The following is a 115,343-nucleotide window of genomic DNA, read 5'->3' as shown; positions in this document are numbered from 1 at the left end:
TCCAATAGCCGCCAAGCTTATTCATTACATAACTTACCGGACACCAAGCTGCCGTTAGTTGCTTATTTTCATTGCGGGTAGAACTTTCTTTGATTTTTGTCATGATACATACTTTAGGGTAAGTACTTGTATAAAAGTAAGTACAAATATACCTTTGTTCTATCAAAAATTAAAATTTAAAGTTATGAATATTACCATCACAGGATCATTAGGAAACATCAGCAAACCACTTACCAAAAAACTTGTTAAAGCAGGGCATAATGTTAAAGTAATTACGAGCAATGAAACTAAAAGAAACGAAATTGAAGCTTTAGGAGCAACTCCTTCTGTGGGCTCAATAGATGATGTAGCATTTTTATCAGCTGCATTTAAGGGCGCTGATGCAATTTACACCATGACACCCAATAATTTTAGCGCTACCGATCAAAGGGCATATATGGTAAATGTTGGAAAGAGCTACGCAGAAGCGATTACAACCGCTCGAGTTAAGAAGGTTATCAACCTTAGCAGCATTGGTGCCAATTTAACGGATGGAACGGGACCGATTAAAGGTTTACACGATATAGAAAACATATTAAACAACCTTGAAGGTGTAAACATCAAACATCTAAGGGCTGCTTACTTCTATACCAACTTTTACAACGACATCGCTCTTATTAAAAACCTTGGTTTTACAGGATCGAATTATGATGGGAATACGCCAATGGTATTGGTACATCCAAAAGACATTGCGAGCCAAATTGCCAAGCAAGTTGAAACTGGTTTTGAAGGCAAAAGTATTCGTTATGTTTATAGCGATGAGCAAACCGCATCAGCTGTTGCAACTACTTTAGGTAATGCAGTTAACCAACCCAATTTACCATGGATTCAGTTTACCGATCAACAATTATTAGATGGAATGTTACAAGCAGGGTTACCAGAAGCGGTTGCTAAAAATTATGTAGAAATGGGCCAAGCAATGGGCTCAGGATTACTTAATGCCGACTTTAACTTAAACAAACCTGAAGCAGGTGAGACAAAGTTGATTCAATTTGCTAAAGAATTTGCTACGAAATTTGAGGAATAACCTCATACATCAAAAATAACCACATAGGAACATAGGCACATAGTTATGTTTTTATGTGGTAAAAAAATTAAAGTCGCTTAATGTAACTCAAAAACAACGCCAATGCCTTTCTCTTTTCTTCGGTGAAATCGAAATCGAGTTTATAGCGTAAATAATCTTCTAAATCGAAGTTAGGAACCACTGGAAGTTCCTTTAACAGTTCATTCCTATGTGCAAGTCCGAATTTTAGCGCAGCATTGAAATCGGCAATAAAATCGGATGAAATTTCTTTATTTGCTACCCAAGCCGCATACACAAAGGGTAAACCGGTAAATTTCATCCACTCTTCACCCATATCGTAGGCATAAGGAAAATCTGTTTTCCGTCCGAATGTACGATCTCCAATTAACACGATAGCATCGGTTTGCACGTCTTGGTCGCCCGAAAAAGATACCTCTACCTTAAAATAAAATTTCAATAAAACCTGGGCTAATTGGTTAGAAGTACGCGATTGAGGGTCGAGTTTTACGGTTTTAATTTCAGTTGCAGGCACATTCGAAAAAATGAAAACAGAATTAACTGCACCTATAGATCCGATACAGTAATCGGCAACGATGTTTGCGTTTGGCACAAAGGGAATAGCGGCAACTGGAATTAAACCAATATCTACTTGATTAGTAATTAATTTTGTTGCACAATCTGAAGGAATGTCTAAACTCAAATCAATCTGCTTTAACACCTCAGATCTTTCAATTCCATAGATAAAGGGTTTGGTATTGGTATAGGCAACTGCCGAGATTTTAACTTTGTCTAACACTTTTTCTTTCTAATTTCTAGTTTTAGGATTGGCATGAAACAGATGCTTTACATCCCCTTCAAATGATCCGAATTATTAAAATCGATTACCTCAAACTTATTATTTTCATAACTCAACCTATATAATGTGGTATTTTGATGCGGAAAATCGCCCATCTGAGACAGGGGCTTATCCAGTAAGTAGCATAACAATAAACGCATTGCACGACCATGCATACAAATCAATACACATTTTTCATCAGTCTTACTCTTAATCACATCAATTGCTTTGGTTAAACGATAAAGCACCTCGTTCGGGCTCTCGCCACCTACAAATTTAGCTTCGTAATTTCCACCCTGCCACTTTTCTACAATTTCTTTAAATGCATGTCGAGCTTCTTCGGTGTTAGGCTTACCCTCCCAATCGCCCCAAGCTAACTCATCTAACCCGTCTAACTGATCCCAGGCCAATCCCAAATCGATAAACGCCTGTACCGTTTGGTGCGTTCGTTTTAATTTGGAAGTATAAATATGGTCGAATGGGATTTGTTTATAGCGGTTAAAAAATGCAGTTGATTGTTCACGACCTGTATCGTTCAAATCGGTATTTACACCCCTGCCTTGCACTATTCCTAATCGGTTCAATTCTGTTTCGCCATGGCGGATGATGTACAATTCTTTCATAATTAGCAAATCTGCTAATTAGCTAATTAGCTAATTAATAACTGGCAACTTATAATACTGTGGTTTAGCTTCATTCTCAAAAACAACATCGGTATAATCGGTGACAACATTATAGAGCGTATCTCGTTCTATCGGCTTACGTCCAACTTGTTTAATTAAATTCACTAATTCTTGGGTGCTCATGGCTGGGTTTTGTTCTTCGGCTCCTGCCATCGAATAAATTTTAGTGGTATCGTCTAATGTACCATCAATATCATCGACGCCGAAATTTAAAGACATTTGTGCCGTTTCTCTACTAATCATCGCCCAATACGCTTTTACATGATCGAAGTTATCAAGGTAAATACGACCAATAGCGTAATTTCTCAGATCTTCAATTACTGAAACTTCATTAACATGGCTCATTTGGTTGTGTTGATTTCTAAATTTTAAGGGAATAAAGGTTTGAAAACCGCCTGTTTTGTCTTGTAATTGACGTAGGCGTTCCATATGGTCTATACGGTGTTCGAATTTCTCGATATGACCATATAGCATGGTTGCATTAGAACGCATACCTAATTTATGCCATTCTTCATGTATGGCTAACCATTGATCGGCTGTACACTTATCTTTTGCGATCTGTTCTCTAATTTCAGGCGCAAAAATTTCGGCACCACCACCGGGAATAGATTCTAGCCCTGCCTCTTTCATTAATTTCATACCCGTAGCATAATCAATCTTTGCCTTTTTAAAGATATAATGATATTCTACGGGTGTTAAAGCCTTTACATGAAGTTCAGGTCGATGTATTTTTATGGATCTAAACAATGAAGAATAGAATTCGACATCATATTGAGGCAAAACCCCGCCCACAATATGCACTTCGGTTACGGGTTCGCTATCGTATTTCTTAACAATAGCCAACATCTCTTCCATTGTTAAGGCCCAACCTTCTTCCTTTTGCTTTATTAACCTCGAATAAGAACAAAATTTACAGTCGTAAACACATAGATTAGTTGGCTCTAAATGGAAATTACGATTAAAATATGTATAATCACCATGTTTTTTCTCGCGGATATAATTCGCCAAAACTCCTAAATAACCAAGTTCGGCATGGTTATATAAATATAGACCCTCATCGAATGTTATTCGTTCATTCTCCGAAACTTTTTGAGCAATGGTTAATAAAGGTTTTGATAAATTGACGTTATTTAAAAGAATAGCTAATGCTTGCACTTGATTTTTCCTTAATATTAGGCAAAAGTACAATAATAAGGGTATTGAACATCATTTTGTTGTAAAAAGAGAAATTCGCAAATACAAAAGCCGCAGATGCGCAGCTTGATCATTTCAACTCTGCGCATCTGCGGCTAAAAATATCTTAATTAATTCATTGCCTTGGTAAAATTCAACACTACATATGCCGAACCACTACCATATTGAATTGGCGATTTAATTACCATATAATCTTTATTGGCCGAGCTCAACATTAAACGATAACCATCTGTAATGTTTTTAGGTTTTTCGCCTTCGTTAATTTTTTTAAATTGAAAAGTTTCATCTGCAATACTTACCGACCAAAAAATGTTTTGGGTTTTCGCATCACAAAGTGAACTTTGCGGTAAATTGTACGTACCATTACCACTGTTGGTTAGGTTCCACGTACTTCCGATAAAGCATTTATAAGAATTTTCTCCTAAAAACGATTTAACTGCTATCTCTGGAATGTTCTCAAAGGTTATGTTACTTAGAATCCAATTTCCAGAAACGTCTCCACGTTTAGCAGCCACGGTACCTGTAGTTGTTTTTGGTGAGCAGCTATCTAATGTTAATACTGCACTAAGCGCAAGGGCGACTATTAAAAATATCCTTTTCATCTTTTTTATTTTATGGTTTTTAATTGTGAGATGGAGCCTTTCATGATTAAAATGATTATTAATCATGTAGAGTTCATAATTTATTTTTTCTAGTGGATTACATAAATCTTGCCAAAAATAAACTAATTGTCCTTTTTAACAATTAAATTTGCTTGTATACGTTTGCTTTCCCCTTTATTCACATGAAATTAGAAACCAAAGCCATACACACGCTCCATAATTTAAAAGCAGCCACAGGCGATGTGAGCATGCCTATTAGTCTTTCTACAACATTTTTTCGAGGTGAAGATGGTGGCTATCCTGGAGGACATCAATACAGTAGAGTAAGTAACCCGAATCGGGCAGCGCTCGAAAATGTGCTTAGCGCACTCGAAGGAGGGGTTGATACCTGCACATTTTCTTCTGGCAATACTGCTGGCATGGCTATTTTTCAAGCATTGGAACCGGGAAGCCATGTTATTGCACCCGATGATATGTATTGGGGGTTTAAAAAACAGTTGCAAAGTATATTCGCCTCCACCCTAATGTTCGATTTTGTCGATTTAACGCAGCCTGAGCACATTTATGCGAGCATACGGCCCGAAACTAAAATGATATGGGTTGAAACGCCTTCGAACCCACTTTTAAAAATTACAGATATCGAAGCCATCGGAAGAATTTGTAAAGAGAATACCTTAATCTTTGCTTGTGATAGCACTTTTGCTTCTCCAATTTTACAGAACCCAATTGCTTTAGGGGCAGATATTGTAATGCATTCGACCACCAAATATATCGGAGGGCACAGTGATGTTTTGGGGGGATCGCTTACAACAGCTAACATTAATCCATTTTGGGATAAAATTAAGAATATACAGCAAATCGGAGGGGCAGTTCCTTCTCCATTCGATTGTTTCTTATTGCTTAGAAGTTTAAAAACATTATCGTATCGGATAAAAGGCCATTGTGAGAATGCAAGAAAATTAGCTCATTATCTCGATAATCATCCTAAAGTAGAATTTGTATATTATCCAGGTTTAGTTTCACATCCGCAACACGATGTAGCTAAAAAACAAATGAAAGATTTTGGCGGCATGCTTTCTATTTTGGTTAAAGGCGGTGCAGAGAATGCTAAAAAAGTAGTAAATTCAGTACACATTTTTGCACAAGCAACCAGTTTAGGGGGTGTAGAAAGCTTAATTGAGCATAGGGCATCTGTTGAAGGACCAGAAACTAAAACTCCACAAAATTTAATTCGGATTTCGGTGGGACTAGAACATATCGACGATTTGATTGATGATTTAGGGCGGGCGCTATCGCTAGTCTAGAGTTTTGAGTCGTTAGTCTTGAGTAAATTTAATCTGTTAATTATCAATAATTTAAAAAATTATCAGAATTTAATTTTGTAAATAAACAAAATATTTCTACATTTGAAATATTATTTGGCGAAAGCCAGAAAAATCAAGTCAATTACCTTACTGGTTTTGATTTATAAAGAAGTGGCGAGAGACAGGCTCATCGACCCACTGGCAACCCTCCAAACGGAGAAGGTGCCAATTCCTGACCAGATAACATGGTGTTATTTGGAAATATAAATTAAGAATATGAAAACATTCAATTCAAATTCGCAAAGTAGCGTCTTTACAAATTCATGTTGTAGCAGGATGAATATGATTTTAGGACTTTAGAATTTCGAAATTCTATTTCGTCCAATAATCCTACGATAAATCGTAACCTCAGAATTACATCCTTTTAACATTTCAATACGCAAAAAATGAGTACTACATCAGTATATAAATACCCAAAGATTTTTAAACTAGAAAGCGGAAAAAAGCTTCGTAATTTAGAAATCACTTATCAAACCTATGGAAAATTAAATGCAAATAAAGACAATGTGATCTGGGCCTGCCATGCGTTAACCGCTAATGCTGATGTGTTAGATTGGTGGAAAGGATTGTTCGGAAATAATGCATTATTTAATCCAGAAGAACATTTTATTGTTTGCGCAAATGTTTTAGGTTCAAATTACGGAAGTTCAAATCCTTTAAGTACAAACCCCGTAACCGGCCTTGCCTACTACCTTTCTTTTCCAGAATTTACCATTAGAGATATAGCAGCTTCACATCATTTATTAGCCAACCATTTAGGTATAAGCAAAATTAAAGTGGTTATAGGTGGTTCTTTAGGCGGACAACAAGCCTTAGAATGGTCGCTAGCAGGTACAAATATAATTGAGAATTTAATTCTCGTGGCCACAAATGCAGTTCACTCGCCATGGGGAATTGCGTTTAACGAAAGTCAGCGTTTAGCCATTAGCACTGATCGTACTTTCTATGCCAATCAGCCAGATGGCGGATTAAAAGGCTTAAAAGTAGCTAGAAGCATAGCTCTTCTATCCTATCGTACTTACGATGCCTATGCGGCAACACAATTAGAAAGTGTGAATGATAAAACAACTGGATATAGAGCAGCTTCTTATCAAAATTATCAAGGCGAGAAATTATGCAAGCGCTTTAATGCCTATAGTTACTGGTATTTGAGTAAAGCAATGGATAGCCACAATGTTGGTCGCGGAAGAAAAAGCATCACGGCAGCATTAAATAGCGTGAAATCGAATACACTGGTTATTGGAATAGAAAACGATGTATTATTTCCTATTCGTGAACAAAAATATTTAGCAGAACACATTAAGGATGCAGAATTTAACAGTATTAATTCGGCATATGGACACGACGGTTTTTTAATAGAAACTGATCGATTAACCAATATAATCGGGAATTTTTTGAAAGAAAGCACGAATAAAAAAGTGATAAAATTGAAGACGGCGTAAAAAGATAGTATTTAAAATTTAGCGGAAATTAAGTAAGTAAAAATGAGTAAGAAACTTAAAATAGGGTTATTTGGATTTGGTGTAGTTGGACAAGGATTAAACGATATTATCCGTAGCCAGAATTTAAACATAGAAGTTGTTAAAATTGCAATAAAGAACGCAGAGAAGAAACGTATTCTATCTGCTTCGTTATTTACCACTTCGCACGAAGAAATTCTGGATAACCCAGAAATAAACACCATTGTTGAGCTAATTGACGATGCAGAAGCAGCTTTCGAAATTGTAAAAAAAGCATTAAGTACGGGTAAAAACGTGGTATCCGCTAATAAAAAAATGATTGCCACTCACTTACAAGAATTAGTTCAGCTGCAAACTGAATACGGAACTTCCCTATTATATGAAGGTGCAGTTTGCGGGAGTATTCCGATTATTCGTAACCTAGAAGAATATTATGATAATGAACTTTTGCATGGCATAAGCGGTATTTTTAATGGCTCATCAAACTATATATTGTCGAAAATCTTTAATGAAGGTTTACCTTACAATACCGCTTTAAAGCAAGCACAAGATTTAGGCTTTGCAGAAACAGATCCAATTTTAGACGTTGGGGGCTTCGATCCTAAATTTAAATTAACCATAGCAACTGCACACGCATACGGATTATTTATCCATCCCGATAAAATTTTAAATGTTGGAATTCAGAATTTATCAGAAAACGATGTGCAATATGCCAAAGAGAAGAATTACAAAATTAAACTGGTTCCTACAGCCCGTAAAATTAGCACCAAACAAGTAGTTACGTATGTCTTACCTAAATTTGTGAAAGCAGACGACTTCTTGTACAATGTAGAAAACGAATACAATGGCGTAACTGTTCAGGCTGCTTTTGCAGATAAGCAATTCTTTTTTGGAAAAGGTGCTGGTGGCCACCCTACTGGTGCAGCTGTACTTTCCGATATTGCTGCATTGCGTTACGATTATCGCTATGAGTATAAAAAATATAACCAACAAAATGGCTTAATCCATACGGATAAAGTAAATATTGAGGTTTATTTGCGCTACGTACATGAATACACGGTAGAGAAATTACAAGTTGAGAATATTGTTGAGCGCTTTTCACGTAACGACTATAAATATGTGATTGGAAGCATTAGCTTAAAAAACCTAATCGCAAATAAAGATTTGCTTACCCAAAAAGATGTGTTTATTGCACAAACGGGTAAGTTAAATTATACCGAAGAGGCGATTAAAGCAATCGCTGAAGAAGGTATACTGTTAAATTGATAGCTAAAACCTCGCAGGTTTAGTTAAGCAATTGGCTAGGAACCTGCGAGGTTGAAATCAGCTAAAATCCTTAAATTTCTCTATTTATGTCCCAGGTTTCAAGATAATCTGCCACCCTACGCACAAAGGAACCTCCCAAAGCACCATCTACCACTCGGTGATCGTAGGATAGCGACAAGAACATCATATGCCTAATCGCAATTACATCGCCAAATTCGGTTTCTAATACAGCTGGTTTCTTTTTAATGGCTCCCACTGCTAAAATCGCTACTTGAGGTTGATTTATTATCGGTGTACCCATTACATTGCCAAACGAACCCACATTGGTTAAAGTAAAGGTACCATTCTGTGTTTCATCTGGTTTTAATTTCAAATTACGTGCACGACTTGCCAAATCGTTTACAGACTTTGTAAGCCCCACCAAATTTAACTGATCTGCATTTTTGATCACAGGCACAATTAAATTTCCACTAGGCAAAGCAGCCGCCATGCCTATATTAATATCTCTCTTTTTTATGATTTGAGTTCCATTAACTGTTACATTAATCATCGGAAAATCTTTAATTGCCCTACTTACTGCCTCGATAAAAATTGGCGTAAAAGTTATTTTTTCATTTTCACGTTTCTCAAAACTACCTTTAACCTTATCGCGCCATTTTACCATATTGGTTACGTCTGCCTCTACAAATGAAGTTACATGAGGAGAGGTATGCTTGCTCATCACCATATGCTCGGCAATGAGCTTACGCATACGATCCATTTCAATAATTTCGTCGCCACCTGATACCGATGTTGCAGGTTGTGGGTTTTGGGTTGTGGGTTTAGGCGTTTGGGTTGCAGGTTGCGAGTGGTGAGGTGCAGGGTTGGGTGCCGAGTCGTTGCTCATTGCTCCTTGCCCCTTACTCGAAATATAGGCTAATAAATCGTCTTTCGTTAAGCGACCATCGGCTCCGCTGCCTTCAAGTTTATCCAGTTCTGCTGTAGAAATATTTTCTTGTGTTGCAATACTTTTTACCAATGGTGAATAAAAGCGATCAGACGTTTTAAAATCCTGCGGTTCAACAAGGGGCTTAGCCAATTGTTCAATACCTGGAACTGCTACTTCGGGATGGTTAACTGGTACTTCAGGAGTAATACTAGACTCAGAACTACCGACTGGCGACTCAAGACCTTCTCCACCTTCTGTTTCAATAAGCGCAATTACTGCACCTACTTGTACTACATCGTCTATTGCGAAAAGTTGCTTTATCAATTTACCAGCCACGGGCGATGGAACTTCAGAGTCTACTTTATCTGTAGCAATTTCCAAAATTGTATCATCTAATTGAATCGTATCTCCAGGTTGTTTCGTCCATTTGATAATCGTTGCTTCAGCAACGCTCTCTCCCATTTTTGGTAACAATAATTCGTATTGAGCCATGTTATTCTAAAGTTATATCTGGTAACAATGCACAAAAATACACCTTTTTCTGCATTTTATCTAAGAAAATATTCTATGCAAGCATAGAAATTAGGTGTTATCCTCCTTCAACAACTTTAATAAAAGCGTAAAAGCAGCTGTTGCAGAACGCTCTATATTCTGAATTCTTTTACTTCCAAAAGTAAATAATTTGGCAATAACCCTTTCCTTGCTTGCTATAGCAATCCAAACCGTACCCACCGGTTTATCGGGCAAGCCACCATCTGGACCCGCGATACCACTCACAGCAATGGCATAATCGGTTTTAAAATGTACGATTGCTCCTTCGGCCATTTCGGTAACCGTTTGCTCGCTTACCGCACCAAAAGTAGTCAAGGTTTCGTGTTTTACACCTAAAACCGATTCCTTTAAATCGTACGAATACACCACCGCACCACCTGCAAATACCGCAGACGAGCCTGCATGTTGGGTAATCAGATGCGAAATATATCCCCCAGTACAGCTCTCTGCAGTAGATAGGGTTAATTTACTTGCTTTCATCTTATCCAAAATAGCCTTTTCAAGGGCTATATCATCCGCCACAACTACATACGGTTCAATTTTGGTTAAAATCTCATCGGCAATTCCAGCAATTTCTCTTTTTAATCGATTTTCATCATCCCCAGTCCCACTTAACCTCAATCTCACTTGCCCCAATTTCGGCAGATAGGCCAATTTAATGTGTGCGGGAATCTTATCTTCAATTTCAGTTAATTCTTGCGCCAAAAAAGACTCGCCCAAACCTGCAGTTAAAATGGTTTGATGAAAAATAAATGGCAAGTTAAACGCTGCCTTTAGGCGTGGAATAATCTCTTCTTCCATTAAATACATCATCTCAAAAGGAACGCCCGGCATCGAAACAATAATTTTCCCATGGTGTTCAAACCACATGCATGGCGCTGTTCCGTTGGCATTTTGTATTACCTTACAGCCATCTGGCACATCTGCTTGGCGAATATTGGCCTCGATCATCGGCCTGTTTAAACGCGCAAAAATAGCAGTAATATGATCTAAAGTAACTTTATCCTGCCTAAGAGGCATGTTAAAATATTTTGCTAAAGTTAATTTGGTTATGTCGTCTTTTGTTGGGCCCAAGCCACCAGTAATTAAAATCACATCGGCTCTATTTTGGGCTTCATTCAACGCATCTACAATATGTGATGCGTTGTCAGAAACTGAAGTAATTTGCTTTACGCCCATCCCAATTTTATTCAGCTCCTTTGCCATCCAGGCCGAATTGGTATCTACAATCTGTCCAATCAGTATCTCATCGCCAATGGTAATTATTTCTGCAAGCATAGTTTTAATTAATACTTTGTGTAGTAGCCTTTACGCTTACTTAATTTTAAATCTTGTAAAATTGCCTCTTTTACCTGAATGGTAATAGAATAACTTTGATATGCACCGAAAGGAATCCAATTTGCATTTAGGGCCCAGCAATGCAAATCTCTATAAATTGCAAACGAAGTATACGAAATATTTTTAGCCTTAAAATCCCAGCCAGAGTTAAATTGGACTTTAATTTTTGGCGTTAAGGCAAAATCGCCATTAAAATTTAACGTATTGCTCACTTGGCGCGTAGCCTTATCGCCTAAAGCATTGAAATATGAAAAACTATATGAAAATGAAAAATTCCAAGGAATATTAAAATCGACAAAAGCATTTGGATCTCTGCTAATAGCCTCCAACTCTGCTAACTGCTCAGGAGTTTTAGCCTGTGTGCCCATTTGGGTATTCAATTCATCCATGTTCTTGTTCTTTCGTTTTACGGCTTCGGGATTAAAGCTATAATCGAACGAGAAGTTAAAATTGGTTAAGCGGGGTAATTTAGCTTCAGAAAACACATAGCGATTTGATTCGAATAATGTTATGCTAGCTGGAATTAAACCAGCCGATGGCGTAATTAGTTTATCAACGAGATAAGGACTAAAACTTCCACTAAAGTTAAAGCCTAGCTTATCGGTAAATTGTGAGCGACCACCAAATCCTAATTGAGATAATTTCTTTTCTGGCGCCATAAAATTATACGATCCCGAAATATTTAAACCTTGAATAATTGGGATTTTCTTTTCTCCACCATTGGTGGTATCCTTTTTAGATTTAATCTTTAACTCTACACTATTATCTAAAGAGAAACTTAAATTGGCTTGTTCCCCTGCCGAAGGACCGCCATATTGTGCTCCTTCAAATATGGAATATTTAAGTTCTCTCTTAGTATAAGGGTCTATTACTGGCGTATCGTCTATACGGGTGCTTCTACCTGGTCTGATGTCGTTATTGTAGTAATAGGCCGTTTTATAATAGCCATACTTGGCAGCCGAAAAATCTGGTTTATACGACAGACTAAAACTTGGTGTCATCACATGTCGAAGCTTCTTCCAGTTTAAAAAATTCTTAAATGCCATTTCACCATAGATTTTTGTGGTCATCCCCATCCCAATACTGTACTCTCCAGCTCTTTTAAATCCGTTAACCGTATCTCTGGCTATACTATCGGTATCTTTAAACCGGCGTTGATTAACAGTTTGGAAATACCATTTCTCATTATAGTTGGTGTTTGCGTTAAAGTTAAAATACTTCAGTAGGTTAAAGGCCATGCTTATCGGTATGTTATGCGCAACACCATTTCTAAATCGTTTTAATCCTCCTTTATCGAATAAAAGATCTTCTCGGGTATTAATGGTATTTGCTGCTTGCATACTGTAGCCCATGGTAATTTTTTGATACCACTGTTGATTGCTTCCTCCAGTTTTAGAACCAAATGGATTTAAGGTCCCCATGTTTAAACTCACCTCTGGCAAGCTTAAGGAAATGGTTTTGTTCTGAGTTTCTTGGTTACTTCTAAAAGCTCCTGTAAAGTTAAATAGTCCATTTGCGAATACCTTGCCATAAGAAATACTCGAATTTAAGGTATTTTGAGCAATGGCATTAATATCGTACGATCCAACAGCCTGATTAACTTGATAGAAATTCGATGTACCGGCATTCACCGAAGCACTGAAAGTTGTACCAGGTCGGGCATTCGCATTTTGAGAATGGTTCCAAGAAATATTAAAGGCAGTTTGCGGCTTGTATTCGGGCGTACCCTCCAAGCCATTTCTAACACTTGAAAAACTCAGATTAACTCCCCCATCGTACTTATAGCGTGTAAGGTACCTGGAAGAAAAAGATAAATCATAACTTCCATTTGTATATACGTTCCCTATTAATCTTCCATCGATATGATCATTAAAAGCTTGGTAATATCCGCCTCCATTTAAAGAGAAACCCCGGGTTGCATCTTGGTTAGGCGTGGGTAAAATAAAACCAGACGATTTTTTATTGGGTTTAGGCAGTAAACTGAAAGGTAATCCGAGAGGGATAGGCGTATCTTCAATGATAAGATACATTGGGCCAGTAATGATTTTATTCTCCGTAAGTATCGCTCTAGTTAACTTAAATCCATAATGCGGATGTGGTAAATTACAAGTACTAAAAACCTGTCCACGTACATGAACCTCATCGTCGGGTTGCTTTTTAGCAATTCCGCCAGAGAAATAACCACCTTGCTGAGCGGTATAAATGGCATCGATAGTGCCCTCTTTTGTATCAAGATTAAAGGTTAATGAATCGGCACTTCCAGTTCCCTCTGCACCCATTTTGAAAATAGGGCGACCAATATACTTACCATTCTTATTATAAATGCCTCGTGCAAAAACAACATTTGTTTCTGTATTATACCTAATGTATGCGGCCTGCAACTCGTAATCACCTTTAATAACTTTAGCATTGCCATAGAGGTGCACAGTTTTCCTCTTTTTATCTACAATAGTCGAATCGTCTGCCGCATATTGAATTTTGTCGTTCAATTCGTTGGGATCACTCTTTTTAGTAGCATCAGTTTGTTGGGTTGTTTGCTGGAATGAAAAATAAGTTGCGGCTTTTATCGTTTTACCAACAAATGTTAGTAAAACCACGGTCAAAATAAAAATGATATCTCGGAATAGTTTCAATTTCGTGTGTGAATGTTATTTTTGTACTATTGTTTTAACCCAAAACGTTCAAAATTAATGAAACCGTCATGATCTTCAAAGTTACACAATGGAATGATAAGATCATGAAAGCTGCATCACAAATAAAAACAAACGTATAAATTCGATGAAAAATATACCATTGGTTAGACAAAATGCAATTTTGAAGCTATTTATTTGCGGGATAATACTATTATTCTCTAATAATCAGCTACTTGCGCAAGAATATAAAATTAAAACAATTGTGATCGATGCTGGTCACGGTGGGAAAGATGGGTCTACTCATGGCGAGTACTCTACCGAAAAAGACGTTGCCTTAAAAACTGCCTTGCGTTTAGGAAAAGTAATCCAAGAAAATATTAAAGATGTTAACGTAATCTTTACGCGTACCGACGATACCTTTGTGCCACTTTATGAACGCATTGGTATGGCTAATAATGCTAAAGCAGACATTTTTATCTCCATCCATTGCAACGATATGCCACTAATTGCTAAAAGATACATTAGCGGATACACCAAAAATAAAAAAGGTAAAAAAGTGCCGGTATATAAAACGAGATACACTAAGAGTACCTCAACACGGGGAACTGAAACGTTCGTTTCGGGGAGCGGAAGGATAAATGAACAAGACGATGCCATCAAAAGAGAGAATGCTTCAATTTTCCTTGAGGATAACTATAAAGAAAACTACGAGGGTTTTAATTCGAACGATCCCGAAAGTGCTATTATTTTATCGCTAATGAAAAACACTTTTCGTGCTCAAAGTTTAAAACTAGCCAAATTTGTTCAGGATGAATATGTAAGTGTAGGGCGAATAAATAGAGGCGTACAGGAGAAAAGTTTAGCCGTTCTTGCTCGTGCAAGTATGCCTGCTATCTTAACCGAAATAGGTTTTATCAGCAATACAGAAGAAGAAGATTATATGAATTCTGAAGCTGGACAAGTTGAAATTACAAAATGTCTTTTAAAAGCAATACAAGCGTATAAGGAGAGTGTTGAAATCTAAATATCACATTTTTTAATGTAAATTCGCAGAAAATTCTAATTGATGAGAAAAAATACAACTTTCATACTTGCACTGCTCTCATTATTTTGTTTGTTGAATAAGGTGGTCCAAGCCCAAGGATACCAAATTAAAACGATCGTTATTGATCCCGGCCATGGAGGCAGATTGCCTGGAGCTAAAGGAAAATTTTCACTCGAAAAAAATGTTGCACTAGAAGTTTCCTTAAAATTAGTGAAAAAATTTCAAGAGGATATGCCCAATGTAAAAATTATCCCAACTCGCAAAACGGATGTTGATGTAAATTGGTACAAAAGAGCAGAAATTGCAAATAATGCGAAAGCAGACCTTTTTATCTCCATCCATTGTAATTCTATGCCTCCAGGTAATGCTCACGTAAAGGGAACTGAAACTTTTGTTGGTGCGTACAGACGAATAAACGAGATGGATGCTGCCTTGAAAGAAAACGAAGAAATTGTTAATGATAAAAACTATAAAAATAATACTGAAGCCATTATTACAGATCCTCAAGAATTAATTAAGCTATCATTATACAAATCGCTTTACAGAGCAAAAAGCCTATCTTTGGCGCAGCTGGTCCAAAAAAATTATACCGAAATAAACAAAAGAGGGAATAGAGGTGTTAAAGAGCAAGGTTTGCTGGTATTACAGCGAACAGCTATGCCATCTATACTTACGGAAATAGGTTTTATTTCAAACCCTGATGAAGAAAAATACATTAATTCAGAAAAGGGTCAAGAAGAAATAGTTGATGCCATTTTTAAAGCTGTTGCGCAGTATAAAAAGGAAATTGAAAATTAATAAACAAACAACGTGAAGATAAAAAATGAAACTAAAGTAGGTGTATTAGCAGCATTTGCTATTGCACTATTAATTATCGGCTATAACTTTTTGAAAGGAAATGCTATTTTTTCAAGCGAAACCGTTTTATATGCAAGATATACTCATGTTGATGGACTAGGTGTTTCAAAACCTGTATTAATTAATGGATTTCAAATTGGAAGGGTAGATCAGCTTACCTTACAACCTAATGGAACCATTATTGCCACCTTAAAGATTAAAGGAAAGTATGACATTCCAAAAAATACAATTGCACGCTTAGAAAGCACCGATTTGTTGGGTGGAAAAGCAATCGTAATGGAACTTGGTAACGATAGAAATTACGCAGTAGATGGAGATACCTTAAATGCAAACGTAGAAAAGGGATTGATGGAAACCGTACAACCTGTTCAGAAAAAAGCAGAGCAGATTATTGCTAAAATGGACTCTATTTTAACGAGTGTCAATTCGATTTTAAATCCAAACTTCCAGAAAAATGTAGATAAGAGCTTTACCAGCATTGCTTCTACACTAGGTGCCCTAGAAGCAACTTCGAAAAAAGTTGATGCTTTAGTGGGGTCAGAAAGCTCAAAATTATCGGGCATTCTTTCGAATGTGGAGGCCATTACCGTTAATTTCAAAAATAATGGGGCAAAAATTGATGCCATACTCACAAATTTAAATTCAGTTACCGATAAAGCAGCGGCATTAAATTTCAAGGCAACGGTAGACAATGCGAATAAAGCAATTGCCGATTTGCAAGGAATGGTTTCTAATCTAAAAGCAGGAAAAGGTTCGTTAGGTAAATTGCTAAATGATGAGGAAATGTATAAGAATTTAACGGATGCTTCGAAAAATCTTGATAATTTGATGATCGATTTAAAAGCAAATCCAAAACGTTATGTACACTTCTCTGTGTTTGGAGGAAAAAATAAGACAGATAAATAAAGTCGGTTATCGTCCCCTTATATTTGATAGGTTTGTCCCTCGATACCTAATTGTGCTCGCTCAAAAACTGTTTTTGCCTCTTCTAAAATCGGCACCAATGTTTTATATCGAGATGAAAAGTGGCCCAAAATTAGCTTTTTCGCACCAACTTTTTTGGCAATTTCAGCCGCCTGTAAGGCAGTAGTATGATGCGTTTCGTTAGCACGGTCTAGCATTTCATGCAAAAATGTTGCTTCATGATACAATGTATCGCAATTTTCGATGCTCCCAAAATACCGTGCGTCCATCAATGTATCCGAGCAATAAGCATAACTTTTCGGAACTGCAGAGTCGATAGTGTAATCGGCATTCAATAATACATCACCATTTGGCAAAGTTAAATCTACCCCTCTTTTTAAAATTGGATAATAGGCTATCGGTACATTTGCAGCCTCTAATTTTTCGACTACAATTTTTCGCAATCGCTTTTTCTCCGTAAACTTAAAACCTGTGCAGGGAATTCTATGATTGAGAATAATCGTCTCGATACGTAGATCCGAATTGTCAAAAATCACGGTCGATTGGTCAGCTTCGACCACATGATAAATTATCTCATATCTAATGCGCGTATCAGAATGCTTAAATTGAAGGTCCAGTATTTCTTTTAAAGCTAGTGGTGCAAAAATATGAATAGGCTTAATTCGTCCATTTAAATGCATACTAGACAAAAGACCTATTAAACCAAAATAATGGTCACCATGCAAATGACTAATAAATACAAAGTCTATTTTCGAGGCTTTTAAGCCAAATTTGATGAGTTGATGTTGCGTACCCTCGCCGCAGTCGATTAAATAAAATTTTTCATTACAGTTAAGCAATTGCGCAGTTGGATTTCTGTTGTAAACCGGAGTAGCAGAACTACTGCCCAAAATGGTTACCTCAAAAGTCATTTACCCTTTATCTACGCTTCCACGCAATTCTTTCTCTATTTCTTCCATAAAGATTAAATCAGTTGCCTCATCTAATTTATTTACAAAAGTTACAGATTGATGTAGATTAGACATTTTAACAATATTTGCTACTGATGCCTGTGTTCCTGTAACGATAAATATACCGCCAGCACTTTTACAAAGCCTATCTCCTACTAACAAGCAACTTAAATCTTGAGAATCATTACATTCTTTTACTTTAGAAAGATCAAGTACAATATTTCGGTATCCTTCTGTATTTAATAAGATAAATTCAGATTTTAATGCGGGTGTATTGTCATTAGTGAATTTAGGTTCATCTAATTTTAATACAACATATTTTTCATGTTTATCTGTAGAAAACTTCATGGTCTTACTTAATTAATTTCATTAACGAAAGTAACGATAATTATTAGGATAATAAATCGCTAATTGCTCTTTTAATATTTTCTTCTATCCTGGAAACGATGCTCGATGATGGGTTTTTAACAAATTTCTCTCCAGTAATCTGCTCATATAATTCTATGTATCGTTCTGAAATCGATTCAACAATTTCGGGTGTCATTTCAGGAACAATTTGTCCGTCTTTACCTTGAAAATTATTTTCTATTAACCACTTACGTACAAATTCTTTCGATAATTGCTTTTGTGCTTCATTATTTTCTTGTCTCTCGGCATATCCATCTGCATAAAAATAACGGGAAGAATCTGGTGTGTGAATTTCATCGATTAAATAGATCGTATCTCCAACTTTTCCGAACTCATATTTGGTATCTACTAAAATCAGGCCCCTTTCGGCAGCCATTTCAGTACCACGCTTATACAAGGCCTGTGTATAGGCTTCCAATTGCTCATAATCAACTAATGATACAATGCCTTTAGCCAAAATGTCTTCTTTCGATATGTCTTCGTCATGACCAACTGCAGCTTTGGTGGTGGGTGTGATGATAGGTTGGGGAAGCTTATCGTTCTCTTTTAATCCCTCAGGCAATTGAACACCACACACACTTCTTTTACCTGAACTATATTCTCTTGCAGCGTGGCCTGCCAAATAACCTCTTATTACCATTTCAACTTTGAAAGGCTCACAAATGCGTCCAATAGTTACCATTTCATCAGGCACTGACATTACCCAGTTAGGTACAATGTCTTGTGTTGCGGCTAAAAATTTAGCTGCAATCTGATTTAGAACCTGTCCCTTAAACGGAATTGCTTCTGGCAAAACCACATCAAATGCTGAGATTCTATCTGTAACTACCATTGCCATTAATTGGTTATCAATAGTATATACATCTCTAACTTTTCCTTTGTAAAAATGGGTCTGCTTTGGAAAACTAAAATGGGTTTCTTTAATTGCTTTCATTGGGGGCGAAATTACATAATTTTTAAGAGAGTCTCAAGTCCTGAGTCGGTAGTCTTGAGTCTAATCTTCTACAAAAAATAGACTCAGGACTGAAGACTACAGACTCAAGACTACTATTGAATGTCTCCGTAAGCTTTCAAAATCGCCTTCACCAATTTATGTCGAACAACATCTTCACCAGAAAGGTAAATAATATCAATTCCTTTAATCTCTTCTAAAATTCGAAGTGCATTATGCAAGCCAGATTGTGCCTTTCGCGGTAAATCGATTTGGGTTACATCGCCCGTTACGATAAATTTAGCGGTTGGCCCCATCCGTGTTAAAAACATTTTCAACTGCAAATCTGTCGAGTTTTGAGCCTCATCCAAGATTACGAAACAATTATCTAGCGTACGCCCACGCATAAAAGCTAATGGTGCAATCTCGATCGTTCTATTTTCTAAGTAGAGTTTTAATTTTTCAGGCGGAATCATATCATCCAATGCATCATAAAGTGGCCGTAAATAGGGATCAACTTTCTCCTTTAAATCGCCTGGTAAAAAGCCTAGGCTCTCTCCTGCCTCAACAGCTGGGCGGGTTAAAATAATACGTTTAATCTCTTTGTTTTTAAGCGCTCGAACGGCTAAGGCTACTGCTGTATATGTTTTTCCCGTACCTGCTGGGCCAATTGCAAAAAGTACATCGTTTTTACCTATGCTTTCAACCATTTTACGCTGATTAGCAGTACGGGCTTTAATCATTAAACCATGATTACCAAAAACGATTACTTCACCATTATTTACAACTGCCGGAATTTCATCAGCCTTTGCTGGAGATTTTTTAGCGCCTAAAATCGAATCAACATCGTTATGCGATAAGGTTCTGTACTTTTCAAGGTGAGCTACCAATTGCTCAAATTTTTGTTCAAAAGCCTTTAATTCAGCCTCATCACCTAACGCTTTCACGTCGTTTCCTCTTGCTACGATCTTTAATTTCGGAAAAGCACCCTTAAGCAATTCATAATGCTCGTTATTTGCCCCCCAAAATTGGACCTGGTCTGTTGTTTCTAATGTTAGCTTTAGTTCGTTCAAAATATTGTATTTTAAATAGAAGTGTATATTTTGATTTAAAAATTGAATATTTGTAGGCGGATTGCCTGTAGACAAGAATAAGAATAAATATTGAATTTTTAATGGCTATTATTACATTAACAACAGATTTAGGCTCAAAAGATTTTTATCAGGCTGCTTTAAAAGGCAGTATACTGAGTATCTTGCCTACAGCTAATCTGGTTGATATTACCCATGAAGTTCCCTCGTTCAATATTTCGTATGCGGCCTTTGTCTTAAAAAACGTTTATCCCTATTTCCCAAAGCATACTGTGCATCTAATTGGTATCGATTCTGTATTTAGCGAAAGCACCAAATATGTAGCCTTAAAGTATAAAGATCATTTTTTTGTTGGGGCAGATAATGGCATTTTCTCTTTGCTTTTTGATGAAAAGCCGGATGAAATTGTAGAACTAAACATTATGCAAGATTTAAAATACTTGCATTTTCCGTTGGTAGATATTTTTGTAAAAGCGGCGACGACCTTAGCTAAAGGTGGGAAATTAAAAGATGTGGGCATACCTACCGACGAAATTGAACAACGTACCCTTTTGCATCCGGTTATTGAGCGCGACATTATTAGAGGAAGTGTAATCTATATCGATACCTTTTGCAATGTAATTACCAATATTACCAAAGATCTTTTCACAAAAATCCAGCGCAATCGCGACTTTACCTTATACTTTAGAAAGAGTGAAACCATTAGCCATCTAAGCTGGCATTACAACGAAGTTCAGGAAGGCGAAAAATTATGTTTATTTGGAATCAGTAACCATTTAGAAATCGCCATTAATAAAGGCAAAGCAAGTGGCTTATTGGGTTTGCATTTGAATGATATTATTAGGGTAGAGTTTCATCCTTGATAGGGTTATGGGTTGTGAGTTGTGGGTGCTTTAGCATGACGAAATAAATAAAAGGCATAAAATTTGCTTGAATACTGAAAAATCAATAATGATCAAGCATTTTCTCTTTTTCTTAGTTTTTACCGTAATTTCTCCTGCTGTGTTTTCCCAAAACACATCTCCTTACGAGGTGCAGCGCGCTAAAATAAATTCACTTTTAGCAGAAAGAAGTACCAAATTTGGTCAATACGATGAAAGTTTAAACACAAGAACGGGAATATTTGGGTTTCAAACCAAACGTGACATTAAAAATTCTAACGAAATTTTACGCCAGATTGCCCTTAATGATAATGCTATTTTTAGGGAATTAAAAGTACTCCTTGAATACAAAGATCTTCAAATGCAGGAAGTGAAAACTGTGGCTACAACGAGCGACGAAAGAATTCAGAACTATCGTCGCACCATCAAAGGACTTCAAGATGAAAACCTAGCCTTAACTACTAAGTTAGAAAAGGGCGAAAAGGGCAAAGATTTAGCCTTTGTACTTTTAGTGCTTTTTGTTATTGCCAATGGGTTTTTAGTATATTTAGTAATGAAGAAGCGGGGCGTTGGACGTTTAGCGTGAAGTGATAGGGATGGCTTTTACATAAAAAACAAAGTTTGAAAAAGATATTATTTAAAATATTGGTAAAATTAAATAAGCTACTCTTACCGAGCTTTTACCGAAAAGACCCAATGAAACTAACTCCTTTGCAGAAAGCCATTTTAGGCTTTAGGTATTGGGTATTGATGAATGCATTAGATTAGTTAACATTCCCACCAAAAATTTAGGTTCTACCCAGGTCGATTTTGGAGGCATCACCCCATTTGCATCAGCAACAGCTATTAATTGCTCAACAGAAGTAGCAAATAGTGTAAAAGCAACTGCATAATTTCCATTGTCGACTTGATGTTGCAATTCTTTAATTGAAGTTTTTCCTCCTTCAAAGGTAATTCTTGCATCGGTTCTCGGATCTTCGATACCTAAAATTGGTTTTAAGACATAATCTTGTAAAATGCTAACATCTAAAACTGAAATAGGATTACTTTCATCATAAATTGGAGGTTTTGGTGTTAACTTATACCACGATTGTCCAACATACATTCCAAATACATGAATAGTTTGCGGTTCAATACTTTCCTCTACTTGCTCGACCATAAAGAATTTCGATATCTCATTCAAAAATTGTGTTACCGAGCGCCCAGCCAAATCTTTTACCATTCGGTTAAATGCTAATATTTTTACCTGATTGGTGTTAAAATAAGCTGTAGAAAAATAATTAAAAGCTTGATGTTCACTGTTTGGAATTAATGTTCGCTTTTGGTTAGCCATTTTAGCCATCGATGCTATTCTGTGATGTCCATCCGCGATATAAACAGACTTTATCTCAGCAAACGCCGCTACAAGCTCCTTTAAGTCGACCAGGGCATCAATTCGCCAAAGGAGGTGTTGTGTCCCATCCTGGTAAATAAAATCAACATCGGGCTTTGTAGCTTGATAGCGAGCAATTAAGCGATCTACTACGTTATTTGGAAAATAAGTAATTAACACAGGATTAGCATCAATTCCAGTTTGTTGGAGGTATTCAGACAGCAATTTCTCTCTCCGTTCAACCGTTAATTCATGTTTTTTGATATTTCCTTTTAAGTAATCATCAATATGCGTTAATGCCCAAATTCCCGTCTGTGTTATTCCATCTTGTTTAACCTGATAAATATAAATACATTGTTTTTCTTCTTGTTGCATTACCTTATCTTCTATGAAGGCTTCTAAATTTTCATTTATTTTCTTGTAAATTAACTCTTGCCTCGAACCACGTAAATATGGATTATCAAGCGCTGGATTAATGAGATGAAGGAAACTGTAAGGATTTTCGGATACCAATAGCCGCGCCTGACCCAGGCTAAAATTTTCGAGCGGTCTGGTTACCACGCTATTTTGTAAGCGCATAACAGGCCTGAAGGCATAAAATGGCTTTATCCTTGGCATACGGAATTTATATTTGGTTATTTAGAGCTTGGGGTATTTAAAGCCCCAAGCTTAGTGCTCTATTTTTTTGCCTTAGCCTTTAAAATGCGCAATAATTAAATTGGCTAATTCTGTGCCTACACGTTCTTGTGCTTCGTTTGTTGAGGCACCAATATGTGGTGTTAACGAAATTTTTGGGTGACTTAAAATTTCAGCTAAGGGATTAGGTTCATTATCAAAAACATCTAAACCTGCAAAAGACACTTTACCCGCATCTAACGCTTCGATTAAGGCATTTTCATCTATCGTACCCCCTCTTGAACAATTTACAATGCCAACTCCATTTTTCATTGCTGCAAATTCGGCTTTGCCAAGGATGGGTTTATCTGCAAATGGGGTGTGTAAAGAAATGAAATCACCATTCGCTATTACTTCTTCAAGACTAACCGTTTGCACTGGAATATCAACATCAATTCCACCTTGAAGATGTAAGGTTATATTTCCATTAAAAGGGTATAAATCGTACGCAAGAACATTCATTCCTAAGCCTAAGGCAATAGTTGCCGTTTCTCTTCCAATTCTACCGAAACCAATTATACCAATGGTTTTACCACGCAATTCAATTCCTTTAGCGTAAGCCTTTTTCAAGTCATTAAATTTCGTTCCACCTTCAACTGGCATTTTTCGATTGCTATCGTATAAAAACCGAACCCCATTAAATAAATGAGAGAAAACCAATTCGGCAACTGACAAAGAAGATGCAGCTGGAGTATTTACTACGGCAAGACCTTTACTTCTCGCATACTCCACATCAATATTATCCATACCAACACCACCTCTACCAATAAGTTTAATGTTCGGACAAGCATCAATCAATTCTTTTCTCACCTTTGTTGCACTCCGTACAGTTATGGCATCGTAATTTAGCAAGGCTGATGAAAGTTGGTCTTGCGGAATGGTTTGCGTATCAACAGTAAAGCCAGCTTCTTCAAGTAGCTTCTTCCCAATTGGGTCTATGCCATCATTGGCGAGGATCTTAATCATATTTATGATTTCACTGATTAAATCGATTACAAAGATGAAGTGTAACCAACTATTTGTTAAAATTTAGTTTACTTATTTTTGCTTTGTAGTTCTTCAAAAGTTTGCATTAAATCGATAAGTGCATGCACACTTGTAATTGGGAGTGCATTGTACATCGATGCTCTAAATCCGCCTACACTTCTATGCCCTGTTAAGCCTTCAAATCCATTATCGTCTGCAAATTTCGCAAATGACTTCTCTAATTCTCGATTCTCCATTACAAAGCACACATTCATTCTCGAGCGATCTTCTACTGCACAGGTGCCTTTAAATAATGGATTTCTATCAATTTCTGCGTACAAAGCGTTGGCTTTTGCTTTATTCTCCTTTTCCATTTCAGCTACTCCACCCTTAGATTTTAACCAGTTCAGGTTAAGCATGGCTACATAAATAGCAAATACCGGAGGGGTATTGTACATGGATCCTCCATCAATATGCACCTTATAATCGAGCATAGATGGGATGCCTCTTCCGCTCTTACCTAAAATTTCGTCTTTTACAATAACGATGGTTAAGCCGGCTGGACCGATGTTTTTTTGTGCACCAGCGTAGATTAAATCGTATTTGGAAACATCTATTTCACGGCTCATAATATCCGAAGACATATCGCACACAATTGGCACTTTGGTTACCGGTAATGTAAACATTTCAGTTCCATAAATGGTATTGTTCGATGTGCAATGAAAATAAGCACTATCTTCAGGAACGGCGTAGTCTTTAGGTATAAATGTATAATTGGAATCCTTTGATGAAGCCACAATATTTGCTTTTCCAAAGCATTTAACTTCCTTAATTGCTTTGTTAGCCCAAACACCGGTTTCTAAATAAGCAGCTGTTTTTCCCTCGGGTAATAAATTCATAGGTACCATGGCAAATTGCAAACTGGCACCGCCTTGTAAAAATAAAACGGAGTATCCTGATGGTACATTTAAAAGCTCTTTCACCAACTTTGTGGTTTCTGCAACTACACCTTCGAATTCAGGTGTACGATGCGAAATTTCTAAAATTGACAATCCATCTTTAAAATCTAAAATAGCTCTAGAGGCTTGTTTAAATACCTCTTGAGGTAAAATACAGGGTCCTGCACCAAAATTGTGTCTCATTATATCTAATTTTTTATGACGGTAAATGTAACAGTTTTGTGCCTAATTATTTGTGATTTTTGAACTTTAAAATCAATTTAAAGTTAATTTGTCGGCCTGTTAAATAATTCGGAATGGCATACTGTACATTATCCACATCTTTTAACCAAAGATATGAGACGGTATTATTAATATCGAGCAAATTAAATACTTCTAAATAGGCTATACACGAAGTAAAATAACGACTTAAGAGTTTAGGTTTTTTAAGACTATTATCGTCTAAAAAATCTTTAGAAAAGCCAATATCTACTCGTTTATACGCAGGAATACTAAAATCGTCGGTATAACGCTCACTCAGTGGCGCTCCAATTGGTAATCTCGAACCATAGAGCATGGTTAAATGTACTTTATAACTATCGCCTTTTAACAATCGATCTTGAAAAAATACAGAGAAATTAACACGCTGATCTGTTGGTCGCTTTAGATAGCCTGGATTAATCGTTCTAAACACACCATTTATATCCTTTTTACGATACGAATCACCAATAACATCTTGGTCTGCCGCCATAACCGAAAGCCTAAAGTAAGACACCAAATCTTTCACAAATTCGCCCCCAATATTAAAATCAGCTCCATATGTACGACCTTTAGCCAGTTGTGTCGACAAATACTTAATTCTCACATTATCGAAAATATAGGGAACTAGTCGGTCTGCGTACTTAAAATACGCTTCGGAACTAAATTTTAGTCGTGTACCCAATCCATCAAAAGCATAATCTAATCCTCCAGAAAAATTATACGATCGTTGTGCTTTTTGATTTTCATTTAATACCCCATCGTAAGACCGAATACTTCTATAGCTTGGCGGCTGCTGATAAATGCCTGCGCTAAAACGGATAATTTTATTGTTGCTTGTAGGCCGGTATGCCAATAACATCCGGGGGCTTAACAATAATTGTTCGGTTAGCGTATTGAAATTAGCTCGAATACCTAATTGAAGGTCAGTATTTCGCGATAAGCTATAGCTATCTTGTACAAAAGAAGTATAATTATTTATCGAGAGAGCATTTGAAACATTAATTGACTGTTCTAAGTAAAATTTCTTGGCGTTGTTAGGCAAAATATAGCCAGCAGAATCAGTTAAGTGATATTCGTTAAGTCGATCATCAAAATTATTTCTTTCGGCTCGTATTCCCCATGAAAACACATGGTTACCAAAATTCTGTTCCGTTTTAATTTCTGAACTTAGCGCTTCAGAATTTAAATTATTTCGTGCATAATTTAAGTAGGTTCCTATCCCTCTATTGGTACTGATTGTTTTTAAGCCCACTCTAGTAAAATCAGTTTGAAGCTCATCAAATAAGTATTTGCCCTCAATATCGAAACGTTCTCGCTCTCGTGTATTAAAATAACTGTTAATCCATTTTATCACTAAATTAGGGCGTGGACTAAACGTGGCCGTTACGGCTCCGCCAGCGGTTCTATACTCGTCTATTTCTTGACCGTTATAAGCTACTTTTAAGCGCAATTGGGTTTCTAATGTCCCAAAAATAGTTTCTCGATCTTCAGGAATTAAGCTAAATCGACCCCCATTTAAATTACCTAAAAAGCTTAAGCTAAACTTATCTGAAAAATTATATTGATAAAGTAATTGGGCATCGCCAAAATTTGGCCGATAACTTCCTTTATTATCTTGGGTACTGAGTACGCTGGTATTATTCTTATACCGCAACCCTAGTAATAAAAAATCTTTCGTTTGTAAATTTTTCAGCACAATCGAAGCACCTAAAAATCCAGCATTTACGCTAAGTTGATTGCTATCTGGTCGATCGTATTTTGCATCGAGAACCGACGATAACTTATCACCATATCTAGCTTCAAAACCTCCAGCCGAAAACTTGGCACGACTTACTAAATCACTATTAATAAAACTTAATCCTTCTTGTTGCCCGTTTCTAATTAATACAGGTTTGTTAATTTCTACATCATTTACATAAGTTAGATTTTCGTCGAAATTACCGCCCCTAACACTATATTGAGAACTTAGTTCGTTATTTGTAGACACGCCTGGAAGTGTTTTAATGATCGACTCGAAGTTACCGGAGACAGACGGTAAAGACGATAAATCGGCAATGTTAATGGTACTCGAATTGCTGAGTTGATTTTGCTTATTGGTAATGGTTACCTGCTCCAATTCGTTCACATTAGCCGTAAGTGTTACTTCTCGCATTATTCTGCCCGCTACCTTTTCATTAACTTTGATTAAGGCTGGCTGATAGCCCAATAGCGCATATTTTAAGGTAAAGGTAGTGGTTCTAGAATAAATGGTATAGCTCCCATTTTGGTCGGTTAACGTAGATTCTTGCTGACCCAATACCGTTATCGTAACTTGTGGTAGAGGTTTAGTATCGACACCAAAAACCGTACCTGTAACTTTTACCAACGGTTGGGCATTTACCAATGTAAAGCCTAATAACATGACAAAAATGAACAGGCGAAGCTTGAGCATTCAAAAAATTAAATTTGCTGTGAAACAATACTCGCATTCTTTAGCTCAGCGATCATGCTCACTGGATCGGGTGCTGCAAAAACTGCATTTCCGGCCACAAATGCATTTGCTCCTGCCTTAACTAAACTTTCAATGTTCGAGATGCTCACGCCGCCATCTACTTCAATAATGAGATTGGAGTTAACTTGTAAGGTAAGCTGTCTCAGTTCCGCAATTTTATAGAGCGTTTGAGGGATAAATTGTTGCCCGCCAAAACCTGGGTTTACCGACATAATTAATACCAGGTCTAAGTCCACCAAAATATCTTTTAACAGGCCAACAGGGGTATGCGGATTTAAAGCTACCCCTGCTTTGCACCCTGCAGCTTTGATTAATTGAATAGTTCTGTGCAAATGCACACAAGCTTCGTAATGAACAGTGATGATTGCCGCACCAGCTTTAGCAAATTCCGTAATGTACTGATCGGGATTAACAATCATTAAATGAACATCTAATGGCTTTTTAATATGCTTTTTTATTGAATTTAGCACTGGAAAACCAAAAGAAATATTAGGTACAAATACCCCATCCATAATGTCAATATGAAGCCAATCTGCTTCACTTTCATTAATCATTTCGCAATCGTGTTGTAAGTTTGCAAAATCGGCAGCAAGCAAAGATGGGGCGATGATGTGTTTCATATTCAAGAGTACTTGTTGCAAGTTACAAAATTTTTACTTTATTCGTCATATCGAACGTAGCATAGCGAGGAGATATCCATTCATTTATTGAACAAAAAACCCTTCCAGTGAACTGAAAGGGTTTTGAAATATTCTCGGACATTCGGACTTCCCGAATCCGGACCATAAGCTTAAGACTGAGGAGCCGGTCTTTCTGGTCTAGGCAACAAAACTTTACGAGAAAGTTTCATTTTACCTTGTTTATCTACATCAAGCAATTTAACTTCTAATTTATCGCCTTCTTTTAACACACCATCCATGGTTTCCAAACGTTCCCAAGAGATTTCTGAAATGTGCAATAAACCATCTTTACCTGGCATAATTTCAACAAAAGCACCAAATGGCATGATCGATTTTACTTTACCTTGGTAAGTTGCACCAATTTCCGGCTTAGCAGCAATCGCATTAATACGTGCTACTGCAGCATCAATTGCCGCTTTATTATCTGCAAAAATTTCTACGATACCTTTGTTACCAACTTCTTCGATAGAAATTGAAGCACCAGTTTCGCGTTGCATTTCCTGAATAATTTTACCACCTGGGCCAATTACAGCGCCGATAAATTCTTTATCGATACTTAATGAAACAATACGTGGTGCATGAGGTTTGTAGTCTTCGTTCGGTGCAGCAATAGTTTTCTTCATCTCACCTAAGATGTGTAAACGACCTTCCTTAGCTTGCAATAAAGCTTTAGTTAATACTTCGTAAGATAAACCATTGATTTTTAAGTCCATCTGACAAGCAACGATACCCTTATCCGTACCCGTAACTTTAAAATCCATATCACCTAAATGATCTTCATCACCTAAAATATCAGAAAGAATAGCATATTTTCCAGTTTTCTCATCCGTAATTAAACCCATTGCAATTCCAGAAACCGGAGATTTGATTTTAATACCAGCATCCATTAGCGCTAATGTACCTGCACAAACGGTTGCCATTGATGATGAACCATTTGATTCTAAAATATCAGAAACGATACGGATAGTATATGGATTAGCTTCGCCTTCAGGTAAAACTTTCTTTAACGAACGTTGCGCTAAAGCTCCGTGACCAATTTCTCTGCGACCAGCGCCTCTATTCGGTCTAACTTCACCAGTTGAAAAGCCCGGGAAATTATAGTGCAATAAGAATTTGTTATAACCATTCACGAAAGCACCATCAATCATCTGCTCATCGTCTTTGCTACCTAAAGTAACTGAAGTTAACGATTGGGTTTCGCCCCGCGTAAATACCGCTGAGCCGTGTGCTGCTGGTAAATAACCTACTTCACTCCAAATTGGACGAATTTCTGTAGTTTTACGGCCGTCTAAACGGATGCCTTCATCTAACAATAGATTTCTAATCGCATCGTACTGTACATCATGATAATAATGTTTGGCCATTGCTTTCGTTAAATCTTCAGTATCTTCTGGCATAGCCTCAAAAAACTCATTAATGATGGCCGTGAAACCAGCTTTACGTTCGTCTTTGTTTGAACCCGATTTTGCAATTGCATATACCTTATCATAAGTATCAGCAAAAACTTTAGCTCTTAAATCAGCATCGTGATCTTCGTGGCTATATTCACGTTTTACAGTTTTACCTGTTGCTTCTGTTAATTCTACTTGAACTGCACATTGAACTTTAATAGCATCATGCGCAAATTTCAACGCTTCAACCATTTCATCTTCCTGAATTTCATCACACTCACCCTCAACCATGCCGATATCATGAGCCGATCCAGCAACCATAAATTCTAAAGTTGCACGTTCTAAATCGCTAGCCAATGGGTTGATTACCAATTTACCGTCAATTTTAGCTACACGCACTTCTGAGATTGGTCCGTTAAAAGGAATATCAGAAACTGATAAAGCTGCAGATGCTGCTAAACCCGCTAAACAATCTGGCATAATATTTTTATCAGCCGAGATTAATGAAATCATTACTTGTGTATCTGAGTGATAATCTGAAGGGAACATCGGACGTAACGCTCTATCAACCAAACGAGAAATTAGCACTTCGTAGTCTGATAATCTTGCCTCGCGACGTAAAAACCCGCCTGGAATACGGCCAGTTGCCGCATATTTTTCTTGATAATCTACCGATAAAGGTAAAAAATCGGTACCTGGTTTGGCACCTACTGTGGATACAACTGTTGCTAACAACATGGTATCTCCCATTTTAACCACTACAGCACCATCAGCTTGTTTCGCTAATTTACCTGTTTCGATTTCTACAATTCTTCCATCGCCCAAATCGAACGATTTTTTTATTACATTCATTTAAAAGTAGTTGTGGCCTATTTTTCCTCTTTTTAATAGACCTTGTTTATATATTTATTTTTGAGTATTAACTAAAAAAAGCCACTCTAATAGAATGGCTTTTAAGGATAAAAACTTCTTATTTAATGATATCTCTTAACTGTAAAGCTTTGATGATAGCACGATAACGAGTAATATCTTTTTTAAATAGATAAGCTAAAATACCGCGGCGTTTACCTACTAATTTTTGAAGTGATAACTGTGTAGAGAAATCTTTACGATTTTTCTTTAAGTGTTCTGTTAAGTGCGCAATACGGTATGTAAATAACGCTACTTGACCTTCTGCAGAACCAGTGTTGGTTGCTACTTCGCCGTGTTGTTTAAAGATTTCGGCTTTCTTTTCTTTACTTAAATACATTCTTGAATGATACTAAAGTTTATAAATTAATTAATTGAGCGCAAAGATACTTCATAATTAGCTAATTAGCAAATTTGATGATTAGCTAATTTGGGGCATTGAATTAGGGACATAATGGACAGGTAAATAGCCAAAATCTATCAATTCTTGATGATTTCTAATTTTTTTAACCGCTCCGTCACGCAACAATATTAAGGAGGTTGAGACTTCTAAAACATTAATGTAATCGTGATCAGAGATGAGAATACCTTTTTCTTTTGCCATCAGTTTAATTTCCTCCTTTATAATTCCGATAGGCAATGGAGCTAAACCATTAAACGGCTCGTCGAGTAATATGTATTTAGATTTACCATACAGGATCAAAAATATTTCAATCAATCTTCTTTCGCCACTAGACAATTCATTGCTTTTTACAGACAGAAAGGGTTTGATTTGTGCTTTCTCAAACAAGATCGCTGCGTTTTTCAAGTCGCAAAATACCTTTATTATCTTTTCGATGCTGATGTGCGTAGGTAAGAAATTATCTTGCGCCAAATATTGTATTAAATATTTGCTATCAGATACCGTTTTAACACATACATCATCTACTTTAATGTACTTGTGATTGGCTTTCAAGGTTCCAAAAATAATTTTCATTAAGGTAGACTTTCCAGATCCATTTCTTCCTAAAAGGCCAATAATTTCCCCGGGTCGCATGGTGATAAAAACATCGGTTAAAACTTGGCGCAAACCAAAGTCTTTAGTTATGCTATCCGCAATCAAAGCACTCATATCATCATTAGAATTAAACCAATGGCCAAACTTACCACTACGGTGTTAACCCACAGATTGAATTTACTTATCCCTAAATTAGCATAGAAATAGTATTCATTTGGCCGGCTCATATCGTAAAATAATAGGTGTAATGCAGGCGTTAGGAACATGTAAGCAATACCAACTCCAAAACTAAACTTAATTGGCGTTGCACCAAGAAAAGCTAATAAAATTGACAGCACTAGGGATGGAAGAATAAGTTTTTTATAGAAAAGCCACAAAGCAACGAATGTATGCATGTACTAGAATTACTTTTTATTAATGTTTCTGATAGCAATAGCATTTATGACTATTTTATAAAAAGACATAAGTTCAGCAAAAGATATGTTTTTTTTACCAGATATAGCTACGAATTTACGTTCTCCTTCTGAGGCAACTTGCTCACGAAGGGTACGGATATCATTTAATTTTAACTGCCCATTCTTTACATAAAGATACCATTTACTTAGCTAATTAACAAATTTGATGATTAGCAAATTTGTATATTTGCCAAACATGATCAAAAACCAATATAGCATTTTCGAAAGCGAATTAACTGTCCGTCCAGACGATATCGACATGTTTAACCATGTACATAACAGCAAATACTTGGATTATGTGTTGGCCGCCCGCTATGAGCAAATGGATAAATTTTACGGAATGAGTTGGGAACACTTTGCTAAAAATGGATATGGATGGGTAGTAACCAAAGTAACCATCAGCTTTAAGCGTGCACTTTTAATGGGCGATGTGATGCAGATCAGAACAGGCATTCTCGAAATGAACGAAAAAGGTTGTACAGTACAATTCGAAATCATCAACAAAGAAACAGGTAAAGTGGCTTCAGATGGTGTTTTTGATTATGCAATGATCGATTTAACAACCAAAAAGGCATGCAAAGTAACCACCGAAATGATTAAAGCCTACAGCATTTAAGCCAGCTCTTTTAAATCGAGTTTTGGGTAATAACGTATAAAAACCATTACAGCAATTAGCCCTAATCCAATGCTAAAAATCACATAATAGCCAGCTAAAATAGTGAGCATTGTACCGAAAAAGAAGAACAACAGGTACTTCATATATCGATCCATATCAGCTTTTAAGAGATATACTAAAACGAATAAGGAAAACAACGTTGATAAGCAGAAAATTGTGGCAACTCCTACCCGAAGTACATAAAAATGAGTTAACCAACTCAACAAACTTAATTCGGGGATCAATAAAATGAACAAAACTAATAACCAATAGGTTAATCGTTTTAATGTAGTAAAATTTAAACTCCTTGCAAAAGATAAAAAGGTGGCATCGAATTTTGCCCAGTTCACTAAAAGTACGGCGTGACTTAATACCACGGCCATCATTGCCGTTAAAAACACCCTGATATCATCCCCAACATCGGCAAACATCCACAGAATAGATTTAAAGGCTAGTAAAGAAACCAATTTACACGCAAAGAGCATTAACGGTTGCTCGTTAAACAGGTAAAATAAGGGCCAAGACCAAAACGGTTTCTTTGTTTTAATTAATCCCGCATTTAGCCAAGTTTTTCCTGGGCTAAAATTGTAAGTACTCGTTTTAACGATTAAGAAAGAAAATACAGCGAATATTCCAGATAGCCCAGTTATGGTTACAAAAAAAGTAAAAAGGTATTGATGCCGAATCGAGATATATAAAATTAGTGTAGCATGGCATAAAATGGGCATCAGCATAAATGCTCCAACTTTTAGCCAAATTTGATGCTGTGGAGCTATGTTAAGCTTAGTTAAATCTGTAGCAAATTTGAATGTTGGCAAGGCCAATTTCTGCTTTACAAATAAATAACACTTTATGGCATAAACTATCCATACTAAAAAAACGAGCAGCAATACTAGAGGCGACGAGCAAATGGCAATTAATAAAGCGTAGTGATAACTAATTAACTGAGCCCCTTCTACCGCACCGAATAAGAGATAGCAAATTACTAAGAACAGACCGGCATGCTGTTCATAAAATGCAAACACAATGGTTCTGGTTAGCAATTTTAGCACGGGCTAATGGTTTTATTCTTGATTTGAAAAATTCCATCGATTTTTAGCCTTTTCTCATCAATTTCTTGATGCGAAGACAATAGAAAGCTTTTACCTTGTTTTGCTTTTAAAGAAATCAGATGGTATAATTTCGCTGCCGATTCTACATCAATTGTAATTAAAGGTTCGTCTAAAATATAGAGTTCAGCCTCGCCGATAAAGGCACAAATTAGCGAAAGTTTTTTAAGCATTCCACTCGAATAACCACCGATTTTTTGATCTAAAAACTCGGTCATTTCAAAAATTGTCACTAGTTCATCAATAACAGGTTGCTGTGCTTTTCGCACTTCTTTATAAAAATTAATTAACTCTTGGCCAGTTATAAAGGATGGGTATTGGGGCTCCGCCTCGGCATAACTTATTTTTGACCGAAAGTTAATCGGGTCTTTTTTTAAATCGATGCTATCTAGAAAAACTTGCCCGCTAAAGGGGGTTTGACCAGCTATAATACGAAACAAGGTAGTCTTACCAGTACCATTACCCCCCTTTAACCAAAACACTCCAGCATTTATCTTCCACTGTTCGAATGCTAAGATGATATTGGAACCGTATTTTTTATTGATTTTTTTAAGGATTAGATTTTGCAAATTCTGATTTTTTTATTTTGATGCTCCAATCGAAATCTTGTTACAAAACTTGCACCTGCTGTATTGGCAGGATTATCGTAAACCTACTTCCAACTCCTAAAATAGAATCAAGATAAATTTTACCCTTTAATTTCTCAACAGATTGTTTAATAATATATAAACCTAAGCCAGTACCTCTTTTATTCGCATTAAGTATATAAAACATTTCGAAAACTTTCTCATGAAATTCGTTTGAGATACCAATGCCATTATCCTCTATGCTAATCACTAGGTTAGCCCCATCTCTTTGGATTTTAATTTTTATAAATGGATTCTCTTTCGTTGGATCACTGTACCTAAATGCGTTGGATATTAAGTTGTTGATAATAATTTTAATAAAAACTACATCACTATAGATTTCTTCCAAATCTTTAGGTATCTGTATTTCCGTATTCATTTCCTTATTATCGGTATTATGTTTATTTAGTGAAATAGCATCTTCAACCAGCGCCTTTAAATCGAACTTTATAGGTTGAGGATTTAAATCTCTCCGTTGTAATAATGAAATCACATCCTTAATAAATAAATCTTGTTTTTTTAGCAATTTATCCATCAAATTCATATTCTCTTTAATGGCTAATACATCTGTCTCTAAAATAGAAAGCTGTACTAATCCCTGCAGTGAATTTAAGGGGGCTCTTAGATCATGTGATAAGCTATACACAAAAGTGTCAAGTTCCAAGTTTAAATCAAACACCTTATCATAGCTTATTTTGAGTGCGGATTTAGATTTATATAATTTAGCAATTATAAACAGTAAATAGCTCGATAAGCTTCCAACAATTAAAATGGTAACTAACACATTTACCCAGTTCAATAATTTTTCAATTTTTCTGGCTAAATTGCTCAATGCAATAGAAAAATTTGTTTCTTGATCTGTAAGGATAAGATTTGATGTAGCTATTTTTTTATAAAGCTGTTGCTTCAATTTTTCATCGTCAACGTTACGTTTAAATTGTTCAGCAAGTTTATCCACCTCAAGCAAGAGCACTTCAGATTTTGCCCACAAATTAACCGCTTCTTTAAACTCTGTAACCTTTCTAAAGTTCTTAAACATCCATATAATATTACCTATATCAGATGAGTGAACTTTTCCATTAATGAAATGGTTAAAAGCGATTGAATCGGGTTCGTTATTCATCATCGAATGACGAGCCTTATTATCGCTCATAGGAACTTTTAAAGATTTCTTATAACTGTTCCAAAACGACGGATCTTTAGTGTTTAAATAATAGGTTAAATTTAATGAGGCATCTTTTTGACCTTTTGAATACGCAGATTCACCATTGATGTATGACCTAACTCCGGACTTAATTTTCGAAGAATAATAATTAATCAAGATGAGCGTTAGAGCGGCTAGCACTACTAACACTATAATCAATCTACTTTGCGCTTTAAATTCAATCATAGGAATATTAAAACTAATCTAAATTTTATGAAATTGTTATACAATTATTAAAATTTCTTATTATTTAACTATTTCTTTCCCAAATTTGCAATATGACTTTTAAAGAAAAATTACAAGCCATCCGTAATCAAATGCGTACAGATGGAGTTGATGCTTATGTTATTCCTTCGGCCGACCCGCATATTAGCGAATACCTGCCTGATCATTATAAATGCATTTCTTTTGCAACAGGCTTTAAAGGCTCGGTTAGCACTGTTGTAATTACACAAGAATTTGCTGGTTTATGGGCCGATTCGAGGTATTTTGAACAAGCTGAAGAGCAATTAGCTGGAAGCGGCTATCAATTGGTAAAGCTAAAAGCCCAACATACTCCTGAATACATTAGCTGGCTTGACGAAGTACTTGAAGAATCGGAGGTAGTGGCATTCGACGAAAAAATGGTTTCTGTTGCATTAGCACAACACTTTAATCAAATATTAGCCTATAAAAAAATTCAATTTAAGCATAAAGATTATCTTCAACCTATATGGCAAGACCGACCTGCCCTACCTTCAGAGCCTGCATTTTTAGTTGCCGACGAATTTACGGGTCAATCTACCAAAGATAAATTAACAGCAATACGGAAAGTGATGAAACAGCACCGCGCCGATTATCACCTAATCTCTTCTTTGGATGATATGGCTTGGGTTTTTAACCTACGTGGAAGGGATGTAAAATACAATCCTGTGGTATTAAGCTTCGCCATTCTCACTGAAAATGAGGCTACTTTATACATTCAAAATGACAAGTTGAGTGACCATGAAAAAGCGAGTTTAACAAAAAGTGGAGTAGAAATTTTAAGTTATGATACCGTTGCAAAAGATCTTCCTTTTTTAAAAGCCGAAAGCAGTATATTAATTGATCCGAGAAGAAATTGCCTTGCTCTATTTAAGCTTATTCCATCTTCTGTAAAAATTATCAAAGAAACTAATCCTTCTACCTTTTTAAAATCGCGTAAAAATACTATTGAAATAGAAAATACACGCATTGCCATGCAAAAAGATGGAGTTGCCATTACTCGCTTTTTAAAATGGGTGAAAGAAAATGTCGGAAATATTAAAATGACTGAGCTTTCTGCAGCTGCTCAGTTAAGAGATTTTCGCGCAGAGCAAGAAGGTTTTTTTGGCGAAAGTTTTAATACGATTGCTGCCTATAAAGCACATGGTGCACTACCTCACTATGCATCAACCCCAGAGAGCGATACAGAAATACAAGCAGATGGGTTGTTTTTAGTAGATTCTGGCGGGCAATATTTCTACGGAACTACCGATATAACCCGAGTAATTCCACTAGGTAATATCACCGAAGAAGAGCGAACAGACTATACCTTAGTGCTTAAAGGTATGATTGAAGGGTGCAAAACTCGGTTTCCTAAAGGCACCTGTGGTTATGCTATTGATGCCATTACACGCAGGCCATTATGGGATTATGCCATTAATTTTGGACATGGCACGGGTCACGGTGTAGGTTATTTCTTAAATGTACACGAAGGCCCACAAGTATTTAACGGGGGAGCAACTCCAATTCCGATCGAATTGGGAATGATAACTTCTATTGAACCAGGTATTTATCGCCCTGGCAAACATGGCATTCGTATAGAAAATCTGGTGCTAACCATCCAAGACGAAACCAACGCATTTAATGAATTCTATGCCTTCGAATCGTTAACGCTTGCTCCTATAGACACGAGTATAGTTAATAAAGAATTATTAGAACAAAGTCAGATCGATTGGCTAAATAACTACCATCAGCTGGTGTTCGAAAAATTGAGTCCGTCATTAAATGAAGAAGAGCGATTATTTTTACAGGAGATGACTCGAGCGATTTGAGATATGAGTTTTGAGAAGTGAGATTTGAGATATGAGATCGGGTGTCTAATACTTAAGGTGACCTTAGATTTCTTAGATGGTGAAACAAAGCGACAATAAATTATCTTTGCGGTTAAAAAACTACAATGAAACTTAAATCATTTTATCCTATCCTAGCTATTTGTTTAACCCTAATGTTAGTATCATGGGGTTACACGGGGCATCGTACCATCGGCTTCCTTACCGAAAACCATCTTACACCGAATGCAAAATTAGCAATTAAAGACCTCCTAGGTGACACCTCCATCTCCGAAGCCTGCACTTGGGCTGATGATGCGCGTAGAGAACCCCAATATGCGAACACAGCCAATTGGCATTTCTTAAATCTTCCATTAGGGTTAAATTATGAAGATTTTCAAAAATATATAGATACTTTGAAATCCGAAAATGTGTATAGCGAGCTAATCAATCAAGAAAAAATATTAACTAATAATAATTCTACAAAGCAACAAAAGATAAATGCACTTAAATTCATGATGCACTTTGTGGGCGATCTACATCAACCTATGCACATCAGCAGAGAAGAAGATAAAGGAGGAAGTACAATTCAAGTTAACTATAATGGAAAGGGCACCAATTTACATAGTCTTTGGGATACGAGAATGTTAGAGAAAGAAGGTTTAAGTGCTGCGCTACTTGCCATTAAGTTCGATACCATTTCAGAAACAGACATAAAACAATGGCAAAAAGATCCCGTAATGGTATGGATGTGGGAGAGCTATCAAATAAGCACCGTTTTATATGCTGAAATAGCACAAATGAACAATAAAACCATTGATGACACTTATTATCAAAAACACATGCCTATTGTACAAAAAAGAATGCAACAAGCAGCAATTCGCTTAGCAGGCATATTAAATAAAATCTATAGGTAAAAGCATACGTTTACGCAACAAATCGTTGCAACCTTTAGATGTCTACTAATTGTCTTGCATATAAAAGACAATTTATCTAAGTTTGCCAAATGTTCCCGTAGTTCAATGGATAGAATTATGGTTTCCGGTACCATCGATATGAGTTCGAATCTCGTCGGGAACACTAAAGTAGTTTTTATATTTTTTAACTATTCCGTTCTGGAATATTGTTTTCAAAACCTTTTTCTAGGTACTGTGTTCCTTTCATAAATACTATATACCATGGAAACTAAAACACAAAACAAATCAAAAATGCCTACGGGCAAAACAGGAAAAATGGAAAATTCTGAATTTCATGAATTTTTTATCGATGAATTGAAAGATATCTATTGGGCAGAAAACCATTTGGCAAAAGCATTGCCAAAAATGCAGAAAGCAGCAACAAGTACCGATTTAGCAGCAGCTTTTGAAAAGCATACCAAAGAAACCCAAGACCACATTTCTAGGTTAGAGCAGGTTTTTGAACTATTAGGTGAAAAAGCACAAGCAAAGAAATGTGATGCAATGGCTGGCTTATTGGAAGAAGCAAAAAGTATTATGGAAGATACCGATAAGGATACCATGGTGCGCGATGCGGGATTAATATTAGCAGCTCAAAAAGTGGAACATTATGAAATCGCTAGCTATGGAACGTTAAGAACCTTTGCCGAAACCATGGGACATAGCGATGTGCAGGATCTATTACAACAAACCTTGGATAATGAAAAGGAAACTGATGTTGCGTTAACTGAACTTGCGATGAGCTGTGTTAACGAGGCGGCAGCAGAAGAATAAGGATTTATTTAACTAATTAATTTTCATAAAGCATCTCGAAATTTGGGATGCTTTATTTTAATAACTCGATATGCAGCCTTTTAATATTCACATTCAAAATAATGAAGAAGAAATAACGCTCACCATTATTCCAGAGAAAAATTATTATAAAATTGTCTTTTACGGAGGAATTATTGGCGCTATTGAAGCGTTTGAAGGCGGGTGGAAATTATTGGAAGAAGAAGAAATTGAGGCGGGTGATCTTCCTTTTTATGACTATAAACATGGCGTAGATAATCAACCAAAACTAGAATTGAATTTACCTAAAATTAATCAAATTGCTGCTGAGATAGAAAATGTCATCAATTGATTATAAGCAAGTTTACCTATAAGTTGTTATAATGTTGATAAAATCTTTATCAAAAAAATTTTCTTGTATGTATTTTCGTTAATCAAATCAATTTAATCAAATGTCGCCAGCGTTTACCTGTATCTATTTTTTGGAGAACACCGATACATATATTTTGGAGATCAAGAGAAATGATTTACCACAGGATGAGGATGTATCCAAAATTTATCAATGGATGCGAGTGAGTAAAGATTTTCAACAAGCGAGTCCGCTTACCTTTAGATCCATGGATTCATCATTAGAAGTAGAAGAGCGGTATTTTGAGGAAGGTTTTCTAAAATTCAATCGTAAAAGCGGAACATTTATCGAAAAATATAATTCTGCACAACATAATTTAGAAGCAAGGAGCAATGCTGAGGTACCAAAAGATCTTACCGAAGTAATTAATAACTATCTCCGTAAAAACTAAGAAACCCCGATTTTCATCGAGGTTTCAAAAATGATTAAACCCGGAAATTACTATTTCGCACTGTTTTTCTTTTCAGTTACTTCTGTACGAATATCTTGAGCTAAACCTTTAAGGTCTTGCATTGCTTTACGTACTCTAGTACCCGCTGCTGCATTACCACCATTATAAAATTTTTCTGCATCTGCTTCAATTGCAGCGATTACTTCTTTAACTTTTGAGAATTTTTCCATGTTTTTATTTTTAATTTAATTTCAAATATATCATTTAAACCGAATAAACAAGTATCTAAACATTTATTTATTATTGCCCTAATTATACCTAAAACCACTTTTTACACAAAAATAGCTGAATCGCAATTTGTTAGGCATTCCTTTCTATTTAAATTAACTATTATTTAAATAAGGTTAAAAGGCAACTGCTTTCCAAAATCGCCGTTGCTTTAAATGATAGCTGCTGATGAAGCATTAATAATTCCCCATCCTTTAGGTGGGTTAAAGTGCCTAAACTTTCAAAAGTAAGTTCGCCACTTATTAACTGAACGCTCATAATTGCAGTATCTTCATTTTTACCAGGATGGAAATCCTGCCCTTTCTTTAATACAATTAATGTAACGGTTATCCGCTCAGATTTAAAAACGGTTATTGCATTTTTCCCGTTCCTATCGTAAGCTTCCTCATGCTTTAATTGATTTATATATTTTGGAACATCAATGGGTATAATTGCTGCATCCAATGGCCTTGCACCCTCAGGTCGCTGTTGTGTTGAATTGTTATATTTCTCTTCCATGATTGGTCTTTGCATAAAAACACGAATCTTAACCAGATGTTTTGATAAGATTGTTTATAATTTTCTTAAAATATCTACAATGAATTCACTTCCTTTGTTACTTATGTCGCTTTATATCTCTTCTCTTAATACAGGAAGCAATGGCAATTGCTTCTATATCGGTAATGGAAACGAAGCAGTTTTAGTTGATGTTGGCTTATCGTGTAAAGAAACCGAGATAAGGATGCAACGACTAAACCTAAGCATGGGTAATGTAAAAGCCATTTTCATTACGCACGAGCATAGCGATCATATTCGAGGGCTATCCGTGCTGGCTAAAAAATATCAGTTACCCGTTTATATTACCCCTTCTACCCTATTAAGCGGAAAACAACAAATCCAGCCACATTTAGTACATGCTTTTAATGCCTACACACCAATACAGCTGGGCGAGCTTGAAATTATTGCTTTCCCCAAAAAGCACGATGCTGCAGAACCACATAGTTTCATCATACGTTCCAAGACAGTAACCATCGGCGTATTTACTGACATTGGTGAACATTGCGATCATGTAATTCAAAATTTTAAACAATGTCATGCCGTATTCTTAGAGGCAAACTATGATGATGATATGCTTAATACCGGCAAGTATCCCTATTATTTAAAAAATCGCATTCGCGGCGGTCAGGGTCACTTATCTAACGCACAAGCATTAGCACTATTTAAAACCTATAAATCAGCCCATTTAAGCCACTTATTTCTCTCTCACTTAAGTAAAGATAACAATTGTCCGGATTTAGTGCAACGTTTATTTAACGAACATGCAAATGGCACAGAAATTATTGTTGCTTCGAGATATCAAGAAACTGCCGTTTACCATATTTGTTGATAAGAATTGTTTGAGTTGTTAAAAAGGAAATCCAATCCCGAAATTATATTGCATAAAACGATACACATCTGGGTTGTGCGTAATAAAATAATTTTCTTTAAATGTCTTTCCTCCGTTTAGGTACTTGCTAATTACCCATTGTTCTGAACCTACGAATTGAGGATCTTTAAGTTTAAGACCCAAATCGAATCTAAACACAAAAAATTCTACATCGTACCTAAATCCTAAACCAGTACCGATAGCGATCTGTTTGCCTAATTTGTCGAGTTTGAAATAAGTTTCTGGCCGAGGATTACCGGAAGATATGTTCCAAATGTTTCCCATATCAACAAAAGCAGCCCCTTTTAATTTACCCCCAAATAACTTATTTACCAGTAAATAACGGTATTCCAAATTGGTTTCAATTCGCATCTGCCCAAGTTGATCAATACCGAACGATGAGTTTCTTGCAATCGCACTTGGGATTACATCACGATTATAATTCCCAGGCCCCAAAGTTCTAGCTTGCCAAGCACGTATGCCGCTCGAACCACCGGCGTAGAATAATTTTTCAAAAGGCACCGAAATAGAATTTCCATACGCATAACCTACCCCCGTATTCAGCCTCGCAATAAATTGTCGGTCGCCCCCCAAGTTTTTGTACCAACGCACATCTATTTCGGGACGAAGATATTGATTAAAAGGCAGGCCAAAAATCTTCCCGAAATCACCATTCTTAGCATCGTGTTTAGTACCAAAGGCGTTGGAGGTAAGTTGTAAAAGGTTACCCGCTATATCTATATTGCCCTTAAAGTAAACAAATGAACTATTTTGTAATAATTTTTCACCGTTTAGGGTATACGCATACTTCATCCCAAGGGTAAAGTCTTTACGTCCTAGTAATTTGATATTATAAGAATTACTTTCTAATAATTGTTTATTTGCGTTATATTTATTGATATCACTTTTATCGACAGTATCGATTAGTATGCTACCAAAGCGATATTCGACGTTAAGCGGAGTAAAGGAATGTAATTTCGATTTCGTCTCTACCCAATCGTAACTTACCGAGTTAATAAAAATTCGACGATCGGTTATGTCCTTTTGCAATGCATATAAATAACTGGTTGAAAATGTGGTATAAGGCATTCCATTTTTTCCCATCATCGGGATGTTAACAAAAGGAATCATGAGTCTCGGAACAGATAAACTTGCACTAACCGAAAAATCGCGTTGATAAATATCGTTAAATATCGATTTACCATCCCCTCTTCTCGACTGTAATCCGCCTTTTACCTGAAATTGAAAACGCTCAGCTCCTTTTAAAAAGTTATTATTGATGTAGGTATTACTCAGTGTAAAGCCTACTGTACCACTGTTAAAGGGGATCTCACCTTCAACACGATTACTCATCCGCTTTTGCGGAACTAAAAAAATGACAGGATTTATCTTGTTGCTACTGTCTTTCGCCAAAGTGTAATCTATTTTTACATTCTTAAACACATTAAGCTGATACAGCCTATCGTAGGTTAAATTCTCTTTTGTGATATCATAGATTTCGCCTTCTCGGATAAAATTATAACGTACAATTGGGTTTCTTCTAAACTTATTCGAGAGATCGATATAACGAATACCTCTAAATGCTCGCTTATTTTTTAAGGAATCTGATAATCGATCACGATTAAAAAACCCTTCTGAATTTTCGGCAATGATTACATTCGAAGTGTCTATCGTAAATACCTTATGTTTTGTTCCATTAAGCGGATTATCAATAATTAACTTCACACTCACTTTGCTATTGTTCTGGTTCGAATCTGGTTCATATCGTACATATGGACGTTCGAAAAGAAAATATCCATTTTGTCGCATCACCTGATAAATCTGATCTCTTTCGTAGGCTAATGAATCTTCGTCGTACCGCTTACCTTCGTGCAAATGTGTAAATGCTGCTTTCTTTGATAAATAGAGCGATTTAACAATAGGGTCAGGAATTTCGTAAGTTAATTTATTTATGTAGAAAGGCTGACCCGGATTTGCTACAAATCGAAGCTCAGCTTTCTTTTTCTTTACCTTGATTTCAGATTTTACCTTTGCATTAAAATATCCCTTACTTTTCAAGAATTTTTCGATCTGACTACGGGAAATTTCTACCAAAGTACTATCCAAAATTGGTGGCGGCGAGCCTAGTGGTTTGATATTGGCTGTTTTGTATTTGCCGTTCTTAGTATTGAAAATATTATAAACCTTTACATTTAAACCGATTACCCCAGATGGCCTAATATCTTTTTGAACGTAATTATTAGCCTGCTCTAGAAATTGCTTATCTACACTATCTATTTTAACCTTGGTTACGATAGATTGATAATCTTGAATATACTTTGTGGAAGAACAACCTGCTATAAAAACAAGAATAAATAGTAATATTGTAAGAATTTGTACCTGTTGTTTATAGTTATACGTGTATGCTTTCAAAATCACAAATCAGTTTTATTAAATCTTTACATCAAAAAAAGTACCGAAAAGAAAATGGGCTATTTTGTATTGAAGGTATAAAATCTATTGTAGAATTTACGAATTCAAATTACCAATTGCATAGTATTTATTACAACCCTACTTATTTCTCATCTTTACCTAAATTCCCAGCAAATATAAAGTTATTCGAGGTAAACAACGCCGAATTGGAGAAGATTAGTACACTTCAAACGCCTCAAGGTATTCTTGCATTGGTAAACATCCCTTCCGGCCAAAAATTAGAGGCGAGCTCGTTAAAAAATAAATTCGCATTGGTGTTAGACGACGTGCAAGACCCGGGTAATTTTGGAACAATAATTAGAACAGCAGATTGGTTCGGAATTAACACCATTATTTGTTCTGAACATACGGTAGAAGTTTTTAACCCTAAGACCATACAGGCTACCATGGGTTCGCTGGCACGAATGAACATTTTTTATACAGATTTAACTGTTTTTTTGAAGGAAACGAATCTGCCCATTTTTGGAGCATTACTCGAAGGAAACTCCATTTACGATACGGATTGGGGAAGCGATGGATTAATTTTATTAGGAAATGAGGGACATGGCATTTCTGAACAGTTGATTAAAAAGATTACTATTCCCATTACTATTCCGCGAATCGGGAGCGCCGAATCACTAAATGTTGCCATCTCTGCAGGTATAATCTGCAGTGAATTAGCAAAATTGAGCTTAAAACGTTAATATGTTAACAAGTATTCACCTAATTTTATTCGCATTCTTTTTGCATCCTCGCATATAATTACTATTTTTGCAACCTTGAATTTAAAGGGTCGAGTGGCCGAGTGGCTAGGCAGAGGTCTGCAAAACCTTCTACAGCGGTTCGAATCCGCTCTCGACCTCAGGTTTATATTAATTAAGAAATAAAAAACGCATTATCATGGCAGTTACAAGATTAAAAAGAAAAGACAGATACAATAAAAATGTTTCTCGTTTAGAAGTTAAAACGTTGAAATTAGCTACTAACATCGAATTAGGAAGTCGTTCGAAACAATCTACCAAAGATCAATTAGCTAAAAACAATGAGGTATTAGCTAAACTTACCGCTTCCGCTTAATCGTTCGTCTTCTTTAACGTATTAAAAAGCATCTTTGATTTAATTCTAGGATGCTTTTTTGTGCGTCATGGTTTTTGGGTTTTTAACAGCTCTCTACGTCTTTTGCGGTCGATTTAAGCGCCCAAATCCACACCCATTTTCCATTAACCATTTTGAAAATTTTTTTCTTTAAAAATTTGCGTAAGTGATTACTTACCTATATATTTGTAAGCAAATGCTTACATATTATGAGAAGAGACGTTTTTCAGGCAATTGCCGACCCCACACGAAGGGAAATTATAAATTTGATTGCATTTAACGCTTTAAATCTAAATGCCATTGCCGATAATTTCGAAATGAGCCGATCGGCCGTTTCCCAACATATTAAAATTTTAACGGAATGTGGACTAGTGGCGATCGAAAAAGATGGAAGGGAACGAATCTGCCATGTGAAATTTCAAAAATTAAGTGAAGTTTCGAATTGGATAGAAAAATATAGAGTTTTTTGGACCAACAAATTGGATGCCTTAGAAGTTCATTTAGTGGATGAATTTAAAGTTAAACCTAAACCATAATAAAAATGAGTACAAAACCTGTAATTGTAGAACGATTGTTTAACGCCCCTATCGCCAAAGTATGGAATGCATTAACCATTAATGAAGAAATGAAAAAATGGTACTTTAATCTTGAAAATTTTAAAGCGAAAGTCGGTTTTAAATTCAATTTTTTAGGCGGACCTGAAGACGGTATCCAATATTTGCATTTATGCGAAGTAATTGAAGTGATCGAAAACAAAAAAATAGCCTATACCTGGCGATATGACAACTATCCGGGAAACTCAATTGTAACCTGGGAACTTTTTGAAAAAGAAGACAAAACTTTAGTTCGAATAACGCATACAGGACTAGAAACTTTTGCCGAATCGGGAAAAGACTTCTCCTCAAACAATTTCAATGAGGGCTGGACCTATTTCCTATACACCGCATTAAAAGGATATTTAGAAGGCGAAGAATAGTATCTGCAGTTATTAAAATAATGGATTAAATTACTACTATAGTATACCCATCGATCCCATTAGCTAAATTCATTTAATTATTCCCAAACCAAATGAAGGCATATTTAAAGCTATTAATTTTAGTCAGCACTTTTAGTTTACAGATCAAATCACTTTCCGCACAGTCATTAGCTCCTTCACCAACCCCGCCCATGGGATGGATGAGCTGGTATACCTTCATCGACAACATCAACGAGGAGCAAATCAAGGAAGTTGCTGATGCGATGGTTAAAACTGGACTTCGAGACGCCGGTTACACCCTTCTTCAATTGGATGATGGTTGGATGGCAAAAGAACGAGATCAAGAAGGCAGACAGTTTGCGGACAAAATAAGATTTCCGAGTGGAATTAAACAGCTTGCTGATTATCTCCACAAGAAAGGACTTAAACTGGGTATTTATTCTTCTAACGGTAGCTTAACTTGTGCAGGTTATCCCGGAAGTTATAATCACGAAGAAATTGATGCAAAAACCTATGCAGAATGGGGAGTTGATTATTTGAAATATGATGCCTGCGGCAAAAAAGAAGGTCACAGTGATCAAGAATTAAACCTGAGAATGATTAATGCGATCAAAAAAACTGGTCGACAAATGCAATACGAAGTTTGTGTATTTGGCAGCAATGACACCCATTTATGGGCGAGTAAAGTGGCCACTATGTGGCGCACTGGAGGCGATATCGTTCAGAATATTGATAGAAATCCAGTTGTTACCTACAACCTATGGTACGCTAATTTACAACAGGTAGTAGGAAAAGAATCTTACGCCGGCAATGGCCATTGGAACGATCCCGATAATTTAATCGTGGGCTATCCACGCAAAAACGAACAAACCTTGGCAGAGCAACAAGCACAGTTTAGCTTTTGGAGTCTAATTGCAGCACCCTTATTATTGAGCGTTGATGTGAGAACGATGGAGCCAAAGATTAAGGCCATTCTAATGAATAAAGAGGTAATCGCCATTAATCAAGACAAAGCAGGCCTACAGGGAAGCCGAATAATTAATGAAAAAGATTACGAAATTTGGGTTAAGAAATTAAGCGACGGATCAAAAGCTGTTATTTTATTCAATAAAAAAGATGTTGATGCTGAACTAACCCTTAACCTAAAAGACATTAATGAAACTGGAAAAGTGGTGATTAGCGATTTGTGGACGAAGAAAAATGCAACGATTTCAAATTTTATAACTAGAAAAGCGGCCCCACATGGTGTATTGATGTATAAAATTTCTTCGACAAAATAATTTTTGTTTCGTATTTTTAGTTCATGGAAACAAAGCTAACCACAATCGACGAGTACATTGCGGGCTTCCCTGCCCATGTTCAAGAGCAATTGCAACAAATTCGCGAAACCATACAACATGCTGCCCCAGAGGCAACAGAAAAAATAAGCTATGGCATGCCAACCTTTTACCTAAATGGAAATTTAATCCATTTTGCTGGTTATAAAAATCACATCGGTTTGTATCCTGCCCCACAGGGGATTGATGCTTTTAAGGAAGAGCTATCCGCCTATAAAGGCGCAAAAGGTTCGGTACAATTTCCGTTAAACCAACCCATGCCTTTAGATCTCATTGCTAGAATTACAATGTTTAGGGCCGAAATGCAACTTAAAAAGAGTTAAACTACCAGTTCTTTACAAATTCGTTTAATGAGCCCTGGTCCCTCATAGATAAAGCCTGTATAAAGCTGCACTAAAGAAGCACCAGCAGCTATTTTTTCTTTCGCATCTGCTGGAGAATGAATGCCCCCTACACCGATAATGGGAAATGCTTTCTCAGATTTTTTAGCTAAATAACGAATAACTTCAGTAGATCGTTTAGCTAGGGGTTTACCACTTAGCCCCCCCATTTCATTCTTAAGCTGTTCTTCGGTGTATAGGCCATTACGATCAATGGTAGTGTTTGTTGCAATTACGCCAGCAATTCGTGTTTCTTTTACAATCTCAACGATATCGTCTAATTGCTCGTTGGTTAAATCGGGTGCTATTTTTAACAGTATAGGGCGAGATACATCATTTTTACGGTTGCGTAGTTGTAGCGTATTAAGTAATTCTTTTAAGGGCTCTTTTTCTTGGAGCGCTCTTAATCCAGGTGTATTTGGCGAACTAACATTCACTACAAAATAATCGACCACATCGAACAAACGATCGAAGCATTTTATATAATCGCTAGTAGCATCTTCATTAGGGGTATTTTTGTTTTTGCCTATATTGCCACCAACAATAATGTTTGGCTCTTTTTCTTTTAATAAGCGTAACCGCTCTGCCATTACATCAACCCCTTTGTTATTGAAACCCATTCGGTTAATGATGGCACTATCTTCTTGCAAACGGAACATGCGGGGCTTATCGTTACCCGGTTGAGGTAATGGAGTTACAGTACCCACTTCGATAAAACCAAAACCAAGGTTACTTAAAGCTTCAACATATTCGCCATTTTTATCGAAACCTGCAGCTAAGCCTACCGGATTTTTAAACTGTAATCCGAAAACCTCCCGCTCTAAACCTTTTAAATGAATATCGAAGCAACTGCGTAGAATAGTTTTCCCTAAAGGAAAATAATCATGAAACCACTTTAATCGCTTAACTACAAAGTAATGAACCTTTTCTGGATCAAATTGAAAAAAGACAGGTTTAACGAGGCGATACATGGGGCAAAGATATTAATTTTTAGGAAATGGGAAATAGGAATTGGGGAATAGGTTAGTGATTGTATATCAAAAATCCGTATTTTTGCGCTTGAAATGATTTCTATAAACGATTTAACCTTCTTAATTGGCTCTAGGGCCTTATACGACGAAGCAAACTGGCACATTAAGCCAGGCGATAGAGTTGGCTTAATCGGTGCTAATGGTACCGGAAAGTCTACTTTACTAAAAATTATTGTTGGCGAATATGCTCCCTCATCGGGCAGCATTTCGATGGCTAAAGATTTAAAAATTGGTTATTTAAATCAAGATTTACTTTCTTACGAATCGCATCATACCATTTTGCATGTGGCCATGGAGGCTTTTGAGCGCCAAAACCAATTGCACGATGAGATTGAAGAACTGTTAAAGAAAATTGAAACCGATTACAGTGAAGAGACCTTATATAAGCTGAGCGACAAACAACAAGAGTTTGAAGCGTTGGATGGGTATAGCATTGAATACCGTGCAAATGAAATTTTAGCGGGTTTAGGTTTTAGTACCGAAGATCAACATCGACCGTTAAATACCTTTTCTGGAGGTTGGAGGATGCGTGTAATGTTAGCAAAAATTTTACTGCAAACTCCTGATATCCTTTTACTTGATGAGCCTACCAACCACATGGATTTACCATCAATTAAGTGGCTAGAGAACTATTTGGGTGGTTTTGAAGGAGCAATTGTGATTGTATCTCACGATCGGTATTTCTTAGATAAAATTGTTCGTAAAACTGTAGAATCTAGAAAAGGAAAACTAACCGTGTATGCTGGAAATTATTCGTTCTATGTAGAAGAAAAAGAATTACGCGGCGAAATTCAAAAGGGAGAATTTAAAAATCAACAAGCTAAGATTAAACAAGAAGAGCGTTTAATCGAACGTTTTAAGGCAAAAGCCAGTAAGGCTAAAATGGCGCAATCGCGGATGAAAGCTTTAGATAAAATGGAACGTGTAGAAGATGTTGATAACGATAATCCTACCGTAAACTTTAGTTTTAAATTCTCAAAACCTTCTGGCAGACATGTTGTGCGAATTGAAAATGCTTCGAAAAGCTATCCCAACGTCGATATTTTAGATGATGCCGAAGGTGTAATAGAAAAAGGCGATAAAATTGCTTTAATTGGAGCAAACGGTAAAGGTAAATCTACTTTGTTAAGGATGATTGCAGGCACTGAAGGTTTTGACGGAAAAATTGAAACTGGCCATAATGTTAGCACTACCTTTTTTGCACAGCACCAATTAGAGTCATTGCATTTAGAGAATACCATCTTAGAAGAATTGCAAGCTTTTGCTCCGAAGCATACCGATACTGAACTGAGAGGTATTTTAGGTTGCTTTTTGTTTACTGGTGATGATGTTTTCAAAAAAATTAAGGTATTATCTGGAGGCGAAAAATCTAGAGTAGCTCTAGCGAAATCGTTAACCACAGATTCGAATTTCTTGATTTTGGATGAGCCTACCAATCACTTAGATATACAATCGGTAAATATTTTAATTCAAGCTTTACAACAATACGAAGGTACTTTCATTTCCGTATCCCACGATCGCTATTTCTTAGATCATGTAGCGAATAAGATTTGGTTTATTGAGGAAGAAAAAATTAAAGAATATCCGGGTACCTATGCAGAATATGAAGAATGGAATAGCAAAAGAGTAATTCCTGCACCGAAACCCATTCCGGTAAAACCTGTTACAGAAGAAAAGAAAAAACCTGTTGAACAAGCTCCTGCAAATGCACAACAGCAACTAAAAAAACTTAATGAGAAGTTAAAACGTACCGAAGAAGAAATTGCTACCTTCGAAGCAAGCGTTAAAGCGGTAGAGGCAGAATTGGCTAGTGAAGAGGTTTATTCAAATGCCCATAAACTAGATGAAACAAATAAGCGTTATTTAGCGGAGAAAACGTTGTTAGATCATGCCCAAAAAACATGGGAAGAACTAGCAAGCGAAATTATGGAATTGGAGGGTTAGGTGGTTAGAGTCATTATAAATTGAAAGATTTGAAGTTAGCACCATTTTTATTGTTTATTTTCATTGCTTTGCAAGGATTTGCGCAAAATCAACCTTTTGTTTATGAAAATAAAGTGTACCAAACGAGCATAAAAACAGTAGAATGCTACAATACTAAAAAAGAACAATCTATTCCCCTTTATACCCTTAAAAGTGGCGAAACGCTAACCGTTGGTTTCGACGATCTAAGAGGTGGTAATCGTGGTTTTAGCTATACGGTAGAACATTGTACATCAGACTGGAAAGCTTCCAAAATTAACCCAATCGATTATTTAGAAAGTTTTAATGAAGATATCATCACCAAGTACCGATATTCTTTTAATACGCTGCAAAAGTTTACCCATTACGAGCTCAAACTTCCAAATGAACAAATTAAGCCAAAGATTGCTGGAAATTACCTGCTAAAGGTGTATGAAAATGGTGATAAAAATAAGCCCGTTATTTCACAGCGATTTTATGTACTCGACCCAGTTTTGAATGTAGGTGCCGAAATCGTTGCAAGTAGTAACGTGGCCGATCGTTATAAAAAGCAGAAAGTTAATTTCACTCTTTTTCATCAAATGCCTATTCAAAACCCATCTCAAGATATTAAAGCAGTGGTGATGCAAAACTTTGTTGCAAATACAGCCATTTTAAACACAGAACCGAATTTTATTAAACCAGGATCGTTGGTGTATAATGAATTAAATGCGAATGAATTTTGGGCTGGAAACGAGTTCAGGAAATTCGACATCCGTAGCTTTCGCTATAAAGCAGAACATGTTCAAGATATTTATGTAGACACAATTAACACTGCGGTATTATTTACGGATGGTACGTTAAGTACTTCAAAATATAGCAACCAATTCGATGAAAATGGGAATTTCTTTATCCGTAACCAAGATGGAAGAGATCGTGATACGGATAGCGATTATGCAAAAGTTATTTTTAGTTTAAGTGTTATACCCCCTAATAATAAAGGTTCGATTTATGTTTTAGGCCGATTCAATAATTATACCATTGAACCTGCAAATAAATTAGTTTACGATTTAACTAAAAGGAAATATTTTATAAACTTAAAGTTAAAACAAGGAGTATACGATTATAAATATGTTTGGCTTACCGAAGATGGAAAATTCGATGATACGGTTTTTGAAGGCTCATTCTTTGAAACCGACAACAGTTATCAAGTATTTGTGTATTATCGCAAACCCGGTGGCAGATGGGAAGAATTAGTGGGTTTCAGCCAAGTTCGTTCATCGGTTCATTAATCATCAATGAACTTTTAAGCACCCAAACCGAAACACTTCCTGCATTACAACGAAACTCTCCTTTTCCGTTCTCGTTTAAGGTTACTTCTTCTTGTCTATATCCTAGCGCATCAATATATGTTTTTCCTGAAAATTGAGCACCAATTTCCATTTCTTTAAACCCTTCATCACCATTACTCATCACTACCGCAATGCCTGAATTTGGATGTTCTTCATCACCGGCCCTTGTCCACCCAATACAATTGTTATGATCCAAATAATCGATTTGAGTACCATAAGAAAAATGGGTTCTGATGTTTAACAACTCATGAAGTTCTTTAACGCCAATTAATTCTACAGTTGTATCATTGTCTTCGTAGTTTGCGCCATAAACATCCGTGTAAAAAACACAAGGTATACCTCCTTCTCGCAGCAAAATCATAGCATAGGCTAAGGGTCTAAACCAAAACTCAACGAACGATTCCAAAGCTTGAAGAGGTTGAGAATCGTGATTATCGACGAAGGTAACGGCCATCATTGGGTTTCTTTGCACAAGTGTATTATCGAAAATAGTGTTCAAATCGTAATCCCTCCCGGCTTTCGACGCTAAATAAAAATTATGATGCAATAAGGAGTCGAATAATTGTGTTCTACCTCCAGTTATTTCAATATATTCTTCCAGTTCTTCAACATCAACAATATTCCAATTTTCGGCTACAAAAAAGAAATCCCGATCATATGTAGTTTTCATATCATCTATCCATTCTTTCACAAAATCAGACGAAATGTGTTTTACCGCATCTAATCTAAACCCATCTATTTTGGTGGTTTCGTAATACCAATGTCCCCAGTTTTTTAACTCTTGTTTAACCGCAGCGTTACGATAGTCGATATCATTAAACATAAGGTAATCGTAATTTCCCAATTCCTTAGAAGGAACGTTCTCCCAACTATCTCCATATTCGTTTATGATGGAAAAGATTGCCGATTCGTTTAAATTTTGTGCCCAGTCTACGCCGCTAAAGCATTGACGATCCCATATAAAATTTGAATACTGACCCTTTCGTCCGGGAAAGGTAAATTTAGTCCAAGCTTCAATTTCCATTTCTTCGGAGATAAATTCTTCTCTATTCTCTTCGTTTACTTTTCTAACGGTTATGCTTTCTAATTCATCACCACCCGCCTTATGATTAAAAACGGTATCGGCTAAAACGCCAATTTGGTTTTCATGAAGTTTTTTGATAGCAGCAAGATACTCATCTTTGCTACCGTACTTGGTATTAATCGTATTCTTTTGATCGAATTCCCCAAGGTCGTACAGGTCGTACGAATCGTAGCCTACAGAATAGCCCCCATTACTTCCCTTATTTGCTGGTGGAAACCAAACGGTGGTAATACCGAGTTGCTTTAAATTTTCGGCTTCTTTAGCCGCCTTAACCCACAAATTATCCGGTTCGTTATAATACCAATGAAAATATTGGATGAGCGTTTGGTTTTGCATAAATGGATTTTAGGTAAGATAACAGTAAAGCTTAAGAAAAGTTCTTGATTAATGACATTATTTGTGGGCTGAAGGCTTATGGATGATGGTCCATGAGCTATCAGCCTTTCGCATTCTGCCACATTTTCCGTACTTTTGCAACATTATGAGCATAAAAGTAAAACATCCGAAAGAATCATTCACCATTATGAACGAACTGGTATTGCCAAACGATACCAACACCTTGAACAATTTAATGGGTGGTCGTTTATTACATTGGATGGATATTGCGGCTGCGATTTCTGCTCAAAAACATTGCAATAGAATTGTAGTAACGGCATCGGTTGACAATGTATCATTTAAACATGCGATTAAACTGGGTGATGTAATTACCATCGAAGCTAAAGTAACCCGATCATTTAATACCTCAGTAGAAGTTCGTTTAGATGTTTGGGCAGAAAACATTCCGTCTGGAACGAGAGCAAAATCAAATGAGGCATATTATACTTTTGTGGCAGTAGATCAAAGTGGAAGAACAATTCCTGTTCCAGAGCTAAAACCAGAAACCAACGATGAAATTGAATTGTATAATGGCGCATTACGTCGTAGGCAACTACGTTTAATTTTAGGTGGAAAAATGGAACCCAATGATGCGAGTGAGTTAAAAGCCTTGTTTTTTAAAGAATAAATTTAGCTAATTCTTAGTTATCGCCGGCTTCTCTAAATCATACGCTTTCGAATATTTTTCAAGCTTATGGTATTCTTTTTTGAATTTTTGAGTATCGCCATATAAGGACAGAATTATCTTCGTGTTCAGCGCTTCCCCTAGCAATCCGCCAAGTGTACCACCAATAGCACCAACTCCAGCTAAAAAAGCAGTCCCAGCCAATTTGTCGCCGAATTTATCAAAAGAGCTATCTACACCATCGCCCGTAAAGAAGATGGCGACACCAGCTGCAGCTCCGATAGCTGCACCGGTACCTAAACCTTCTACAACTGTTAATCCTTTATAACGAACCTTGATTTTGACAATATTTTTGGCTTTAAAAATATAATAATTACCACGAAAATCTTCTACAGCAATTCCCTCTCCTGATACTTTTTGGAGCGTACCTTTAACATTTTTAATACTATCTAGCACAACTTTTACTTCATATTTTTTATATTGAGCAAAACTTGAGATAGAGCATACTAATAAAAAGAATATAAGATAGATATGTATTGATTTCACTAGCTTCCCATTTCCAGTATTTTATCAAATTCTGTGGCTTTTAAAGGCATTACCGATAATCTTCCTTGTCTAACTAAAGATATATCTTTTAAACTTTCTTCGGCCTTAATTTGCTCAAGAGTTACAGGCTTATCTAACGCCTGAACTGGCACTAAATCTACCACTACCCAATTTGGATCGCTCGTAGTTGGATCTTGATATGCCTCCTTAACTACTTTTGCAACACCTACTACATTTTTACCATCGTTACTATGGTAAAACAGCACCAAATCGCCCTCCTTCATCTCTCTGAGGTTATTACGTGCCTGATAATTTCGCACCCCATCCCAAAATGTCCGTCCGTCTTTATTGAATTTTTCCCAACTGTATTTAAAAGGTTCTGATTTGACTAGCCAATATTGTGTTTTTTGCATGTTTAAAGCGGTTTAAAGCGTGTTTTTTCTTCGATCGTTGACAAAACCGTTGACAAAAATACTGACAATCCCGTTGACACCTCCGCAGTGCATACGATTTAAACTTTCAAAATTTAAACAGTATGAAAACGAGCAATGTCAAATCACAGTCCGAAAACCATTTCATCAAGGAATGGAACGGAACGGAATTTCATCTATCGATCCCTGCAAAAATAACACATTCCAACAAACCTTTCATATATTTTTATTGGCCCGATCCGGACAATTATGCAATTCCCGACAGGGCTAGAAAAGGAGGAGTTGGAGAAGTCAGGGATAAGAGGATATCGATCAAAAAGAAAGCGGTAGGCGCTGTTGATGCTATTATCCAGATGCTAAGCAAGGGATGGAACCCGTTTACCAATGTGCAATTGCAATTAATACGAGAGTAAACAGTGTTAAACAGAAACAGCTACTACGAGATAAGCATCCAAGAATGGCCTTTGATGTCGAACTGATTGCTTCCCAATAAAGGATAACTTTTAATTATCGTGCTTCTCGTAGAAACTTTTATTCAATCAACCTCTAAAAAAGGCCTTGGGCTTTTTGCAAAATCGTTTCTTCCCAAAGGGACTGTCTACTGGAAAAGGAATGAAGAATTTGATAGGCTCTTTACTGTGGAGCAATTTGCCAAACTAGATCCCATAGCTGCTGACTACATCTCCTATGATGGTTTTTTAGAAACTACTGGGAACTGGTACTTGTGCGGAGATAATGCTAGGTTTTCAAACCATTCCAGTACACCAAACACTAAAAATAATTTTGATGTGCAAAATCTGATAGTCCATTCAGTTGTTTCTGTAGATGTCGAAGCTGGAGAAGAGTTATTGATTGACTATACTGAAATTTGCCAGACTTGTATCGATGGAGTTGCGTTTGAGAGCCATTTTTAAATAAATTCGTTTCATTGCCGCCTATCCTTTCTGCTGTTGAAGTTTTATGTTTTCTTTTATATACTTAAATCAGTATCAAATGTATTCCCACTGATTTCCCATGCCCGTAGGAAGCTTTCGCGTTCGCAATAAGACTTGATATAGGAATCCCAGCCAATTCATTTTTTTTCTTGATTGCAGAATATTGATCCGAATACAAACGGTACGCTCGTTCGAATATAGAAAACAACATTGTCAATAAAATGAGCTCTTCCTTTTGCTGTTCATCCAATTTTTTTGGGTCAAAGTCTGGATGTCAAAAATATTAAGATATGGATGATCCAAGCACAGCTTTTGAAACTCTAAATACTTCTCATCCAATGCATGGTAGGTTCTATATTCACGATCGCTCTTTTCCTTCTTCTTCACCCTTCTATATTGTATGTAAGCAAGTGGCAAACCCAGAATAACAATGAACTTACCCGTAGCATCCAAATAATCCAGCGCCTGCTTATCGATTGGGGGAAGAGAAAAATCAAATAGTTGCATCATAATTAATAGTTATCCTTTATTGAAATAAGCAAATGCCTGCATAAATGGAACCGTTTGTAGAGTCTGGGTCTAGGCAGCAGCTTGGTGAGGAAACTGGCTCACTATGAGAAACAAAATACTTAACTCTAAATGCTCTATTTTTTTACATTCTCAATAGCGTTGACTAAACAATATGGCTAATTCGGCTAAACATTCTCACCCAAAAAAGAGCTCATAGTTGTTGAAATCTGTACCTCTATTTATGTAAATGTTGAATTTAAACGCAAAATGACGGAACAGAATGGAAAAAATAAGAGTAACTACATTTAAAAAAAATGAAGTCCTGAAAGAACATCGAAATATTGCAAGCACAATTGGCAGGCTTAGCCTTAGCGGATGGCATTTGTGAAAAAACTGAATTTCCATTATCTTGTGGAAAACACCCTACATGGTACTAACCTGTTACGTTATTGATGATCAAAAACATGCTATCGATACAATGTCGGACTATATCCGACGAACCCCTCATCTTCTCCTTGCTGGCAGCAATACAAGTCCGCTGCTCGCTTTAGAAGAAATTAGCAGGAATAAACCCGATCTTGTTTTTTTAGACGTTGAAATGCCAGAGCTATCCGGTGTTGCGCTTGCAGGGATGCTTCCTCCTGAGACTGGTGTCGTATTCACAACCTCTCATTCAAAATATGCAATGGCTGCCTTTGAAACCAACGCTATGGACTTCCTGTTGAAACCTTTTTCGTTTGAGGCCTTTGTAAGATGCGTAGTTAAAACAAGAAGCAAGATATCCTGGAAAAAAGTAGTCCATTACCGTACGCTGCAAACTCATATTTTTGTAAATCCAGGAATAAAAGGAACGGTCGTTCAGCTGGAACTGGCCGCCATAACCCACCTGGAAGCAGTGGATCATTCCATCCTCATACACCATGCTGGTCAACGGATTACCACCCATATGAATATTAGTACGGTTCAAGAAAAACTCCCCTCGAAAACCTTTGTCCGTGTTCACCGATCTTTTCTTGTAAACATCACACATATAAGGGTGATTGAAGGCAAAAGTATCGTTCTGGGCACGGGTGTAACCCTCCCGCTAGGAAATCAATTTCGAGACCAATTGATGTCGATCATCCACAATTAAAATAGAATTTGTTGTATAACCCTCCATTTTCGTATTTAACGGTGAACAAATTAGCATTCACGCCAAGCATTTGGCTGTCGACGGAAAAATTTGCTCAGCCTGACAATTGTCTTTAGCTTGGTTTATAATTAAAACTTAAACCATTGAATTATGATTAAAAATCTAATGAAAGGATTGGCTATGACAGCATTGATTAGCCTTTCTGCAGTAAACTTCGCAAAAGCGACCGAAAATCCCGTTGTTGTTAAATGTTATTGTGCATTCTGGGGTGGCAACGACAAATGTCTAGCCTCAAATGGTGGCGGTCTATGTGCTAGCGGTGAGAACATTTTATGTCAACTCTACAATTCAAACTGCGACGACTCAGAAGCAAATTAGAGGATTAAGGCAGTTCTTTGTGAACCAAAGAACTGCCCTATTATAATTATTCCACCGATTACATTTAACACCATTTAACTTCTAATGGATAAATCCCTGAAAGCCTGCCTATTTGGGCTCGTGCTGATCATCACTCTTCCTGCCTGCAAGCAGAAACCAATCGACTATAGTAGTGCGAAAAACAGTAGTATCAAAAACATTAAATTCGAAACCTTATCGCTCGACACGCTCACCCTACCACCGTTCAACAGTTCCTATATCGGGCAAACTGCCCTCTACGATAAATATATCTATTTCATCGATTCAAAATTTGGTTTTGTCTATAAGTTCGATCAACAGGGAAAAATACTCCAACGTTTTCTCGGACAGGGAACCGCAAAGAATGAACTGCCGATAAAGTCCATTATGCTTTTTTCCTTCCTTCCCAATGGAAACTCCATTTTCATCGGAACGGGATACGATTGTTATATGTTTGATCTCGAGTTTAACCGAATTAATGATTTCCAGATCAATTGGCACTCTTCCAAAACACAGCAGCAGCTGATCAACAATCCAGACCTAGAGGACAATGGCATGTTTTCTCTGCTTTATAACGGAAGAATATTTGGCACAAATGAAACCCTATATTTCCCAGTCGCTTCTCAACATCCCAAGCTAAACCCAACATTGGCCAATTATGCGGAAGATGTTAAGATCATCGGAAAAATGAACCTTGAAAACGGCTATGTAGAAAAAGTATATGGCAAATTGCCCCCCATCTATAAAAAGAACATTCAAACCCTTGCCTTCGGGTATGCATACATCGACGCTTTCCAAGAAAAAAAAACTTTGACGTCGTTCCCTGTTGATTCGCTTATATATGTTGTCAATGACGATTTCGAGGTACTAAATTCCTTCGGTTTCCAAGGTAGGGACATGGACCTTCGCTATAAGAACCAAACCGATCCCAGGAAATTTAGCGAGAATTACAAGGAACAAGTTAAAGTAACCGGACACTACACCTTTATGAAGCATTTTCAAGACCTTAACCTCACCTTTAGGGGGTACCATAAAAACCGTACCGCCACAACCGACGGACTACAGATCTATCTGGGCAAGACCTTGATTTCCGATATTGATGTACCCATTGGTTTCCGCGTGGAAGGCTACATTGCACCATACTTCTATTCCAACATCAAATTGGACATCGAAAATGCCACAGCTAAGATCTACCGATTTAAATTATAAGCCAAGCCTAATGAAAACAAGATTTATCTACCTAGCGGCATTGCCACTACTGATTGCCTGCCAGGGTAAGATCAAGAACAAAATTCCCAATGTAAGTACGGTAGACACAACTAAAATACTGGCTGGAAAACTAGCATTTGAAAAGCAGAGCATTGATTTCGGCACGGTTAGCAAAGACACTTTATTAGTTGGAAAGTTTGGTTTCCAGAACACAGGCAAAGACCCCGTTCGGATCATTAGCATACAGCCAGACTGTGAATGTACCAACTTCCATATTTCAAAAAAACTGATCCAGCCGATGGATACTGCAAGCATATCGCTTTCGGTTTCTACCAAAAATAAAGTCGGTAAAAATGAACTTAATTCGACCATCGTTGCCAATACCGAAGCTAAACTCTATCTGCTGAAACTTAATTTCAGCGTAAAGCCTTAAATCAAGACTGGAACACCTTTACCCCAAGGCAGCCCAATCCCGTGGATAGCGCGTATAGGGCAGCGCTAGGTCAGTTTTTTAGGCTGGCGTTTTGCCATAGGATTGGTTTCTCTGATCCAGGAAAAAAGAGATGATTTATTTTCAGCTAAGCGGTAACCATGGGTTTGCGAGAAACGTCTAAGGAGTATAACTTAAAAACCACAACATATGAATTTTGTACAAGCCTTATCGATCAGCCTAATAGCAGGTGTATTCCTTCTAGCCTTTGGCATCGCATATTTGAAATACAAAGAAAATCTCATTCGCCTTCAACGGAACGAAGACACCAAGGAAAAAAATCCTAGAGCGTTGCTCACCATCGGGATTATATTAACGGGCATCTCCATAGGTATCACTTTGGCCACTATTGTAAATGAATTGTTCTTTGAGCGATATGGCATGCTGGTTTACGTAGTCTTTCTCACCTTTTCCGCTGGAATTTCAATGATCATCGCACAGAAATTCACGAACAAGTAAGCTTAGTATTCCAGCGCCGACCAAAATCCCTAACTGATGAAACACATCCCCTTTATACTTTTACTACTGGCCTGTGGCATTTGCACCGTGGTGAAGGCTCAGGTAAATCCGGCCGTAGCCTTAAAAGGGACTGTTAAAGATACCCTTGCCGGTAAAGCCCTCCCGTATGCTTCTATTGCCATCCTGAACCAAAAGGATTCGGTACTGGTTAAGGGAACTAGGGCAGATGAACAAGGGAATTTTAAGTTCAATCAGCTGCGGCCAGGAGCATTTATCCTAACCGTATCCCAGACCGGGTATCAGGATCGCTCGATACCCTTCTCCATTAATAGTTCTTCTCAGGCTGTGATCGATTTTGGCATAGTTCCCCTTCGAGAAGAGTCACTGACCTTAAATGAAGTGGTCATCAAGGGAAAGAAGTTACGGGCCATCTCGATGAATGGAGATACTATAGAATTTCTAGCCGATAGTTTCAAAGTCGCACCCAATGCCAGGGTAGAAGACCTGCTGAAACAAATGCCCAATGTAAGGATCGATGGGAATGGAAAAATTACCTACGGAAACCAAAGCATTAAAAAAGTACTCGTCGATGGAGAGGAATTCTTCAGCTCCGACCCTACCCTAGTCACCAGAAATGTTAGGGCAGATATGGTCGAAAAGGTACAAGTTTATGATGCAGCAGAATCCGGAAGTACATTGACTAAAAAAATGGATGGGGATGCCAAAGAAAAAACCTTAAACCTTACCCTCAAAGAGGACAAAAAGAACGGCTATTTTGGCAAAATAGAGGGCGGTGCAGGCAATGGAGGTTATTATCAGGGCCAGCTTATGTTGAACGCTTTCCGAAATAAAGAAAAGCTGGCCATGTACGGTATCTTCAGCAACAATGGTCTAGTGGGACTCAGTTGGCAGGATGAGGAAAACTTTGCCGGAGGTGAGGGCTGGAACGGAAGTTTTGACGGAAAAGGCATCCCCGAGGTTCAGACCGGTGGTTTGCATTATTCCAATAGATGGAATGCAAACAAACATGGGATCAATATTAATGCAAAAATCGCCAATCTGGATGTCTCGGGCGAAAACAATAGCTTGGTCCAGACCAATTTACCCCAACTGAGCAATTTTACCCGATATGATCAACAGTTCAACAACCATAGCCTTCGTCACAAAGGAGAAGTAAGCTATGAGTATCACCCCTCGACCAGCGCTACATTAGCAGCGGTAGTGGATCTCTCCCTAGACAGAATCGATACCGAGCAAACTGTCGCCCAGCAAATCAGCACACCAGCTTATGACCTGTTGAACTGGAGCAATCGAAATTTAGCCCATCAACAAAGACAAAAGAATCTGAGTTCCAGGCTCAATTGGAACCAAGAACTAAAAAAAAAGGGAAGAAGTTTTTCATTGGAAGCTATCCAAGGGTATAAAACCGGTACTGAAAATGACCGTCTCTCCTCTTTGAGTACCTTCTTTAACAACAATGACCCAAGCACCAGCATTGACAGCACCGTAAAAGTAGATCAGTCCAAGCAAAATCGTTATTCGTTAGTCCATGTTCAGTCAAAACTACTCTATGCCGAGCCGCTTTCGCGCAGTACCTCGCTACTGTTTGAACTTTCCAGTGCTCTTCGCCACAGCCAAGCCAATGTGCAGACCTTCAATCAGGCCCAAGACCGGAGCTATAGCGAACTTGAGCCGCGCCTTAGTAGCCACTACCGTTTCGACGAAACTGCCCACAATGCATCGGCCACTTATCGCTATAAAAAAGGAAAGCTGTCTGTAAACACTACCGCAGAAATAAACCTATTGCGGTTGTCACAGACCAACAGGATCGATCAATCGTCCCTCTTCAGGAAGTACACCTTCCTCAGGCCACAATTCCGTGCGAAATATGCCTTTACTTCGCAACGTTCAATTACTTTACAATATGCGCTGGACAACATCATTCCCGAGCTCGCCCAGCTCCAGCCGATCACTCTCAATGAGGATCCGTTCAATCTTTATACGGGAAATCCGCTCTTGGACCCGTCCATTCGACATACGGTGAAACTTTTGGCAAAAGACTATATCCCAGAAAAGGAAGAAACCTTGCTCCTGAACGGTTCGATCGCCCTCATACAGGATCCGATTGTCCCTACCTTTACCAGTTCGGCCGCCGGAGTAAACAATTATTCCTACTTGAACGTAAAAAATAGGAACACTACAAACGCCAACATTAATCTTTTATACGGTAGAAAGCTTGATTTGTGGGATCTTCGCCTGACTGCCAATGCCCTTTTCCTATTGAATAAGCAACTTAACTTCAGCAATGGGCAAATGAACAAGTCCTCCAATAACGCCTATTCCAACGCATTAGGGTTGAACAAGCTAAAACCAAACGTCTATGACCTTTCTGTTTACGGAAGCATTAATTACACCGATTTTAAAAATTCGCTCGACAAGTCTTTCAACCAAGCCTTTTTTACCTTTACGATCATCCCCGCGGTCAACTATTCCATCAATAAATCATTTCGCCTGTACACCGGAGCTACCTTTCGTTTCCAACAAAAGAGCAGTGCCATGTACACCAGTTTCAATCAGGTTCTATGGAATGCCGCACTGACTAAAAATCTCGCTTCTGATCGAATTTCCTTAAAGCTTTCTGCGAATGATCTGCTGAACCAGAACCAAGGGTTCAACCGATCAACAATCGAAAACAGGTTCACTCAAAATACCTACACTACTATCGCAAGGAATTTTATGCTCACTTTGATTTACGACATCAATAAACTTGGATTACTTCCCTCACCTAAATAACAAGAAATGAAAAACTTAATTAATCTTGCCCTGTTCATCGCAGTTTTCTCCCTACACGCTGTTGCGCAGACCAAAGTTGCCAACCAGGGCACCATCCTTTTTGAAAAGAAGATCAACAACTATGCGATCTTAAAAGAAATTTATGCTAATGATCCTGAAGGACCTGCGAATTTTGAAAACTACAAACAAAAGAACCCTCAGTTCGAGGAGTACTTTTACAAGCTCAGTTTTAACGGCAGTAGCACCCTCTACCAGCCCGCGGAACAACTGGAAATCAAAAGCCCCATTGGACAGTCTACCTCAAACAACATCGTTTTCACTGATTATTCCTCAGGAAAGTTCAGTAGCCAAAAGAAAATCTTCAACAAGCAGTATGTACTAAAAGATACCGTGCGCAGCATCAAATGGAAATTAACGACCGAAACACGCGAAATCGCTGGCTACCGGTGCAAACGCGCTAACGGCCTACTGATGGATTCGATCTATGTCGTTGCCTTTTATGCTACCGATGTGATTTCCAACGGTGGCCCCGAGCTCTTCAATGGACTTCCAGGAATGATATTGGGCCTGGCCATTCCCGCAGAGCATGTCACCTGGTTTGCAACTAAAGTCACCGTCGCCCCGGTACAGATCAAGGAGTCTGATGTCCCAACTACTGGAATTCCGTATAACCTAACCGAATTTCAGACATTCTTGAACACGCTGACCCGCTTGGGCCCGGTGAAAAAAAATGTCATTAAAAATGCGTTATTTTAGAACCAGGACCATCATTACCCAAAGACCCTAATGACTAGCACGGATGCCGAACGTTGAAAAGGACTTAGCACTGATCGAAAAGATCTTAGGTGGTGACCCACGTGCCTTTGGCCTGCTGCTGGACCAATATCAATCATTTGCGTTCAACCTGGCCATGAAATTCACTACGAATAATCGGCAACTGGCGGAAGAAATCACCCAGGATGTCTTCTTAAAAGTGCTCAAAAGTTTGCCTACCTACAAAGCGGAGGCCAAGTTCAGCACCTGGCTCTACCGGATCATCTTTACCACCTCGATATCGGAGGTGAGAAAGAAAAAAAGGCTTGTCTTACTAGATGACCTTGAACAGCAGTATACCGATCTGCTAGAAATCGACAACTGGAACTCCTACCCAGCAGATGAAAAAGTACTTAAAAATGAAATCCGCACGGCCATCTCCCAACTTGGGGAAGCCGATGCGATCGTTTTGGAGTTATATTATCTCAACGAGCAGAGCATCGAAGAAATCTCCTCGATCTTGAACCTGGAGAAAAACGTAATCAAAGCACGGCTGTTCAGGGCCCGTAAAAGGATAAAACAGCTTTTAGAACCAAAAATATCAACTTATCGAACATGAAAACCATAACCGACCAAATGCTTTGGGATTTTGTAGACGGCCAGCTGCCCGCAGAGCTCGCTCAGGAAATCTCTTCCTCCACCGATCTGCTGCTTAATGCAAGGCTGGAAAAGATCCAGCAGTACAACAGACAGCTGGCTACAGGATTTCCTGCGCTGCCGGCGCCGAATCCAGCTTTAAAAGCGCGGCTCCTGGAGCGCTATCTGTCCGACTATTGCCCAACGGCAAAGATAGAACCGACTCCCTTGGAAAAATGGATTTTGCTTCCCCTTGCCCTTTTCTGCTTTCTGTCCATGTTATTATTGATGGCGCTGGCCGGCACCAGTAACCAGATCCTGAACCTCGTCGATAAGTACAGCAGTTCGATCCTATTGCTTGCAACAACAGGTTTTTGCCTTACCCTAAGCCTTTTTGTATTGAGGTTTATTGCCTATAATCGCTTGACAAAGCCCGTGCTGTGACGATAACGATCAATCTGCACCAGGTTTTCCGAAACCGGTGCTAGGTATATTTAGGTTCCTTTGATTCAACCAGAACAATCTTCAAGTGAAACCAATGGAGATATTTAGCAAAAACAAACTCATTTTAGCTCCGAGCCCGTAGCGAACCATCTCAAAAAGCGGTTAACTACTCCATCTATTTTTTGTATACACCAACAACCCTCTTGAGGAAAATCGATAGGTTCAAGGGTACAAAATAATTGCCACAACTGCTCGCAATGCACCCGAGCGAAATCATAACCCTTACCTCCGTCAGCACCGTGCATTCAACTTCCGTCAACTCACGATAGTTGATATCGATTGCGTACTGAAAGGCATATTGGCGTAAAGCTTTTCAAAATCGAATAATCCCCCTCAATGTCGATTATTGGATAGAAGTCATGGAGTTATGCCTATCTTCCTCAATTATGGGATCCATAGATTTCAGCTTCACTATCTGATGTAAAAAAGCAGTTTGAGCCTACGTCGCCCGGATCAAAAGACAATAAGCACCTTAAATCTAGCCTCTGTCATTCTCATTTGCACCATTCCAAGCATCAATAGTCGTACATCAAATGCCCAATCGTCTATCGATCTATTGTGTCCACCTCCCTATTTGCAATTTCTTTATCTTTCAACAACGATTACTTTAGTAACTAATAAATCAATTTAACACCTAATTCTCCACCATGAAAAACATGAAGCCATTTGAACGCCTGATCTGCCGGACCCCTGCCTTTGGCACCAACCAAACCCTAGAAGAATTATTAAAAAAGCTGCTTGACAAAATTGAGGAATCCTCAACCGAATTCCATAAACTCGTCCAGGGAGTAAAGCCTGAAGACTTGGCGCATCTTGATGAAAAGACTTGGTTCACGCTCTGGAAATACTTTAACCGTGCAAAATACAGAGCGACCCCCTTTGGTTCTTTTGCCGCAATCAGTACGCTTCCACTAACCTATCATCCTACCCCAGAAATCACCCTATCACAAACCCTACAGCAGCATCAATTCATCGACTGGAGTCAAAAAGACAATCTTGAGCTACGCTCTGCTGAGAAAGCCACTGCTTTTTTAACCAATTCTTCCCTCTACTTTACAGCAAAGCAAATCCGCTACCTCAAGTGCGAAGGGAACCAGTTTGAACTCTCGGCCGTAAACGCCCAGCCCATCCTCAATTTAGTTCTATTGACCTGCAAACGAAAGACAAGTCCCCAGGTACTCTTCCAGCTACTAGAGAAAACCTTTAACATGGATCCAGTTGATGCGAAAAAGCTACTCGCTCAACTGGTGGATCTGCAGCTGCTGATCACCGACCGACACCCCAACATTACCGGAGAAGATTATTTTACCCGCTTACAGCTTCCCGTATCTAAAAAGCCCAGCAATTATATCCTTAGCGAACGTAGAATTGAAAGTGGCAACTTTGAGGGCAAATTGCTCAAGGATTTTCCCGCGCTGATTGCTTTTTTTGCTAGCCAACTTGGGTCTCCTACCCCTCCCGACCTTGTGGAATTCATCCACGCCTTTTCCCGCCGCTTTGAAAGCCAGGAAATCCCCTTGACCCGAATAATGGACCCAGAAATAGGTATCGGCTACGGTGGGCTTGCCCAGCCCAGACACGCTGACCCTTTGATCGGCCACATCCTGAAGTTAGGAGGCCAAGCCGATCAGGAAAACCTCTCTTACGGAAAACTGCAGCAGTTTTTATTAAATGGGATATTAAAACGTTCGCCCATCGAACTCTCCGAGTTCACCTACAATCCCCTAGAAAAAAACCAACTCCCCAATACCCTCAGCTTCCTGTTCCACCGCTATAAGGACAGGGTAGTACTCTCCTACGGAGGGGGCTGTACGGCCAGTTCCTTACTTGGTAGGTTTACCCACTGCGGTGGGGAAATTGAAACCCTCGCTAGGGAAATTGTCGACCTTGAAACCGCGGCCAATCCCGGTGTAATCTTCTTTGAAGTGGGCTATCAATCAGAAAAAAAGGTTGACAACGTGAACCGAAGGCAATTGCTCTATTCCGCAGAGCTCCCTATTTTGAGCTGGTCCCAACACGCCCAGCCCCTGGACATGGAGGATATTCTCGTAACCGTAGAAGGCGGCCAGGTCATCCTGAAATCCAAGAGCCTTGGAAAGCGCCTGATTCCCCGGATCGCTTCATCCTATAACCACAGCCGCTCAGATCTCTCGGTTTACCGCTTCCTCTGCGATGTTCAGAGCCAAGGACTAATTACTAGGTTATCGCTGAACCTGCAGCAGTACTTTCCTGGCCTGGACCATTATCCCAGAGTGGAATTCAGGGACATCATCGTCTCCCCAGCCCAGTGGAAAATCCCAACCCAGGCCCTAACTACTAAACAAAGCTTATCCGCTTGGCTAGCAGATTCGAAAATCGACTTTGTCTTTAAGGTGGGTGAAACCGACCAATCGCTTACCATCGACCCGCATCGAGCCGAAGACCTTAAAGGGTTACTAGGATACGGAAAACAACAGCCCGAGGCGTTCTATCTAACCGAGGCGCTGCTAGATAACTCGACATTACTCAAAGACGAACATAAAAACCAGTATACTGGGGAGTATATTGCTAATTTCTATCATAAAGCATCAGTGTACGTTCCAAATCCTCCTCGTCATTCCTCACCGACCGAGGTTTATCTTCCGGGTTCAAAGTGGTTGTACGTAGAAATCTACGTTCATCCCAGCAGCGCTAATGCGCTGCTAATAAAGCTGATCTGGCCATTTCTCACGACACATTCGGCTTTGATTAAAAACTGGTTCTTCATCCGCTACACCGACCCCTCGGCTCATATCCGGTTACGGTTGTACTTAAAAGATCCAGTAAAGGGTCTTAGCTTACTCAATGACTTGCAGATGCTCCTTCACCCGCTGGCAAAGCAGGGTTTGATTAGCGACATCAAGCTGCCCAGCTATCGCCCAGAGCTTCTGCGTTATGGATCGACAAGAATGGCGCTTGTGGAAGCTTTCTTTCGTCAGGACAGCCGCTACGTGCTACAGCTGCTCAAAAAACAACCGACCATCGACCAACTTATCGCTAGCGGCCTTCATGCCGTGATGGAGCTCTGCCGGTACTGTTTTCAAAACCAACCGCTACAACTGCCCTTTATCCAGCGCTATGCACAGCGCTTTGCTGCTGAAATGCAGCTGGACACGGCTACCTTCAAAAAGATCAACGCCTCCTTTCAGCAACTGCAAGGCAATTTAGAACAGCTCGCCTTAACCCCCACTGCTGGAATACGGAGAAAATGGAAAGAAGCTTTCGAAGCTGTGGTGGCAAATTGCGAAACCGAGCGAACAAAGGAGAATTTACTAGCCGATTTGATCCATATGCACGTCAACCGGTTATTCACTGGCCATCAACGGATCTACGAAACAATCATTTACCAGTACCTTTCCCAGCTACTCCTTCGACGCGCGGCGCTTGCAAAAGCTGCAGGGGAATTTCGATCGTCAGCTTAAAATACTGCTCGACGATATCATAATGAAAAACCAGCTCGTGGCCGTAGGCATTGGCCAGCCTTTTTTGGATATTAGCAAGTCCAGAACGGTTGCTCTTGGCAACGCTACGGGCTGCAATCCTGTTACGAGTCTGCAGACAGAAGCGATTTGCTATAACCGCTAGCTGTATCACAGCGATGTCTTCGGAGCTCGTAAGATCCCCGTGCTTGAAGATATTCTCGACCAACGTCAACGGAACCAAGGGGATCAGATGCAGACCTTTCACGTCTTCAGTATACGAAAAGTGCAAATTCAGATCCTTTCCATTTTGGAGCTGATACAGCGCCAGCAGATTCTCCACTTGCTCAATCTCGTCTGCAAGCTCAACAGTGTTTCCCAGTTCACTCGAGTCAATGGCGAAGCGCATCATTTCCGATAAACGAATCACTGCCTCTCCAGCCCTAGGTGAGCTTATTTTAACGTCATGATAGATAAAATCAAGAGTATTGAACAAAAAATGCGGATTGATCTGCGCCTTTAAAAAAGCATTCTGCGCGCTAACCAGTTGCTGCTCCACAACCTGCCTTTCAATGACTGCGAACAGCTTGTCGCGCTCGAGCTCCACGGTTTTCTTCCGCTGGCTCAAATAAACTCGTAAATAATAGTAGCCCGTAGAAAAACCCAAAAAGTACATGCCCCGATACAGGTTCCGAGTGATGACCTGAATGCTGAGCACATATACCTTCTTTAAATGGATAAGCTCCAGAGCGATAAGTAACTTATCACAACCGAAATGCACAAGGATATAGACTGTCATCTGAAGGGCGAGCACTGGTACCAATAGATAGATTATCCTAAACCTGTTTTTCAAAGCCCAAGGCAGGGTCACGTGGGCGTTGAAGTAAAAGAAAAAGATATTGATAGCAAAATGAAGGGGGTCGATGATCGGACTGGGCAGGAGCCCACTGATCAAGCTGGCAAAACCTAGATCGTAGGCAACATATAAGGCCCAAGCAATCACATGCACCTTATTGCCGGCCATCCATTTCCAAATTTTTAAACTCATACGTTAGGGTTCTGTCCCGAAAATTAGCCTTTCCGTATAGGAAAACACCTTATCGGTATAATATTTTTTAAGTGTCTTTCCACAAGCGCTAAGTTTCATAAAAAATCCAACATTATGAAACAGAAAAACCTAAAAATCAGTCCAAGCACTTTATTTGTGTACCAATCCGCTAAACGTCTAAAAGGCAAGGCCGCAAGAGAGACCGAATTAACCACACAAACGACCAATACGACCACTACTTCACTTACCTGCTAATCTAGCGTTGATCTACTTTTTGCGGGATTACAGCTGTTTTCCCGCTTTAAGTGACCACTCCACGATAAACGACGTAAACTGATCGCGAAAGGCATTACCCACCACAATTTTGGTCCCGTTACTCAATTTAACCGTATTGCCATCCACTACTTCAATCTGCCGTTGGTTGACCAGGTAACTTCGATGCACTTGCAAAAACCCCGGATAATCTGCCAGCAACTTCACCATTTCCCCCAGTGAGATACGGGTCATTATCTTTTTAGCCAAGGTATGGATCAGCACATAGTTTCTTTGCCCTTCCACTGCTACAATGTCTTTGAAGTTGACCTTTACCACTTGCAGCTCCTCCTCCTTGCTTTTGACGAAGAAAAAATCTTTCTGTTTAGGTATTTCCGATAAAAATCCAGCGTTCACCCCTCGCTGCTCCGGAAATATCTTGTTGACCAATAGGATAAACTTTCCTAGGGAGAAGGGCTTGAGCAGGTAGCCATCTGCATCGAGTTCAAAAGCCTCAAAGGCATACTTGGTATACCCTGTGGTATAGACCAATTTCTTTACTTTTTTCCTGATTTCCCGCCCTAGCTCGATCCCGTTGATCATGGGCATATCCACATCTAAAAACAGCACATCGATCACACCCAAGCTATCGATTTCCCGCAGGGCCACCAGCGGATCGGTATAGGCTTTGATCAGGTTGAGCTCGGGAACCGATTCGATATACTGGGTCAGCCCTTGGATAGCATGGGCTTGATCATCTATTATTATGCAGGAGTACATATATCTCGATTGTTATGGATAAATATGCACAAAAAAACAGTGAATTCACAAATAACTATCAGCTTCGTCCCGAAAATCATACTTTCGGTCGCTAAAATTACCATTTCGGTATAAAACAATTGCAAATCCCCCTTCCTGCCGATAACTTATGCACTGATATTATGCTCTTAAGATATCCAACACCCCTAAACAGCTACCCCCATGACTATTTTTGCAGGCACCATCATAAAACACCTCAGAAAAGCGAAACACTACAGCCAAAAGCAACTGGCTGACCAGTTAATCGTGAGCCGACCAACCTATGAACGCTACGAAAATAACAAGGTTGAAATCCCTCTTTCCAAGCTATGCGCCCTTGCCCAGTTCTATCAGATCGACCCCATCGAGCTGATCCAACGCGTGCTCAGTTGTGAGAAGGCGTTGCCCAGCGGAAAAAGTCATTTGTTCATTGCCCGTCCCCCGCGACAGCAGGAGCTTTACGGTTAAACCTCCCTTAAGATGGTGCCTATTACGTGTGCGCTGCCTATCATCACTCAACCCTTCACTAGACCCTCAATTTTTGGTCAATTGATGATGATGATGATGATGTATTTCTAATCCTGAGAGCAGAGCCGATGATGCCTATGCCCAGCCCTATTGGCTAAGCCTAGAGCAAAGAAAAGATCCGATGACCTTCCTTAAAGAAAAGCTCAGTCTTGACAGCCTCAAGCACCTGCACCATGGCCTTCAGCAATGGCTGGAAGATGGGCTAAGTGAACAAAGCTTGCTGGAATCGCACTTTTTTCGTAAATTTGAAATAATTAATAATGCCCTGCGGCAGGTTTGAATCCACTTTTTTCGACTAGTACATTACCTCTTTACTAGCCAATATTGTGGTTTATTCATGATCTAAAGGGGTTTTTAGTGTGGTTGTTGACAAAACCGTTGACAAAATTCATGCAAGGCAAGTCTAGCCCAAAAAGTTGGTGAAGTTCTGATTTGACTAGCCAATGGTTCATCGATATAAATTTGATGCCCTAAATTACGATTTATTTTTAGATTGAGTAACGCTTCATTTTCTGCATTGAGAATGATTAATCTTACATCATTCATACTTTAACGCATCAACTGGATTATTTACCGCAGCTTTACGAGCTTGTAAGCTCACCGTAAATATTGCAATAGCGATGGATGATAACGTTGCAATCACAAAAGGCCAAATCGGCATATCAATGCGATATGCAAAACTCTCTAACCATTTTTGTGTTACGATAAAAGCGATGGGCCAGCTGATTAAGTTGGCAGTAATTACCAATACCAAGAAGGAGCGATTTAGCATATTTACCAGTTGAAAATTCGAGGCACCTAAAATTTTACGGATAGCGATTTCCTTTGTCCTTCTTTTCGCCATAAAGGTTGATAATGCAAATAGTCCCAATAAAGAAAGCCCTACTGAAATAATACTGAACAATACAATAATTTGCATTTGTTTGCGAGTAGATTGCATGGCATTTTGGAAAGCATCCTCAACTGAAATGTATTTCATCGGAAAATCTGGGAAATGCTTTTTCCAAGCATTTGCAATAGCAACCATGGCTGATTTATAATTATCGCTATCAAAACGTATCAGCAAATTATTTGTATTTGAGGAACCTCCCAAGTGGGTAACTTTATAAATGGTAGGTAAAACTGCTTTATCAAATCCTTCATTGTTATAATCTTTAATTACACCAACTACCTGAAAAATGTAATTCTGCTTTCCTGAAGTAAAGGTTTTGCCAACCATATTTTTACCTAATAAATTAGCTGCCGCCTCATTAATTACCACACTATTGATAGTGTCTTGCATAAATTCTGGCGAAAAAATGCGTCCACTCATCACCCGCACACCTAATGCGGGCAGTGCATCCATGGTTACGGTAACATTGTTAATATCGTATTTCTGATTTTTAAACGTAATTTCTCTTGGTGAGTTAAATGTATTACCCATTACCTGTGTTGTAGTAGCTACATACTTTACACCGGGAATTCGCTTTACTTCTTCTACAAATGGGTCTCCTTCATCATAATTTGTTGAGATATTGATTAACTTGTCTCGATTAAAACCTAAATCTTTATTGGCTACATAACTGGTTTGTTGCTGCATTACCCCTATTCCAATAATAAAGGTTACTGCGATGATGAATTGTACAATTACCAATCCGTTTCTTAAAGCCATGCCCTTTATGCCACTCTCGTAATTTCCCTTCAATACTTTAACTGGATTATATTTTGATAGCACCCATGCTGGATAAAAACCAGCTAAGAAAGTGATGCATACAAATAAGCCAAACATTTGGAAGAGGATAGCTATAAGCTGCTTACTATGCCAAAAACTTAAATTTATCTCGTAATGATTGTTGAATGCAGGTAATAATACCTCCACCAAAATCACACAAATAAATAAGGATGCAAGGGTTTGTATGGCCGATTCCATTAAAAATTGAATCACCAATTGCGTTTTATAGGCACCTAATACTTTTTTAACACCAACTTCTTTAGCCCGTTGTACCGATTGGGCAGTGGCTAGATTAACAAAGTTGATGATAGAAACTAAAAGTAAAAAGATGGAAAGAGCTATTATGGGTTTGATTTTATCGAGCCAATTCTGGGCGAGATCGGGTTTAGCATATACTTCCTGTAATGGAACCATTTTTAGACCAGGTGTTTTACCATTTTTATAAAAATCATCGAATTTAATATCACGCTGTGCAAAAGAAGCTTTTTTATAATCTACATATACTTTTTGAAGTACTTTATTCACAGCAGTTGTATCTAATTCTTGCAGCGCTGACGCATATATTTCACAATAATTAGAACTACCAATTTGATCTGGATCTTGCTCCCTTTCGCCTGTATGCAAGATGGCATTAAAATTAGCACTTTGTGGGGTCGACGGGTCTTCGACAACGCCGGTAACCGTTACGGTTCTTCCCTCATCTGTGCGCCACATGAGTAATTTTAATTGTTTACCAAGTATCTGTTCTGTACCAAAAAGTTTAAGTGCGGTACTCTTCTTTAGAACAATTGTATTGGGTTTACTGATAGCGGTTAATCGATCACCTTGCACAAACTGATATGGAAAAACCTTAAAAAAAGAGGAATCGGCATCTCTAATATCTTTAATCAATATAGGATCGGCATTTTCCAATTTAACAGAATAGCCTTCGCCCCAACTAATTCCCAATTTTGTAACATGCTTAAATTGAGGTACCTTATCACTAACCAATGCCCCAATTCGAGATTCGGTAGATGTCATCCAGTGCTGCTGATTATCGGGTGTAAAGAAATCGTGATGCTCTCTTAGTTGATAAACCCTATTCAATTCGGGCGACCATTTATCATAGTTAGTTTCGTGATTCACGAAAAGCAACAAAAGTACAAAGGCTGTTAATCCAAGCGCTAAGCCACCAATGTTAATGGCCGCATACACTTTGTTCTTAAATAAATTTCGAAGGGCGATTTTTAGGTTGAGTTTGAACATAGTTTATGGGTTTGTTGGGTGGTTGGTTGGGTATTGGGTTACTACTCATACTTAAGGGCATCTACTGGCGATTTTTTAACGGTTTTGATGGCTTGGAGCGAGACAGTTAGCAAAGTAAGTAGTGTACAGATGGAAATGGCAATTAGATAAGGCAGATACGATAGTTCGATTCGATAATAGAAGCCATTTAACCACTCCTTAACTAGATAGTAGGCTACAGGCCATACCAATACGTTAGCAACGATCACTATTTTAATAAAGCTACTATTTAGAAGCGTTAATAAATCTTTAACCGATGCGCCTAAAATCTTACGTACGGCAATTTCCTTCGTTCTTTGTTCTAGATCGAAATAAACCATTCCAAATAAGCCAATACAGCAAAGGAAAATGGCAATTCCGGCAAAGGAGATAAATGTAGACCCTAATCTCATCTCCGATTGGTATAATTTTTCGAGATGTGAATCCATAAACTGAAGGTCTGGAGGAATGGATGGAAAATGTGTTTTCCACACTTGCTCAATCCTATTTTTTGTTGAGGCTAAATGAGTTGAGTTTGTTTTTATATATAAATACCCCGCTTCGCTATTCATCTCTAAATCAATAACCACAGGGGTAACTTTTTGGTGGAGCGACATGCCGTTAAAATCGCTTACAACGCCAATAACTTTTCCTTGTAAGCCCCCATAACTCAATACCGTATCAATAGGATTCGTTAGGTTTAGCATTTTTACGGCCGCTTCATTCAACAGAATAGGTTGCTGAGCGATGATCTTCTTATATTCTTCGTAAGGAACATTTGCAGCAGCTTTAGCATAATCACGAATATCTGAACCAAATTTCGCTGAAAAGGACCTCCCTTTTAGCACTTTAATATTTAAGGTAGAAATAAAGTTTAAATCGGCATAAATATGATCGGCTCTATATACTGTGGTATCTTTATCATTTGTCCAAGATGACGAACCGCCATAAGAACTACCTGGATTAAATGAAGATATACTGAAGGATTTGATAGCTGCCTTATGCATTAATTCTTCCTTAAAACCGGTAAGGCCCTTTCCAAAAATATTGAATGAAGAAACCAGCACTTGCTCTTTATCGAAACCTAAGTGCTTATCCTTTATATAATTTAGTTGGGAATATATGACCAAGGTGCAAACAATTAAGAAAGCAGAAATAGAAAATTGGAAAATCATTAACACCTTTTTAAAACCAAACTTTCCCGAAATGTGCCCTGTATAACCTTTTAAGGTTTTTATAGGCATGAGTTTAGAAAGAATAATTGCTGGATATAGGCCTGCTATAAATCCTGATAAAACGATAATTGTAAATGAAATTAACATCGTTTTAAAATTTAACATGGCTGATAAAGAAATATCAACACCTATTTTCGAGCCAATAAACGGGATAAGATCGTGCGTTAAAATTAAAACGATTAACGCTGAAAAAGCAAAATAAAGGTAGCTTTCGCTTAAAAATTGAAGTTTTAGTTGGGAAACAGAGGCACCCATCACCTTTTTCACACCTATTTCTTTCGCTCTTTTAATTGATGCGGCCACCGTTAAATTAATAAAATTTACAATAGCGATTAAGAGAATAAAGAAAGCAACTATTGAGAAAATATAAACATAGATAATATCACTATTTGCCTCCATCTCACTTTCAGTATGTGAGTAAAGATGGATTTTACTTAAGGGCATTAGCTTTAATTCTACATTCTCTGGAAATTCGTATTTTTTATACAGTGCTTTTAATTTCTTCATTACGGCTAATGGTGATGCACCCTTTTTTAATTGGATGTATTGAGGAATAGCCGAATACCCTCTCCAATTTAACTTTTGCGAAAGATCAGTTCCAGTCATCAAATCTCCTTGAAAATGTGATGTTTTAGGCAAGTCTTTCATCATTCCCACCACTTGGTAAGCATTTGGATAATTTACCAAGTTAATATGTTGCCCAAGCGCATCTCCATTTGGAAATAAAATTTTGGCGAAGCTTTCGGAGATGATCAGCGTATTGGGTTCTTTTAACAAACGTTTAGAATCGCCCACAACGAGTGGAGCAGTAAATAAATCAAAAAATGCATTTTCAGTAACGACCAAATGTCCTTTAAAAAAATTATCTCCCACTTTAACTTGTGCATCATTACTCCGCAACATCGTTACGTTACTTACTTCTGGAATTTCATCCATAAGCATTTTAGCTAGTCCTGATGGTAAATAAATAGTTTCTTTTTGCGTTTTACTATTTACAGACTGCAATCGATAAATCTGATCTACATTTTTGTTGTGTTGATCGAAAGATAACTCAAAAAATACATAGGCTACCAAAATCACAACAGTACTCATTCCAACAATTAAACCAATAAGCTTTATTGATGTTGTTAGCTTATTTTTCCAGATATTTCTTAAGGCGATTTTTAGGTTGAGCTTGAACATGGTTTAATTCGTAAATTTGTCAATTAGCTAATTACCTTACAGTAACATCTTCTTTAATTACCCCATCTTCTATCGTTAATATTCGATTCCCAAATTGTGCATTCTTTTCGGAGTGTGTTACTTGAAGAATAGTGATATTTTCTTCTTGGTTAAGCTTTCTAAACAGATCCATAATTTGCTCGGCCTGGGCAGACTGTAAATTCCCAGTTGGCTCGTCGGCCAAAATGATAGATGGTTGCGCTACAAGGGCTCTAGCGATGCCTACGAGCTGTTGCTGCCCACCCGATAGCTGATTGGGGAATAAATCTTTCTTGGCCACCATATTAAAGCGATCCAATACATCAGCTATGCGACTCTTACGCTCAGCACCAGGTATTTTCTTGTAAAGCAAGGGTGCTTCAATATTTTCAGCAACCGTCATCTCATCAATTAAATGATACGCTTGAAATACAAACCCAATATGGTTTCGATACAATTCGATCCGCTTACGTTCGTTCATGGCGGTTACATCCTCTCCCATAAAATGGTATTCTCCATAGGTTGGTTCTTCTAACATGCCCAAAATGTTAAGCAGTGTAGATTTACCCGCACCCGAAGGCCCCATAATCGAAACGAATTCACCTTGTTTAATACTCGTTGTTACGTGACGTAAAATGTAACTTTTCACCCCTTTATTGGCGTAATATTTTTCTATATTTTTTAGTTCTATCATATCGTTTCGCGGTTCATTACACCGTTTTATTTATTACACTGATCTGTTTTAAAAAATTATCTTCGTACTTTCTGACTATAAACTTTAGTGCTTTATTCGTACTTTAACGCATCTATCGTATTCGCCTTAGCCGCGCGATACGAGCGCAAGGTTACCGTAATTAAGGTAATCGACATCGAAATAATCATCGCAAGTACAAATGGCCAAATGCTTAAATCTATTCGATATTCGAAACTCGATAGCCATTGTTTTACAAAAATATAAGCTACTGGCCACGCCACCATGTTCGCAACTAATACCATCCATAAAAACGAACTGTTTAACATCTTAATTAATTCCAAATTCGATGCACCAAGAACTTTACGAATTGCAATCTCTCGTGTTCGTTGAGTGGCCACAAACGAAATCAAACCAAACAAACCAATGAACGAAATGAAAATAACTACACCAGCAAACACCTTAAATAAAGTACCCATTACTTGTTCGGTATGGTAATAGTTGGTGATTTGGTCGTCTATAAAATTCACTTCATATACATAATCTGGGAAGGTAACATTATATGCTTTTTCGATTTCTTTCATTGTTTCAACCAATTCTTTCGATTCTAGTTTAATGGCTAATTTGTTGTACATTTTTTTTCTAGAAAAAATAGCAATCGGAGCGATCGTTTCGTGTAGAGAGTAGTTATTAAAATCCTTTACTACGCCAACAATAGCAGCTTTCGCCCCCCACAAACTTATCATTTTGCCAATGGCTTCGTTAGGGTGCTTAACATTTAGCTTCTTAAGCAACGTTTCATTCACTACAAATTCTTTAATCGTGTCGCTTTTTGCAATGGCTCTACCGGCAATTAAGGTTAAACCAAAGGTATCAAAGTAGTGCTCGTCGGCAACTTTAGTATTTACTTGAAAATCGGCCGACTCAGAACTATTATTATATCTAAAACTGGTTTCATTATTGTTCTCAGACGATGGAGCTCCAGTAGTGTAAGACAGGTCCTTAACACCCTTTAGCGATAGTATTTGGTTTCTAAAAGTGGCGTGTTTGAGTTGACTAAGGCTATCATAGGGCAAACTGATCATAGCTACCGCCTTGGTATCAAAACCCAGCGGTTTATCACGTATATAGCTCATCTGTTTAATAATGATCAATGTGCTTACAATCAATATCGCTGTGATAGCAAATTGAACCACTACCAAGGTTTTGCGCAAGCCTACTCCTCCAGCATTTGCAGTGCTTACTCGGTTTTTAATGGCTAAAGCAGGGCTAAAGCCCGACATTACCATGGCTGGATATAATCCCGCAAGGAAACTTACCAACACTAGCATCGCCAATAAGAATAGGAAAATGACAGGGTGAGTAAACAAACCGAATGTAACATTTGCCCCAAATAAGCTTTCCATTCCCGGTAAGGCTAATTCGGTTAACACGCAAGCAAATAAAAGTGCTATAAATGTAATTAGTGAAGTTTCACTTAAAAATTGCCAAATAAGTTGCTTACGTCTGCTCCCCATTACTTTACGAACACCCACCTCTTTCGAACGACTAATTGCTTGAGCTGTAGCTAGATTTATGAAGTTGATACAGGCAGTTACCAACAAGAATAAACCAATAACACTTATACCAATAAGCTGCTTAAAGGGGGTTGTGGTACCCGCAAAATTGCTATACCTGTCGTTATGATGAATATCGTTTAAGGCTTGAAATTGATGTCCAACTTTTCCAGGTGCCTTATCATCCTGCTCATATTTGTTAATGAACTGTTTGAGCGGACTTGCAAGTTGATTAGCGGTTACCCCTGCTTTAAGAAGTACATAGCACTCAGAATTTGAAGAAACCGAACCCCATTCTGTTAAATTTCTGCTTTTATAAGACGCATAACTGAATACAATTCGTATCGGAAAGCTTGTATTTGGCGCACTGTCTTCAATAATTCCCGTTACTTTATATTCAGTTTTACTATCAAAATTAATACGCTTGCCGATAGCATTTTGCCAAGAACCAAAATAGGTTTTAGCCGTCTTTTCTGCAAGTACAACACCGTTTGGTTCTTTTAGTGCTTGGTTTGGAGACCCAGAAAGCCACTTGATACTAAAAATTTCGAAAAATGCAGGTTCGGCATAATACACCTCTTCTGAACTCTTAATTTCGGGCTTGCCATTTTCTGGTTGCACTTTAATAATTCCATCACTGTGTTGTATCGCAGCTACTTTTTCGAATTGGGAAAAATCATTACGCATTGCGGGCGCTAATGGAAGTGGAACGCCCTGTGAATAGAAATCATTCCCATCTGCATAATTCCACTCCGTAACTATACGATAAATTCTATCGCTATTAGCAAAGTCTTTATCATAGCTAGTTTCATACCTTACAAAGATGAAGATCAGTAAACAGCTTGCCAGGCCAATGGAAAGGCCAAATATGTTAATTGCAGTGTACCCCTTATACTTCCAAAGGTTTCTTAAGGCGATTTTTAGATTAAGTTTGAACATTTATTAAGTATCTATTAGTGAATATCAAGTAGTGATTATCAAGTATCAAGACATTGCAAAAGCTTTAGTCATTGTTTCTTTAAGCTTAAATATGCCAACTTTATACCAATAAAAAATATAACATCAACTTCTTAATAATCAGTTAATTAAAATTTTAACCAATCTACAAACTGTTCGTTTTCGAACAATCCTTGTACGCTTGTGGACGATTTATTATTCGTATTTCAAAGCATCAACTGGGTTAGCTTTAATAGCACCTCTTGCTTGCACGGTTACGGTAACAATGGTTAATAAGATGGTGATCATTGCACTCGCAACAAATGGGAATACGGGTACACTTATACTGTAAGCAAAAGTTTCGAGCCATTTTTTAGTTAAAATATAAGCTATTGGCCAAGAAATTATATTTGCTACTAGTACCATCTTGAAGAATGCGGTATTAAGTAGTTTAAATAGCTGTACATCACCTGCACCTAAAATTTTGCGAACGGCGATCTCTTTTATCCGACCATTGGTAATGTATTTTGCAAAAGCGAATAAACCTAAAACTGCTATAAATATGGTGAGCAACGCAGCAGAAAAAAATACAGATTGTAGTTGTTCCTGTTTTTTAAAAAGCCTTCCGTATAATTCATCTAAAAACGAGTACCTAAACGTATCTCCATCAAGCTTATTAATAGTAGACCATTGAGATCTTAAGGCTGAAATTACCTCCGACATTTTATTTTCTTCTACTTTAAGTATAATTTCTAGCTTAGGATTCCCATTCGGATTGTATAAACTATAAATTGTAGGTTCTACTTTGCTTTCAAATCCCTGAGCCTTAACATCTTTAACTACACCAACTATTTTATATTCAAAATTTGGTCGCTTAATCGTCTTTCCGATTGGATCAGTTAAACCATATTTTGCCACTGCACTTTCATTTAATATAGCCGAAAAGGCCGTATCCGACTTAAATTCTCTATTAAAAAATCTTCCTTTAGCTAATTTTACCCCTAAGGTTTCAAAGTAGTCGAAATCCACGTCGACAAAACTTATGGTTTCTTCTTTACCCTCAACAGTATAGCTGTTAGCCCCCGTTTTTGAACCATCGGGAATAGAATTAGCAAGTGTTACCGATTTAACCCCCTCAATTTTCATAATTTTATCTCTTATGGGCGCAAAATCTGCTGGTTTATTAAAAAATGCAATATTTTTAACCGTTATTACCTGCTCGGCCTTGAAACCAACATCTTCAGTACGCATGTATTTCAATTGCGAGTTAATAATTAATAATCCAGTGATGAAAATTACTGCGATGGTAAATTGAAACACTAAAAGTCCATTTTTTAACCAATAACTTTGTCTGCTTGTCTGAAAATTACCTTTAAGTACTAAAGCCGGTTTAAAACCCGAAAGCACAATTGCTGGATAGGTACCCGCAATCATTGCGATGGCTATCAATATTAAAGGGAGTTGCCATAATAGCTTATTTTCTGCTCTCCAGATGATTAGATTTACGTTAAATAAAGCATTAAATTGAGGTAAAATTAATTCGGCCAACATCAAGCCGAGGATGGTGGCAACAAAACATTGCATTAAAATTTCTGTAAAAAACTGAGTTGTTAATTGAAAGCGGTAGGCGCCCATTACTTTTTTAACACCTACCTCTTTTGCTCTTTTTGCCGCTTGTGCAATACTGAGATTAGTAAAATTGATACAGGCAATTACTAATATGAGCGCACCCAATACAGATAATGCAATTAAAATTTTGTAATTGGCATCACTTCCAGCTTTTGGTCTTAAGTGAAGATTTTTTAAGGGATCTAAGAATATGTGTTCAGCATTGATGTCACTCCAATTCGGTTTATCATCAGCTTTAGCTAATTCCGCCCTATAGAGATGATTTATCTTAGCAGTTAGGTTTTCTATATTTGTACCTGGCTTAACTTGAATATAGGTATAATAATTATTGTATCCATAGCCTTCGTTTGCGCCAATTTCATTTCCTACGGATAGCGCATCAAATTGGATGTTAGAATGTGGATCTGCAAAAACTACACTGCTAACCATACCCGTTTGATTTGCCGACTTTGGCCCAATAACTACGGGTTCTGGTTTATCGTCCTTCTTACCTGGAAACAACGTTTCCATGAATTCAGTACTCAAATAAAAAGCTCTTTCTTCTCCATTTGTTTTATGTAAACCGTTCTTCGGTGAAATATTAAACATCTTTACCGCATCATATTCTGCAATGAGGTATTTCTGCGTATACACTGAATTTTCACCACTTGAGATTGAAAACTGAAAATAACCCGGTTTCATTTTCCCCGCTTTTTCGACTTCTGGAAAGTTTGCTTTGATGGCTTTTGCTAAAGGAGGAGATGTGAAATTAGTTTTAAAATCTTTTGATGCCCTACCTATGAGATAAATCTGATCGTAGTTTTCGTTCTCTTGATCAAAAGTTGTTTCATAAGTAGCATACATCATTACCAAAATAAAGGCGGCTAATGCCACAGCTAATCCACCAACATTAATGGCGGTGATGCTTCTGCTTCTCCAAAGGTTACGAAGCGCTATTTTTAGATTTAATTTAAACATTTTTTTAATTAGTTAATTAGCTAATTAGCAAATTTGCTAATCAGCTCTATTCATATTTCAAGGCATCAATTGCATTCGCTTTTGCAACTTTAAATGTTTGTAGGCTTACGGTTAATACGGCTATGAAAACTGATGCGAGTATGGCTAAAATAAAGGGCCAAAAACTAATTGCTGTTTTGTAATCATACTTTTGCAGCCAATTGGTTACCAAGATGTAGGCTACAGGAATGGCAATCACATTCGAGATTACTACAAGCTTTAAGAAGTCTTTATTTAACATCACTAAGATATCGCTCATATTTGCACCTAAAACTTTTCGGATACTTATCTCTTTACTCCGTTGTTCGGCCATGTAAAGTGCTAAACCCAGCAAACCTAAACAAGAAATGAAAATCGCAAAACCACCAAAGAAATTTGAAAGTACACTTAAGAGCCGCTCACTTTGCAGTTTCTCTTTCATGCCGTCATTAACAAACGTTAATAGCACTGGGTAAGCAGGATTAAATTTTTCGCTTATATCCTTAATGTACTTAATGCTATTGCTTAATGCTCGATCAGGATTTAATCTCATCAGCAATGTGTTACTTTGCTTTACATTATAATAATATATCGTCGGTTCTACTTTCTGGCCGAGGTCTTCATTAAAATAATCTTTAATAACCCCTACCACGGTTAAAGGTGGATTATCTCCCCATGAGATAGTTGTTCCTATTGGGTTTTTTAAATTCATATGCTTTACTGCGGTTTCATTAAGCATCACTGAAGTATTCGTATCTGCTGCAAATTTTGGAGAAAAATCTCTTCCAGCAACGATTTTACCACCAATAGTGTTCGAAAAATCGAACCCAGTACTGCGATAACTTATAATCGATTTATCATCAGCTGCTTTCCCAGGCCAACTTATGTCTCCCGTTATAGACCCACCAGCGGTAAATTGCTGGGCAAATTCCGAAGCATGCAAAATTGCTCCGCTATTTATCAGTTCATTTTTAAATAAAGCTAATCGAGATGGATTTCGTAACTCTCCTTCCAAATCGAGCTGAACCATATTATTTTGGTTAAAACCTAAAGGTTTATCTTTTAGAAATTGAATTTGATTATGAACAACTATAGCAGAAATAATCATACAAACGGACAGTGTAAATTGCAAAACCACCAACACTCTTCTAAATGATAATGTTCCAGTACTTCCTTTAACCCCTTTTAATACTTTAACTGGAATAAACGACGAAAGGTAAAAAGACGGATAACTTCCAGCTAATATTCCAGTAATTAATGCAACCCCTATTAGAACTCCCCAAAACAGGTACGAGGTATAATTTATTTTAATGGTAATGGCTAATAAATTATTAAAATAAGGCAGTGAAACTTCTAATAATGCAAAAGCAATTATCATGGCTAAAAACGACAACAGTATAGATTCTAACATAAATTGCCCCATTAACGAGCTTCTTGCAGACCCTAATGCTTTTCTAACTCCCACTTCTCTTGCCCTCTTTTCAGAACGCGCAGTCGATAAATTCATGTAATTAATACAGGCGATAACCAGCACACACAAGGCTAGGAAAGCAAAAAGCTTAACTTCATCAATTTTGCCACCAACTACCTTTCCATTTTCGAATTTATTATAAAGATGAATTTTCTTTAAAGGAAAAAGGAAAGGTTGGTATACATAGGAAATTAATTCGGGGTCTTTCTTAATAATGAAGTTTTTCAGTAACCCATTAACTGTAGCTAAAGAAGCATTATCTTTAAGTTCGAATATGGTTAAGCAGTTAATATTTCCCCAGCTACTATTTTTGCTATCAGGATTAATCTGATCAAAGAATGCCCAAGGATGTAAAACTTCAAATTGCAAACTTTGGTTTTTAGGCATATCTTCAATTACAGCACTTACTTTTAATGGTCTTAGATTATCCCATTTTACACTTTCACCAATTGGATCCACATTACCAAATAATTTCTTTGCAGCAGATTCCGTAAGTATGATAGAATTTGGATCATTTAATGCTGTATTCTTATCACCGGCTATAAAATGATAACTTAATATTTCTATGAATGCCGGATCTACATATTGAGACTTTAGCTTAAATTTATGCTGTTCGCGACTAAATAATCGGTTGTTATTCTCGTCGGCCATTCTAGCTGCATTTTTTATCCCCGGTATTTCTTGTAATGCAGCTGCAGCGAGTTTGTTCGGTAGTGCACCGGTGCTCACAATATTTCCGTTAAATTTTAAATTAAGCTTGGCAAAATAGATATTATCTAAATTCTTGTATTGTTTATCATAACTCCATTCGTAGTTTACATACAGCATCAGCATTAAGCAACTGGCTAGTCCAATCGCTAAACCACCAATATTTATCAATGAAAAGCCTTTGTTTTTCCAAAGGTTACGCAGGGCGATTTTTAGGTTAAGTTTTAGCATAATTGAGGTTTGAGTTAGCTATCGTGGTGATGTTTACAATCCTATTCATATTTTAATGCATCTACTGGATTAGCTATAGCAGATTTATACGCTTGGAAACTAACAGTTATTAGCGCCATCACTAAAGTTCCAAATGCGGCTAAGGGAACAATCCACCAGCTTATTTCGGTATGAAATTCGAAATTTGCCAGCCATTTACCCATAGCGTAATAACTTAAAGGAACAGCGATAATAATCGCTACCACAATCATTTTAATAAACGAAACTGACAATAATTGCATTAGATTAGTTACTGATGCCCCGAGTACTTTACGCACGCCGAATTCTTTAGTGCGTTGTTCTGCACTGTAGGCCACTAACCCAAACAAGCCAAGGCAAGAAACAAAGATGGCGAGTCCGCCAAAAAGATTTGATAAAATGCCTAGTGTTTTTTCGGACTTATATTTTTCTAAATAAATCGAATTTAAAAAAGTTAACTCCGTTGGGTAAGCAGGATTAAACTGTTTAGTAATTTGGGTAATTGTAGCTATATTTTGAGTAATTGTATTTTCTTCATTTAATCGCATGGTAATTGTTCCTGTTCTATTTTTATCAAAAAATACAACCATTGGGTTATTTGATTTATAAGGAGAATCCCAAACATAATCATCAAAAACCCCTACAATATTATATTTATCTCCAAAAACTGTAATTGATCTACCGATTGGATTCTTATAACCAAACGCTTTGATTGCAGAAGCACTTACCATTACTGCAGCAGTATCTGAAGCAAAATTCTCCGAAAAATCCCTGCCTGCTATCAATTTAATTCCATTAGTTTTAAGGTAATCATAAGTAGTTGAGACTTGATTAAACAGCTGCATATTCTCTGACTTAATCATTCCATCCCACTTTATATTATTAAAATTCTGGCCGCGGTGTGATAACCCGACAGATGATTGCGACATTGAAGTAACCGCACCAGACTTTAATAATTGAGATTTAAATAGATCGTACTTAGTTTTTAATTCGCCATCTTGTGGAATTTCTACTAGGGCATTTACATCAAACCCTACTGGTTTATTTTTTATGAACTGTATTTGACGGTAAATGACCAGGGTAGAAATAATCAGTAGAATAGCAAAACAAAACTGACCAACAACAAGTACTTGCCTTAGACTGATGGCAAAAATACCACCAGATTTTACCCTCTTCTTTAAAGTTTGGATGGGATTAAATGCAGATAAATAGAACGCAGGATAACTTCCAGCAATTAACCCTGTTAAGAATACTATCCCTAAAATCCACATCCAGCTTGATGCATTAAAATAACCAATACTTAATTTAATGTTGAGTAGGTTATTAAAAGTAGGCAAGAAAATTTCTAATATGGCAATTGCAAGAATCACAGAAATAAAAGTTAACACCATCGATTCCATCAAAAACTGCATTATCAACGAAAATCGATTCGCACCAATGGTCTTTTTTATGCCTACTTCTTTGGCTCTTTTTTCAGACTTTGCGGTAGCCATATTCATGAAATTGATACATGCAATTAGCAAAATACCAAAGGCCAACCCTACAAAAAGATAAACTTGTTCAATATCGCCACCAACACTCACTCCGTTTTCAAATTTACCATACAAATGAAGTTTACTATATGGATATATCATATAGGGTTGTGTAGCTTCTTCTAAATGTGCTTTTACTACTTTACTTATTTTTTCATTAACCTTAGCTACGTCTACCTTTGGGTCTAACGAAAGCATGGTAACAAAACTAAAGTTCCCCCAGTTAAGCTCTCTTGCACTACCATCAACAACTTCATAAAAAGCCCAAGGCATCAAGAAATCAAATTTCAATATTGCGGAAGTGTTTTCAGGCATATCTTTTATTACTGCCGAAACGGTTAAATTGTCTTTATCCTGGAACTTAACTGTACGGTTTAGCACATTTGTAGATCCAAATAATATTTTTGCTGTGCTTTCTGTTAATATTACAGATCTTGGATTTTGCATAGCCGTACTTGCGTTGCCAGTTATAAATTGATAATCGAATAGCTTTAATATCTCTGGCTCAGCAAATTTTCCTAATTTCTTAAATCCATTCTCTCCAACTGCAATTAAAGCTTTCTTAAGGTAATTCATTCTTGCCAAATGCTTAATTTCAGGAATTTCTGCTTTTAGTAGCGGACCCAAAGCTGTTGTAGAACCTTCGAATGTGTTAGCGATACTGCCGTCGTCACTTGGAATATTTGTCATAACCGTATAAATATTTTCCGAATTCTTCGAATGCTTATCGAAATTCAACTCATAAGTAACGTATAAAAGCAACATTAAACATGCAGCTAGGCCGATAGATAAGCCAATAACGTTAATAAATGAGGAAGTCTTATTCTTCCAAATGTTTCGCAGTGCGATTTTTAAATTTAATTTGAACATAATTAAGTTGCGGATTAACTGTTGCGGGTCGTGAGGTTTAATTAAATGTTTTAGCTTTCATTCCTTTTTAACACAACCTTATTCATATTTCAAAGCATCAATTGGGTTTGCTTTTGCCACTTTTACAGATTGGATGCTTACGGTTAAAACTGCAATTAAAATGGAGATAACTATAGCCAGCACAAAAGGTAAAAAGGATAGGTCTACTCTATATTCGAAAGCAGACAACCATTTATTTATGATGATATAAGCTAAAGGAAATGCAATTAAATTTGCAAGGGCCACCAGCTTTATAAAATCCCTATTCAGCAGTGTTAGGATATTACCAGTGCTTGCACCTAATACTTTACGGATGCTTATTTCTTTTTTACGTTGCTCTGCCATAAACAATGCTAAACCCAATAATCCTAAGCAAGATATAAAAATGGCAAAGCCACCAAACCAATTTGAAAGTGTACCGAGTAGTTTTTCATCTTGAAATTTTACTTCGAACGATTCATTTACAAATTTGCGATTAACAGGGTAATTAGGCTCCATCTGTTTCACTAACTCATCTATCTTACTTAATGATGAGCTTATATTTTGATTAGGATTTAAACGTGCGATGATGACTTCGGTATTGTTATTTGTTCCTAAATAAAAGATCATAGGTGCTACTTTTTGATAAGCACTTTCGACCACAAAATCCTTTACAATACCCACAACGGTTAACTTATTTCCCCAAAAGTTAACTATTTTACCCATGGGATTTTTTAACGCCATCATCTTCACGGCCGCTTCATTAAGCAACACCTTATTTGTATCGTTAGGGAATTTTGGAGAAAATTCTCTACCACTAATCAAGCTTGTTCCCATGGTTTCAATAAAATCATAACCAATCCCTCTATGGTTAAACGAAATCACTTCATTCGGATTTTTACCTTCCCACTCCACGCCTGTTGTATTATTACCTCCTTCTGTAACATCTGAACTAAAAAAGGTAACATTAGCTGTTGCTCCAGAATTTAGCAATTGGGTTTTTAGCAATTCGAGCTTGCCTTTATCACGCATCTTTCCTTCTATCTTAATCTGAACCAAATTAGATTGATCATAGCCAATCGGCTTGTTCTTAACATAATTTAGTTGTTGATAAATAACTGCTGTGCAAACAATTAAGCAGGCTGCAAAAACAAATTGACCTACTACTAATACTTTTCTTACAGAAACTGATGAATCGGTTTTTATTTTGAAACCTTTTAGTACTTTAATGGGCTCAAAAGAAGAGAGATAAAGCGCAGGGTAACTGCCAGCAACAAAACCAGTGAAAAGCATTAAAATTAATAGTGCAAACCAAAAATTAACATTACTGTAATCAATAGTTAGCGTAATATTTAATAAATTATTAAAATAAGGTAAACTCACTTCAACCAGCATAAATGCTAAAACGGTAGAGATAAACGTAATGAGCATTGATTCTGAGAAAAACTGACTAATTAACGACTTTCGTGTCGACCCAATTGCTTTACGAACGCCAACTTCTTTTGCTCTACCTTCAGATCTTGCTGTCGACAAATTCATGAAGTTTACGCAAGCAATTAACAAAATACAAAAAGCAAGCAATAAAAAAATCTTCAGCTGGTCAATTTTTCCGCCAATAGATTTTCCATTTTCAAAATCACCATATAAGTGCCATTTAGTTAAAGGATGTAACAATGCCACTGCTAAATTATCTTTTTGATTCCGCTTGTAAATGCCATTCATCAAACCATTTGCAGATGCGAAAAATTTGTTATCTTTAAGCTGCACGAGCGTTAAACACATGTTATTACCCCAGTTGCCTTCTTTTACCCAAGGCTCTGTTTTCTCAAACAAGGCCCAAGGCATAATGCAATCAAATTTTATACTGCTATTCGCAGATACATCTTCAATAACTGCTTCAACTTTTAAAATATCCTGATTTTCTAATTTTACGGTTCTATTGAGCGGATTCTCATTTCCAAATAATTTTTCGGCGAAAGATTTAGTAAGAACAATTGAATTTACATTTTTTAAAACTTGCTGTGGATTACCTTTTATAAATTTATAATCTAATATTTTGATAAACTTTTGATCGGCAAAAACAGCCTTACTTCCTATTTTTTTATCGTTAACGGTAATTAGTTTTGGCTTAGGATAAGTAGAATGTGACGCATATTTAACACCAGGAATTTTCTCTTGTACTTCTTCAGCCATCACATTTGGTGTCCAAGCCCAGCTAAACGTTTTGCCATTTGCAACTACATTTTGATAAACTACATAGGTTTTATCATTATTGGTAAATTGCTTATCATAACCCCATTCATAAGCAACGTAGATTAATAATACCATGCAACTGGCCAAACCAATAGATAAGCCTCCAATATTTATTAAAGAAAAGCCTTTATTCTTCCAAAGGTTTCGCAAAGCGATTTTGAGATTTAATTTGAACATAATTGAGTATGGTTACTTAATTTATATTTCTAACAAGTGTACAATGCGCGTTGCTCCATAACCTTTAACACGCCGCACACAACTATTCGTATTTCAATCCATTAATTGGAGCAGCTTTGGCAGTTTTGTACGCTTGCAGGCTTACCGTAATGCTTGTTATTAGTAGAGAAAACAGTCCTGCTATAATAAAAGGCCATGGTGTAATTTGTACACGAAAGGCGAAACCAGACAACCATTGATTTGCTAGGATGTAAGAAACAGGAATAGCAATTATATTTGCAATGATTACTATAACTAAAAAACTTCTATTTAGCATGGCAAGGATATTGATTGTTTCTGCGCCAAGTACCTTCCTGATACTGATTTCCTTTTTTCTTTCGTAGATAACAAATGACGCTAAGGAAAACAAACCTAACAATGCAATAAATACAGTCACATAGGTAAAAATATTGAACAACTCATCCAAGCGTACGTATTGGACGTACACCTTGGCAAAACTTTCGTCGAGCCACGTATATTGAAATGGAAATGGTTCAGCTTCTTCCCAAACATTTTTAATTGCGTTAAGGGTTTGTTGTACATTAGAATCGGTAATTTTAATAATTACCCGATTTGCAGCATTTGTATGCTGACCTTCAATAACATAGGCAGTAGGTTCGGCCATCGTTTCCATTCCTTTTTGAACATGGTCTTTTACCACGCCCAATAAAGTTCGTCCGTCAATCCAAGTATGACCAATTTGGGTTTGAAGTTGATATTTTTTAAATGCCGATTCATTAACGACAATTCCAGAGGTATCTGTTACAAATTGTTTCGAAAATACTCTACCTTTTTGTGCGGGTATTTTCATTACTTCAAAATAGTCGAAGTCGGTAGTGATTAGGCTTAAGTTTTGGACACTCTTGCCGTTAAATTCACGGCCTATCACTTGCATTTCCTTAACTCCAGGATAGTAATTAACCCTACTAATTGCCTTCACACCATTTATCTTTGAAATTCGTTGTTTAAACTGTTCAAAATTCTGGCGTGCTTCCTTAGTTCTAATTTGGAACACAAGTACTTGATCTTTGTTAAAACCTAAGTCTTTGTTTTGGATAAAATTAACCTGTTGTTTGATAATTATTAAAGAGATAATAAAAATAGTGGCCACCGCAAACTGAAACATAATAAGGGATTTACGTAACCACAAATTATTTACACCACGTGAGAGATTTCCCTTAAGTACTTTAACTGGTTCATAGCTCGATAAAAAAAACGCAGAATACCCTCCTGAAAGTAAGATCACAAAGAACATTGCAACAGTAATTTGAGTAGTTAATTTTAGAGGAGAGGTATAGGTAAATAGAGAAAGATGGGTGTCCATCAAATTATTAAGCACCGGCATGAAAACTTCGATCAGCACAAGCGAAATAGCCAAGGATATGAGGCATTGGATGGTAGTACTGGTTAAAAAATAGGTAATAAGCTGACTTTTCTTCGCTCCCAACACTTTTCTTACACCGGTTTCCTTTGCTCTTTTTACAGATTGAGCAATGGATAAATTCGTAAAATTAATGCAGGCAATTACCAATAACAGACCTGAAAAAAGTGTTAATAAGGTGATAATAGCAGAATTTCCTCGTTTAGCTGGGCTTTGAACAGACTTGCCATACAAATAAATATCTTTTACTGGTGTAAGAAAAATTTCGGCGGTGGCTAACCACTTTTCTTGTTTTAAAATTGGAAGTGTTTTAAATGCTTTGTTAATTTTTTCTTTAAGAACATTCTTATCTACACCTTTCTTAATGAGCAAATAAGTATAAAAATTGCCATTTCCCCACCCATCTCCAGCAGAAGACTTCTTTATAAAGCCATCGAAATCAAGATGTTCAGGCGTAGATGGTTCTTGAAACACGCCACTTACCAAGTAGCTATTCTTTGCGTTGATAGTAAGAGTTTGGCCAACCGGGTTAAGATCTCCAAAAAATTTCTTACTTACTTTGCTGCTTAACACAATTTGATTAGAAGCCTGAAGTGCAGTTTTTGCATTTCCATAAATGAATTTGTAAGGAAATAACTGAAACCAGTTGCTGTCTACACCCATGATATGGTCTACATACCCTTCATTTCTATTTCTTGCTAACAATCGTTGCTTCATGTCCCAAACGTAATATCTACCATAATCTTCTATCTCTGGTAGAACATTTTTTAGGGCTGGCGCTAACTCAGCAGGGCTTGATGAGTAAATATCTTCGCCTGGTGCCCACCTGATGGAAAGACTATAAATATTTTCAGCCTTTGGGTTCCAAGAGTCGTAACTTTTTTCGTAGCTAGCATACATTAAAATCATGATAAACCCAGTGAGCCCCACTGATAGTCCGAATATATTTAATAAGCTAAAGCCTCTCGTTTTCCAGAGATTTCGAAATGCAATTTTAAAATTGAGTTTAAACATCTTTATAACATTTTAAAAACATCTATCTTGATATTTTCTACGGGCCTTATATAAGCTCTTCCGTTCTTCCTTTATTAATTTTCTCTGAGATTACGTGACCATCTTTTAGGTTAATAATTCGGTTAGAGAAACTGGCATCATGGCTAGAGTGAGTAACCATTACAATGGTAGTACCGCTTTCATTTAACTCACAAAGCAATTCCATTACCTCGTTGCCATGTGTACTATCTAAGTTTCCAGTGGGCTCATCGGCCAATACTAATTTTGGTTTAGTAACTAAGGCACGAGCTACCGCAACACGTTGCTGCTGACCACCAGAAAGTTGCTGTGGAAAGTGTCCGCTACGGTTTACGATATTCATACGACCAATAATCTCGTTAACTAATTTCTTACGTTCGCCAGCTGGAACTTTATTATAAATTAATGGCAATTCGATGTTTTCGAATACCGTAAGTTCGTCGATCAGGTTAAAGTTTTGAAACACAAAACCCATATTTCTCTTCCTAAAATTAGAGCGTTCTTTATCATTAAGCGTTAGTAATTCTGTTTCTACGAATTTATAGCTACCACTTTCGGGCTTATCTAACAGACCCATCACATTTAACAAGGTAGATTTTCCGCATCCAGATGGACCCATAATGGAAACAAATTCGCCTTCTTTTACATGAAGGTTAATTCCATTTAATGCAGTAGTTTCAATTTCTTCAGTTTTGTAAACTTTTTCGAGATTTTCAATTTTGATCATTTTCTATAATTTTAAAGCAGGATATATTCCTATTTATAAGTTGGCGCCCCGATCAACGCACCTGATTCAGGGCTTAGCCAACCTAATTTTTTTTAAATCTTATTACTTATTAATTTCAATAATATCGTACATATTATACTGATCGTACGACGAGGTAATTACTTCTTCACCTTTTTGTAAACCTTCTAAAATTTCGTAGTACAGGTAGTTTTTGCGACCAATTTTCACGTTTCTTTTTGTAGCCTTTCCATTATTGACTACGAATACCCAACTGCCTCCAGTACTTTGAAAGAACTGTCCCTGTGCCAACAATAGCGACTTGCTATTGTCTGATAAGGTTAATTTAACTTGTAGTGAAAGTCCTCTCCTCAACTCGTCGGGCGATTTACCTTCGAAAACCAATTCTACCTGAAACTGCCCTGCAGTAACTTCAGGAATCACTTTTCTAACCGTTAATGAATAGGTTTTACCATTAAATTCACACTGCGCGGTTTGTCCTTCTTTAACACGGTTGATGTAATATTGATCTACACCCGCTAGTAGTTTATAGCCTTGCAAAACGTCTATTTTACCTAACATTTCGTTTGCACCATACGATTTACCAATTACAGGATCATAAGATGATAAACGGCCCGAAACCGGTGCTTTTATGGTCATATTCTCAATATTCTGACGAATGGTTTGCAAGCTCTCGTTCATGCGCGTTATAGAAACTTCGATTTGCTGCAATTGCATTACACGACTTTGATTCTCTTGGCGCACCGCCTGTTTCAATAAGGCCTTTCTCCCTTGGTAATATTCGTAATCTTGACTAGAAATGTTAAATTCTTGTTGCGTGATGACTTTTTTCGAATACAATGAACTGTCTATTTTATACTTACGTGTTGCGGTACGCAAACTATTCTCGATATCCATCATGTCTTGACTCATTACACGTTGGTTTTGTTCCAAGTCTAATCGCAGCTTTCTCAATTGATTAATTTGCTCCGTTATGCTGGTTTCGCTCGACGTGTAGCTGGATAATGCATTTGGATTTGCAATTCTTAATAATGGCGTTCCAGCTACCACTGTTGCACCATTTTCGGTATATATCTCCGCTACCGTTCCACCTTCAGACGAACTAACAATTACAGATGTTAAGGGAACTACGTCGGCATTTAAAAGGACAACATCTTCAAAATCTCCATATTGTACTTTGTTTAGGGTAATTTTATCGGCCTCTACCTTATAAACCTTATTAAGCGATAAACTATAGCCGTAAGCAACAAGCGCCAAAAATGCTACTGTTGCCAATACGATTAGTATTGTTTTCTTGTTAAATCTTTTCTTCTTTATTACTTTGTCCATTTGATTATGTCGTATGATGTTATGCCATTTGCCAAGTTTATGCCAAGCGAATAATAAATTTTAATAATCTGTAAATCAATTAATTAAAAATATAATCAAAAAAAATATGTTCACTATCGAACAGTTGCTGTGCGTGAACGGACAGTTTGGGTTATTTTTGAGCCATGACCGATGCAAACATTCTTGTAATAGACGACGATGACGATATTTTATTAAGCGCTCGTTTATTCTTAAAGCAACATTTTCTCCAAGTGCTTACCTGCAAGTCGCCTAGGGAAATAAATGTGTTACTCAGTAAAAACGAGGTTGATATCATTTTGCTCGACATGAACTATCAAAAAGGTGCAAGTGATGGTAGAGAGGGTTTATATTGGCTCGAGCACATCCTTTCTATCGATAAAGATTATGTGGTGATTTTGATGACTGCCTTTGGAAATGTAGAATTGGCCGTTCAAGCCATAAAAAAAGGTGCCACCGACTTTATTCTTAAGCCTTGGGAAAATGAGAAATTATATGCCACGCTTTCGGCTGCAGCAAAACTCCGGCAATCGAACAAGAAGGTTAAAAAATTGGAAAAAATCCATTCTTCTATACAAAACGACATGGAGCGTAAGTTTGAAAATATCATTGGAAACAATGAAAATGTTCAATATTTACAGAAAACGATGGTTAAAGTGGCTCCAACCGATGCCAATGTATTAATTTTAGGAGAAAATGGCACTGGAAAACAAGTCTTTGCGTACGAATTGCATAAAAACTCGTTAAGACGGAAGCAATTTTTTATGCATGTAGATTTAGGCTCCTTAAATGAAAATCTCTTCGAAAGCGAACTTTTTGGCTATGCAAAAGGGGCTTTTACCGATGCAAGGGAAGATAAACCCGGTCGCTTTGAAATGGCCGATGGCGGAACCATTTTTTTAGATGAGATTGGAAATCTCTCGCTCCCTTTACAAGCAAAGCTGCTGAGTGTTTTGCAGAACCAAACGGTAACGCGTTTAGGTGAAAGCAAAGCCAGAAAAATAGATGTGCGCTTAATAAGCGCTACCAATATGCCCTTAAATGAAATGGTAGCCAACGGAACATTTCGACAAGATTTACTATTTAGAATTAATACCGTAGAACTTATTTTGCCTCCTCTTCGAGAGCGGGGAGATGATATTTTACTTTTAGCACTTCATTTCTTAACCACATTTGCTGCCAAATATCATAAGTTAATTAAAACTATAAGCGCCCCTGCGCAGCAAGCATTGTCGAGTTATACGTGGCCAGGCAATATCAGAGAACTTCAACACGTAATTGAACGAGCCGTAATTATGAGTGATGGTTTGGCAATAAGTTTAGAAGATTTGCAGCTTACACCTCATAAATTTGGAAATCATACAGCGCTCAAAACAGATATGCCTTTAGACGAAATGGAGAAAATGATGGTAAATAAAGCTATTGAGAAGCATAAGGGTAATATATCTAGGGCGGCTACAGAATTGGGCTTAACCAGGGCTGCATTGTACCGGAGAATTGAGAAGTTTGGACTTTAAGCATTAATCTTTTAGCTTCACATAAATGTTTTATCAACGATTTACATTTCGGCTAATCAGTAGGCTATTGTTCATCAATTCGATGGCTATATTGTTGTATTATTTAATCAGAAATACGGAATTATGGTTTACCATCACCGGAGTGAGTATCCTATTAGTGATTAGTGTTATTTCCCTTTATTATTACATTAACGAGATTCGGGAAGACATAAAACGTTTTATTTTGGCTGTTAAAACCCGCGATCATACCCTAAATTTTAAAAATAAGGCTACAAAAGGAAGTTTTCCAGAGTTATATGAATCATTCAATGAAATTATCCAGATTCATAAAGATATTCAACTGGAACAGGATGCTATTTTTCAACTTATAAAAACAATTTTAGAACAAGTTCCGGTAGGTGTAATAGTGGTTAAAAAGGATTTAGAAAGTTATAAACGCTCGGAGATTTCATTTTTTAATCAAGCTGCTACAAATTTATTAAATGTACCTGCCTATCGTTACTGGCATCGTTTCGAAGAACACTTACCCATTTTTACTGGTGAAATTAGTAAAATAAGTAATGGAGGGAAACGATTCTTGGAGGTGAAGTTACAAGAAAAATTTATACAATTTTCGATAGAGGTTATACCTATTAATCTGTATGGTGCGGATCATCTTATCATTTCATTCCAAAACATTAAAGACGAAATTGAGCAAAAAGAAACCGAAGCATGGAATCGGTTAATCGGCGTAATTTCTCACGAAATTTTAAATTCCATTACCCCAATTAGCTCACTATCTGATACGGTAAATGAAATGATAGGCGAAAAAACAAGCTTGAGCAAAGAAGATTTGGAAGATTTAAAGCCCGCCTTACAAACGATAAAAAGACGATCAGAAGGCTTATTAGATTTTGTTAAAGATTACCGATTAATTGCAGAATTACCTACACCCAATACCGAACAATTCAGTGTGGGAGAGGTTTTGCAGCATATTAAGGTGTTGATGCAACCTATGGTATCTGCCAAACATATCCAGTTTCAAGTACTGCAAACCGCTTCCAAAATCTCTTTGCAGTTAGATTTTAAGCTCATAGAGCAGGCTATGATTAATCTAATTACCAATAGCATTTACGCACTTGAAGATACCGAAAAACCAGTTATTCAAATTACCTATCGTTTGGTGCACAATAAAGTATATATTGATGTAATTGATAATGGTAAAGGCATCGAGAAAGAAGATTTGGAAAAGATTTTCGTTCCGTTTTACACCACACGTAAAAATGGTTCGGGCATTGGGTTAACCATTACCCGAAACATTATGAAAATGCACCAAGGCAATTTAGAAGTAGGTTCGTCTCCTAAGAAACAGACTACTTTTTCGTTGGTATTTAACTATTCTTAAGGAATCACTCATCTTCCAATTCAATCCAAACGGGGCAATGATCGCTCGTTTTTTCCCATCCTCTTACCTGGCGATCTACTGCACCCTTAATTAATCGCTTTGCTAGCAATGGATTTAACAAAAAATGATCAATCCGTAAACCTGCATTACGACCGTAAGCATTTCTAAAATAATCATAAAAAGTATAGATTATTTCATCAGGATATAAGGTTCTAATGGCATCTGTCCACCCTTGATCGATAATTTTTCTAAAAGCAGCTCTCGTTTCTGGTCTAAATAACGCATCATCTACCCAACGTTCGGGTTTATATACATCGAGTTCTGTAGGCATTACGTTATAATCGCCAACCAATACAATAGGTAAATCGTACGTCAATAATTGCTTTGCATGAAGTGTAAATCGTTCAAACCAATCTAATTTATAATCGAATTTAGGTCCCGGAGCAGGATTTCCATTTGGTAAATACAAACAGCCCACCACAATACCATTAATCATAGCTTCAATATAACGACTATGACTTTCTTCATCATCACCAGGCAAGCCACGTCTTAATTCCTTAATTTCCATTCCACGAGCCAGAATAGCAACCCCATTCCAGCTCTTTTGGCCATGCCATATTGCATTATAACCGGCAGCAGTTATAGCCGTTAAAGGAAATTTATCTTGTGGTGCTTTCAATTCTTGCAAGCATACAATATCTGGAGCCGTTTCTTCGAGCCATCGTAATAGTACAGGCAATCTGCCATTTACCCCATTAACGTTATAAGTTGCAATTTTCATACGATCATTTACTTTTGTCTTGATACAAAATTAACAAATCTTGAAGCAAAGCGGAAAGCATGAATACCGATAAAAATGTAAATGCTAATGAATAAATCAAGGCTCTGAATGAATCTTGGGTTGCCAGACTAGCATGATGCAAAGCTGCAAGGTCCTAAATTACCATTCCATTGGGAATTTTAGCTCCTTTTTTAACCACTACAATTCCATCTTTTACTACATACAAACCGTAATCGCCTTCTTGTAAGTGCGAGCCTCCGTTGATGCGTACATCGTTACCAATGCTGCAATTTTTATCGACAATGGCATTATTAATATAACACCGATCGCCAATACCTAATAAAGGTTTTCCCGAATTTGTGTCTTCTTGTATTTCGGTTAAGGTTTGATAATGATCGCTACCCATTACATAGGAGTTAACAATGGTTGTTCCTTTACCGATTCTGCATCTAATACCGAGCACTGATCGTTCTACCCTACTAGCTTGCACAATACAGCCTTCGGCTATAATGGTTCTTTCGAGTGTTGTGCCCGATATTTTTGATGGAGGAAGCATCCTTGCGCGTGTGAAAATGGTATGCGCATTATCGAACATGTTAAATTGTGGCAATTCGTCTGTTAATCCCAAATTGGCTTCAAAGAATGAAGATATATTCCCAATATCTGTCCAATATCCTTCATATTGATAGCTCAACACGTTATTAGATGTTAAAGAACGGGGAAGAATTTCCTTTCCAAAATCTTTCTCCTCTGGATTTTCTTTTAAAAGTTTAATCAATAACTCACGATTAAATATGTAAATACCCATCGAAGCTAAATAATTTCTTCCCTGGCTTTTCATTTCATCGCTAGTTTCTGATGTCCAATCCGGTAATAATTCTGATTTTGGTTTTTCAATAAAGGACGAAACAAAGCTTTCATCGTCTGTTTTTAAAATTCCAAAATCGGTTGCATCTTTAGCATTAACGGGGATTGTGGCAATCGAAATATCTGCATTGCTATCAATATGAGCCTTTAACATGGCCCTAAAATCCATTTGGTATAACTGATCGCCTGATAGAATGAGGATATAATCGAATTCGTGATTGGTGATATGATGCATACATTGACGTACAGCATCGGCCGTACCTTGAAACCACGTTGGATTCTCTGGTGTTTGCTCGGCAGCTAGAATATCTACAAATGCTTTAGAGAAATGACTAAAGTGATAGGTGTTTTTAATATGCTTGTTTAGCGAAGCTGAATTAAATTGCGTAAGCACAAACATCCGGTGAATGCCGGAATTAATACAGTTTGAAATGGGAATATCTACTAAGCGGTATTTACCTCCTATTGGCACCGCAGGCTTAGAACGAGTTTGTGTTAGCGGAGATAATCTAGATCCTTGACCACCGCCAAGGATTACGCCCAATACTTTGTCAGTCATACTTTGTTTGTTTATATTTGGTATAAATCTATATATTGTTGTGCCGCTCTGTCCCAAGAGTGGTCTAAACTCATGATAAATTTACGAATTTCCTTGAGTTTTTTTCGGTCTAAATAAAGCTCATATGCCCTGCCAATAGCATGTCCAACATCCCACATATTGGTTTGATCGTGGCAAATTCCAAAGCCCCCATCACCAATATCAATTACCGTATCTTTTAATCCACCGATACGCCTTACAATCGGAATGGTACCATATCGCAGCGCATACATCTGATTTAAGCCACAAGGTTCTACTCTGGAAGGCATTAACAGAAAATCGGCTCCCGCATAAATTTGATGCGACAAAGCTTCGTTATACCCAATATAAGCATTATAATTGCCTTCAAACTGGCCTTTCAATTCATTCAATCGATGCTCTACATGTGAATCTCCTGAGCCCAAAACTAAAATATTTAGGGCTCCTTCACTTTGCTGCAAAGCATTATAAAAAATATCGGGTAATAAATCTGCGCCTTTTTCGCCTACAAGGCGACCTATAAATGTGTACAATGGTTTGGTCTTATCTAGCTTAAAAACATCGCACAGGGCTTCTTTGTTTGCCTTTTTTCCACTTTCTACAGTTTTATTTGTAAAGCCTTTTGTAAGCATGGGATCTTTATGAGGATTCCAGACCTCATTATCTATTCCATTTAAAATTCCGGCAGATTTACCACGTTCTTGAGCCAATAAACTTTCCAAGCCGTTAGCTTGATAAGAAATTTCGTCTAAATAACTCGGCGAAACGGTAGTTACTCGCCAGGCACATTTTATGGCCGATGCAAGAGGGTTAATGGCATTATTCCAGTCTAATTTGTTCGAATTCCTTAAATCATAGGCGGGTAAATAATAGAGTTTATCCCATCCAAAAACCCCTTGGTATTGTGCATTATGGATGGTTAAAACCGTAGGGATATGATTAAGATGACGGTATTGAAAGCAATTACCAATCATGAATGGAATTAAACCTGTATGATGGTCGTGGCAATGAATAACATTTGGTTTATGCTCCCATTGGGCAATCCAATCTAATGAAGCGATTTGAAAGGCTAAAAAACGCTCGGTATCATCGTCATATCCATATACCTTTTCGCGATCGAGTAAACCCGAAATGTGCACCAAGAATAGGTCGAACCCTAGTTTGTTTGTTTTTTCTCTAAAAATGCGCACTTGTAAATTATCATAGCCAAGTCGAACCCAACCATCGTATACCACTTCGAATTCGTTTTCGTACAAAAATTTGTTGTTATATGCGGGCATAACCACTTTGGCTACATGGCCAAGCTTGTTTTGATACTTCGGTAATGCCCCAACTACATCGCCTAAACCGCCTACTTTTGCAACTGGATAGCATTCTGCACTGAAGTGTATTATTTCCATAAATAAGAGCCAATAAAAACTTTAGTCAAATTAGGCAATAGATTGAGGATTGCAAATTATTACTGAAAAATAATTTTAGTAATTTTTTTAGGCGCAACATCATTGTGAAGTACGAAGCAACGACGCATCATTTTATAACGAAAAAGCCAGGTTACAAAACCCAGCCTTTTACGAACAAAACAAAAAAGTGAACCTATTATTCTTCCTGCGCCATTATCGCATAAAAATCTTTAATTGCATTAAATTGCGGGTGTAGAGATACTACATTACCAAAGACTAACAAAGCTGGCGATTTTATTTTTTTTTCTTCGATTAACTCCTCAATGGTAGCTACAATTCCCACCACTACATTTTCGGTACTGGCTGAACCATTTTCAATGACTGCTACGGGTAAATGATCTTTGCCTTCACTTCTAAAGATGGAAGCTATTTCTTTAATTTTTTCTATCCCCATTAACACCACTATGGTAGCGTTAGATTTTGCAGCAACAGGCAAGTCTGGCGAAATTTCTCCTTGGGCATTGGTACCCGTTACTACCCAAAAGCTTTCGCTTAGCGAACGATATACCATCGGTATTTTTTGTAAGCCAGGTACGCCTAATGCACTAGAAATACCTGGGATAATTTCTGTAGGAATACTGTAAGATTCTGCAATATCTATTTCTTCGTAACCACGAGCAAACACAAAAGGATCGCCACTTTTAAGTCGAACTACATGACCGTAGTTTAACGCATAATCGATCATTAACCTGTTCACCAATTCTTGCGAAAACGATTCATCGCCAGATTGCTTGCCTACATATACCTTTATTGAATTTTGTGGGGCATGATTTAATAAGGCTTCGTTTACAAGGGCATCGTATAAAACTACATTTGCAGTTTGCAAGGCCTTTACTCCTTTTAAGGTTAGTAAATCTGGATCGCCTGGACCTGCTCCTACTAGCGTGATTTTAGGCTCTACTAGGTTAGTTTTGATTTTATTTACAATCATGGCTCATCAAAAATTGGTACAACAGCACAAATATATATAATTTCTATGGAATTAGTAGTATTTATTTTCAATTTATCAAACATTATGCTTACAAGATTTAACTAGCTCTAAACATCAATGCACCTACGGTTAAATTAGTTCTACTATCGATTAAAATTGCAGATCCATTTGCTTTATTATCGCTATACAGATCAAATGCCAGTGTTTCTGCTGTTTTTACCATTACCCTACCAATATCGTTTAATTTAAATTCATCCGAAGCTGCCTTTTCTAGTGTGCTGATGTCTACTTTGTAAATTATTTCTTCGATTTTGCACTTGGTCACTTTGCTATTATGTTGAATGAGATAGGTGATAGAAGTATCTAAGGCTCGCATATCCATCCAGCATAAATCGGCTTCGATTAGTTTAGATTCTTTTGGCAAAGAAGAGGTATTTACTAATGTATCGCCTCTGCTAATGTCGATATTATCTTTAAGGTGAATAATTACCGACTGACCAGCACAAGCTTGTTTTAAATCATTCTCAAAAAACTCAATTCTACTAATGGTAGAGCTTACATTTGAAGGCAATACGGTAACTTGATCGTTCAGGTTAAATGTTCCACATAACACTCGCCCAGCATAGCCTCTATAATCGTGTAATTCGTCGGTTTGAGGTCTGATAATCCATTGCACGGGCATTCTAGCGGGCACATTTTTATCTTGTGCGTCTACTTCTACCGATTCTAAAAAATGCAATAAGCGCTCGCCATGATACCATTGCATTGAACGTGACTGCAGCACAATATTATCTCCTTTTAAGGCACTCACTGGGATGTAGGTTACATTTTTTAAGCCTAAATTTTTTGCTAGGGCTTTATATTTTTCAACGATGGCATCAAATACAGTTTCACTATAGCTAACCATATCCATCTTGTTGATGCAAACCACGATATGTTTAAGTCCAAGCAGTGATACTAGGTACGAATGGCGAATAGTCTGTTCAATTAATCCGTTTCTAGCATCGATTAAAATAATGGCTAAGTTGGCGGTAGAAGCCCCGGTTACCATGTTTCGGGTATATTGAATGTGGCCTGGGGTATCGGCTATAATAAATTTTCGTTTTTCAGTTTGAAAGTATTTATAGGCCACATCAATGGTTATACCCTGTTCTCTTTCGGCTCTTAACCCATCGGTTAAAATGGCCAAATCTAGTGTTCCGTCGTCGTTTTTACGATTAGCATGCTGCAAAGCTTCGAGCTGATCGGCTAAAATTGAGTTTGTATCGTATAGCAGGCGCCCTATTAAGGTGCTTTTTCCATCGTCTACTGAACCTGCGGTAAAAAATTTTAGAATGTTCATTTTGTTAGTTTTTTGGATTGTTGGTTAGTTGGTTGTTTAAAAATATCCTCCTTTTTTTCGATCCTCCATTGCGGCTTCCGACACTTTATCGTCCATGCGCGCACCACGTTCTGAAATTTTTGAGGCGCTTATTTCGTCTATAATATCATCGATCTGGTCGGCTTCCGATTCTACAGCAGCTGTACACGACATGTCGCCAACTGTTCTGAAACGCACTTTTCTGTTAGTGATGATATCTTCATCGTCCATATTTAAAAAGGGTGAGGCAGCCATTAACTGTCCGTTGCGGGTTATACAATCGCGTTGATGTGCAAAATAAATACTTGGTAGAGCAATTTTTTCTCTTCTGATGTAATTCCAAACGTCGAGTTCTGTCCAATTGCTAATTGGGAAAACGCGAACGTTCTCGCCTTTATGGATTTTTCCGTTATAGATATTCCATAGTTCTGGTCGTTGTCGCTTTGGATCCCATTGGCCAAACTCGTCTCTTACAGAGAAAATACGTTCTTTAGCCCGCGCCTTTTCCTCGTCCCTACGAGCCCCACCAATACAAGCGTCAAAACCATGTGTTAAAATGGTATCTAAAAGCGTGACCGTTTGCAGTGCATTTCTACTCGCATTTTTACCGGTTTGTTCGATTACTTTTCCTTCATTTATCGATTGCTGAACCGAGCCAATAATTAATTTTTCACCAATTCGCTCAACCATTTCGTCGCGGTACTTAATTGTTTCTTCGAAATTATGTCCGGTGTCGATATGTACTAAGGGGAAAGGGAATTTTCCAGGCCTGAATGCTTTCTCGGCCAAGCGCACTAATGTAATTGAGTCTTTTCCTCCGGAAAACAATAAAGCAGGTTTTTCGAATTGCCCTGCTACTTCTCTTAATATGTGAATCGATTCTGATTCGAGTTCGTCTAAATAATCCATTTTACTTTATTATTAATTCACTTCAAGGTTGATTTCACACCTGATTTATTCGGTAGTTCTCTCGTCGTTCGTTCCTCACTCGCTCGAGATGACGATGCCATTGTAGGGTTCCATATGTATCCAAACCCACAACTCATTTCACTTCGTGCAATCCACATTCCTTTTTCGACTGGTCTTCCCACCACCAGCGGCCGGCTCTAAAATCGTCGCCTTGTTTTACGGCTCTAGTACAGGGTGCACAGCCTATGCTTGGAAAGCCCTTATCGTGCAGGGTGTTATATACGATGTTATTGATTTTTATGTAACTTTTTACCTCTTCTAGAGTCCAACTAAAAATGGGGTGAAACTTGATGAGGTTGTTTCCTTCGTCCCACTCCAAACTCTGCATATCATCACGATTGGCACTTTGCTGGGCCCTAATTCCAGTAATCCAAAGCTCGTTTCCGCTAAGTGCGCGTTTTAAAGGCTCAATTTTTCGTATAAAGCAACATTCTTTTCTATTCTCGACTGATTCGTAAAAGCTATTTGGCCCTTTAGTATTCACCATTGCTTGTACCGCTTCTGTTCGCGGATAGTAGGCGTATATTGGCTTTCCATATACTTCTAATGTGCGATTCCAAACGTAATAGGTTTCGGGAAATAGTCGGCCAGTTTCGAGCGTAAATACTTTTATCGGGATATTGTTGCTAAAGATCAGGTGTGTAATTACTTGATCTTCCCATCCAAAGCTGGTCGAGAATACAATTTTCCCATTAAATTCATCAGCCAGATGCTTTAATTGTTCTACAACATTTAAATCTTCGAGTTCATATTTTAATTGTATTAATCGCATCTTATATCAATTTTATAATAAAACTAATTACACTACGTAAGCTCACTATCATTACAATAATGCCTACAGCTATCATGATTGTTTTTGCCGAAATTTTATTCGACACACGAGCTGCAATTGGCGATGCTAAGGCGCTTCCAATAATTAAGCCTACAACAGCTTCCCAATACCTACCACCTAGCATGGTAAAAAAGGTAAGCGAGCTTAAAGTGGCGATAAAAAACCGGCTAATTTTTACCGTTCCTAACGAGAACAATGGATGTCTGCCGCCAGCGATTAGGCTAGATAATACAATAGACCCCCATCCTCCACCAAAAGCAGCATCGATAAAGCCCCCAAAAAAACCAAGTATTCCAATTTTCTTTATCTTCTCTCTACCTCTTTGGCGTTTCACATTAAAGGCTTTCATTAAAATAACACCCCCTAAAACTAGCGTATATAAAGCCACAATGGGTTTGGTATATTGACTGTAATGTTCTAATGATGATAATAAATACGCTCCTATTATTGCTCCAGTAACTGCAGGCAGAATTAAAACGTTGAACAACTTCCAATTGATATTACCCATTCTAAAGTGCATCCATCCGGCAATACCGTTGCTTAACACTTCAGATATATGAATAGCCATGCTTGCCGATGCGGGAGGCAGGCCCATTGCTAAAGAAAACGAGGCCGTGGTTACCCCATACGACATTCCAATGGCGCCATCTATCATGGCAAAAACAAAACCTGCACCTAAAAACCAATAAAATAAAGGATCGATGTTAATTAGAAAGGCCTGAAACTCGGGTTCTGTATTCCATAGGGTGAAACCCACAACGTCGATAAAGAACACAATTACCAACCATATTAACCACTTTAAATTGGCTTCTAAAAAACCCTTTTTCGGATTAATTAATTGTTCAGTAACCTTGTTTAACTTTTTTACTTTCGATGCAAAATCGCCATTCAAATTTTGCCTTAAAACACTCATTTGTTGCAACGTTGTATCTAATTCACTGGGCAAGCTTTCGTTTAATAATTCTTTTAATCGCTTAGCTATTGTGGGCGACTTCCCGTTGGTAGAAATGGCAATCTTAAGGTCTCCTTTTTGCACAATGGCACCAAGGTAAAAATCGCAAAGTTGGGGCTTATCGGCAACGTTAATGAGTAAGCCCTTTTGGTGCGCCTCATTTCTAATTTTTTCGTTTAAAAGATTATTGTTTGTGGCCACAAATACAATATCTACATGTTTTAAATCTTCCTTATCGTAGCTTTTCTGTTGGATTTTAAGTTGGGGGTATTGCGCCAATAACAGATAAATGGCCGGTGTAATTTCTCTTCCTACTACCGTAACTACAGTTTGTTCGCTATTTTTTAGGATGGATGTTAATTTTTCTAAGGCAACCGGGCCGCCACCAATAACCAAAGTTCGCAACTGATTCAGCTTTATAAAAACTGGAAACAATTGATTACCCTTTTCTTCGACAGTTAAAGGCGAAATGTTATCGAAACTAGGCCATGTCTGCATAAGGCTTAATTAGAGTGGTAAATGATGGATGTAAAGAGACTACATCACCAAATATTAATAAGGCAGGTGCTTCAATTTTTTCTTTTTGTACTTCAGCCAATATGGTATCTACTTTACCTATCACTAATTTTTCTTTAACTGAAGAGCCATTTTGTACTACCGCTACGGGCAAATTATTTCTTCCTGCTTTATTGAAAATCTCAACAATTTGTGGGAGTTTTTTTAGGCCCATTAAAACAATTACGGTGGCTTTAGCGGTTGCGGCCTGATAAATATCTTCAGATACCTCACCCGATGTTGTTGTACCTGTAATTACCCAAAAGCTTTCGCTCATTCCCCGATGCGTTACCGGAATTTGTTGTAAGCCAGGCACCCCTATTGAACTCGAAATACCCGGAATTACGGCAACTGGAATGTTGTATGAGGTAGCGAAATCCAACTCTTCGTATCCTCTTCCAAACACAAACGGGTCGCCACCTTTTAAGCGGACTACGTGACCGTAGTTTAAGGCATAATCTACCATAAGTTTATTAATCGCATCTTGGCCAAAAGAATGCTCTCCAGAACGCTTGCCTACATAAACTTTAATGGCTTTTTTAGGTGCATAATTTAGTAATTCTTCATCTGTAAGAGCATCGTAAAGCACTACATTCGCATTTTGCAAAGCCTTTACTCCTTTTAGGGTAAGCAATTCGGGATCGCCTGGACCAGCACCAAGGAGTGTTATTTTTGGTTCTATGTATAATTTATCGATCTTCATTTTAGGCTACTAAACGTATTTCTTTAATCTGTCTTAAAAACTGTTTCGCTGCAGTTAAATAGTTGGCAGCAAAGGCTGATGAGGGTTCGTTCTTATTAATTTGGAGTACAATATCACTAAACGATGCAGTTAAACTAATTTCTCCGCTTATTACAAAGTGATTATCGAATTCTCTTATTACGCCAACTTGGGTACTGCTGTTGATGCCTTTATCGAGCAGCAACGATTTCGCTGCGCTGATAAATGCACTATAGCTGTGGTAAATTGAATCGGCGTATGCTGCGTTTTGAAAGGCTTCCATTGCCCATTCTAATTTTTCATCCGCTTCTAGCAATAAAGTAGCAACTAAATCGATTACTACGCCTGCACATTCACCCACGCCAATTGCGGTTTCGAAAGTTTCTTCATGTCCCCAGTCTACAAATTCGTTGTTTTGCAGTGTAGTTAAATCTGCAAGTGGCTTTAAAAGTTGGTAGAAATAATCTTTCGTTTGACGATCGTAATACTGATGGAAATTTTCTTCTTCTTTGCCATTTGATTTAAAATCGTTTAAAATAAGATGCAGTAGTTGTGGTGCTCTTTTAGACGGGACTTTAATTATTCTTTCCGCTACTCTTCCCACTCCATTACCTACGGTACCTCCCCCAAGCATCACTTGAACGGCTGGTACCACTTTTCCGTTGGCTTTAACTGAACTCCCGTGGAAGCCGATTTCGGCTAAGCCATGTTGTCCACAAGAATTCATGCAGCCGCTAATTTTAATCTTAATATTTTTCTCGTAGATTAATTCTGGAAAGTCTTCATAAATTACTTCTTCTAGCACTTCCGCCAAGGTCATGCTATTCGAAATACCCAAATTACAGGTATCCGTACCTGGGCAAGTGGTAATATCGGCAAGGCTATCAAAACCTGCATGCGCTAAATCGATATCGAGCAGTGCTTGATAAAGCGACTTTAAGGCATTTTTTGAGACGTATTTCAGTAATAAACCTTGATTTTGAGTGATCCTAATTTCGTCTGCCACATAAGGCCTTACCGCATTTACAAAGGCTCGTGCTTTATCGGTCTTTATATCACCAACTTTTACTTTCACATATACTGCATAAAACCCAGGTTGTTTTTGAGCGACAACATTAGTAGCTAACCAATGTTGATAATGGTTTGGATTTACAATATTAACCGGTGGATAATCTTGCGTAAAAGGAAAATAAGGTAGTTTAACCGTAGTTAAATCTATCGAAAAGGATTTTACTTTATTAGCAACTCTTTCTTCGTCAACCAGGCGTAACACTTCTGCTAAACCTAATTTTTGAACTAAATATTTTAAACGTGCTTTATTACGATTAGTACGTTCGCCATAGCGGTCGAACACGCGTAGCACCGATTCTGTAAAAGGAATAAGCTGGTCTTCGGGTAAGAATTCATGAATTGCGTTTGCCAAGAAAGGTTGCGCACCTAAGCCGCCAGCAAATAACACTTTAAAGCCTCTTTCACCCTGCTCATTTAACTTAGGAATAAATCCTAAATCGTGAATATAACTGTAAGCGGTATCTTTATCGTTAGAGGAAAATGAAATCTTAATCTTACGTCCCATTTCTTGGCAAATTGGGTTACGGAGGAAATAAGCAAAAACAGCTTGTGCATAAGGCGAAACATCGAAGGGCTCTTCAGGGTCTATTCCAGCGTTTGGTGATGAAGTTACGTTGCGTACTGTATTGCCACAGGCTTCGCGGAGGGTAATGTCGTCTTGTTCAAGCTTGGCCCAAAGTTCAGGTGTACGATCTAGGCTTACATAATGAATTTGAATATCTTGGCGTGTGGTGAGGTGCAAATTGCCGCTAGCGTACTCATCTGCAATATCTGCTATTTTTAATAATTGCTTAAAAGTTACTTTACCAAAAGGTAATTTAATGCGGATCATTTGTACGCCAGGTTGACGTTGGCCATAAATGCCTCTCGCTAGGCGCAAACTTCTAAAGCGTTCATCGTGAATTTTCCCAGAACGAAAATCGTTGATCTTTTTTTCGAGATCGATAATGTCTTTTTGTACGATTGGGTTTTCTAATTCTGTTCTAAAACTCTCCATATACTAAGATTAATAGGATTACGGATTTAGGGTTATCTTGCTTATTTCCTCCATCCATTTCCAAATATTATTTGCTTTTGGTATTTAATTTATTCGGTAAACCGAATAATGATTTGACAAATATATATAAAGTACATAGAAATAGTAGTCTTTTTTTAAAAGAATAATTAACATTTATTCTAAAGGTGGTTTAGATTGATGGAATGGCGGTTTTTTCTTTTTCGATAATGTTGGCGATGCTGGTTTCGCCGAGTACTTTTAGGGAGGCGTCGCGTACTTCGATAAAGGCTTTGCGGATGCCACAGGTTACTTCATCGTGGCATTCATCACATTTATGGTAAAATTTAAGGCTGGCGCAAGGCACCATAGCAATTGGTCCGTCGGTAATGCGTAAAATATCTACCAAGTAAATATCTTTTGGATCTTTGTTTAGACTATAGCCGCCTCCTGCTCCTTTTTTGCTATAGAGATACCCTGCATTACGCAGATCGAGTAGAATTTGTTCTAAAAATTTCTTAGGGATACGTTCATCGTCGGCGATGCGAGCGATTTGCATGGGCGGTTGATCCATGTTTTTACCGAGCATTACGAGGGCCTTGATGGCGTATTTTGTTTTCTTGGATAGCATTAAAACAAAGTTAATAAAATTTGGGGGATTTGTCTCGTCCTAGAATTACTTGTCGTTTTTGAGTGTTAATACTAGAATTAGTTTACATCATTTTTGCACTAATCCTGCTTTTACTTTACAAGTGTACAACTTGATTTTCATGAACTCAAGAAGTTTCTGTTTTTTTATTTGTCTTCTGATTAGGTTACCACTAACGGATCTTCCATGACCTTCGATTTCTTGCATGGATAATGTTTCCATCTCTTACTTATCTCTCCCGACATACCATGTGCCTGATGTGGCGTAAAGTAATCCACGCTGGCATGAGGCCTTTTTTCATTGTAGTTCCGAATTATTGTAGCCATACATTTTTTTGCCTCCTTATGGTTCTGGTAAATCCTTCTTGGATAGAATTCGTTCTTTATAATGCCGTTGATACGCTCAGCAAGCGCATTTTCATATGGACTGCCAGTCTGGGTCATGCTAATGGCGATCCGATCTTCGTTTAGCATAGCGGTATAAGCCTGGGAACAATATTGTATTCCACGGTCTGAATGATGGACAAGGATAAAAGGTGAAGCTCTTTTTCTACTGTTGATTGCCATCTGCAATGCAGCTATACAGCCAACCGCTTCCAGGCTGTGATGAAGGGCGTAACCTACAATCTTTCGGGAATAGGCATCCGTTATCAGACTCAGATAGCTGAAGCCTTCCAACGTGCGTATGTAGGTAATATCACTGACCCATAATTGTTCAGCGGCTGACAATACCATATGTTTTGTGAGATTGGGATATTTTCTGAGCCAGTGGTGAGAATTGGTTGTCTGCACATGCCGTCTCCTTCTGCGCATCAGCAGTCCATGGAACCTTAAAAGGTCATAGAGTTGGTCCCGACCCATTTTAATATCGTGCTTCTTCATTTCCGGGGCAAGCATATGCAATAGCTTTCGGGTCCCCAGCATGGAATAGAAGAACGAAATTCAGCAACCAGAGCTAATATGACCATATTGGAAATATCAGTTCTGGCAGAATGTTGGTGTGCCAGATAATAGGCTTGGCGACTTACACCAAACAGTGCGCAAAGCTCCATCAGGGACTTCCCTGGTAGTTTTTGCCTCATTCTTAAGACTGTTTGGTACCACGCTTTTTTCTGATCTTGATCTTCAGCTCGCTTTCCGCGACCTCTATCATTGTTTCCAGTGCAACATTCTTCAACTGGGCATCTGAAAGCGCCTTGGTAAGTTCGTCAATCTTTTTCTTAAGTAGCTTCAATTCTTTGGATTCATCCATGGCTAAATGCCCGTCTGGAAACTGCGGACTAAGCAAGTTAGCTAAATTATGCTTGTCACGCCACATGCCTATGGTACTTTTTGGCAGGCCGTACTTCCGCCCTGCAGCCCGTTCGCTCAGCAGGCCGTTATTGACCTCACTAATAATCTTGTTCTTGGTTTCCTCGTCCAATCTTCCCCAGGGCTTTCGGGAAGCTATGGTAGGTTTAATAGTCTTTTCCTTTTTTGCTTTCATTTTTGGCTTGCATTAATGACAAGCTATTTCAGGACAAGACATATCTTAAAAGTGATTTCACAATAGAAATTTCTTTTAATTTTAACGTAGAATATTGACATTTCTAACTGCCTCCAAATATAACTCCACCTGATTCACACAAACCTTCAACCTCTTCTCCACATCATGCTCCCAAAACCGCATCACCGTATATCCCATTTCAATTAAAGTCTCATTTACATACCGATCGCGCTCCATATTTCGCTCAATTTTCGGTATCCAAAAGCTTTCATTTGTTTTAGGCTTTCTCTTCTCCCACTGATATCCATGCCAAAAATCGCCATCAACAAAAATGGCTAGCTTGTACTTTTCTATTAGAATATCCGGTTTGCCTGGCAAATCTTTGCGATGAATACGAAAACGAATATTTTTTGCCCACAGTGCTCTGCGTAATAACATTTCGGGCACACTATTCGTCCCCCTAATTTTTGACATTATCTTACTTCGCAGTTTTGTAGTAACAAAACCCACATGCTCCTCGAAACGAGGGACTTTAATAGTATCTTTTTCTTTAGAGTATGATTTGATAACCATAACCTTAAAACTACTAAAAAAGATAAATTGTTTAAATAGAAGTTAAAATTTAGCCCCAACAAACATTCTATAGCTCGATAGATTAAAAAATGGGAATTGAAAATACGAACTGCTTCGCACCTTTAAACCATAAATGGTTTAACTAAGGATTTCTCGCTCGGTAGAGCTTCGAAATGACGTAAGAAGAATCAGCCGAAAGAAAGTATTAAAACAACGTAATCCCTACATTCCAACCCCACCAGCCCTGGTTATTCCCACTAAATTCGCGATGCTTTACTGGATAAATTTGTTGCCTATATCCTTTCTCACTCGAACCAATAGGTGCATTGCTGTTGTAAAACGCATAGGAAGGTCCGCCAAAAATGGCAAACCCTTTAAACACCCTAAGTTCTAAATTGGCCTGAAAGCGCATTAAGATGTTCGCATAGTCGAAATTGCCCAGATATACATATTGGGTAATCATTTCGGCTTCGAGGGCCACGTGTTTACCTAAAATGAAATCGTGACCAAAGCCAATGCCCGCCGTCTCTACCTTTGCCGTATCAGAAAAATTCTTACCTGCAATAAGTAGTGTATAAAGATTAGCATTCCCAGTTTTCAGCGCAAAATTTGCATTTACCACATCATTAGCGAAGAAACTTAATTTCTTATAGCCATTTTTTGAAAGATTAAGCAAACCAATGGATGTTCCGAAATTGCTATCGGCTAGGTTAATTAACCCAATCTGCAAACCCGAAAATTTCTTGGCATAGTTAAATACCCCTGCAATTTGAGTGCCCTTAAATTCTTTAAACGCTATGTTGCCAACGCCAGCAATCTGCATTCCATTGGCGGCTTGGCGAGTAAAATTGAATACCCCTGCAGCCTGAAAGCCATCAAAATTACTTCCCACAACATTAGCAACACCTGCAGCATGAAAACCCTTAGCCTCTTTCTTATTGAAGTTAACTACCCCTGCAAATTGTGCCGCCTCTACCCTACCATCAACCGAATTAAATACCCCGGCTGCCTGAAAGCCTTTAACCCCTTTTTTATCGTAATTAGCTACTCCTGCAAATTGGGCAGCCTCTACATCGCCCCCAACTGCATTAAAAACTCCTGCTACTTGGAATGACCTAACTTTACCTTTAGTTAAATTAAACACTCCTCCTACCTCTGCCCCATCTACTCCAGCCGTGTAGCCACCAATAATGTTTAAGGAGGCCTTATTTACTACTCTACTACTCATCATCCCATGCGAACTTAAACCAGGCAGAAAAGAAGCCTGAAAAGGCGTATTGGCGAAGAAACTCGGAATATTTAAATTTTGAATACGTTGTTTAGAACCTAACAAGAATTTACTTATACCTAAATCTTCAATTGCATTTGAAAAAAGGGTACCTTTCTCTTTATCAGGATCACTATATATTTGAGGTAAAATTTTTATATCTGAAAGAAAAACCAATGATGTATCGCGATAGGTTTCTTTACTAGCAGTTAATACCACTTCTTGGTGTTCACCTTTAAAACGCAAGGTAAAATACCCATTATCGTCGGTTAGTGTGCTTTGCAATAACTTTTTTTCATACACACTGGCTTGCTTTACTTTTTTACCCGTTTTGGTATCAACAATATATCCGCTAATTAAATAAAGATTTTCTGCCGTAGTAATATTTTCAGGTTCAATAGTGAAATGGTTTACGGCATACCTTAGAATAATATATTCTGCATTTTCTTTATAATCTACCTTACCATCAAACATTTCGTCGAGCACATTACGTACTGGCATACGCTGTACGTTTAAATTCACCAAACTATCTTGGTTAATTAATTTGCCGTTAAATGAAAAATAGAAATTCCCTGCATTACTGATTTGCTGCAAAGTGCTTCGAACACTTTGTTGCTTTACATTAAAAGTAACCAACTTCGATAAATTATTGCGGTAATCGCCAACGTTGCTTTGCGCAGATACAGTGTGGGCTAATACCACAAAAAAGAGGATAATTTTAAACTTCATTTCCTTAATAAGACAATATAATCTCCTTTTGGTTACGTCTTACCTTTAATTTATCAAGTGTTAAACGAATGAGTTCTAAATTTTCATTTAACGATTTGCGATATTGCAACGTAGTAGTAATAGTTTCTTGCTTTGCAGAATCATCAACCACAATATTGCTTCCGTAAGCTTCATTTAATGTAGCCACCAACTCCGTTAATAATGTATTATCCGCTATAAAAAGGTTTGTTCGGTAATAGCTATAGAGTTGATCATTAACAGGTAATTTATTAAATTTTAATGCATCCTTAGCAATAATAACTTTTTCTCCCTTATGCAAAAGCAAATGTTGATTACCCAAACTCACTTTTACAATTCCGGTCTCTACCACAACTTCAGTTTGCTGCTTTAAATGTTTAACGTTGAATGACGTCCCTACCACTTCTACCTCAACTTTATCAACTTTAATAATAAAGGGATTACTTTTGTCTTTTGTCACGTTAAAAAATACATCCCCGCTATCTAATCGAATACTTCTATTTCTTTTAAAATTATTCGCAAATTCGATATGTGAAAATTTATTAAGCATGAGTTTTGAACCATCTGGAAGTACCTGCGATATTACCTGATTATCGGCATTAATACCGGTATAACCAGATGACTTAAAAATAGCATAAAGTGCTACTGAACTGACCGCCAAGGCTAACATCGCAACAATACGGAGCCTTGTATTCCAGATTTTTAATTTAACGATAGGTTTAACTGTAACATTATCTTGAAATTTAGTCCATGCTGCTTCAACATCAACTTTACTTGTTGATTTTAGTTTTTCACTCTCTATCCAAATTTTTCGAAGTTGTGCTAAATAAATAGGATTTTCTTTAGCCAAGGATAGCCATCTATTTACCTCATCAGTTTCTTCTGAGCTACTCTCATTTAACAAGAATTTAATTAATAATTCATCGTTCATTGCTCAACCCCCTATTTTAAAAAATCTTTATAATACATTAAACACGATATAATGAGCACTAAAAAGTCGGCAAGCCTTAACCGCATCATACGCAAGGCCTTACCCATTTGGTTTTCTACTGTTTTTATGGATAATCCGAGTGCATCGGCAATTTCTCTATACTTTAATTCCTCAAATCGGCTCATCTGA

At 37.6% G+C, this 115,343-nt stretch carries 103 protein-coding genes, 2 tRNA genes and 1 riboswitch (2 of these 106 running past the window's edge); of the genes, 43 read left to right on the top strand and 62 right to left on the bottom strand.

Features of this window, described 5'->3' with window-relative positions:
* Positions 1 to 103 carry the beginning of a winged helix-turn-helix transcriptional regulator gene (locus WG904_RS15620; protein WP_339580270.1) on the bottom strand. It extends 281 nt beyond the left edge of the window, so 103 of the gene's 384 nt are visible here — the first part of the coding sequence; its start codon is at positions 101 to 103; its stop codon lies beyond the left edge, outside the window.
* An 81-nt stretch (positions 104 to 184) separates the two neighbouring features.
* Here WG904_RS15620 and WG904_RS15615 point away from each other — a divergent pair, with 81 nt between their 5' ends.
* Complete coding sequence (locus WG904_RS15615; protein ID WP_339580269.1) at positions 185 to 1,066, top strand: NmrA family NAD(P)-binding protein; 882 nt, start codon at positions 185 to 187, stop codon at positions 1,064 to 1,066.
* Positions 1,067 to 1,133: 67 nt separating this feature from the next.
* Here WG904_RS15615 and WG904_RS15610 read toward each other — a convergent pair whose 3' ends face one another.
* The 4 genes from WG904_RS15610 to WG904_RS15595 all read right to left on the bottom strand — a co-directional run bounded on the left by WG904_RS15610 (position 1,134) and on the right by WG904_RS15595 (position 4,380).
* Positions 1,134 to 1,862, bottom strand: coding sequence for a menaquinone biosynthetic enzyme MqnA/MqnD family protein (locus WG904_RS15610; protein ID WP_339580268.1), 729 nt, complete (start codon positions 1,860 to 1,862; stop codon positions 1,134 to 1,136).
* A 47-nt stretch (positions 1,863 to 1,909) separates the two neighbouring features.
* Positions 1,910 to 2,524, bottom strand: coding sequence for a histidine phosphatase family protein (locus WG904_RS15605; RefSeq protein ID WP_339580267.1), 615 nt, complete (start codon positions 2,522 to 2,524; stop codon positions 1,910 to 1,912).
* A 30-nt stretch (positions 2,525 to 2,554) separates the two neighbouring features.
* Complete coding sequence (gene mqnE, locus WG904_RS15600) at positions 2,555 to 3,739, bottom strand: aminofutalosine synthase MqnE (RefSeq protein WP_339580266.1); 1,185 nt, start codon at positions 3,737 to 3,739, stop codon at positions 2,555 to 2,557.
* A 149-nt stretch (positions 3,740 to 3,888) separates the two neighbouring features.
* Complete coding sequence (locus tag WG904_RS15595) at positions 3,889 to 4,380, bottom strand: hypothetical protein (protein WP_339580265.1); 492 nt, start codon at positions 4,378 to 4,380, stop codon at positions 3,889 to 3,891.
* Positions 4,381 to 4,562: 182 nt separating this feature from the next.
* Between WG904_RS15595 and WG904_RS15590 the strand changes: the two genes are divergently transcribed.
* The 3 genes from WG904_RS15590 to WG904_RS15580 all read left to right on the top strand — a co-directional run bounded on the left by WG904_RS15590 (position 4,563) and on the right by WG904_RS15580 (position 8,470).
* Positions 4,563 to 5,684 carry a trans-sulfuration enzyme family protein gene (locus WG904_RS15590; protein WP_339580264.1) on the top strand — a complete coding sequence of 374 codons (1,122 nt, stop codon included), beginning with the start codon at positions 4,563 to 4,565 and terminating at the stop codon, positions 5,682 to 5,684.
* Between the two features lie 158 nt (positions 5,685 to 5,842).
* Positions 5,843 to 5,954, top strand: a riboswitch (SAM riboswitch).
* A 176-nt stretch (positions 5,955 to 6,130) separates the two neighbouring features.
* Entirely contained in the window at positions 6,131 to 7,186 is a 1,056-nt protein-coding gene (locus WG904_RS15585; protein WP_339580263.1) for a homoserine O-acetyltransferase family protein, read from the top strand.
* Between the two features lie 42 nt (positions 7,187 to 7,228).
* The gene (locus tag WG904_RS15580; RefSeq protein ID WP_339580262.1) at positions 7,229 to 8,470 is read left to right on the top strand and encodes a homoserine dehydrogenase; all 1,242 of its coding nucleotides are present in this window, start codon (positions 7,229 to 7,231) and stop codon (positions 8,468 to 8,470) included.
* A gap of 70 nt (positions 8,471 to 8,540) precedes the next feature.
* On the opposite strand, the gene WG904_RS15575 is transcribed toward WG904_RS15580, so the two are convergent.
* The 3 genes from WG904_RS15575 to WG904_RS15565 all read right to left on the bottom strand — a co-directional run bounded on the left by WG904_RS15575 (position 8,541) and on the right by WG904_RS15565 (position 13,921).
* Positions 8,541 to 9,890, bottom strand: coding sequence for a dihydrolipoamide acetyltransferase family protein (locus tag WG904_RS15575; RefSeq protein ID WP_339580261.1), 1,350 nt, complete (start codon positions 9,888 to 9,890; stop codon positions 8,541 to 8,543).
* Positions 9,891 to 9,980: 90 nt separating this feature from the next.
* Positions 9,981 to 11,228, bottom strand: coding sequence for a competence/damage-inducible protein A (locus WG904_RS15570; protein WP_339580260.1), 1,248 nt, complete (start codon positions 11,226 to 11,228; stop codon positions 9,981 to 9,983).
* An 8-nt stretch (positions 11,229 to 11,236) separates the two neighbouring features.
* Entirely contained in the window at positions 11,237 to 13,921 is a 2,685-nt protein-coding gene (locus WG904_RS15565) for a putative LPS assembly protein LptD (protein WP_339580259.1), read from the bottom strand.
* Between the two features lie 145 nt (positions 13,922 to 14,066).
* Here WG904_RS15565 and WG904_RS15560 point away from each other — a divergent pair, with 145 nt between their 5' ends.
* From WG904_RS15560 to WG904_RS15550, 3 genes are read left to right on the top strand one after another with little or no spacing between them, the layout of a single operon-like run.
* Positions 14,067 to 14,945: an N-acetylmuramoyl-L-alanine amidase family protein gene (locus tag WG904_RS15560; RefSeq protein ID WP_339580258.1), complete on the top strand. Its 879-nt coding sequence runs from the start codon at positions 14,067 to 14,069 to the stop codon at positions 14,943 to 14,945.
* A 42-nt stretch (positions 14,946 to 14,987) separates the two neighbouring features.
* A complete protein-coding gene (locus WG904_RS15555; RefSeq protein WP_339580257.1) occupies positions 14,988 to 15,764 on the top strand; it encodes an N-acetylmuramoyl-L-alanine amidase family protein in 777 nt (258 codons plus the stop codon).
* A 12-nt stretch (positions 15,765 to 15,776) separates the two neighbouring features.
* Positions 15,777 to 16,730, top strand: a complete 954-nt coding sequence (locus WG904_RS15550) for an MlaD family protein (protein WP_339580256.1) — start codon at positions 15,777 to 15,779, stop codon at positions 16,728 to 16,730.
* A gap of 17 nt (positions 16,731 to 16,747) precedes the next feature.
* Here the strand turns inward: WG904_RS15550 and WG904_RS15545 are convergent, their stop codons facing one another.
* From WG904_RS15545 to WG904_RS15530, 4 genes are all read right to left on the bottom strand, one after another.
* Positions 16,748 to 17,659: a ribonuclease Z gene (locus WG904_RS15545; protein ID WP_339580255.1), complete on the bottom strand. Its 912-nt coding sequence runs from the start codon at positions 17,657 to 17,659 to the stop codon at positions 16,748 to 16,750.
* Complete coding sequence (locus WG904_RS15540) at positions 17,660 to 18,046, bottom strand: STAS domain-containing protein (protein WP_339580254.1); 387 nt, start codon at positions 18,044 to 18,046, stop codon at positions 17,660 to 17,662. It lies immediately after the preceding gene.
* Between the two features lie 43 nt (positions 18,047 to 18,089).
* Entirely contained in the window at positions 18,090 to 19,040 is a 951-nt protein-coding gene (locus WG904_RS15535; protein ID WP_339580253.1) for a phosphoribosylaminoimidazolesuccinocarboxamide synthase, read from the bottom strand.
* A gap of 113 nt (positions 19,041 to 19,153) precedes the next feature.
* Positions 19,154 to 20,110: a PhoH family protein gene (locus WG904_RS15530; RefSeq protein ID WP_339580252.1), complete on the bottom strand. Its 957-nt coding sequence runs from the start codon at positions 20,108 to 20,110 to the stop codon at positions 19,154 to 19,156.
* Between the two features lie 101 nt (positions 20,111 to 20,211).
* Here WG904_RS15530 and WG904_RS15525 point away from each other — a divergent pair, with 101 nt between their 5' ends.
* Together WG904_RS15525 and WG904_RS15520 are read left to right on the top strand one after the other, a co-directional pair.
* Positions 20,212 to 20,991, top strand: coding sequence for an SAM hydrolase/SAM-dependent halogenase family protein (locus WG904_RS15525; RefSeq protein WP_339580251.1), 780 nt, complete (start codon positions 20,212 to 20,214; stop codon positions 20,989 to 20,991).
* Between the two features lie 88 nt (positions 20,992 to 21,079).
* Positions 21,080 to 21,595, top strand: a complete 516-nt coding sequence (locus tag WG904_RS15520) for a hypothetical protein (protein ID WP_339580250.1) — start codon at positions 21,080 to 21,082, stop codon at positions 21,593 to 21,595.
* Positions 21,596 to 21,742: 147 nt separating this feature from the next.
* Here the strand turns inward: WG904_RS15520 and WG904_RS15515 are convergent, their stop codons facing one another.
* From WG904_RS15515 to WG904_RS15475, 9 genes are all read right to left on the bottom strand, one after another.
* The gene (locus tag WG904_RS15515) at positions 21,743 to 22,999 is read right to left on the bottom strand and encodes a DUF1015 domain-containing protein (protein WP_339580249.1); all 1,257 of its coding nucleotides are present in this window, start codon (positions 22,997 to 22,999) and stop codon (positions 21,743 to 21,745) included.
* Positions 23,000 to 23,071: 72 nt separating this feature from the next.
* Positions 23,072 to 24,022, bottom strand: coding sequence for a D-2-hydroxyacid dehydrogenase (locus WG904_RS15510; RefSeq protein ID WP_339580248.1), 951 nt, complete (start codon positions 24,020 to 24,022; stop codon positions 23,072 to 23,074).
* Between the two features lie 68 nt (positions 24,023 to 24,090).
* Positions 24,091 to 25,164, bottom strand: coding sequence for a 3-phosphoserine/phosphohydroxythreonine transaminase (gene serC, locus WG904_RS15505; protein ID WP_339580247.1), 1,074 nt, complete (start codon positions 25,162 to 25,164; stop codon positions 24,091 to 24,093).
* A gap of 46 nt (positions 25,165 to 25,210) precedes the next feature.
* Complete coding sequence (locus WG904_RS15500) at positions 25,211 to 27,652, bottom strand: TonB-dependent receptor (RefSeq protein WP_339580246.1); 2,442 nt, start codon at positions 27,650 to 27,652, stop codon at positions 25,211 to 25,213.
* A gap of 8 nt (positions 27,653 to 27,660) precedes the next feature.
* Positions 27,661 to 28,332 (bottom strand): ribulose-phosphate 3-epimerase, encoded by a 672-nt coding sequence (rpe, locus tag WG904_RS15495; RefSeq protein ID WP_339580245.1) that lies wholly within the window; start codon positions 28,330 to 28,332, stop codon positions 27,661 to 27,663.
* A 170-nt stretch (positions 28,333 to 28,502) separates the two neighbouring features.
* The gene (gene pnp, locus WG904_RS15490; RefSeq protein WP_339580244.1) at positions 28,503 to 30,635 is read right to left on the bottom strand and encodes a polyribonucleotide nucleotidyltransferase; all 2,133 of its coding nucleotides are present in this window, start codon (positions 30,633 to 30,635) and stop codon (positions 28,503 to 28,505) included.
* A gap of 118 nt (positions 30,636 to 30,753) precedes the next feature.
* Entirely contained in the window at positions 30,754 to 31,032 is a 279-nt protein-coding gene (rpsO, locus tag WG904_RS15485) for a 30S ribosomal protein S15 (RefSeq protein WP_339580243.1), read from the bottom strand.
* 81 nt (positions 31,033 to 31,113) lie between these two features.
* Positions 31,114 to 31,803, bottom strand: coding sequence for an ATP-binding cassette domain-containing protein (locus WG904_RS15480; protein ID WP_339580242.1), 690 nt, complete (start codon positions 31,801 to 31,803; stop codon positions 31,114 to 31,116).
* A complete protein-coding gene (locus WG904_RS15475; RefSeq protein WP_339580241.1) occupies positions 31,800 to 32,084 on the bottom strand; it encodes a hypothetical protein in 285 nt (94 codons plus the stop codon). Before WG904_RS15475 ends, WG904_RS15480 begins: the two co-directional genes overlap by 4 nt.
* A gap of 226 nt (positions 32,085 to 32,310) precedes the next feature.
* Between WG904_RS15475 and WG904_RS15470 the strand changes: the two genes are divergently transcribed.
* On the top strand, positions 32,311 to 32,760 hold the full coding sequence (locus tag WG904_RS15470) for an acyl-CoA thioesterase (protein WP_339580240.1): 450 nt from the start codon (positions 32,311 to 32,313) through the stop codon (positions 32,758 to 32,760).
* Here the strand turns inward: WG904_RS15470 and WG904_RS15465 are convergent.
* The 3 genes from WG904_RS15465 to WG904_RS15455 are packed head-to-tail and all read right to left on the bottom strand — an operon-like array spanning position 32,757 to position 35,924.
* Positions 32,757 to 33,851, bottom strand: coding sequence for a hypothetical protein (locus WG904_RS15465; RefSeq protein ID WP_339580239.1), 1,095 nt, complete (start codon positions 33,849 to 33,851; stop codon positions 32,757 to 32,759). The two genes, WG904_RS15470 and WG904_RS15465, sit on opposite strands and share 4 nt — an antisense overlap.
* On the bottom strand, positions 33,845 to 34,477 hold the full coding sequence (locus WG904_RS15460) for an ABC transporter ATP-binding protein (RefSeq protein WP_339580238.1): 633 nt from the start codon (positions 34,475 to 34,477) through the stop codon (positions 33,845 to 33,847). Before WG904_RS15460 ends, WG904_RS15465 begins: the two co-directional genes overlap by 7 nt.
* 40 nt (positions 34,478 to 34,517) lie before the next feature.
* Positions 34,518 to 35,924, bottom strand: coding sequence for a sensor histidine kinase (locus WG904_RS15455; RefSeq protein WP_339580237.1), 1,407 nt, complete (start codon positions 35,922 to 35,924; stop codon positions 34,518 to 34,520).
* 92 nt (positions 35,925 to 36,016) lie between these two features.
* On the opposite strand from WG904_RS15455, the gene WG904_RS15450 reads away from it, so the two are divergent.
* From WG904_RS15450 to WG904_RS15425, 6 genes are all read left to right on the top strand, one after another.
* Positions 36,017 to 37,792, top strand: coding sequence for an aminopeptidase P family N-terminal domain-containing protein (locus WG904_RS15450; protein WP_339580236.1), 1,776 nt, complete (start codon positions 36,017 to 36,019; stop codon positions 37,790 to 37,792).
* 125 nt (positions 37,793 to 37,917) lie between these two features.
* Positions 37,918 to 38,706 (top strand): S1/P1 nuclease, encoded by a 789-nt coding sequence (locus tag WG904_RS15445; protein WP_339580235.1) that lies wholly within the window; start codon positions 37,918 to 37,920, stop codon positions 38,704 to 38,706.
* A gap of 91 nt (positions 38,707 to 38,797) precedes the next feature.
* Positions 38,798 to 38,869: transfer RNA gene (locus WG904_RS15440), tRNA-Arg, on the top strand.
* Positions 38,870 to 38,967: 98 nt separating this feature from the next.
* Positions 38,968 to 39,519, top strand: a complete 552-nt coding sequence (locus WG904_RS15435; protein ID WP_339580234.1) for a YciE/YciF ferroxidase family protein — start codon at positions 38,968 to 38,970, stop codon at positions 39,517 to 39,519.
* Positions 39,520 to 39,589: 70 nt separating this feature from the next.
* On the top strand, positions 39,590 to 39,868 hold the full coding sequence (locus WG904_RS15430; protein ID WP_339580233.1) for a hypothetical protein: 279 nt from the start codon (positions 39,590 to 39,592) through the stop codon (positions 39,866 to 39,868).
* A 100-nt stretch (positions 39,869 to 39,968) separates the two neighbouring features.
* On the top strand, positions 39,969 to 40,316 hold the full coding sequence (locus WG904_RS15425; RefSeq protein WP_339580232.1) for a hypothetical protein: 348 nt from the start codon (positions 39,969 to 39,971) through the stop codon (positions 40,314 to 40,316).
* A 50-nt stretch (positions 40,317 to 40,366) separates the two neighbouring features.
* Here WG904_RS15425 and WG904_RS15420 read toward each other — a convergent pair whose 3' ends face one another.
* Both WG904_RS15420 and WG904_RS15415 read right to left on the bottom strand, forming a co-directional pair.
* Entirely contained in the window at positions 40,367 to 40,546 is a 180-nt protein-coding gene (locus tag WG904_RS15420) for a histone H1 (protein WP_182921595.1), read from the bottom strand.
* Positions 40,547 to 40,706: 160 nt separating this feature from the next.
* Positions 40,707 to 41,117 (bottom strand): cupin domain-containing protein, encoded by a 411-nt coding sequence (locus WG904_RS15415; protein ID WP_339580231.1) that lies wholly within the window; start codon positions 41,115 to 41,117, stop codon positions 40,707 to 40,709.
* Between the two features lie 64 nt (positions 41,118 to 41,181).
* On the opposite strand from WG904_RS15415, the gene WG904_RS15410 reads away from it, so the two are divergent.
* Positions 41,182 to 41,970, top strand: coding sequence for an MBL fold metallo-hydrolase (locus WG904_RS15410; RefSeq protein ID WP_339580230.1), 789 nt, complete (start codon positions 41,182 to 41,184; stop codon positions 41,968 to 41,970).
* Positions 41,971 to 41,988: 18 nt separating this feature from the next.
* Here WG904_RS15410 and tamL read toward each other — a convergent pair whose 3' ends face one another.
* A complete protein-coding gene (gene tamL / locus WG904_RS15405) occupies positions 41,989 to 44,427 on the bottom strand; it encodes a translocation and assembly module lipoprotein TamL (protein WP_339580229.1) in 2,439 nt (812 codons plus the stop codon).
* On the opposite strand from tamL, the gene WG904_RS15400 reads away from it, so the two are divergent.
* The 7 genes from WG904_RS15400 (at position 44,412) to WG904_RS15370 (ending at position 48,191) form a co-directional block, all read left to right on the top strand.
* Positions 44,412 to 45,164 (top strand): TrmH family RNA methyltransferase, encoded by a 753-nt coding sequence (locus WG904_RS15400; RefSeq protein ID WP_339580228.1) that lies wholly within the window; start codon positions 44,412 to 44,414, stop codon positions 45,162 to 45,164. The genes tamL and WG904_RS15400 overlap by 16 nt on opposite strands.
* A gap of 87 nt (positions 45,165 to 45,251) precedes the next feature.
* Positions 45,252 to 45,322 (top strand) — tRNA-Cys (locus tag WG904_RS15395).
* Positions 45,323 to 45,360: 38 nt separating this feature from the next.
* Positions 45,361 to 45,537 carry a spore protein gene (locus WG904_RS15390; protein ID WP_339580227.1) on the top strand — a complete coding sequence of 59 codons (177 nt, stop codon included), beginning with the start codon at positions 45,361 to 45,363 and terminating at the stop codon, positions 45,535 to 45,537.
* Positions 45,538 to 45,764: 227 nt separating this feature from the next.
* Positions 45,765 to 46,091 carry an ArsR/SmtB family transcription factor gene (locus tag WG904_RS15385; protein ID WP_339580226.1) on the top strand — a complete coding sequence of 109 codons (327 nt, stop codon included), beginning with the start codon at positions 45,765 to 45,767 and terminating at the stop codon, positions 46,089 to 46,091.
* A gap of 5 nt (positions 46,092 to 46,096) precedes the next feature.
* Positions 46,097 to 46,531, top strand: coding sequence for an SRPBCC family protein (locus WG904_RS15380; RefSeq protein WP_339580225.1), 435 nt, complete (start codon positions 46,097 to 46,099; stop codon positions 46,529 to 46,531).
* Positions 46,532 to 46,623: 92 nt separating this feature from the next.
* Positions 46,624 to 47,811 carry a glycoside hydrolase family 27 protein gene (locus WG904_RS15375; RefSeq protein WP_339580224.1) on the top strand — a complete coding sequence of 396 codons (1,188 nt, stop codon included), beginning with the start codon at positions 46,624 to 46,626 and terminating at the stop codon, positions 47,809 to 47,811.
* Positions 47,812 to 47,834: 23 nt separating this feature from the next.
* Positions 47,835 to 48,191 carry an iron chaperone gene (locus tag WG904_RS15370; protein WP_339580223.1) on the top strand — a complete coding sequence of 119 codons (357 nt, stop codon included), beginning with the start codon at positions 47,835 to 47,837 and terminating at the stop codon, positions 48,189 to 48,191.
* On the opposite strand, the gene WG904_RS15365 is transcribed toward WG904_RS15370, so the two are convergent.
* On the bottom strand, positions 48,188 to 49,219 hold the full coding sequence (locus WG904_RS15365) for a quinone-dependent dihydroorotate dehydrogenase (protein WP_339580222.1): 1,032 nt from the start codon (positions 49,217 to 49,219) through the stop codon (positions 48,188 to 48,190). The two genes, WG904_RS15370 and WG904_RS15365, sit on opposite strands and share 4 nt — an antisense overlap.
* Before the next feature lie 93 nt (positions 49,220 to 49,312).
* On the opposite strand from WG904_RS15365, the gene WG904_RS15360 reads away from it, so the two are divergent.
* Together WG904_RS15360 and WG904_RS15355 are read left to right on the top strand one after the other, a co-directional pair.
* Entirely contained in the window at positions 49,313 to 51,223 is a 1,911-nt protein-coding gene (locus WG904_RS15360) for an ABC-F family ATP-binding cassette domain-containing protein (protein WP_339580221.1), read from the top strand.
* 29 nt (positions 51,224 to 51,252) lie between these two features.
* Positions 51,253 to 52,512: a type IX secretion system plug protein gene (locus WG904_RS15355; RefSeq protein WP_339580220.1), complete on the top strand. Its 1,260-nt coding sequence runs from the start codon at positions 51,253 to 51,255 to the stop codon at positions 52,510 to 52,512.
* Here WG904_RS15355 and WG904_RS15350 read toward each other — a convergent pair.
* The gene (locus WG904_RS15350; RefSeq protein WP_339580219.1) at positions 52,484 to 53,992 is read right to left on the bottom strand and encodes an alpha-amylase; all 1,509 of its coding nucleotides are present in this window, start codon (positions 53,990 to 53,992) and stop codon (positions 52,484 to 52,486) included. The genes WG904_RS15355 and WG904_RS15350 overlap by 29 nt on opposite strands.
* A gap of 145 nt (positions 53,993 to 54,137) precedes the next feature.
* On the opposite strand from WG904_RS15350, the gene WG904_RS15345 reads away from it, so the two are divergent.
* The gene (locus WG904_RS15345) at positions 54,138 to 54,659 is read left to right on the top strand and encodes an acyl-CoA thioesterase (protein ID WP_339580218.1); all 522 of its coding nucleotides are present in this window, start codon (positions 54,138 to 54,140) and stop codon (positions 54,657 to 54,659) included.
* Between the two features lie 6 nt (positions 54,660 to 54,665).
* Here the strand turns inward: WG904_RS15345 and WG904_RS15340 are convergent, their stop codons facing one another.
* Positions 54,666 to 55,202, bottom strand: a complete 537-nt coding sequence (locus tag WG904_RS15340; protein WP_339580217.1) for a hypothetical protein — start codon at positions 55,200 to 55,202, stop codon at positions 54,666 to 54,668.
* Positions 55,202 to 55,615, bottom strand: coding sequence for an EVE domain-containing protein (locus WG904_RS15335; protein ID WP_339580216.1), 414 nt, complete (start codon positions 55,613 to 55,615; stop codon positions 55,202 to 55,204). The genes WG904_RS15340 and WG904_RS15335 overlap by 1 nt, the downstream gene beginning before the upstream one ends.
* Positions 55,616 to 55,737: 122 nt before the next feature.
* On the opposite strand from WG904_RS15335, the gene WG904_RS15330 reads away from it, so the two are divergent.
* Both WG904_RS15330 and WG904_RS15325 read left to right on the top strand, forming a co-directional pair.
* Positions 55,738 to 56,046: a hypothetical protein gene (locus tag WG904_RS15330; RefSeq protein WP_339580215.1), complete on the top strand. Its 309-nt coding sequence runs from the start codon at positions 55,738 to 55,740 to the stop codon at positions 56,044 to 56,046.
* 99 nt (positions 56,047 to 56,145) lie between these two features.
* Positions 56,146 to 56,547 carry an SET domain-containing protein-lysine N-methyltransferase gene (locus WG904_RS15325; protein ID WP_339580214.1) on the top strand — a complete coding sequence of 134 codons (402 nt, stop codon included), beginning with the start codon at positions 56,146 to 56,148 and terminating at the stop codon, positions 56,545 to 56,547.
* Between the two features lie 234 nt (positions 56,548 to 56,781).
* Here the strand turns inward: WG904_RS15325 and WG904_RS15320 are convergent, their stop codons facing one another.
* Positions 56,782 to 57,078, bottom strand: coding sequence for a hypothetical protein (locus WG904_RS15320; RefSeq protein WP_339580213.1), 297 nt, complete (start codon positions 57,076 to 57,078; stop codon positions 56,782 to 56,784).
* Between the two features lie 427 nt (positions 57,079 to 57,505).
* Here WG904_RS15320 and WG904_RS15315 point away from each other — a divergent pair, with 427 nt between their 5' ends.
* The 9 genes from WG904_RS15315 (at position 57,506) to WG904_RS15275 (ending at position 68,890) form a co-directional block, all read left to right on the top strand.
* Positions 57,506 to 58,210, top strand: coding sequence for a LytR/AlgR family response regulator transcription factor (locus WG904_RS15315; protein ID WP_339580212.1), 705 nt, complete (start codon positions 57,506 to 57,508; stop codon positions 58,208 to 58,210).
* Positions 58,211 to 58,672: 462 nt separating this feature from the next.
* Positions 58,673 to 59,815 (top strand): hypothetical protein, encoded by a 1,143-nt coding sequence (locus WG904_RS15310; protein ID WP_339580211.1) that lies wholly within the window; start codon positions 58,673 to 58,675, stop codon positions 59,813 to 59,815.
* Between the two features lie 10 nt (positions 59,816 to 59,825).
* Positions 59,826 to 60,248, top strand: coding sequence for a DUF1573 domain-containing protein (locus WG904_RS15305; RefSeq protein ID WP_339580210.1), 423 nt, complete (start codon positions 59,826 to 59,828; stop codon positions 60,246 to 60,248).
* Positions 60,249 to 60,455: 207 nt separating this feature from the next.
* On the top strand, positions 60,456 to 60,764 hold the full coding sequence (locus WG904_RS15300) for a hypothetical protein (protein WP_339580209.1): 309 nt from the start codon (positions 60,456 to 60,458) through the stop codon (positions 60,762 to 60,764).
* A gap of 36 nt (positions 60,765 to 60,800) precedes the next feature.
* A complete protein-coding gene (locus tag WG904_RS15295; RefSeq protein WP_339580208.1) occupies positions 60,801 to 63,557 on the top strand; it encodes an outer membrane beta-barrel protein in 2,757 nt (918 codons plus the stop codon).
* A gap of 6 nt (positions 63,558 to 63,563) precedes the next feature.
* Positions 63,564 to 64,313 carry a GLPGLI family protein gene (locus WG904_RS15290; RefSeq protein ID WP_339580207.1) on the top strand — a complete coding sequence of 250 codons (750 nt, stop codon included), beginning with the start codon at positions 63,564 to 63,566 and terminating at the stop codon, positions 64,311 to 64,313.
* Positions 64,314 to 64,356: 43 nt separating this feature from the next.
* Positions 64,357 to 64,929: an RNA polymerase sigma factor gene (locus tag WG904_RS15285; protein WP_339580206.1), complete on the top strand. Its 573-nt coding sequence runs from the start codon at positions 64,357 to 64,359 to the stop codon at positions 64,927 to 64,929.
* A complete protein-coding gene (locus WG904_RS15280) occupies positions 64,926 to 65,390 on the top strand; it encodes an anti-sigma factor (RefSeq protein ID WP_339580205.1) in 465 nt (154 codons plus the stop codon). The genes WG904_RS15285 and WG904_RS15280 overlap by 4 nt, the downstream gene beginning before the upstream one ends.
* Positions 65,391 to 66,097: 707 nt before the next feature.
* Positions 66,098 to 68,890 carry a lantibiotic dehydratase gene (locus tag WG904_RS15275; protein ID WP_339580204.1) on the top strand — a complete coding sequence of 931 codons (2,793 nt, stop codon included), beginning with the start codon at positions 66,098 to 66,100 and terminating at the stop codon, positions 68,888 to 68,890.
* Here WG904_RS15275 and WG904_RS15270 read toward each other — a convergent pair.
* On the bottom strand, positions 68,808 to 69,935 hold the full coding sequence (locus WG904_RS15270) for a sensor histidine kinase (RefSeq protein ID WP_339580203.1): 1,128 nt from the start codon (positions 69,933 to 69,935) through the stop codon (positions 68,808 to 68,810). The genes WG904_RS15275 and WG904_RS15270 overlap by 83 nt on opposite strands.
* A gap of 114 nt (positions 69,936 to 70,049) precedes the next feature.
* Here WG904_RS15270 and WG904_RS15265 point away from each other — a divergent pair, with 114 nt between their 5' ends.
* Positions 70,050 to 70,190: a hypothetical protein gene (locus WG904_RS15265; RefSeq protein WP_339580202.1), complete on the top strand. Its 141-nt coding sequence runs from the start codon at positions 70,050 to 70,052 to the stop codon at positions 70,188 to 70,190.
* A 27-nt stretch (positions 70,191 to 70,217) separates the two neighbouring features.
* On the opposite strand, the gene WG904_RS15260 is transcribed toward WG904_RS15265, so the two are convergent.
* Positions 70,218 to 70,967 (bottom strand): LytR/AlgR family response regulator transcription factor, encoded by a 750-nt coding sequence (locus tag WG904_RS15260; RefSeq protein ID WP_339580201.1) that lies wholly within the window; start codon positions 70,965 to 70,967, stop codon positions 70,218 to 70,220.
* A gap of 201 nt (positions 70,968 to 71,168) precedes the next feature.
* Between WG904_RS15260 and WG904_RS15255 the strand changes: the two genes are divergently transcribed.
* Entirely contained in the window at positions 71,169 to 71,453 is a 285-nt protein-coding gene (locus WG904_RS15255) for a helix-turn-helix domain-containing protein (protein WP_339580200.1), read from the top strand.
* Between the two features lie 181 nt (positions 71,454 to 71,634).
* Positions 71,635 to 71,793, top strand: a complete 159-nt coding sequence (locus WG904_RS15250) for a hypothetical protein (protein WP_339580199.1) — start codon at positions 71,635 to 71,637, stop codon at positions 71,791 to 71,793.
* Between the two features lie 258 nt (positions 71,794 to 72,051).
* Here WG904_RS15250 and WG904_RS15245 read toward each other — a convergent pair whose 3' ends face one another.
* The 11 genes from WG904_RS15245 to WG904_RS15195 form a co-directional block, all read right to left on the bottom strand.
* Positions 72,052 to 74,469, bottom strand: a complete 2,418-nt coding sequence (locus WG904_RS15245) for an ABC transporter permease (protein ID WP_339580198.1) — start codon at positions 74,467 to 74,469, stop codon at positions 72,052 to 72,054.
* Between the two features lie 41 nt (positions 74,470 to 74,510).
* Entirely contained in the window at positions 74,511 to 76,904 is a 2,394-nt protein-coding gene (locus WG904_RS15240) for an ABC transporter permease (protein WP_339580197.1), read from the bottom strand.
* Positions 76,905 to 76,935: 31 nt separating this feature from the next.
* The gene (locus WG904_RS15235; RefSeq protein WP_339580196.1) at positions 76,936 to 77,616 is read right to left on the bottom strand and encodes an ABC transporter ATP-binding protein; all 681 of its coding nucleotides are present in this window, start codon (positions 77,614 to 77,616) and stop codon (positions 76,936 to 76,938) included.
* A 92-nt stretch (positions 77,617 to 77,708) separates the two neighbouring features.
* The gene (locus WG904_RS15230; protein ID WP_339580195.1) at positions 77,709 to 80,108 is read right to left on the bottom strand and encodes an ABC transporter permease; all 2,400 of its coding nucleotides are present in this window, start codon (positions 80,106 to 80,108) and stop codon (positions 77,709 to 77,711) included.
* 213 nt (positions 80,109 to 80,321) lie between these two features.
* Entirely contained in the window at positions 80,322 to 82,691 is a 2,370-nt protein-coding gene (locus WG904_RS15225; protein WP_339580194.1) for an ABC transporter permease, read from the bottom strand.
* A gap of 46 nt (positions 82,692 to 82,737) precedes the next feature.
* Complete coding sequence (locus tag WG904_RS15220) at positions 82,738 to 85,119, bottom strand: ABC transporter permease (protein WP_339580193.1); 2,382 nt, start codon at positions 85,117 to 85,119, stop codon at positions 82,738 to 82,740.
* 41 nt (positions 85,120 to 85,160) lie between these two features.
* Positions 85,161 to 87,539 carry an ABC transporter permease gene (locus WG904_RS15215; RefSeq protein ID WP_339580192.1) on the bottom strand — a complete coding sequence of 793 codons (2,379 nt, stop codon included), beginning with the start codon at positions 87,537 to 87,539 and terminating at the stop codon, positions 85,161 to 85,163.
* Positions 87,540 to 87,617: 78 nt separating this feature from the next.
* On the bottom strand, positions 87,618 to 89,987 hold the full coding sequence (locus WG904_RS15210; RefSeq protein WP_339580191.1) for an ABC transporter permease: 2,370 nt from the start codon (positions 89,985 to 89,987) through the stop codon (positions 87,618 to 87,620).
* A gap of 82 nt (positions 89,988 to 90,069) precedes the next feature.
* Positions 90,070 to 92,421, bottom strand: coding sequence for an ABC transporter permease (locus WG904_RS15205; protein ID WP_339580190.1), 2,352 nt, complete (start codon positions 92,419 to 92,421; stop codon positions 90,070 to 90,072).
* Between the two features lie 46 nt (positions 92,422 to 92,467).
* Positions 92,468 to 93,166, bottom strand: a complete 699-nt coding sequence (locus WG904_RS15200; protein WP_339580189.1) for an ABC transporter ATP-binding protein — start codon at positions 93,164 to 93,166, stop codon at positions 92,468 to 92,470.
* A gap of 102 nt (positions 93,167 to 93,268) precedes the next feature.
* Positions 93,269 to 94,513, bottom strand: coding sequence for an efflux RND transporter periplasmic adaptor subunit (locus tag WG904_RS15195; protein WP_339580188.1), 1,245 nt, complete (start codon positions 94,511 to 94,513; stop codon positions 93,269 to 93,271).
* A gap of 164 nt (positions 94,514 to 94,677) precedes the next feature.
* On the opposite strand from WG904_RS15195, the gene WG904_RS15190 reads away from it, so the two are divergent.
* Complete coding sequence (locus WG904_RS15190) at positions 94,678 to 96,048, top strand: sigma-54-dependent transcriptional regulator (protein WP_339580187.1); 1,371 nt, start codon at positions 94,678 to 94,680, stop codon at positions 96,046 to 96,048.
* 82 nt (positions 96,049 to 96,130) lie between these two features.
* Positions 96,131 to 97,432, top strand: a complete 1,302-nt coding sequence (locus WG904_RS15185) for a sensor histidine kinase (RefSeq protein WP_339580186.1) — start codon at positions 96,131 to 96,133, stop codon at positions 97,430 to 97,432.
* A gap of 4 nt (positions 97,433 to 97,436) precedes the next feature.
* On the opposite strand, the gene xth is transcribed toward WG904_RS15185, so the two are convergent.
* The 17 genes from xth to WG904_RS15100 form a co-directional block, all read right to left on the bottom strand.
* Complete coding sequence (gene xth / locus WG904_RS15180; RefSeq protein ID WP_339580185.1) at positions 97,437 to 98,213, bottom strand: exodeoxyribonuclease III; 777 nt, start codon at positions 98,211 to 98,213, stop codon at positions 97,437 to 97,439.
* A gap of 154 nt (positions 98,214 to 98,367) precedes the next feature.
* Positions 98,368 to 99,639 carry a glucose-1-phosphate adenylyltransferase gene (locus WG904_RS15175; protein ID WP_339580184.1) on the bottom strand — a complete coding sequence of 424 codons (1,272 nt, stop codon included), beginning with the start codon at positions 99,637 to 99,639 and terminating at the stop codon, positions 98,368 to 98,370.
* Between the two features lie 11 nt (positions 99,640 to 99,650).
* Complete coding sequence (locus WG904_RS15170; protein ID WP_339580183.1) at positions 99,651 to 101,057, bottom strand: glycogen synthase; 1,407 nt, start codon at positions 101,055 to 101,057, stop codon at positions 99,651 to 99,653.
* 196 nt (positions 101,058 to 101,253) lie between these two features.
* Entirely contained in the window at positions 101,254 to 102,048 is a 795-nt protein-coding gene (cobA, locus tag WG904_RS15165) for a uroporphyrinogen-III C-methyltransferase (protein WP_339580182.1), read from the bottom strand.
* A gap of 97 nt (positions 102,049 to 102,145) precedes the next feature.
* Positions 102,146 to 103,390, bottom strand: coding sequence for a sulfate adenylyltransferase subunit 1 (locus WG904_RS15160; protein WP_339580181.1), 1,245 nt, complete (start codon positions 103,388 to 103,390; stop codon positions 102,146 to 102,148).
* Positions 103,391 to 103,426: 36 nt separating this feature from the next.
* Positions 103,427 to 104,317, bottom strand: coding sequence for a sulfate adenylyltransferase subunit CysD (gene cysD / locus WG904_RS15155; protein WP_339580180.1), 891 nt, complete (start codon positions 104,315 to 104,317; stop codon positions 103,427 to 103,429).
* 133 nt (positions 104,318 to 104,450) lie between these two features.
* On the bottom strand, positions 104,451 to 105,149 hold the full coding sequence (locus WG904_RS15150) for a phosphoadenylyl-sulfate reductase (protein WP_339580179.1): 699 nt from the start codon (positions 105,147 to 105,149) through the stop codon (positions 104,451 to 104,453).
* A gap of 1 nt (position 105,150) precedes the next feature.
* Positions 105,151 to 106,659: a TSUP family transporter gene (locus WG904_RS15145; RefSeq protein WP_339580178.1), complete on the bottom strand. Its 1,509-nt coding sequence runs from the start codon at positions 106,657 to 106,659 to the stop codon at positions 105,151 to 105,153.
* A complete protein-coding gene (gene cobA, locus WG904_RS15140; protein ID WP_339580177.1) occupies positions 106,643 to 107,419 on the bottom strand; it encodes a uroporphyrinogen-III C-methyltransferase in 777 nt (258 codons plus the stop codon). The genes WG904_RS15145 and cobA (WG904_RS15140) overlap by 17 nt, the downstream gene beginning before the upstream one ends.
* A 1-nt stretch (position 107,420) precedes the next feature.
* The gene (locus WG904_RS15135) at positions 107,421 to 109,505 is read right to left on the bottom strand and encodes a HEPN domain-containing protein (protein WP_339580176.1); all 2,085 of its coding nucleotides are present in this window, start codon (positions 109,503 to 109,505) and stop codon (positions 107,421 to 107,423) included.
* Between the two features lie 190 nt (positions 109,506 to 109,695).
* Entirely contained in the window at positions 109,696 to 110,133 is a 438-nt protein-coding gene (locus tag WG904_RS15130; RefSeq protein ID WP_339580175.1) for an RrF2 family transcriptional regulator, read from the bottom strand.
* A 179-nt stretch (positions 110,134 to 110,312) separates the two neighbouring features.
* Positions 110,313 to 111,074, bottom strand: coding sequence for an IS3 family transposase (locus tag WG904_RS15125; RefSeq protein WP_339580174.1), 762 nt, complete (start codon positions 111,072 to 111,074; stop codon positions 110,313 to 110,315).
* A 160-nt stretch (positions 111,075 to 111,234) separates the two neighbouring features.
* The gene (locus tag WG904_RS15120; protein WP_339580173.1) at positions 111,235 to 111,636 is read right to left on the bottom strand and encodes a hypothetical protein; all 402 of its coding nucleotides are present in this window, start codon (positions 111,634 to 111,636) and stop codon (positions 111,235 to 111,237) included.
* A gap of 81 nt (positions 111,637 to 111,717) precedes the next feature.
* Positions 111,718 to 112,209 (bottom strand): very short patch repair endonuclease, encoded by a 492-nt coding sequence (locus WG904_RS15115; RefSeq protein WP_339580172.1) that lies wholly within the window; start codon positions 112,207 to 112,209, stop codon positions 111,718 to 111,720.
* Between the two features lie 205 nt (positions 112,210 to 112,414).
* Positions 112,415 to 114,205, bottom strand: coding sequence for a peptidase associated/transthyretin-like domain-containing protein (locus WG904_RS15110; protein ID WP_339580171.1), 1,791 nt, complete (start codon positions 114,203 to 114,205; stop codon positions 112,415 to 112,417).
* A gap of 4 nt (positions 114,206 to 114,209) precedes the next feature.
* Positions 114,210 to 115,154: a FecR family protein gene (locus tag WG904_RS15105; protein ID WP_339580170.1), complete on the bottom strand. Its 945-nt coding sequence runs from the start codon at positions 115,152 to 115,154 to the stop codon at positions 114,210 to 114,212.
* A gap of 11 nt (positions 115,155 to 115,165) precedes the next feature.
* Positions 115,166 to 115,343, bottom strand: partial view of an RNA polymerase sigma-70 factor gene (locus WG904_RS15100; protein WP_339580169.1) — the final stretch only. 395 nt of this gene lie beyond the right edge of the window; the window shows 178 of its 573 coding nt (coding positions 396-573); its start codon lies beyond the right edge, outside the window; it ends in the stop codon at positions 115,166 to 115,168.

This window comes from Pedobacter anseongensis, from assembly GCF_037482965.1.
GTDB lineage: Bacteria > Bacteroidota > Bacteroidia > Sphingobacteriales > Sphingobacteriaceae > Pedobacter > Pedobacter anseongensis.
Note: the sequence above shows the minus strand (reverse complement) of the source record. Positions and strands in the feature narration are given on the sequence as shown.

Excerpts from the sequence above, each read along its gene's own strand:
- WG904_RS15270 (WP_339580203.1), bottom strand. The coding sequence starts at position 69,935 with ATGAGTTTAAAAATTTGGAAATGGATGGCCGGCAATAAGGTGCATGTG.
- WG904_RS15435 (WP_339580234.1), top strand. The coding sequence starts at position 38,968 with ATGGAAACTAAAACACAAAACAAATCAAAAATGCCTACGGGCAAAACA.
- WG904_RS15510 (WP_339580248.1), bottom strand. The coding sequence starts at position 24,022 with ATGATTAAGATCCTCGCCAATGATGGCATAGACCCAATTGGGAAGAAG.
- cobA (WP_339580182.1), bottom strand. The coding sequence starts at position 102,048 with ATGATTGTAAATAAAATCAAAACTAACCTAGTAGAGCCTAAAATCACG.
- WG904_RS15590 (WP_339580264.1), top strand. The coding sequence starts at position 4,563 with ATGAAATTAGAAACCAAAGCCATACACACGCTCCATAATTTAAAAGCA.
- WG904_RS15400 (WP_339580228.1), top strand. The coding sequence starts at position 44,412 with ATGCTTTCAAAATCACAAATCAGTTTTATTAAATCTTTACATCAAAAA.
- WG904_RS15300 (WP_339580209.1), top strand. The coding sequence starts at position 60,456 with ATGAATTTTGTACAAGCCTTATCGATCAGCCTAATAGCAGGTGTATTC.
- WG904_RS15330 (WP_339580215.1), top strand. The coding sequence starts at position 55,738 with ATGAAAACGAGCAATGTCAAATCACAGTCCGAAAACCATTTCATCAAG.
- WG904_RS15115 (WP_339580172.1), bottom strand. The coding sequence starts at position 112,209 with ATGGTTATCAAATCATACTCTAAAGAAAAAGATACTATTAAAGTCCCT.
- WG904_RS15295 (WP_339580208.1), top strand. The coding sequence starts at position 60,801 with ATGAAACACATCCCCTTTATACTTTTACTACTGGCCTGTGGCATTTGC.
- WG904_RS15420 (WP_182921595.1), bottom strand. The coding sequence starts at position 40,546 with ATGGAAAAATTCTCAAAAGTTAAAGAAGTAATCGCTGCAATTGAAGCA.
- WG904_RS15480 (WP_339580242.1), bottom strand. The coding sequence starts at position 31,803 with ATGAGTGCTTTGATTGCGGATAGCATAACTAAAGACTTTGGTTTGCGC.
- WG904_RS15615 (WP_339580269.1), top strand. The coding sequence starts at position 185 with ATGAATATTACCATCACAGGATCATTAGGAAACATCAGCAAACCACTT.
- WG904_RS15305 (WP_339580210.1), top strand. The coding sequence starts at position 59,826 with ATGAAAACAAGATTTATCTACCTAGCGGCATTGCCACTACTGATTGCC.
- WG904_RS15425 (WP_339580232.1), top strand. The coding sequence starts at position 39,969 with ATGTCGCCAGCGTTTACCTGTATCTATTTTTTGGAGAACACCGATACA.
- WG904_RS15370 (WP_339580223.1), top strand. The coding sequence starts at position 47,835 with ATGGAAACAAAGCTAACCACAATCGACGAGTACATTGCGGGCTTCCCT.
- WG904_RS15240 (WP_339580197.1), bottom strand. The coding sequence starts at position 76,904 with ATGTTCAAGCTCAACCTAAAAATCGCCTTAAGAAATATCTGGAAAAAT.
- WG904_RS15235 (WP_339580196.1), bottom strand. The coding sequence starts at position 77,616 with ATGATAGAACTAAAAAATATAGAAAAATATTACGCCAATAAAGGGGTG.
- WG904_RS15605 (WP_339580267.1), bottom strand. The coding sequence starts at position 2,524 with ATGAAAGAATTGTACATCATCCGCCATGGCGAAACAGAATTGAACCGA.
- WG904_RS15135 (WP_339580176.1), bottom strand. The coding sequence starts at position 109,505 with ATGGAGAGTTTTAGAACAGAATTAGAAAACCCAATCGTACAAAAAGAC.
- WG904_RS15275 (WP_339580204.1), top strand. The coding sequence starts at position 66,098 with ATGAAAAACATGAAGCCATTTGAACGCCTGATCTGCCGGACCCCTGCC.
- WG904_RS15375 (WP_339580224.1), top strand. The coding sequence starts at position 46,624 with ATGAAGGCATATTTAAAGCTATTAATTTTAGTCAGCACTTTTAGTTTA.
- WG904_RS15290 (WP_339580207.1), top strand. The coding sequence starts at position 63,564 with ATGAAAAACTTAATTAATCTTGCCCTGTTCATCGCAGTTTTCTCCCTA.
- WG904_RS15345 (WP_339580218.1), top strand. The coding sequence starts at position 54,138 with ATGAGCATAAAAGTAAAACATCCGAAAGAATCATTCACCATTATGAAC.
- WG904_RS15570 (WP_339580260.1), bottom strand. The coding sequence starts at position 11,228 with ATGCTTGCAGAAATAATTACCATTGGCGATGAGATACTGATTGGACAG.
- WG904_RS15350 (WP_339580219.1), bottom strand. The coding sequence starts at position 53,992 with ATGCAAAACCAAACGCTCATCCAATATTTTCATTGGTATTATAACGAA.
- WG904_RS15195 (WP_339580188.1), bottom strand. The coding sequence starts at position 94,513 with ATGGACAAAGTAATAAAGAAGAAAAGATTTAACAAGAAAACAATACTA.
- WG904_RS15130 (WP_339580175.1), bottom strand. The coding sequence starts at position 110,133 with ATGCTATCCAAGAAAACAAAATACGCCATCAAGGCCCTCGTAATGCTC.
- WG904_RS15575 (WP_339580261.1), bottom strand. The coding sequence starts at position 9,890 with ATGGCTCAATACGAATTATTGTTACCAAAAATGGGAGAGAGCGTTGCT.
- WG904_RS15215 (WP_339580192.1), bottom strand. The coding sequence starts at position 87,539 with ATGTTCAAATTAAATTTAAAAATCGCACTGCGAAACATTTGGAAGAAT.
- WG904_RS15315 (WP_339580212.1), top strand. The coding sequence starts at position 57,506 with ATGGTACTAACCTGTTACGTTATTGATGATCAAAAACATGCTATCGAT.
- WG904_RS15230 (WP_339580195.1), bottom strand. The coding sequence starts at position 80,108 with ATGTTCAAACTTAATCTAAAAATCGCCTTAAGAAACCTTTGGAAGTAT.
- WG904_RS15450 (WP_339580236.1), top strand. The coding sequence starts at position 36,017 with ATGACTTTTAAAGAAAAATTACAAGCCATCCGTAATCAAATGCGTACA.
- rpe (WP_339580245.1), bottom strand. The coding sequence starts at position 28,332 with ATGAAACACATCATCGCCCCATCTTTGCTTGCTGCCGATTTTGCAAAC.
- WG904_RS15105 (WP_339580170.1), bottom strand. The coding sequence starts at position 115,154 with ATGAACGATGAATTATTAATTAAATTCTTGTTAAATGAGAGTAGCTCA.
- WG904_RS15125 (WP_339580174.1), bottom strand. The coding sequence starts at position 111,074 with ATGCTGGGGACCCGAAAGCTATTGCATATGCTTGCCCCGGAAATGAAG.
- WG904_RS15285 (WP_339580206.1), top strand. The coding sequence starts at position 64,357 with ATGCCGAACGTTGAAAAGGACTTAGCACTGATCGAAAAGATCTTAGGT.
- WG904_RS15310 (WP_339580211.1), top strand. The coding sequence starts at position 58,673 with ATGGATAAATCCCTGAAAGCCTGCCTATTTGGGCTCGTGCTGATCATC.
- cobA (WP_339580177.1), bottom strand. The coding sequence starts at position 107,419 with ATGAAGATCGATAAATTATACATAGAACCAAAAATAACACTCCTTGGT.
- WG904_RS15595 (WP_339580265.1), bottom strand. The coding sequence starts at position 4,380 with ATGAAAAGGATATTTTTAATAGTCGCCCTTGCGCTTAGTGCAGTATTA.
- WG904_RS15160 (WP_339580181.1), bottom strand. The coding sequence starts at position 103,390 with ATGAACATTCTAAAATTTTTTACCGCAGGTTCAGTAGACGATGGAAAA.
- WG904_RS15390 (WP_339580227.1), top strand. The coding sequence starts at position 45,361 with ATGGCAGTTACAAGATTAAAAAGAAAAGACAGATACAATAAAAATGTT.
- WG904_RS15470 (WP_339580240.1), top strand. The coding sequence starts at position 32,311 with ATGATTAGCAAATTTGTATATTTGCCAAACATGATCAAAAACCAATAT.
- WG904_RS15560 (WP_339580258.1), top strand. The coding sequence starts at position 14,067 with ATGAAAAATATACCATTGGTTAGACAAAATGCAATTTTGAAGCTATTT.
- WG904_RS15380 (WP_339580225.1), top strand. The coding sequence starts at position 46,097 with ATGAGTACAAAACCTGTAATTGTAGAACGATTGTTTAACGCCCCTATC.
- WG904_RS15190 (WP_339580187.1), top strand. The coding sequence starts at position 94,678 with ATGACCGATGCAAACATTCTTGTAATAGACGACGATGACGATATTTTA.
- WG904_RS15320 (WP_339580213.1), bottom strand. The coding sequence starts at position 57,078 with ATGATGCAACTATTTGATTTTTCTCTTCCCCCAATCGATAAGCAGGCG.
- cysD (WP_339580180.1), bottom strand. The coding sequence starts at position 104,317 with ATGGATTATTTAGACGAACTCGAATCAGAATCGATTCACATATTAAGA.
- WG904_RS15555 (WP_339580257.1), top strand. The coding sequence starts at position 14,988 with ATGAGAAAAAATACAACTTTCATACTTGCACTGCTCTCATTATTTTGT.
- WG904_RS15200 (WP_339580189.1), bottom strand. The coding sequence starts at position 93,166 with ATGATCAAAATTGAAAATCTCGAAAAAGTTTACAAAACTGAAGAAATT.
- WG904_RS15360 (WP_339580221.1), top strand. The coding sequence starts at position 49,313 with ATGATTTCTATAAACGATTTAACCTTCTTAATTGGCTCTAGGGCCTTA.
- WG904_RS15515 (WP_339580249.1), bottom strand. The coding sequence starts at position 22,999 with ATGCCAAGGATAAAGCCATTTTATGCCTTCAGGCCTGTTATGCGCTTA.
- WG904_RS15500 (WP_339580246.1), bottom strand. The coding sequence starts at position 27,652 with ATGCTCAAGCTTCGCCTGTTCATTTTTGTCATGTTATTAGGCTTTACA.
- WG904_RS15455 (WP_339580237.1), bottom strand. The coding sequence starts at position 35,924 with ATGATTGAATTTAAAGCGCAAAGTAGATTGATTATAGTGTTAGTAGTG.
- WG904_RS15175 (WP_339580184.1), bottom strand. The coding sequence starts at position 99,639 with ATGACTGACAAAGTATTGGGCGTAATCCTTGGCGGTGGTCAAGGATCT.
- WG904_RS15210 (WP_339580191.1), bottom strand. The coding sequence starts at position 89,987 with ATGTTCAAATTAAATCTCAAAATCGCTTTGCGAAACCTTTGGAAGAAT.
- WG904_RS15415 (WP_339580231.1), bottom strand. The coding sequence starts at position 41,117 with ATGCAAAGACCAATCATGGAAGAGAAATATAACAATTCAACACAACAG.
- WG904_RS15410 (WP_339580230.1), top strand. The coding sequence starts at position 41,182 with ATGAATTCACTTCCTTTGTTACTTATGTCGCTTTATATCTCTTCTCTT.
- WG904_RS15265 (WP_339580202.1), top strand. The coding sequence starts at position 70,050 with ATGAAACAGAAAAACCTAAAAATCAGTCCAAGCACTTTATTTGTGTAC.
- WG904_RS15585 (WP_339580263.1), top strand. The coding sequence starts at position 6,131 with ATGAGTACTACATCAGTATATAAATACCCAAAGATTTTTAAACTAGAA.
- WG904_RS15255 (WP_339580200.1), top strand. The coding sequence starts at position 71,169 with ATGACTATTTTTGCAGGCACCATCATAAAACACCTCAGAAAAGCGAAA.
- WG904_RS15545 (WP_339580255.1), bottom strand. The coding sequence starts at position 17,659 with ATGACTTTTGAGGTAACCATTTTGGGCAGTAGTTCTGCTACTCCGGTT.
- WG904_RS15280 (WP_339580205.1), top strand. The coding sequence starts at position 64,926 with ATGAAAACCATAACCGACCAAATGCTTTGGGATTTTGTAGACGGCCAG.
- WG904_RS15110 (WP_339580171.1), bottom strand. The coding sequence starts at position 114,205 with ATGAAGTTTAAAATTATCCTCTTTTTTGTGGTATTAGCCCACACTGTA.
- WG904_RS15250 (WP_339580199.1), top strand. The coding sequence starts at position 71,635 with ATGACCTTCCTTAAAGAAAAGCTCAGTCTTGACAGCCTCAAGCACCTG.
- xth (WP_339580185.1), bottom strand. The coding sequence starts at position 98,213 with ATGAAAATTGCAACTTATAACGTTAATGGGGTAAATGGCAGATTGCCT.
- WG904_RS15150 (WP_339580179.1), bottom strand. The coding sequence starts at position 105,149 with ATGCGATTAATACAATTAAAATATGAACTCGAAGATTTAAATGTTGTA.
- WG904_RS15475 (WP_339580241.1), bottom strand. The coding sequence starts at position 32,084 with ATGCATACATTCGTTGCTTTGTGGCTTTTCTATAAAAAACTTATTCTT.
- WG904_RS15365 (WP_339580222.1), bottom strand. The coding sequence starts at position 49,219 with ATGTATCGCCTCGTTAAACCTGTCTTTTTTCAATTTGATCCAGAAAAG.
- WG904_RS15385 (WP_339580226.1), top strand. The coding sequence starts at position 45,765 with ATGAGAAGAGACGTTTTTCAGGCAATTGCCGACCCCACACGAAGGGAA.
- WG904_RS15535 (WP_339580253.1), bottom strand. The coding sequence starts at position 19,040 with ATGAAAGCAATTAAAGAAACCCATTTTAGTTTTCCAAAGCAGACCCAT.
- WG904_RS15120 (WP_339580173.1), bottom strand. The coding sequence starts at position 111,636 with ATGAAAGCAAAAAAGGAAAAGACTATTAAACCTACCATAGCTTCCCGA.
- rpsO (WP_339580243.1), bottom strand. The coding sequence starts at position 31,032 with ATGTATTTAAGTAAAGAAAAGAAAGCCGAAATCTTTAAACAACACGGC.
- WG904_RS15580 (WP_339580262.1), top strand. The coding sequence starts at position 7,229 with ATGAGTAAGAAACTTAAAATAGGGTTATTTGGATTTGGTGTAGTTGGA.
- WG904_RS15170 (WP_339580183.1), bottom strand. The coding sequence starts at position 101,057 with ATGGAAATAATACACTTCAGTGCAGAATGCTATCCAGTTGCAAAAGTA.
- WG904_RS15245 (WP_339580198.1), bottom strand. The coding sequence starts at position 74,469 with ATGTTCAAACTCAACCTAAAAATCGCCCTTCGAAATTTATTTAAGAAC.
- WG904_RS15520 (WP_339580250.1), top strand. The coding sequence starts at position 21,080 with ATGATCAAGCATTTTCTCTTTTTCTTAGTTTTTACCGTAATTTCTCCT.
- serC (WP_339580247.1), bottom strand. The coding sequence starts at position 25,164 with ATGAGACACAATTTTGGTGCAGGACCCTGTATTTTACCTCAAGAGGTA.
- WG904_RS15205 (WP_339580190.1), bottom strand. The coding sequence starts at position 92,421 with ATGTTTAAACTCAATTTTAAAATTGCATTTCGAAATCTCTGGAAAACG.
- WG904_RS15185 (WP_339580186.1), top strand. The coding sequence starts at position 96,131 with ATGGCTATATTGTTGTATTATTTAATCAGAAATACGGAATTATGGTTT.
- WG904_RS15335 (WP_339580216.1), bottom strand. The coding sequence starts at position 55,615 with ATGCAAAAAACACAATATTGGCTAGTCAAATCAGAACCTTTTAAATAC.
- WG904_RS15260 (WP_339580201.1), bottom strand. The coding sequence starts at position 70,967 with ATGTACTCCTGCATAATAATAGATGATCAAGCCCATGCTATCCAAGGG.
- WG904_RS15225 (WP_339580194.1), bottom strand. The coding sequence starts at position 82,691 with ATGTTTAAATTAAATCTAAAAATAGCGCTTCGTAACCTTTGGAGAAGC.
- pnp (WP_339580244.1), bottom strand. The coding sequence starts at position 30,635 with ATGAATGTAATAAAAAAATCGTTCGATTTGGGCGATGGAAGAATTGTA.
- WG904_RS15540 (WP_339580254.1), bottom strand. The coding sequence starts at position 18,046 with ATGAAGTTTTCTACAGATAAACATGAAAAATATGTTGTATTAAAATTA.
- WG904_RS15525 (WP_339580251.1), top strand. The coding sequence starts at position 20,212 with ATGGCTATTATTACATTAACAACAGATTTAGGCTCAAAAGATTTTTAT.
- WG904_RS15430 (WP_339580233.1), top strand. The coding sequence starts at position 39,590 with ATGCAGCCTTTTAATATTCACATTCAAAATAATGAAGAAGAAATAACG.
- WG904_RS15445 (WP_339580235.1), top strand. The coding sequence starts at position 37,918 with ATGAAACTTAAATCATTTTATCCTATCCTAGCTATTTGTTTAACCCTA.
- WG904_RS15220 (WP_339580193.1), bottom strand. The coding sequence starts at position 85,119 with ATGCTAAAACTTAACCTAAAAATCGCCCTGCGTAACCTTTGGAAAAAC.
- WG904_RS15145 (WP_339580178.1), bottom strand. The coding sequence starts at position 106,659 with ATGCAGACATGGCCTAGTTTCGATAACATTTCGCCTTTAACTGTCGAA.